This is a genomic window from Peijinzhouia sedimentorum, assembly GCF_049340005.1.
Lineage (GTDB): Bacteria > Bacteroidota > Bacteroidia > Cytophagales > Cyclobacteriaceae > CAXBDP01.
Window position 1 is genome coordinate 115,343 of the sequence record NZ_JBMPIY010000004.1, and the last position, 115,343, is coordinate 230,685.

Consider the following 115,343-nt stretch of genomic DNA (forward strand, 5'->3'; position numbering starts at 1 on the left):
AAGAAATTTTAGAGGAGAGATAGAGAACGTCAATATGCCGGCGACCTTTATCAGTATTCCATTAAATTAAAAAGCGTATGAAAAATTGGGCAATCTTATTTATTATGGTGGTATTGTTCCTTCCTGAGATGGTTCATGCACAGGAAAGGGTTGCCCCATACAATGAAAATTCTGTAAGGCCAATTCAGGAATCTGAAATCATGTATCGCCGCAGAGTATGGAGAAGAATGGATCTTCGTGAGAAGATGAATCAACCCTTCTTTGCATTCAATAGTGAAATAACAAAAATCATTATTGATGCTGTAAATGATGGTAGACTTTTCCCTTACACAAGTGATTCACTTACCCGTAGAATGACCAAGGAGGAGTTCTTAGATAACATGAAAATTCCTGCTTATGGCGCACCTACACTAACGGATGAAGAACGAGCAATGGGCTTCACAGAAGAAGCTGCCAATGATGACTGGGGCGGCGGAGGCTGGGGCGATGAAGACGAAGAAGAAGCTGATTCTTCTAGAGACTTTTATTTCCTCCCGCGTCAAATAACCATTCTAGAAATCATGGAGGACTTCATTTTTGATAAAAGACGTTCTAGAGCATACTGGGACATTCTTGCTGTGAAAATGATTATCCCTGCGAAAGAATTTGAAACAGGATTCCAGCGGGAGGTTGCTACATTTAGATATAAAGATTTAGACGATCTTTTCCGTAGTATGCCCGAAGAAGCCTTTTGGTTTAATAATTCAAATCAAAAAGCAAACTTAAATATGGCTGATGCATTCACACTTAGAATGTTCTCCGCTAATATCATTAAGTATTGGAATCCACAAAACAGAGCATTGGTTGATATCTACACAAAAAACCCAAGAGAAGCATTATTAGCTGCAAAATGGGTAGAGCAAGAACTATTAGAGTTTGAACACAATCTTTGGTCTAACTAAATAAAACCAAAAATTAGGGCATAATAAAAGGAGGCAAATTGCCTCCTTTTTTCATTTAATTGAGCGCCAAAATCAATTAATCAACAAACAATTCAATTATTATCTTTAGTTGTCACGAAGATCAAACCTCGTTTTTCGCCCATCTCGTACTTTAACATTTGATCTTCCTCTGCTGTAATTTTAATCTCCTTTACATTCTTAAAGCCAAATTCACTAAAAGGCTTATTAGATTTCACCCCATCTACTATCAACAAGAAATCATCCCAAGTAGAATTCTTTCTAGTATTGGCAGAAGCCTTCCATAATTCCTTTTCTCTCTCCAATGGGTCTACATTAAGCATCTTGGCCGGATCCGGACCATTGCCCTTAAAAGTGTAGATATGCACTGCACCGTATTTTCCTTCTTCACCGTATTTATCCCTTGCTGCTTCTGATTTCAATATCCCAACAGACTTGATATCATCCGGGAAAATCCCGAGTTGGCTTTCATCTACTCGCTTACCATCTACTTCATAGATGGGCTTAATCTCTCCCTCTAATGCCCTCAACAACTCATTGGCACCGCCGATCACAGTCATGGTGAAAGATCTTCCTTCATTGTTAGCAATAGGAGAGTTTTGCGCTTGTATCGTGCTTATCAGAATCATCATTGACAAGCATGTGATTAAAGATACTTTTAACATTTTCATAGCAAATCTTTTTATGTGTGTGTTAATGCGAAATTTAGTTGTCGTCTATTAGCAAAAATAAATCCATAGCATCTTCCCTTTTAGCATAACGGCTTGGATTAGCTCTCTGTGCCCAAGTGTACTTTTCACGATATAATGGATCGAGCTCAGAGGATTTTATATCCGCAGCTCCATTACCTGAATTGGTGAATATATGTACGGCGCCATTGAGACCCTTCTCACCATATTTAGCTTTGGCTTCTGCCACCTTCAAAATCTTAACTTCTTTGATATCTTCTGCTTTGATTCCTAGGTATGTCGGATCAGCCACGCGTTTTCCATCAATTTCATAGATTGGATGATCAATTTCTACAGCAGCTTTGATTTTTCTATTCTCTGCCTCAGTGGAGCTCACCATTTCGATTTTATCAGGAGCCTGTTCCAAAGTACCTAATTTTACTGGTGCATTCTTGCTTTGAGCAATGATTGAACTAGGCATAAAAATGATTATGAATGCGAAAAGCACAAAGGTCAAGAATTCAATAAAAGACTTATTCTTCCTCATTTTTAGATTATTCATAACAATATGATTTAATTATAAAATGTCTTCTCTATAGCCCGAAAGCCTATTCACTTGATTGCTAATAAGAAGAATTCTTTAAATATATAACTAATTAATTATTATTCAAATTAAATGAGCATTAATAAAAAAAGGAGCAATAAATTGCTCCTATACATATATTTATAAAATACTGTTTTCTTATTCTATTTTCCCTTTAGTATTGATTTTAATAACACCTTCACTTGCTTTTGAACCATATTTCAAAATTGCAGCTTCTCCTTTCAGTACTTCAATAGATTTAACTGATGACATATCCATCGACTTAAAATCAAAATCAGGCATAACTGTTTCATTCACCACAAAAAGAATATCCTCTTGAGAGAAGCTAGCCCTAAGCTTAGGTGCCTTTCCTGTGGAATTATTCAAAACTGTGCTAATCTCTACTCCGGATAGATTAGAATCAGGACCGTTACCATGTATCGTTGAAATCTGGATTACACCATTAGCACCCCTCTCTCCATAAGCTAGAATTCCTGATTCACCTTTTAATACATCAATGGATTTGATTTGGTCTTGAGTAATTCCTAGGTGTTTTCCACTTGAAATAATTACTCCGTCAATTACAAAAAGAGGTTGTTTCAAAACGGATTGAGCAATATTATCGCCTTCCTTATTTTCTCTTTTTCTTTCCTCATCCATTTTCTTTTTTAAGGCTTCCATCTCCTTTTGTAATTCGATTCTCGCTTGCTCAAATTCTTGTTGCATTTGAGCTTTGGCTTGCTCCATTTCTTGGCGCATTTTTTCACGATCTAATTCGCTTCCCATTTGAAGCTTTGCTCTTTGTAATTCTAATTTTGCAGATTCAAGCTCCCTTGCAATATCTATCTTTTGTTTTGCAAGTTCCTGTTCTATTTCAATCATCATTTCCTTTCTTTCTTCCTCTGAGATATCCATCTTCTTGATACTCTCAGTTGCAGCTTTTAATGCTTTCTCCACGTCCACCATACTAACTTTCATTGCTTTTTCAACGGATATTTGGATCGAATCAAAATTCATCATTTTAAGCGCATCCATACTTTTCATAGCCTGATCCATAGATTTTTGAATTTCTTGCATAGAAATGCTTTGAGACATTTCCATACTTTTCAAAGCTCTCTCAATTGCCTCAGCATTCTTTTCCCAATTTACCTTTGGTGGCGTTGGAGGTATAGTGTCATTCGCTTTAACAGGCGACGCTGGAGGAACAGTGTCAGTAATCTGTTGTCCTACTACTTCAGGAAGTTCCAAAATACTCTTAACATCACTCTCTGTTCCTATTTCGGAAACGGAAGTTAAGATCTCCGATGTATTAAGCTTTTCGCTTCTCTCTGGGCTATCCTGCCCTTCTGCTACTGGAAGTAAGAATAGCATAGCTAATATGATAGCCAACGCACTCAAATTGCCTGTATAATTGTTAGATTCAGTTTGATTTTTCATACCAAATATTCTTGAAATTCTGTTGATTAAATAATGTTGTTTGTTCTGGAATGCCATAGTTAATTCGTTGCTTTCCCAAGCTTTTACATTTGCTAGAGCTTTGGCTAATGCAGGTGGATTGGATGTGAGATTAATGGCAAACTCATCGCAGGCAAATTCTCTCTCCTCTGCCAAGCTTCGCTGCATCCACCACATAGCAGGGTGATAAAATAAAAGTGCCTTGGCAAGAGAACATAAGGTTTGAGTAAGCATATCGCTACGGAGTATATGCGCAATCTCATGTGCCAAAATTGCCTCCACTTGGCTCGGATGCAATTGGCTTATCATCCCGATGGGAAATAGTATCACAGGCTTGAAAATACCTGCTACCAAAGGCGCATTTACTTTTGCGGACTCAAATACTTTTACTTTGCGCAGCATCGGAAACTGCGCTGTCCATTTCTGTAAATACTTGTTTGCCATTGCAGGTGCCATTGATACATTATGAGTTTTGAGTCTATTGACATACCACAAACCTCCCGCAAATCGAACTAAGAATATACCCACACCTGCTAACCATGCGTATACCAAGTAATGCATATTAGCAAAAACCCATGCTTCAATTTTCACCAATAAACTTGCCTCCGCCTCCATCGATTCCGAAGCTGCTTTCATTAGCATTAACTCCTCGAAACTTAAGCCAGCAAACGAGATGGCTTCTGCTGGTGAGTATTGATACATATACCAAGCAAATGTGCCCAAAAAGGCAAATGCAGAAAATGAAATGCCCGTTAGCAAAAGGCCAAATCGCTGTTTGGGATCACGAAGCCAGTCCAGTTGCAAAATGGCGAAAATCACAATACCGATAATCCCAATTTGCCAAAGTGAATGAAATAAGGACCAAGCCGCAGATTGAATCACTTGTTCGATGCTAATCATTTTGCACCTCCTTCCATTTTCTTAATCAGCTCCTTTATCTTATCCAGCTCCTCCTTGCTCGTTTTGTTGCGACCCAAAGCTTGCATCACTAGCTCCGATGCTGAGCCATTAAATGCCGCATCCAAAAAACGATCTATCAAAGCGCCCTTAGCTTCTTTTTCGCCCACAGCAGAGGTATAAATATGACTTCGCTGCTCTTCTTCCCTGTTTAGCAAGCCCTTCTTATGCATAATCTGCATCAGCTTAAGCGTGGTGGTATAGCCGGCATCTTTTTCCTTGCTCAACTCCTCATGCACTACGCGCACAGTGCTCGGCCCTTTGGCCCAAAGGATATTGAGGATTTCTAATTCTGATTCTGTTGGTTTCATATACGATTTGTTTCGTAGTGACAATGATATACGATTGATTTCGTAAACCCAAATTATATACGACACTTTTCGTATAATGTTGTTGAAGCTTACAAAAATTTATTCAATTATTTCTTCTGAAGGGAAATAGCTGTTTCTTTTATCAACTCCCAAGCTTGCTGTACGTGGGCAAGACTAACATGAAAATTGCCTGGAACAAGTCTCAAAGTATAAATTCCATTGAGTTTGGTATGAGTAATGAAAATTTTCCCAGTGGCATTTAAGGTATTCAATAAACGCTCGTTGGATTGGTTGATCTCATCTGCATTGCTGCACATAGGCGGGAGGAAACGGAAACAAACCAAGTTTAATGGAACGGGTGCCATCAATTCAAACTGGGGATGATTTTCAATTTCTGTCTTCAACCATTGACCCATGGCTATATGTGAACGGAGTTTTTCTTGCAAACCTTCCACTCCATAGCTACGGATTACAAACCATAACTTCAGCGCTCTAAATCTGCGACCCAATTGTATATGCCAATCGCGATAATTGGTCACTTCATCGTCATTGCTCGTCCTAAGATATTCCGGATTTACAGAGAAAGTTCTTTTGAGTGTTTGAGCATCTTTGACAAAATATACTGAGCAGTCGAAGTTCACAAACATCCATTTATGAGGATTGAATACAAAGCTATCAGCCTTTTCCATTCCTATGGCCATATAACGGCACTCCGGTAATAAAAGCGCAGCACCGGCATAAGCGGCATCCACATGATGCCATATACCATAAGCCTCACAAATACTCCCAATTGCATCAATTGGATCCAATGCAGTGCTACTTGTGGTACCTAGTGCAGAAACGACACAAAGTGGCTGAAAACCCTCCCGCTTGTCTTTCTCAATTTGAGCTTTCAAGGCATTTGGTATCATAGCAAAATTCTCGTCAGTTGGGATTCTTCTTAAATTTTCAATCCCTATTCCGGCAATCTTCACTGCTTTATCTATAGACGAATGCACTTGATTTGAGCTATAGACGACAAATTTTTCTTGAGTCGAAAAACCTCTTTCGTTTATTGCCCAATTGGATGCTTTTTCTCTTGCAGAAAGTATTGCTGCCAAAGTGGCCGATGAAGCAGTATCCTGGATTACACCTTGCATGTATTCCGGCAATCCCATCATTTGTCTCAGCCATTGCATCATTTGCTCCTCTAGCTCGGTGGCAGCAGGCGAAGTGAGCCACAGCATCCCTTGCGTGCCTAGACTGGCCATCATCATTTCTGCTAATATGGACGCTTCGCTTTTGGAAGCTGGGAAGTAGGCAAAGAAATTGGAACTCCCCCAATGCGTAATTCCGGGCATGATTATCTTATCTACATCAGCCATTATTTGCTCGAATGACTCTGCTGTCGTGGGAGGTAAATTGGGCAATTGCGCCTTGATGTCGCCCGGCTTAACTTGTGACATTACTGGGTAATTGTCCACCTGCTCCAAATAATCAGACATCCAATCCACCATTTGATGTGCCCGCTTTCTAAAATCTCCCTTGTTCATGCTATTGATATCTATCTCAAAGGCAATTACGGTAGATCACTCGAATTCTGAAAGAGAAATTAAGGTATACAAATGAATTGTGAAGATTAGTTATAGGCAATTCATCTAACCTTGCTATGATAAACGCCATTTGTTGCATCAACAACACTTAAGGCGCTATGAAATAAACATTTTTTATTTTAAAACTAATTTCTAATATTTTTTCCATTAGTCTTTTTGACATAAAACCTTAGATTAATTTGTTATTCCAAGATTTTGAAGCAGAAAAATATTAACTAATTTTTCATTAATTAGAATAAAACTATTAAAATTGTAATACTAGATCAAATATCAGTTTCAACAATGAGAGTACCCGAGAAAAAAAATATTTCAGTATTGATTTTTGCAATACTAATTTCAGTAACTGCTGTAGGTCAAAATAGTCCATTAAAATTTGGTAAGATTGAACCTTCTGACTTTGAGATATCTGAATTTCAATTAGATTCATCAGCTGGCGCTATTGTTATACTTGAGTTTGGTGAAACAACTTTTGATCATGACTTTCGAATTGTCTTAGAAAATCATATAAGAATAAAAATACTAAATAGCTCTGAGTTTGATCGAGCAAATGTTACTATTCCAATGTCTGTAAAAGATGACATAAAAGGTTTAAAGGCATCCACCTTTAATTTAGTCAATGGAAAAGTAATAGAATCAGAAGTTAATAGGAAGGATGTCTTTACTGAATCAGTCACTGATGAGGTAAAACAAGTAAAATTCACCTTCCCCGAAGTAAAAGAAGGGTCAATCATTGATTACGTATATACAATTAACTATGGGACATGGTCTAGCTTGAACACTTGGTATTTTCAAAGATCAATCCCGATTTTACATAGTGAATACAAAGTTTCTTTACCGGAATACTTTAATTATATAAAAACTCAATCAGGATATGTAGTTCCTCTGGATTACTCAAGATCTATAGAAAGCGGGTATTACAAACAGGCTGAGTTCAGTCTTAATGTTGAAAAATTTATCGCTAAAAATGTCCCTGCATTTAAAGTTGAACCATACATTTCAAGTCAAGCTGATTATATTTCCAAAATCAAATTTGAACTAGCCGGCACAAGGTTTCCCAATACTTTTGTTGAAACTTATATTCATTCTACACATGCTCAATTAAGTAAAGAGTATGCTGAAGGTGAAATCTATGGAAAAAGATTATTACAGAATAATTTTTTAGACGAAGACATAGAGAAAGCAACGCAGGGAGCCACTACCAATGAAGAGAAGATTGCTAATATTTATAGATTCGTAAGAGACAACTATGAAGTAGACCTAACAGTGATGGCAGAAGGTCTTAGACGACTACATTCATTAAGGAAAGCATATCCCTATGAAATAAATTGTCTTTTAATTGCGATGTATAATCAAGCAGGGTTTGAAGCCAAGCCCGTAATGCTAAGCACCGTAGAAAATGGTAAAATAAATCCTACTCACCCTATTCCAAGAAATTTTAATCAAACAATTTGTCTAGTGAAGGACGGTGAAAAAGAGTATTTGTTAGATGCAAGCAAAAAACATCTTCCATTTAATGTCCTTGACAAATCATCATTAAATGGGAGTGGCATGGTCATAACCACCGATAATTTCAGATGGGTAGAATTAAAGCCAAACATAAAAAATATTCAAGCTATTTACTCAAATCTTGAATTAGATGAAAATGGCAAATTACAAGGCTCAGTTAAAAAGACATTAACAGGCTATGAAGCGATTACCTTCCGAAAAAATCATTCCTTAAAACTTAAAGAGTATCAAGAGGATTTTGCAAATAAGTTTTCAAATTGGGAAATCCAAGAGCATGAGATCACTGGGGTAGATGAAATTGAAAAGCCTATACTTGAGAATATAAGCTTTGAAACAGACAACATCGCAGAAAGTATGGGTGAAATTATATTTTTCAACCCAATCCCCATTGGACAAACTAAAGACAATCCTTTCAAATCTGATGAACGTCTTTTTCCCATTTACTTCGGCACACCAATTGAAGAAGTCATTGTCAATAGAATAAAAATACCTGAAGGCTACATCTTGGATAGTGCTCCTGAACAAATGGGCGTTGCATTACCTGATAATGGTGGATCGTTTATATATAGCGTCCAACATGTAGGAGATTACATTACTTTATCGTCAAAAATCTCTATAAATAATGTTGAATTTCAGCCTGAGCAATACTTCTATTTAAAGGAATTTTTCTCTCAGATAATTAGTAAGCAAGCGGAGCAAATTGTACTTAAAAAAGAGCTATAAAATGATACGACTAGCCCTAATCATTTTTTTGATATTATTTAGTTTTGAAAGCTCATCAAGCACAATTAATAAATATCCTGTAAGCGATATCCCTATCGAGCTTTTAACTAATTCCAACGCGGTTTACAGGTTAGATAAGACCGAATTTGTAATTGAAAAAATAGATGGGGCCCTTTTCAGGGTTCATCAAGTAGTTACAATTCTAAATCCAAAAGCGGCAAATGAAGGAGTGAAGGCGATCTCTTATGATAAATTACGAAAAGTTTTAAGCTTTAATGCCACAGTCTATGATAAAAATGGAGAAGTAATTTATAAGTCAAAATCCAAAGATGTTATCGATCAAAGTAATATTTCTGGCGCTTCCTTATATGAAGATAATAGGATAAAAGGCTTAGACTTACGTCAAAAGGAATACCCCTATACAATTGAAGTAATGTTTGAAGTTGAGTTTCTTTATTTATTCCATATTCCTGATTGGATTTCTGTTAAGGGAGAATCTATTGGCGTCCAAAAATCAGAATACACCATTTCCGCTCCCGAACATTTACTGCCAAACTTCTTGGAAGTTAATATGGCAAAGAATAGCTACCGTAAGACTAAATCACAAAATCTTACCAGTTATCATTGGGAATTAAAAAACATCAAGCCGATTAGTATTGAACCCTACAGCAATGGCTTTGAGTCAAAAATTCCAATTGTTTACTTCAGCCCATCCAAGTTTAATTATGAGGGTTATGAAGGTGATATGTCTACTTGGAGTGGAATTGCAAAATGGCAAACGCAGTTAAATGCCGGCAGAGATGCAATATCAACAAAAACTAAGGAAGAAGTTAACCATTTAGTCAATGGAACCAACTCTACGGAAGAAAAGATCAAACTAGTTTATGAATATATGCAATCAAGAACCCGGTATGTAAGTATACAACTTGGTATTGGTGGATATCAAACTTTCCCAGCTTCAACAGTAGATGAAATGGGTTACGGTGATTGTAAGGCTCTCACAAACTATATGAAATCTTTGCTTAACTCAATTGGAATAGACTCCCACCTTGCTTTGGTCAATGCTGGAGAAGAAGCGACAATATTGAATGAGGAATTCCCTAGCATGACCTTTAATCATGTAATCTTAGCAGTCCCAATGGAAAACGATACCACTTGGCTAGAATGCACAAGTCAATCGAACCCATTTGGATATTTAGGCAAATTCACTGGAAATAGAAAAGTATTATTGATAAATGATAATATTGGTAAAATTGTAGAAACCCCCAATTATGGGTCAGAAGAAAACAAAATCATCAGTAATTTTCAAATAGACCTGGACATACAGGGCAATGCCAACGCGATCATAAAAAAAGAATTTATAGGGTTAGCATCTGATTATAATGGACTATCTACTTTTTTGACTTTCAATGATAAAAACCAAAAAGAATGGCTAATTCGTAATATTGACATTTCTGATTTTCAAATTAATAATTATCAGTTTACTCAAAATAAAGATAAGATCCCCTCCATCAATTTAGAATCTGAAATTACCATAAGGAATATCGCTTCTAAGACAGGAAACAGAATGTTTATCCCATTGAATTTTGCCAAATTTGAGGTTGAGTCAATTTCAAATACACAAAACAGAGAAACACCCATTCAATTCAGATATTCCCATCACTATGTAGACTCAGTGGCATTTAAAATTCCTAAAGGATATTCAGTGGAATACATGCCTGATGCAGCTGAGATTATTCAGCCATTTGGAGAATTTAAAATGAATATCACGGTCAAGGATAATGTTATTTACTACAAAAGAGATTTCTTGATCAAAGAAGGAGTATATAGTCCTGAATCGCATGAGGCTATAAATAAGTTCTTTAACGAAGTTACTACCAATGACAATAAAAAAGTACTATTGATTGCGGACAAATAGAAGCAAATAATTGGTTTTTAGAAATTTCACAACGAGTTACCCAAAAGGAATAAGAAGTTTGGCCATATCAGCCTTATTGAGCAAATAACTTGACTTGAGCTAAGTGGATATCTACTGGATATGCTAAAAACACAAGTCTTACGGCTTAGGAATGAATGGACATGCTCAATTATTTGTTTGATGCCCTTTAGTTTATCTTGTAAAGTTTTGGCTCCAATACTCCTTTTTTAGCATAGTATTCCTTATTCATTTCAAAGTTCATTCTCGTCATGCTATTCAAATATTCTTCTATCGGCTCAAGACCAATTTCCTTTCGCCTTTTATTTACATTTGCACTATCAGCTAGATTTCTAGGAAAAGCTTGACATATTTCCATATTGTAGTCTACTTGAATTCCATAAATTTGAGCTTGCCCAGTATTCAACTTAACTCGATCAACTAAAAGGCCATAGCTTCGAGAGTCTGCATTTCGTCTCTCTACTTCAACCTTCATTTTCTCTAAAATCTCCTCTTGAAATTCAGGATGATTATCCGAATGCTGAACTATCAACCAAAAATTATTAGACCCTTCTTCTCTTCTCCAACCAAGTCATACCCTACAAATCCATATTCTTCAAAAATCTCTTTAACTCTTTTTTGATTTCCTGTAAAAACACTATCCTTAAATGTCTTCCATTCTTCCAGTGTTAAATGAGAATGACTTTCAGGAGGATATGCATTGCTAGCAGCCAATTGATCTATTATGAGCATTTCTGAAAGCTCGTCAGCCAGTATTTGATTGAATTCAACTTTTACTAAATCACTTTTACCGTCTAAACTGCTTTCATTGCATCCAATGATTAAAAGTCCCGATATTATTGCTATTAGTATTTTTTTTATGTCTTTTGTAATAGTTTACATAAACTAGTATTAGTATATTAAACCCTTTGAATCATTAACCAAAAGCCATAGGACCATATTCAATTAGTCTTTATAAGCTCAAAATAGGTATTGAAGATTAGGCTATCTTCCTCATTGAGAAATTCTGAGCTAGGACCAACAAAAAACCCATTACTTGTAGGAACATGGTAAAAAATATCAAAAAGAGTATTATCCAAAACAGTTTCTCCAACTTTGTTCAGCTGCTTATCAAAAATAAGTACTGACAACTTTCTAGCTCTTCCTGTTACCATTTTACCATCAACATATTCAAGATCGAATGGATGGGCTAAAATTCTTGTGAACAGTTCCTTATTACTGTGATAATATAGTGGACTATAATAAGGAGTTGAAGCTCGGAAATCCCAACTTAATTGGCGATCATTATTTTCCGCACGTGTTTGTGGTGCAGGTATATCAATTTTTTGATTAGAGCTGCCATCCTTTATGAATTTAATGTCAGACTCATTCAGATTATATCCGTAAATCATATCATCCATTGGATAACTAACCAACAAGGTGTCATCAGTTATTGTACAATATGCCATAGCTAAGTCATTTGTATAAGATCTAGATTCGGATTTAGTATAGGCATTATCAGGAATGTCATAATATCTTTCTACAGTCAAATCTCTCATATTTAACAATGCTACATGGGCTTGATTTTGACCACCGTCGTATTTAGGAAGAATCCAGAAATTTACTAGTAAGTGATTTTCATCAATCATATTTAAAGTAGCGCCTTTAAAACCAGCAGGAAATGATGCTTTTGTATTGTTGCTACCTTTATACATATTCACGTTTGAGAAATCATAGATATCAAATTTTGTAAAATCCTCATTTGACTTTTGGATAATAGATGTACCTAATCCACTAGTCATAAATGATCCATCAGATTGAATGTTAAACCCATGTGGATTTCCTTTCATTAAATTCTTATCAAGTTCGATCCTATTAGAAAATTTACCCTCATTCAGATTATATACATCAAAAGAGTATGGAGTAAACATGGTTCGTGTGTATAATAAAGAATCATTGAATAGCGCAAACTGATGAGGGATGTTAGATGAATTTTCACCAACATGAATATACTGAGTTTGTACTTCCTTAATCTCGAACTTTTCAACACTATTATCCAGAGGTACTTCTGTGGAAGTTTCAGTATTCTGTGGCGATTCACAACTAACAATATATATAACAAGTATCGCGAGGAGATAAATTTTTCTCATGGTGATATTCTCTATAAGAAATGACTATTATGCTATGTATTAAATTTCACATCCCAAAACGTTCTGGTAAAGGAGTAATCATACCCTCAAGTATAATTTAGAAAGTTCTGGCGTCTACTTATTAATTAGATTTTCTATATCACCTAAAAGTTCTTTATAGGTGATGATTGGTCGTTTTTAATGACAGAGAACATAAAAAATTAGTTTAAGTGGATTATAGCAACCTACCCAACTTTTTTAGCTACATAGTCGGCAATAAGTTGCACTTCAGGATCATTTGCTATTTTACCATATACTAATTGAGACCCATAAGTATGGATAAAAATAGGCTTGCCAATGGCTGTTCGATACTGGCGAATCTTTCTCATTTCACTTCTTTAAACTTAAATAGGTACTTAAATATAAATTCATCCTCATTTGAATGGAAACTGCTATATGGGCCTGCTAAAAAGCCATTATCCAAAGGTATAGATTTTAATACGGCCATTTGCTCATTATCTAATATTGTCTCTCCAACCTTGTTTAAGTTTTCGTCCAGTATTATCACCGAAAGCTTTCTATTTTTTCCATCGTGCCTGGTACCATCAATGTTTTCAGAAGGTTGTGGATGATGCAAAATTCTGGTAAACAATTTACTCCCTTCATGGTAATTAAGCGATTCAAAAAAAGGTGTAGTAATTCTAAACTCCCAACTAATTTCCCTATCCCGATAATCAGATTTTGAAAGGGGTGCAGGAAATGCAACAGACTCACTTGTAGTTGCAAGCTTTTTAAATATGATCTCAGGAGAATTTATGTTATATCCATATATACATTGATCCATCGGGTAAGTAACTAATAGTGTATCCCCCTTGATAAGTGTACGCGCAAACGCTAAGTCAGATGGATATGCTGAGTTACGCATATTAGAATAGATATTATCTGGCATTTCATAATAGACCTCAACCTTATGATTATCAATATTGATCTTCGCAACATGATGAATGGAAAAATCCTTTAACAAAAATGATTCTGGGATAATAAAACTAACGATGACATTTTCATTATCAGCAAAATTGAATTTGTAATCACTAAATAGTGAAGGGAAGACTGCATTCATGAAGGGCTTTTCCTTAGAATAAAGATTTACATCAGAAAAATCAAAAGATTCAATTTTTCCATTGGTTGGATTCATAAGATATAACGCTGCCGTTCCTGCAATACCGAAGGCAATTGATTGTTCAGAAGATACATTCAATGAACTAGGACTTCCCTTGATTAAATTTTTATCTAATTTTATCCTTCTAATATATTTTTGTTTTAAAATATTGTAAATGTCTATATCATAAGGTGATGCATATACCTTTGAATAAACAAGCTCATTGCCGAAAATAGCTACTTGGTTTGGGTTGTTATATGCGCTATCAGGCACTTCAATAGATATTGTATCGGTTAGGCTTAGGGTAAATTTATTCTGAAAAGCCCCCTTTTGGTGAACCAAATATTGACTTAAATTTTCGGTTCTAGTTGCGCATGAACTAAGAACTAACACTAAAATTAAGTACCTCATAATAAATTCAATTTCTCTTTTCTATTAAATAATACCCTACTCAACCCTTCTAAACTCATACTTATACTTAATGATAAACTCATCATCAGAGCTATGATGTACAGTTTCTGAACCAACATAGAAGCCATCAGCAATGGGTAAGTTTTTGAAAACACCAAATTGTGCTTTTTCAATTAAGGTTTCACCTATCTTCTCAAAATTTTCATTCAATATAATTATAGATGAACTGCGATTTTCGCCTTTATTTCTTTTGCCATCTGGCATTCTGGCTATCATATCATGGTGAATAACTCTTGAGTACAAGTTCACCCCTGCGTGGTAGTTTATTCCTTCATAAAAAGGGACACTAATTCGATAATCCCAACTGAGTTCTCTATCATTATACTCACTTCTACCTAAGGGAGCCGGTAGTTTACTTATATACTTTGATGATACTGGTTTTTTAAAGAGCAACTCACTGGAATTTACATTATATCCATATACATAATGATCCATCGGGTAGGTCACCAACAAAGTATCACCTTTTAACATTTTTCTAGCATAAGCCAAGTCAGTAGGGTAAGCAGAACTTTTTACACTTGAATAAATATTCTTTGGTGTTTCGTAATAGTGTTCCAATTTTTTGGTTTGCAAATTGAACAATGCAACATGTGCAGCCTTGGATGCATCAGGGTAGTATTTATAAAAAGCCTCAGGTATGGTGAATGATAAAACAACTTGACTTTCATCTACTATCAGAGGAAATGCTCCTGAAAAATAAGAGGGATTTACAGCGGAATAAATTTCAATAGTTTGACTTGGAAAAAGTCCTATCTTTCCAAAATCAAAGGTTTGCAATGGCGTACCATCCTTCTCTATTGCATAAAGATTTATATAAGGAATACTGCCTATTGCAAGTATTTTTCCATCCTCAAATAAGTTGAAATTATCTAAACTCTCTTTATAAAAATTTGGATCTAAGCTTATTCGCTTCACATATTTATGATTAGGTAAATCATATACATCTAAGGACCATCTATTTTTGATCGAAAGTGTGTAAAGTAATGAATCTTTATAAAGAAGCTTCACATGTGGATTGTAATCAGCAGAATCAGGTACTACAATAGAAAACGTATCTACCAAAACCAATTCATATTCTTCCTGATAAGGTTGCTCGGGAGCTTCCAAAAAACTCGAAAGATCAATTTCTTCGCCACAGCATGAAGAAAATAAGAATATGCCAGATGCAAAAATTAATAATAATTGAACTGCTAACTTTTTTTCAAGCCATAGCTTCATATCTCTGGAGATCGATCTATTTGTGAGTAAGGGCATAAGAATAAAATTAATTTGGTTAAAGTATATTCGCCACAAATACAATTAACGAAATATTCTAAATATTTACCCTTAAAATTGAATCAATGAGAAATTACACCTGCAAGTGGATTAAAATAAAGACAAATGGAATAATTGTACTATGCCATTAAATGACTTTATTTTAATAAGGATGTGAGCTATTAGTTTTCAGTTATTTTCTACCCCTATCAAAAAACCACCACCCACTTATCATCATCAAAAACCCTCCCGCAACTACCATATAGCCAAGGGTGAGGCTCCAATTTGATAATAGTACAGCCAAAAAAATCAACCCAACACCCAAAGCCCAGAAGCCATCTGCCTTTGCAGATCGTCTTTTGAGCGGTATTGCTTTCAGCTCCTCTACGTTTTGGCTTAGAATAAATTTCAACTTAGGAAAGTCTGCAATCAGTAAATGGAGATTTAAGAGTATAAGTACAAAGTTGACATAAGGTGTGCCTTGCCACTCCAAGCTCACGGTAACTACCCATATATTGAGAATTATGGGGAAAGTAAGGATGGCACCCAAAGTGGCAAATCGTTGAGATAAAAGGGTGAGCCCTGCTATCACTTGGCTCCAAGCAATAAAGCGAGCATACAAGCCAAGATTATGCTCGGCAAGTCGCTCTTCTAGCCAAACCGGCCCAATCAAGCCGGGGAACTTATGATCGGCAAATAGCTTAGCCATGCCGGCAGTGAAGAAAATTAAACCAAGGAAAACCCTTGTGGCAGGAATAGAAAAACGATAGAGTTTTTGAATCATGATGGAGGTATTTCCAGCCAGATTACAAAGGAATTTTTATTTCGTAAAGCTCCATACGATGAACGGTTAATTTGCCTCTACGAAGTCATGGATTATCCAGTTTATGTGTTTGCAATCAATGCCTTAAGATTTAAAAGAGATAAAAATAAATATCCTCCCATAGGCTAGATGCGTTGTGCCTCACCTGTGACTTCTTTGTTGATGTGCGAAGATTATTTCCTTTGCGTCTTGTGCAACTTGGCGAGAGAATTTTTCTCGCAGAGCCGCCAGGCCGCAAAGATTTTGGTTTCTGCTCTGCGAACTCAGCGTCTTCCCTTGGCGCATCTCCCTGCGTTTAAATTCTTCTTTTTTTAACCGCATTGTCGCAAAGATTCACGCAAAGCGCTAAGGTTTTGGGTTCCTCTTTGCGCACCCTGCGTATTCACTCTGTGTTTGCGTTAAAAATTCTTTTTATCCGCAATTGACGCAAAGGTTTGAGCTACTTTCTTCTGCACTCCTCCACGGTTTCCATTGCTGTTTATCTTTCTGCGTATATCAGCGTAATCTGCGGGAGAAAAAAAATTGCCCGCGGATAGCGCAGATTGGCGCGGATTATCTTTCTACACGTATCACCCAGACTACAAAGGAATTTTGATTTCGTATAGCTCCCCGCGGCGAACACTTAATTTGTCATTACGAAGCCAAGGATTGTACAGCTTTAGTGTTTTGTAATCAATACCTTGAGATCTGGCGAAAGAGATTAAATCATTGATATCATCATCAATAGTTACCACTTTGTAAGTATGTGGCTGATACAAATGCTCAGGTTGGATAATCAGCCCATACTTGCTTGGACTGCTGAGGATTTCTTTGCAAGCCAGAATTCTAAATAAATAGCGGGAGGTTTCATCATTCAATAGCAATCGGTAATAATCAGCTTCTTTTTGATCTTCGATAGCACGCTGCATCCCAGCCATTCCACGATTGTAAGAAGCCGCCACCATCGTCCAACTACCGAATTTCTCATACGCTTTGAGCAAATATCTACATGCCGCCTCAGTAGCTTTGATAGGGTCGTATCGCTCGTCCACATCACGAGTAACTTTTAGTCCATATTCCTTGGCAGTGCCTTCCAACAATTGCCAAAAACCAACCGCTTTTGCGGGAGAGACTTTATTCATCAAATCACTTTCGATAATGGCCAAATACTTAAAATCATCTGGAACACCATACTTTGCCAAAATAGGCTCGATAGCAGGCAACCAACGATTGGCTCGCTTGATCATAAATATAGTGTTGTTGTGCCAATAGGTATTGATATGCAGCTCACGATCAAAACGCTCTCGTATATCCCAAACCCCCATATCTACAACTTCACCTGCGAAATTTACATCGTTGGGCAAGGTCCAAGATTGTGCGTTGGTAAATGCTGCAGCAGTGGCAGGCTTAGTGGCAGAAAGCTCCTCTGTAGAATTCGATTCCTCTGCAGGTTCGTTCACATTGATTTGTGGCTGCAATTCATAAATCACAGGCGTATCAGGCGAACCAAATTCCTTGAAACCTATATAAGCAAGCAAAAATACCCAAGGTAAAATCTGCAACAATGCACGGAGATTATTCTTCATCTTCAGCCAAATTCAGTGGAAATAATAGTAAGATAAGCACGCAATGCTAATCTTACTATTAGAAGTTTGGCGAAAGGAGATATTTGGAATAAAAATCGTCAATAACCTTAACAGCATCAGTAGCATTACTTACAACACTAAAAAGATACAGATCTTCAGGTGAAATAAAGCTCTCCTTCTCAAGCATGGTGCCTTTGATCCATTCTATTAATCCAGACCAATATTCCTCACCAACCAAAACGATTGGGAATCGGCCAATTTTCCGTGTTTGAATCAGCGTAAGTGCTTCGAACAATTCGTCGAAAGTGCCGAAACCGCCAGGAAGTACGACAAATCCTTGCGAATATTTGGTAAACATCACCTTACGCACAAAGAAATAATCGAAAGTGATCAACTTATCTTGATCAATATAAATATTGTTGAACTGCTCGAAAGGCAAATGAATATTGAGGCCAACAGACTTCCCATTTTCGCTATGCGCTCCTTTGTTGCCTGCTTCCATAATACCGGGACCACCACCCGTAATTACTCCATAGCCATGACGCACCAATTTGGCAGAAATCTCCTCTGCCATTTTATAATATGGATGCGTATCTGGTGTACGTGCCGATCCGAAAATGGTAACACAAGGGCCAATTTTACCTAATTTCTCAAAGCCCTCTACAAATTCTGCCAATACCTTGAAAATCACCCATGAATCAGCACTTTTGATCTCATTCCAATCTCTCTCCTTAAAAGCTCTTCTAATTTTATCTTCTTCTTCCTTACTTACTTGAGGTATATCGTTATTAGTTGCCATATCAATTATCAAAAAAAATTATATCCAATTATACTCATTCAATTACAGAAATGAGCCTTAACAAAAACGTGCCTTTGATTATTTAGTTCTAAATAAATCGCTCAGTGACTCTTTTACACTGGGAAATTCAAATTGAAATCCAACTTCAAGCAATTTATCACAAGAGACCTTATTGCCACCCAGCACAATCTGACTCATTTCACCAAGGGCAATTTTAAGCAAAAATCCCGGAACTGCTATCGGTATATATACTTTATCTGCTGCTTTGGCTGCCAATTGGGTAAAATTACGATTGCTAATTGGCTCCGGCCCTACGGCATTGTACGTTCCACTCAGGCTTTCATTTTCTATGGCAAAGAGAAATATATTCACCAAATCATCAATATGAATGGTGCTCATATATTGCTCGCCTGAGCCAATAGTTGCTGCCACTGGAGGCTCAAGTATTTTGGGTAATGCACCACCTTCTCTACTCAATACTACACCAATTCGCAAGGTTACCAGCCGGATACCCATGTTTTCAATAGGTGCAGTTTTACTTTCCCATTGTTCGCAAACATTGGCGAGGAAATCGCTGCCTGCGGGTGAAGATTCGGTTAATAAAGTATCCCCGGTATAAGCTCCATAATAACCTACAGCTGATGCGGAAATGAAAAGCTTAGGCTTCTTGTTTTGCTTAGCAATATGGGTCAATAATAGCTCGCCTGAAAGTGTACGGCTATCCATGATTGCTTTTTTGCGGGAGGCTGTCCATCTGCCTTCACCTACATTTGCACCTGCAAGATGTACGATGGCTTCCATGCCATCTAATGCGCCTTCTTCCAAATAGCCATTATTCAAATCCCAGATAAAAGCTGGAAACTCATCATTCTCCCGCTTGCTCCTACTTAGGTGATAAACTTGGTGACCTTTATTGCGAAGGAGTCGGCTCAATTTAAGACCAATCATGCCTGTTCCGCCAGTTATTAATATTTTCATAATCTAATTTCAAATAATTTGATGTTGCCTTTTTTTAACTTGCCACCCATTCAAAATGTTAATTATTAGCAAAATGAGAAAATCCATTTTATCCCTATCAATTCTATCCATTTTCCTGATACAAGCTTGCGAGCAAAAGGACAATTTGAAGGAGAAAGATTCACTTATCTTCAATATACCTGAAATGGTGAATAAAACACCCGAACAGATGATTGAAATATTGGGTGAGCCCGATTCAGCCTATACGCAATATGTGGTGACGATTCCTGTATATACACAATGGTACGGCGAGAAAGGTTTGGAAATCCAATATTTAGAGCCTGAAAAATTATCCAAAGATATAGTAATCCATAATGCCGGGCCGCTTCCATTCGATCCTTCTACATTAGCTTTGTTTGGTTTGGAGCCTATGACACCAACTGTGTCAAATCCTCGATCGAATTTGCGTTGGTCTGATGTACAGAACTTTAAGACGATTCACTTTTATAATCGACTGGAAGATCCGAATGGTGATGTGAGATTTCAGATATATTTTAAGGCTGAATAAGCAAAAAATATTGAGCATAAAAAAACCGACTGAGCGTCGGTTTTTTTATGCTGTTATATTGGCTTTTACTATTCGATCAAGTAAGCAAATCCTAATGAGAAAGTGCTGCCAATTTGTGAGTTCTGATAGATATAAGCTTTGTCGTTGAATGATTGTGTAAACTTATATTCTGCATTGAGCAAGTTAGTTGCAGAGAATTTTGCAGACCAACGGCTTCCTAAGTTCTTCTTCACATTCATATCGAGCATGGCTCTAGGCTGCTCAAATACATTTGGCGTACCGCCTACAGAAACCACTGTCATACGCTCACCGGATACGTTAAAGCTTACATTGCTACTCCAACCGCTAAATGGATTTTCGTAATTGATGTAGGCATTGATGATATATGGAGCTTGTCCAAAAAGTGGGCGGTATGATTTTGCTTCCGGGTCGTTCAAGCGAATAAGACTTAATTCACCTTCTGAAATATCCACTCTTGAGTTGATCAACGTTACATTGGTTCCCAATTTGAAATCTTTCAAACTTGGAGAAAGTGCTTCTAAGCTCTTACGAATTTCGAATTCTACACCCATTACTCTTGCCGTAGGTACATTTCTGAAATTAAATTCCAATGCCAAATCATTTGTAAGCGGGTTTATCGCTCTTTCGATTGGGTTTTGGAAGTTTTTGTAGAATGCACTTATGGAGATAATCTCACCTGAGCTTGGGAATGTTTCCCAACGGAAATCGATATTATCGATGGTGGTTCTTTCCAAGTTTGGATTACCTAGCAATAGGAAGTCACCAAGGAAATCGAAGGTAGCAAAACGAGCTAATTCTCTGAAAGTAGGTCTAGCTAAGGTACGACCATAAGCAAACCTGAAATTTGAATTTTCACTTGAGTTATAAGTGATGTTGACAGCCGGCAACAAATCATTTCTTTGCAAAGAAGCTAATCTGATAGAGTCTGCCAAAGAAGCATCACCCATTTCAAGATTGATATCTGTTTGTTCGAAACGAGTACCAAAGCTTGCTCTCAATTTTTCAGTAATCATTAAGTCACCCATAATATAGGCAGCCGGAATTGCTTCGCTGGCGCTATATGTACCTGTAGAAGGTTGCTCTCTTAGGTATAATCCAAAATCAAAATTGGCATCACCTAGCTTACCGATATTACTATCACTAAAGTAATCGTCTATATTATTGTTGTAAAATGTAGTGCTTGGGCCATTGATGTATTCGAATACACGCTCATCGAAGTCTCTTTCTTTGTACGTGTAACTTGCTCCAAACTTAATTTTAGAACCTTTACGACCACCCATCACAATTGGAATTTCGAAGTTTAGCTTATTATCAAAATTCCTTTCTTCCATAGAGCGGAAAAAGCGGCTTGGACGTTTTACGTTATTAGATAATGCATCATAAGCTGTATCTCCTTCCATCAGTATTTCAGCAAGGTTGTTGAAGAAACGTAAATCCGGCTCTTCCTGAGAAGAAAGCGTGGCTGAAGATATCCAATCCATGTTAACAGCTCCAGTAGAGCCAAAAGAATGACTACCTTTCAGTTGAGCGCTATTGAGTACACGCTCTACATATTGCAATGATCTTGCTTGGATTATTCTACTGTCATCTTCACCTCCCGCATTAAAAGGGAACAAACCTTCTTGAAACCTAGTAGAGCCTTCGGCACTTTGATTTCTCATTACATTAAGACCAATTTTATTTCGATCGTTTATTTTCAAGGTTGTATTGAACAATGCTCCCCAAAGCACATTGTCTTTACCCATACGATCATTGAAAAGGTATAGTGGCGCTAGACTTTCTTCAGCGACAGTACCCGGTAATAGAAAACGGCCTGTACTTCCATTTTCATAATATTCATAAGAACGGCTGTAAGTAACTCCACCGATAAAGCCCAGATCTTTACCCAAAAACGTTACCTGATTACCTAATGAGAATGAAGCGGAATGATTCATAGGCATTTGGCTAGTCTCAGGACCCATAGGCGTACGAATAGATCTTGTATCTCTATCTAGTTCAGCTGCTAAAGCTGGATCGTTGAATACAGAGCCAAATGCGGGAACACCATCTTTCAAATCGTTAGGTAAGATTCTGCGTTCGTCTTTGAAACCACCAACGTGACCTTTTCCCAAATCATGAGTTAAGTATTTGTCATTGAAACTTGCATTGGTATTGTAGCCGCCACTAAATGAAGCTTGTAGGGTAAAGGTTTCTGGAAATTCTTTGGTATTCACATTTACCAAACCACCAGTAAAACTAGCTGGAAGTTCTGGTGAAAAGGTCTTGTAAACGACAATATTGTCGATCAAGTTGGTTGGAAATAAGTCCATTTGAACTGTATTCTTATTTGGATCCAAACCAGGAATTTCGGCTGTGTTAAGTGTTGTTTTGCTATATCTATCTCCTAAACCTCTTACAAAAACATATTTTCCACCTTGTACTGAAACCCCCGTTACTCTTTGCATCGCAGCAGCTGCATCTGCATCGCCTAAGCGAGAAAACTGATCAGAAGCAATGGCATCTAATACCAAAGAAGATTTCTTTTGCACCGTAAGTAGCGCATTTTCATTGTTACGAATTGCCTGCGCAGAAACCACGATTTCTTGTAAGCCTAACGTTTCTCCTTTTAATCGAACATTAATAATTGTTACTTCTCCATCCTTGATCTCCACTCCTTCGATTACTTGAGAAGTATATGAAACATAAGAAGCCTGAACAGTATAAGTACCAGGCGCAATATTGTTGATACTAAATTTACCATCTAGATCGGTACCACTACCTATGCCCAATTCGGCAATCCCTATTGAAGCACCAATCAATGGTTCACCAGTTTCATCGTCGATGATACTTCCTCTTAATATGCCCTTTTGCGCAAGTACATTCTGACTGATAACCATGGCAGTCAAAATGAGTAATAAAGTGGTTAATTTTTTCATTTTTTTGGGGTTCTTAAAATGTAAAAAGAAGCACCTTTTCACAAGGTGCTTCTATTCATCAAAATATATACGTTCAGATTATTTAAGTATACCGTAAGCTTCAGCAGCTGTCCAGCTTCCTAGCATCCAGTTTGTTGACCCTAATGCTCCAATATGATTCACGTTTTGGTATGTAAAACCATTAACAGAACCTGTAGGTATTGCAGAACGGCTATGAGTAAATACTAGACCACCCGCAGCTGGTAAAGGATTGAAATTACCCGCTGCAATACTGCTAATCTCAGGGTTACCAACAATGTTGTCATTCGCTTGTAAGTGAGACACTAGTGGCGCATAAGGAGTAACACCATCACCAGAAGCAACATAATCTAAAGTAGTGTTAGTACCGATATTGTAGAAGATGTTGTTTTTGAATACTAAGTCTCCATTTGCAAGACGATCACGAGAGTTTCCACCAGCAGAACCAACTGTAGTCAAGTTGATACCTCTAGAGAAGTTCATTACAATTGAATTATGGATGAAAGCACCCGTTCCTTCAGTCATAAACATTGCGTTTGCATTGTTGCCGCCAGTACCTTGACCGATCATCGTTAAGTTATAGATTTGAGGCTGAGAGAATACAGCTGCAGATAAGTTGCCACTATGAGCTCCATCACTTTCGAATCCACGATCAGATGCAGTAAAGCTTGGCTCTTGGTATGATATCCAGAATTGGTTTTGACCTCTCCAACCGAAATCCCAGTCGAAAGAATCATCTTGATTGTAAAGAGAAGCTAGGTAAGAAGTATTCACTGTTCCACCGAACCACTCGAATCCGTCATCATCAAATCCCCAAACTTCGATATGGCTGATTTGAGTACCATTACCTACACCACCCATAGTCAAACCGTTGATTTCATTACCAGCACCAATGTTTGTAGCACCGTGACGAAGTGAAATGTATTTCAATACACCAGAGTTGTCGTTCTCATTGCTACCACCGTAGATACCTCTAGATTCAGATGAAGGTAAACCTTCAATTAGAGTTTGAGAGTTTGCGTGGTTGATTGGGGCATCACCAAGTATAATCAAACCACCCCACAATGCACGAGCATTGATTGGAAGGTCATCAATTCTCGAAAGATCATCAGCTTCAGCTGTGAATATGATTGGCTCAGCTGCAGTACCTTCTGCATCGATGGCACCACCTTTAGCTACAATTAGAGCTGAAGCATTTTCTGCTTGACCTGGAGCACCTTTAATTACAGTACCTGGTTCGATAGTAAGTAAATCACCTGAATTTACATATACAAAACCTTCGATTACATAAATCTTGTCTTTCGTCCAAGTAGTAGTACCTGTACCATTACCATTGATATCACGAACTCTTACAACTTGCTGAGTTACGTTGGTAGTGATTGCTAAGTTTGAAGTCTGTCCGTCAGAATCTGTGATAGTGAAAGTATGCACTATAGCTTGACCCAAAACAGTGACAGCAGGAGTATAAACATAAGTTACTGAACCACCTAAATCACCAGCAGTGAAGTTTTTAGTAAGTGTACCTGGAGTACCTGCACTTACAGCTACAGTTACATCAGCAATACCATCAGCAGCAGAAGCTGAGATTGTAAGGCTTGCTTCAGAAGCAACAGCTACAGAAAGCACAGTATTTCCACCTGGAGCAGTCAATGTTGGAGCTGGATTAGCTTCTACAGTAACACCAAGTGTTGCAGTAGCAGTACGATTTTGGTTATCGGTTACTGTGAATGTAACATTACCACTTGTAGAAGGGATAGTTACATCTACGGCACCATTGAATGTGTTTCCATTGAATGAACTTGGCAAGCTTACGTCTGCACCAGAAGCTGTAATACTTAAGATACCAGCTGGAGCATTTACGCTAAGACCAACTTCAGATGTCTGACCTGCTCTTGCAGATACAGTACCCGGAACCACAGTAATCGTTGGCGGATCAGCTGGTTCATCGTCCTTATCACATGACGTGATTAATACGAACATTGGGATGAGCAATAGGAGTAAAGAGAATCTTACTTTCATAACTTTATTTTATGGTTATTTACTGACAGCAAAATTGACCATTTAGTGTTACCTCTTGAGTTCGCTTCTATTACAGATTTGTTAAATTAGACTTGGTTGTGTTAATGAAATGTTAAGGAATTTTTGAGTGAGACTTAGATGAAAGCCCTTAAATGATTTTTTAAATCAAAAAAGATTAAAACTCTGATAATGAATAATTTCAAATCCCTATTTATCGAATTATTCTTCTTGAAAATGGATGAAATTAAAGTAGTTGATTATGTATCAACCAAAATTTTTATTAACTGAATTCCATGAAAAAAATATTGCGTTTTTGGAAAAGCGGGAGGTTTGGATTTGACAATTTGGAAATATCCCAGTAAACGAAAAAATACAATGCTTATCTCTCACAAACCACTATCAATTTGTGGGGGAGCCAACCATTTTGCAAAATTAGACCTAATTTAGGCGAAGACCTTTCTAGTACAAAATCTTCAACTAATTGCTTTCTTATTATATCTGCTCCTATATTCCAAAGGAGACAATCCAGTGATCTTCTTAAATACTTCACGAAATGCCTTTGTATCTGAATAACCCACTTCATACATCACTTCATTAATCGTTTTTTGGTTTGTTTCAAACGCCTTTTTAGCCGCTTCAATTTTAACTCTCTGAATATACTCCACAGGTGTGTTATCTGTTGCCTTAATAAACCTCCTGTCAAAATTTCGTCTGCCTACTGCAAGTCTCGATGATAAATCCTGAATAGATATTTTTTCATGTATGTTACTTTCGATATAGGTTTGAGCCTGCATCACTATTTCGTCACCATGTGATTTCTGTCCAGAAAATATAATAAAGGATGATTGGCTTTGTCTGTCCATTTCAATCTGAAATACTTTCGAACAAAAAATTGCCGTTTGTCTATCATAATATTTCTCAACCAAATAGATAATAAGATTCAGAAATGAATAGGCTCCTCCATTTGTATAAATACCATTTTCATCAGTAATCAACCTGTCGGTTTGTACCTTCACTTCAGGAAACATATTCCTGAATGTGTCTGCAAATGCCCAATGTGTAGAACAGGTTTTTCCATTGAGCAAGCCTGATGAAGCAAGCAAAAAAGCTCCTGTGCAGATACTGGCTATTTCCACACCGTTCTTATAGCCCTTCTCAATCCATTCAATCAAAGGCTTATTGGTCTCCACCGTATTCCGAAAATTATGATTTAGTGAAGGAATGACAATGAGGTCTGTTTTAGTAATCGCAGATATATGGGTATGTGGTTGCACAGTAATTAAACCGCCATGGAAATCTACCTTTTCAGAAAGGCCGGCCAATTCAATTTTGAATAATTCACCCTTCCCTTTTTCTTTCCAGTATGCATTAGCTCTGGTGAAAATCTTATAGGCACCAACTATACTACTCAAATTATTTTCCCCATCTGGAACAAGTATGGTTAAATGTTTCATTGCATTGATCTTTTGTTACAAAAATAAAGAAATCACCCTGTCCAAATCAACCCGCTAAAATGTCTATTTAACACCCCAATTATCTTCAATCTTGACCTTAGATTTGCAACATATAAGTTAAGTAATCAAAAAGCTTTAAGAAAATGACATCATCTGATTTCACACTCACACTATTAACAGATCAATCGCCAAATACTGTATTTCAGGCTATTAATAATGTGCGTGCTTGGTGGTCGGGATATTACTCAGAAGAATTTATTGGAAATACTGAAGAACTCAGTGATGAATTCAGCTTCCACGCGGGTGAAGGCCTGCATTTCAGTAAGCAAAAGATCGTAGAGTTAACCCCTAACAAAAAAGTAGTTTGGCTTATTACGGAAAGTAAACTCAGTTTCCTTGAGAAAACTGACGAATGGACTGGAACAAAAGTAATTTTTGAAATCTCAAAAGAAGGGGACAAAACCCAATTAGTTTTTACCCATCTGGGCTTAACTCCCCAAAAAGAGTGCTATAACAACTGCGCTCCAGCATGGACACAGTATCTGCAGAATAAATTGCTTCAATTGATTAACGCAGAAAAAATGAATTAATAATGATTAGCATTTCACAGCAGGAAAATCTAATGGAAACAACCTAAATAATAATACGATGATAGAGAGTAAAAATTTCACAACAACTATTCTGGTAGACCAACATCCTCAAACGGTATTCAATGCGATTAAAAACTTCCGGGCATGGTGGTCTGAGGAAATTCAAGGCATTACAGATAAACTCAACGAAACATTCTTCTATCACTACAAGGACGTGCATTTGTGTAAAATAAAGCTTATTGAAACAGTGCCCTTCGAAAAACTCATTTATCAGGTTGTTGATAACCACTTCAGCTTTACCAAAGACAAAAGCGAATGGATAAATACCAAACTCATTTTTGCTATTTCCGAAGAAGGTGAAAAGACAAAAATGCAATTCACACATGAGGGATTGGTGCCTACATACGAATGCTACGATGTTTGCCATGATGCATGGACAAGCTATATCCAAGGGAGTTTGCAGAGTTTGATTGCCAGCGGAAAAGGAAAACCAAACCCTAAAGAAGGTGGTCTTAATGCCGAGTTAGTTGAAAAATGGGGCCTGCCTAGAAAGTAGTTGTTTGTGAATTTTTAATACAATAGCACTCTAAATTCTAAAGGTGGAATTGTTTAATGCCTCCGCCGTAGAGATATACAAGATTATTTCGCCGTCTGCTGGATTAAAGTTTAATTTCTATTATCGCATTCCACAGTAGAAATAGAGTTCATCAATACTTTTGCAATTTTTTTGAGGCTTGTTTTTATGATCAATAGGTGTGACAAAAATACGACAGGTACAATAAATGCAGATACCCCAACGGCAATATCTAAATTATATCCTCTAGGATTATCCCAAAAGAAGCTATTACTGTTTGGTAGAAGAAGGAAAATTAGCAAAAAGACACAAATTGAATAGAAGGCAAAAGAATTAAAAGTTATGAGCAAGTAAATTATGCTTCGTAAGATTAAGATAGAAAATGAGGTAACCTATGGAAATTGAAAGCAGTAATTCCCAACCAAATTCAACTATTTGATTCTGATTTACTTAAAGTGTTCCTAGTTGGCCGTTTCAGGTATTAAACTTTTCTAATCAATTTATACTGAACAGTTTTTATTTCAGGCTTATCGCCTTCTTTATCAAAGCTCTCAATCAATAGTATGTTGTTGTCCACAAAGGTTATTACTTGCTTAACATTAATGGTGCTTTTCGAAACTGGATTTGTCAGAGTACCAAGTAATATCGCTGAATTTGTATTCTCGTTCCAATCGCCATACAAACTCAATGTACCCGTACCCATATTTGTAATGGTGGTCAATGCCATTTTCTTGTCTGTATTATTAAATCCCAAAGTCATCATAGCCTGATACTCCATCCCCATCATTAACCCTTGTTGCTTCATTTCCAAAAACCTCCCGCCAAGTAGCATTTGATGTTCGGAATCTACCGTAATGACAGTAGGTTCATTGCCTTCACCCATCGACATGGTAATTTCCATCGTAAAGCTTCCTGTATATTGTGAAAGCAAGGAATGTATGGCCGATGGAGTCATATACTCAGCCCATGGATCTTGATCTTGTGCATTCATTATTGTGCTGGTAAATAATAAGAATAAAAAAACTAGTATTGCTTTCATCGTTAACTTGGGTTTGGTTGGAAGTTTATTTTACATCCAATGCGCCCTGTATTCAACCTAAATGACCCATTTTAATTAGCTAAAAGCAATTATCTTGGGCTTCCTGAGAAAATTAGGAAAATTTAGGTTTACAGGGATGACTAGCATGCCTATCTCATCCGTACGAATAAAGCAATATATTATCTGATTAACAATTATTTATCTCTATAAATAGGGACTTCCACAAAACTCGTATTGTACCATTTTACCATCATAGGCTCACCTGCATCATTTATTGATTCTTTGCTCACCTCTTTGCCTGAGCCATAATTTAGTTCAGAAAATGGGTTCTTATTAACATTAATGTACACAAGCAAGCGACTTCCTTTCCTTAATTTCTTACTTACCAAATGTGTATTTGAAAACGAGATATTGACAATTTCATTTGGAGGCAGTAGACTTCTTTCTGTTATATCCTTAGCGTAACTGGCACGTCCGATGATATATGATAAATGAAATAATTCGCCATTAGGCATCACTTCATAGAGGGTAACTCCAAAATCTAAATCCTGCTTATTCGTACTGAGATGTAGCTCTCCGATAAATGAGCCGTTGACCAAAATAGCTTCTTCGAATGGTTCGCTAATAAAATTAAACCCATTACTCAAATCCATTTCCTTTCGAATTATTGGGTCAGGATAATAATTGTTGTTACTTATTTCTCGATTAGCAAAATCCACTTCTTGAGACAGGAAAGCCGGCTTTATGGGTCGCTCGTTTTTTAATGAATAAATATCATCGCTTTTATCTGTGGTCAAGTATAATTTCAAATTCTCATTGCTCATTTGCTCTATAGAAGGGGCACTTCGCCATTCATTCGCTCCCATCACTTGATAATTGATTTTATCTTTTAATATTTCGGGCTTCTCTCCCTTGTAAAAGATATATTCAAACCATTCATACGTTAACTGATTCGTGTTAATTAAAGCATCTGCATCAACTTTATAGCCGTTTATTTCTTCTGCCCCATTGTTTTGAGCTCCGAAGTGACTGTATGGTCCAATAATTAAATAGTGCTCTGCATTTGCATTGTATTTATAATGCTCACGTAAATAATACAATCCGGAATTTTGTGAGTCATTGTAATATCCATCAATCGAAAGAACCGGGATATCAATTTGAGCAAAATCTTCTTTGTAAGGTGCCATTTGCTGCCAATATTCATCAAATGAGGGGTGGCTTATCCATCGTTGAAACCACTTATTTGGAGTTCCGTCAATACTGTCTAACTGATTGTATGCCGCTCCAATTTCCCACCATTTAAACATCATATTTCTAAACCGCTGTCTATCATTTCCAGCAATTGTGTCTAAATATTTATTGTTGCCTACATAAAATGCCCATTCATAATTTGGGTTAATGAAAACGTTATTCTCCATAGGCAAACCCATGCCCGGTCTATTAGCTACATAAGGAACGATCGTTTTAAGTGCTGGGTGAAGCTTTTTGGCCGAAGCCCATTGCGTAAAGCCATTGTAACTTCCGCCAAACATTCCTATGCGTCCGTCACACCATTCTTGTTTACTAATCCAGTCTATTACATCGTATGTATCGTTAGCATCATGTTCGTAAGGCCATATTTCTTCAGGGCTTAAGTATTTGCCTCTTGCATAAGTTATTACGCCTACATAGCCCTCATCTACAGATTGCTTTAATGACCTTAGATCCCTCCCGCTATTTCGCACATAAATGGTGCTCTGTAAGATCACAGGTTTTGGCGTACTCTCGTTATTTTTCCGCACAATAATCGCAGAAATGATTGCTCCATCCCTTGTTTCTATTAATGCATCTTGGATGAGATAATCTCCTTCTTGCGTCACTTCCTGCCCTTGAGTTGCCCTATTGCAACCAAACAGCACAAGTATAAATAAACCTACTATCCATTTCGTTTGGTTGCTTTTCATATAATATTCAGATTATCGAATGAGAACACCTTGCTACATTCCTTTGCTATTTGGTGGTAAGGACGGGCTTCAATCTTAATTAGTTTAAAACCCTACAGCATATTGTTGATCCGGATGAATAGATTTGTAGATGGAACTCAGATGCCCCTGCTTAATTCCCCAATAATTAAAAGCAATTGCATGGAGGACATGTAACATCTGTAACATCAAAAGCATAGAAAACTTTGATGCAGGAAAGTCATAGTAGACTTAAATAAGTTTATCAGACTTTGAGGGCACTTCTCAAAGCTTATGTATAATGCACTTTAAATTAGGTTTCACTCCAAAAATCAATTGTCTTGCTTTAGCCGGTAATTCAAAACGCTAATGCCACATTCAAACCCAATAGCTTTTATAAGCGTCAAGTTAGATTGTGCTTGAGCATTGAAAATTATTCTTCCCTTTCCAAGAATGACAGGATTAACAAAGAAATGAAATTCGTCTATCAACTGATGTTCTATTAGGCTTGCTACAAAATCAGCACCACCATAAACAATGATATCTTTACCTACTTGCTTTTTAAGCTTTGTAATTTCCTCTACTAAATCTCCAGTGGCTAAAGTGGTATTTTCCCAAATTGATTGTTTAAGGGTATTTGTAAATACTACTTTAGGTAATTTGTTGATGGTTTCAGCTCCCTCTTCTTGGGGGTTACTTGACCAATATGGAATAAACCCTTCGGCCAATTTTCTACCCAAAATTATGCAATCCACTGAGTCTGTTAATTGCCCTGCATAGTCTTTAAGTTGGGTATCCCAATTCCAGACCATCCAATCCATTTCTCCGTTAGGTCCGGCGATAAAACCATCAACGGACATTTGAACTTGCAATTTTATTTTGCGCATCTGTTTCATTATTTCAGCTATTTATACCTATCTGATAGAACGTCTTGCCTCAGTTTCACTGTGTATTCGACATTCTGTATTTATTTTCTACTCATTCACAGAAGTGGCACTTGTCTTCATTTTATTGATCATTTCAAACACTCCTTTTTGGGCTGATTCACTCCCACTATTTACCATGACAATATAGCCAATTAGACTCTTTCTGTCTATTTGTGCATAAGTAAAAAATGTTCCGTCGGACCCTGCATGTTCTGAAATTAGCTGATCATCTTTCGTATAATTTCCCCAGCCAATAGCATAGTCATCCTTTGCCGTAAACAAATGATTATACGTCTCAGGTCTCAAGAAATTCGTTTCGCCTGATAGCCCTTGCAAATGGAGTTGAATATATTTTGCATAACTATCGATATTCATACTTAAATCACCGGCCGGCTCTGCCATGCTCAAATCATAGGCAGTACTTGGCGGTACGGGGACTAACTTCCCATCTTCAAGCCAGTGCCCATAAGGTTCATTTTCAAAATTTCGATTGGGCCAACCGAAGACAACATCTATCTTCAATTTTCTTTCAAGCACTTCCGAAATCATTTCTTCCCAAGACTGCCCCGTAACCTTTTCAAGCATCAAAGCAGCAAGACTGTAACCGGCGTTAGAATAATTGAAGCTATTGCTGCTTTCTACTGGTGAAAGTGTCAATACATATTCCACAAATCCCTCCCGCTTTTCTTGTTTATCTCCTTTTAATGGCGGTAAATTCTGATACTCTACACCACTTGTAAAAGGCTGTATTTTAGCACGGTGAGTCAGTAAATCTTCCAAAGTAATCATTGAATATGCTGGATTTACTTTGTCTTTTACTTCCGGGAATAAATCGAAAAACTTTGTGTCCCATTTTACCAATTTGTCCTCGACTAATTTCGCTGCGACAAAACCAGTTATTGCTTTTGTATTTGAACCCAAATGAAAGTAGTCTTTAGGATTCACATTCGATTCGGTATCCAATTCTGTAATCTTATGATGACCCAATACACTTTTGATGATTATGCTGTCCTTTGTTACAATAGCAAAAGCCATTGCAGGAATGCTATCTTTCTCCATAATGCTTTTAGCAATTGCAGCAAAATCTTGCGCATATATTGGGCTTGAAAAAATAGTTAATGCTATGATTATTAGTGACTTAAAAACACCTCTATCAAATATTGAAAATACTGTTTTAGCCAATGAGCAATTAGAATTAACAATGAGACAATCCATTTATACTAAGTATGATCGATTAAAAATAGTAAATTTTTACGCTTAGCTTTGGTCCCTTGAAAAATGCGGGAGGTTTAGTCCTTTACAACTAGCTGTGGCCATAACTAATCATTTAGGATTACCAAGTAATCTCCCTTTATGGGTAGACAAATGGTTTTGGTTCCGCTTGATATTATAATATACTAATTACCCTATCTGTATTTCGTATATTAAGAACCCTGAAGCTGTGTTAAATCCTCATCATGTTTGTTGGCTTTGCTTTTCCGTCGCCTTTGTATTTGGGAAAATTACTTTCTCTGGATGTTTCTTTAGCTCAACCATCACGGCATCAAACAGGCGTTGCTTTACTTTGCCTGACTTTTTAGGTTCTACCAAGTATCGCACGATCACTTCCACCCAAGTATTGGTATGAGCTTTTAATATTACTGAAGGGTATTCATTTACCTCTAATTCATCTACAGGAGTATCTTTCAATATGACTTTAAAACGCTTTACTCGCTTCACCATTGCTTCCCCTATTTCGATTTCTACTATTCGCTTTATGGTTTCACTGGTAAACTTGAAATCGCTTTCGTAAGAGATAAAAAGGCTCAGTTCATTCCAGATGAAAGGGAATAATGGCCATGAATAATTATAAACATATTCGCTAAATACTTTTGAGTTAGCGAATCTTATAATACGTCCGCTAGGATGGTCGCCAGACAAGTAATCACCATTAAATTCCCATAAAGTAGTATCGATATAGCTTACATTTATGACATCGCCATACACATTGCCAATGCGTATGCGGTCACCTACCTCGAAGGGCTTTCGAATTAGTATATAGAGCCATCCAAAAAAACTGGTAATGGGATTTTGGAGCGCAAAACCGAGAATTAGGGACACGATACCAAATGAAACCATCGTTGCATACCAATTGGCAAATAGCAGCGAAAGGATAATACCTAGTATGAGGATGATTGCAAACAAGTCTGCAATTCGGTTGAAATTAAAGACAGTGGTTTTATCTTCTATTTTGCGACCAAATACCTTTTTCAGAAGCCTTGTAGCCGTCAACACGAGAGAAATCAACATGACCGCCAGCACCACTTTTTGCGCCAGTGGAATATAAATGCTGGAAATGGGTAATCGTTTCCAGCCCAATAGAAAATATATGACTCCACATACTAGAAATATGATGGTCGTTAGGCCAAGCAAAGGTGCCTCTTTTTCTAAAGCAACCGCATTTTCCTTCTGCGGAGCTATTGCGTTTTCGCTCAAAGCTCTCTGTACTTTCTCATCCTTTATTATGGCTTCTAATTCTTTATCTTCTACAGGCTCTGAATTTTCCATACATGATTTTTAGATAGGGATGTCATATTTATCTTTTTAAATATAGCCTTTGCTTCCTTACAAACCCATTGATAAATCAAGATGCTATGTAAAAGTGTGGTAGAATGATTCAGCATATTTTCATTCAATGGGATTGAAAATATATTGTTCATCGAATTCTACGTCATGTGTTTTCTACAATTTCAGGTATGCATTAAAGGTTTACAGATTACATTTCCTCCTTATCGGTAGTTCGACATTGTAAATGGCAAACAGTTGATTTTTGAGAAGCGAAACTAGCCTCATATATTCAATACCTAAAAAGGCAAAGTGTTTGATGCTGCTCCATCTGCAATTAAAACGTAAGCTGAGCCTGAAGTCGAACCAGACTTCCTGCTTGATGATTGACGGGAAGCTCAAAATCCTCATACCTACGGTCTGATATAGTATAGGCTACGACTAATTCAAAATAGTCAAATTGTTGCCATTCAACCCCAATTTCAGCATCCCTTACAGTATAGCTCCTTGCATCCAATTCATGTTTCTTTCCACCCTTATAATTCTGCAACCTTAAAAATGGAATAAGTCCATTCCCGGCATAATAGGAAAAAGTTACATAGCCTCCATTTAGTGGCTTTATCTCTATTGTGTCTGAATCTTTTTCAAACTCAGGCCCTCTTCCAAAATTATACTCAGTTTGAATGCCAAAAGGCTTGGGATACAATACAAAAGATAATGCAATTCGCTGATCAGGATAACCATCTTGATTTACATTTATTTTTGAGCTATGATTTCTTATCACATATTTACCCGAATAAGCTTGAATACCCGGTTCTATTATTTGCTTGCCCAAAACAATAGGATATGAAAAACGAGAAATAATATGGAACTGATTATTCAAATCAGGATGGTTGGAAGTCTGACCATTGTATATGCCTAATGCAAAGACACCAAAATCCCCTGAATGCTTATAAGGTTTGAGCTCCTTCATAAGGCTTCGGATCTCTTTGCTGGCCCAGTAAAAAAATATGCCCAAATCTCTCTCATCTTTTACCGCACTATTCAACGCATCATTGCGATCCAATGGGAGACGATCCCTACTGGATTGCATGTTTTCATATCCAAAAGGCACTTTACTTTGACCTATCCGAACTCTAAACGTATTGTATTTATCAATTCCTACATCAAAATAGGCATCCTTTACTTTAGCAATATGAATGGATTCACCAACGGATTTAGCAAAATCCGGCTGAAAGTACACATATATTCGGGGGCTAATTTGCCCATAAAACTTGATGCGTAACCTGCGAAGTGAAAAGCCACCACCCGCTGCTCCCCAATATTCATCACATTGTTCACAGCCAAGATTTGAATTACTTTCAAACAATTTGTTATAGCGTACTTGCATATAGCCACCAAGGTGAATTTTGTCAAACCAATTTTCACCTTGATCATCACCATGCTGGGCAAAGCTTGGGATATACACAATCAATAGGAGAAGGAATAATAAGCAATATCGCATCAGTCAGCAGTTTTACTTACAACATTGCCTGCTTTGTCAAAAACCATCTTCCAGTCTTGTCGAAAAAGGCTGTTGAGCTCCATTTTGTACAGGATGCTACCTTGTTCAGATATACGTTCTAAATCATCAATTGAATAGCCCTTAAAGTCATTGTTGATTTTGCTCTTGATTTCGGTCGGCAACTCCTCTTTTGTAATCTCCTCTTTGTGTTTTATGACTGACCCATTAATGTCAAACCACAGCTCATGATCCTTATTCCACCCTGTTTCAAATTCTACTTTGTACTGTTTGCGCTCCATTTCCCACGCTATATCTGTCGCATCCGGAAATTGTGCATTGAATTGATTCAAAATTATTGAAGGAACTTGGCTTTGTGGAATATCTTGAGCCTTACAAACGCTAAATACTCCAATAGCGATAATGAATAAAACCTGCTTTTTCATTGGTATAAAAATTTAAATTATACCGCAAAGCAAATTATTGAATTAGGAAAGAGTTGGGAATGATATCTTGTAAAGTTAGGACTTGACAAACCGTACTGTAAAGCAGTGAATGCCATTGCTGTATTGGTAAGAAATCGGGTACTCATATAAGTCTACAATAGCTTTGACAATAGCTAAACCGAGACCGGTTCCGCTAGTTTCTGATCCTGATTTTTGGAACCTGAGAAATGCTTTTTGACTATCTAAACCTTGATCTTTCCCAGTGTTGCAAATAGATAAGGAATCTATAGAAAAATTAATTTCGACTGTCCCATTTTCAATATTATGTACAATCGCATTTTTCAGAAGATTTGATACTACAATATGTGCAAGTGTGGGGTCTATTAATACATCTAAACTGCTGGCTTGAGAAACAGATATTTTAATGTTGTTATGCGTTGCAATGTCTTCTATTTCGTGGAGTACTTGATGTACAATCGAATCAATTGAAACCTGCTGCTGATTGAAATATTGCTTGTTGTCTATTTTAGAAAGCAAAAGCAATGATTTATTTAAGCGAATCAAACGTTGGACAATCAGGAAAATTTCGGCAATTTTTTCCGCATGTTTGGTGCTAAGATCATTGTTTTCTAACAACAATTCCAGCTTATTGGAAATCATGGCTAAGGGTGTTTGCAATTCATGCGAAGCATTTCCAATAAACTCCTTTTGCAGATTAAAAGTAGTAATACTGTGCTGTAATAAAGTGCTGACGGCTACCTGCAAATCTGTAAACTCTTTTGTCTTTGAACTCGCTTCCGGCAGTTTTTCACTGCTGCCAAGTCGATAACTTTTAAGCTGATTAAGATAATGATAAAAGGGTCGCCAGAGTTTTTTTAATACCAAATTGTTCGTTAAAACAATACCCAAAATAAGTATTAAATAAAGCCATATCACATCCCAAAATAGCTCATTGATCAAGTCATCTTCCTCTACCATAGAGTTAGCCACTTTTAGCATATAATAGTGACCATTAATCTCAAAAGCCGTTGTGAGCATTCTGACGGGCTCAGGCTCTGGCGCTTGATCATCCGCATCTTGCATATAAATAATGGTGTCTTGATAGCGGTCTTTGATAGCAAAGGCCATTTGTTTTTCTATGGAGGAAATGCTAAAGAAGCTTTCATCAAAGTAATTCTTGGTTAAAATGGATGAATCCATTTTTGCGTTTTGAATAATTAGCCGTTTGTAGTTTTCTAAACCTTCATCTATACTGCTTTTTATTTCGCCGAGCATATTCACATAAAAAACTGCGGCCCAAATGGTAACAATAGCTAAAATTGAAATAGACAAATACTTTAGCGACTGGTTATGGAGCTTCATTTCCTGTCAATTTATAACCAACCCCATAAATAGATTCAATTTCAATGTCGGCATTAGCTTCGTTCAATCTTTTACGAAGATTTTTGATTTGATAGTAAACAAAATTCAGGTTGTCTTCTTGGTCAGTATAATCTCCCCATACATGTTCTGCCAAAGCTGCTTTAGTCACCAATCTGTTTTTGTTAAGCAAAAAATAGTAAAGCATATCCAATTCTTTACGATTGAGCGGAATTTCCTCTCCATTAACAAATAGCTGTCGCTCACTTATGTCCAAAGCAAGGTTAGCAAATGTTATTAAGCTTTTGCCATTAAAGTCTTTCCTGCGTAGGACAGCTTTTACGCGGGCATTAAGTTCTGCCAGATGAAAGGGCTTCGTAAGGTAGTCATCTGCCCCCAAGGCTAAGCCCGCAAGCTTGTCATCTAGCGAGTCTTTAGCCGATATAATTATGACATTCTCGCTTTTTCCCTCTTTCTTTAATGCGCCCAAAATGTCCAGACCACTGCCATTTGGCAACATTATGTCTAGCAAAATACAATTGTATTCGTAGATAAATATCTTTTCAATTGCGCTATGATAATCTGTAGCAACCTCTACAATGAATTTTTCCTTTTCAAGTGATTCCCGAATGCTTTGTATCAATTGCTCTTCGTCTTCTATTACTAAAATTTTCATACAATAAACTTGTTTTAGAATCTTGGAAAGAATTGGGAACGGATATCAAACGACGCGTATTAATACATAACTACCTACATCAATTTATTCAATGTCAGACACAATTATACATTGTGTAATTCTACGGATTGAGCTTTAATGAAGCAAATTTATTAAAGTGGCTCATTAAAGGATAAAACAATACACAAGCTGTATCCAAAAGCTCATATTAGTTATCATACTTTTTGAATGTTGGATAACGCTTTTCGACTCCATTTGCCATTAACCTTTTCAACCAACAATATGCCTGAATCAGGTTCATTCATATTGGCAATCAATCGTCCATCTCTATCCCAAAACCCACTTTTCCCACCTGCTTCCACTTCCCATGATTTTCCTGTGTAATTGGACATTAATACATGCATTGAATGCTTCGCTGCATAGCTCGAAAGTATATTATAGGCACGCAGCATTTCATGAGGTTCGAAAAATATACTTGCCAAATAGATCGAAACATCATTCTTTTTTGCATTCTCAGGATGCGTTGGATTATTTATATCAGCACAGATAGCTAACGATAAGCGCTCATTTTCAATCGCTATTATTGGATTGTAATCAAAAGATGATTGATAAATTTTGTCTTCAGTAGTATGCAAAAACTGTTTTGTGTATATCGATAGGCTAGCGTCCGGCTTGATGATAAAAGCACCAATATATAAGTCATTATTAATTTGAATGGGTGCCCCGGCAATGACGATGATTTTATATTTAACAGATAGTTCTCTTAAGCCATTTAGTCTTAAATCGTTCTCGTTAAAAATTAACTCTTTAACCTTTTCTGTTTTGTATCCTGTGATAGATAATTCAGGGAATAAAATTAAGTCTGCCCCATTACTTGCGGCCAATTCAATCTTGGCGTAGTGTTCATCCAAATTCTTCTGAATATCAAAGCGGAAGGAATTTGTTTGTGCAGACGCTAAAATCACTTTTTATTTATTAATTGAGATCAAATGAGCTGTGGCATTCTTGCATTGGCGGCATGGTAAAGAGACTATTTAGTTCCTATCAGATTAGGAACATCCTCTCCGTAAGTAAAGGTAAGTAATTGACGATTCCCATTTAAATTTTTTAGAAAATGTCCTCTCAAGAATGGCAATTTGCTGAAATGGAAGATAATTATCCTCCTGTCTATTTCATTCAATAGAGTGTAAAACAAATCGTTCATCGAACTCTACATCATGTGTTTTAAGCAATTTCAGATATGCCTTGCCCGAAAGGTTTACAGATTACATTTCCAGTCGGATTACAAATCCTCCTTATCGGTTGTTCGACATTGCAAATGGCGAACAGTTGGCATTGTGGTAGTTTAATTTATTTCAGTCGTTTTTTTACATCCATTCTTTGATGTAATATTCTAACGATTTCTACAATTTCATTCTCAACTTTTCTATAAAAAATCAGATGCGATTTGATTTTCATTACTCTATAGTTTTTTCGAGTTTGCTCTACAGATTTTCCAGTCAAATAGTTATCTGCAATAAATTCAATCTCTCCGATTATTAAATCATAATATCTATCGGCTTGTTCTTTAGACCATTTATTAAAAGTATAAATCCAAATAGTATTTAAATCATCAATCGCTTGTTTACTTATTCGGTATTTGTTTTTACTCATACCTTTTGACGATGTAATTCAGCTAGATTTTCCTTTGGGTCAAAATTTTCAACAAATCCGCTTTGTTCGCCAACTTCAAGAGCTTTAATCAGCTCTCTTTCTTTTTTTTCTTCCCGTTCCAAAAGTCGCAAGGCTGAACGAATAACTTCGCTAACAGAACCATATCTTCCGGATTTTACTTCTTCTCTAATGAACTCCTCAAAATGATTTCCGAGTGATATTGATGTGTTTTTTCCCATTTTGCCTATGATTTTACTCAAATGTACCAAATCTTGGTAACGTAGCCAAATTGCACACAACGATCATGCTAAGGCATGTACTGCTTAGACCATAAAGCATTTTGTTATCGTCAAAGTTGAGGTTTACGATTGCGCGAAGTCAGCATTTGCTTTAGCTATTGTGGTGCGGTCGTGCTTTTTTACTTTTTCTTCTTCTTCTTTTCTCTTCAAACCATTATTGTCTGTTCTAGATGGGAATCAATATATCCTCTGATCATGTTTGATCTCTGTTCGGAATTTGTAATCCGGAGCCAATGAAGATACTCTACGAAAGTGCGGTAGAATGATTCAGCATATTTTCATTCAATGGGATGGAAGATATATTCTTCATCGAACTCTACATCATGTGTTTTAAGCAATTTCAGATATGCCTTGCCCGAAAGGTTTACAGATTACATTTCCAGTCGGATTACAAATCCTCCTTGTCGGTAGTTCGACATTGCAAATGGCAAACGGTTGGCTATTGTACAATGTCCCGTTTGGGACAATTATGGGTAGGAAATTGTGGAATTAGGTGAATCAGCGTGCCGTTAGGTACGCTCTATGATTTTTGAGGTGCGAAACCATTTTTATATGTTGTTCACCTAAACACAGTATTTAATGGCTATCTTTTATTCTACCTATAGATACTCGTTATGGGTCACTTATTCTCTTTAATTATAATTCTCAATGCGGTATTTTTGGTGATATACGCCCAAGTCCAGTTAATAAAAACAATAAGTTTGTTGCGTACACTAAGAATTAGCATTAAGTGTAAAAACATCCATATTAACCATGCAAAAAACCCTTTTAAATGTACAAAAGGTAAATCTACAACTGATTTATTCTTTCCAATTGTAGCCATGGTTCCTAAATCTTTGTACTCATACTCTTTTAAAGGTTTTGCTAATTCAATTCTTTTTAGATTCTGAGCCAAATTTTTCCCTTGATTAATGGCAACATTGGCTAGTTGAGGGTGACCTGTCGGGTAATTAGGCGTTTCCATATAAGCCATGTCGCCCAAAACAAATATGTTTTCACTGTTATCTAACTTATTAACTCGGTCTACCTTCAATCTATTCCCTCTCCTAATAGCTTCTTTTGGTATGCCTGCCATTGAATTGGCAATAATTCCCGCAGCCCATATAACGAATTTCGTCTTTAAAACTTTACCGGTATCGGTTGTCAATGTTTCGCCATCATAAGATTTTACGATTGTTTCCGTGAATACCTCTACACCTAGTTTTTTCAAGTATCTCCTTGAATCACTTTGGCTTTTTTCACTCATGCTGTTAAGCGTATTTTTACTTCCTTCAATCAAATATATTTTAAGCCTTGAAAAGTCGATTCTGTGGAAATCTCTTGGTAGAATATTTTCTTTAATTTCTGCGAAAGAACCAGCCAATTCGACGCCTGTTGGTCCAGCTCCAACAATTACAATGTTTAATAATTCCTCTTTTGCATTATCCGAGTCGTTAATGATATCTTCAAAATTCTGTAATACTTGGTTTCTAATTGTGATGGCATCATAGGTTGATTTCAATGTGTAGGCATGTTTACTAATCTCATCATTTCCGAAGAAATTTGTACTGCAGCCCATCGCAAGGATTAGATAGTCATAATTGAATTCGCCAATCGAAGTATGGAGTTTATTATTCTTAACATCAACATTATTGACATTGGCGAGCCTTATGCGTATCTCCTTATTTTTTCTAAAAATATATCGGAAGGGGAATGAAATACTAGAAGGCTCAAGCTGAGAAGTTGCAACTTGGTAAAACAATGGCTGAAACTGATGATGGTTTAGTTTGTCAATTAAAAAAACCTCAAATAACTCTGTGTCAATTTCTTTTAGAAACGATATTCCAGCAAACCCTCCACCAACGATCACAATTTTTTTCTTCATATTCGGTGTCATTTTGGCCTCCTATGTATAACGATGAAAAATATAAAAAGTAAAGTTTTTTCTAGCTTAACTTTCTTTATGTGTAAAGTTTTTATTGCAGTTTTATTGCTCCATTTTCATCGTTAATCACTGCTCATTTAATTAATAATTGAGACCTAAGTCGATTATGAAAGATGTAAAAATACACGTCTGCCGATGTAGGTGTGCTCTATGAATTTTGGGGATTACGAGTACAATTCTTAATAAGCGAATAGTCCTATAACAAACTCTCAAATAAATTTGTCTTGGGTTAAAAAAATGTGCTAGAGCAATTTCTTTAGCTTCTCTACACTCTTCTTCAGCCTATCATTTTTTGTCTCCTCGCGTTTAGCTGTGGTGATCCATTCAATCATTTCTTTCTGATTGGTGAAGGAAAGGGCTTGGAAATTGGCCATTGCTATGGGTTCCTTTTCTAGGAGGGTTTTGAACTCCTTGGGTAGGTGGACAACCCTATTTTTCTGGTCGATATATGGGTTCTCATCTACTTTACTACGAACTTCTGCTCTCCATTTTTTTAGCGTCATTCCCTTTTTCTTGCGAAAACCAAATGCCGACCAGTTATTATCAAAGGCTACTAAGGTCAGTGGCTTCATTTCAATATTTTCCACGGATTCCCAACCATTATCTCGTGTAAGGTCGCTTTGGATACCAGTAGATTTTTTAAGAAACAAAATCCAAATAAGCCCATCGTCCTTCACCGCTTGATAGGCCTGCTGGAAATAATTTTTGAGCTTAAGGGAATGGAGGGCAAAAAAAAGCAAAACATCTGCAGTATTTGCGGTAAAATCCCTCGATACCCCTAAACCCAAGGTGGCCCTAAAACTGGCAGGAGGCTCAAATTGAATCACCTTCATTCCTGCTTTTATTTTCAGTTTTTTGGCTAATGATTCATTCATAAGATGAAGTTAAGAAAAAATGCTATTATACCTTATTTCTTGAACATGAAATAAACGGCCAATATTAAAAACACAAAGCCAATCAGGTGATTGGTGCGGAATTGCTCTGTCTTGAAAAAGAAGAGCGAAAACACCACAAATACCAGCAGCGTGATGACCTCTTGCGCCACTTTCAATTGCAGTAAGGTGAAGGGACCGCCGTTTTCCTTAAAGCCGATTCTGTTGGCTGGCACCATTAAAGTATATTCGAAAAAGGCAATGCCCCATGAAATCAGAATGATCCCAAACAGGCCAAGGTTTGCCGACCATTTCATTTGGGAAAATTTGAGATGACCATACCAAGCGAAGGTCATAAAAGTATTGGAAAGCAATAACAATAAGATAGTAAATAAGCCCTTCATAAAAATTGATTAAAGGGCGCAAATCTAAGCTAATTTCTTTTGAGGCAATGACTTAAGGTAGATAATTATTCGGCAGAATTCGGCTCCACTTTGTTCTCCTCCAAATAATCTATAAGCGCTTGTGGAAGTGGATGGCTGAGCGCTATTGGCTCTACAATAAATCCTTGCTGCTTGAGCAATTCATTCACACCAAATTCGCCAATGAGGTGACCGGTACCTACTGCTACAAAACTGGGCTCGCGCAGCAATTCTACTAATTGCGGTGCCCAATAGGTGTTGCGCTCCACGGCCATTTTGCTTGCTCCTCCCACCGATTTTTTCATTGCCGCAATGTCGCCTTCGAGGTATTCACCAAAGAGCTTGGCACTGCTCAACATTTGTCTTTCGGCTAATATATCCAAATTGTAATGTTTACTAGAGCGGGCATATTTTCGGTAATATCTTAATATCCGCTTTTCGTCAGGCTCCAATCCGAGTACAGGAATCTCGTTTTCTCTGGCCAATGCTTCGAGTTGTGCTTCCATGCGCATAAGGCTATCGGAAAATCGCAAGGAAAACATTCTACCATACATGAAATAAGGCCTTGTTTTGAGTAATGCTTGTTTTGCGGCTTGGGAACCTCCAATATTCTCGTCCAGATACTTTTGGAAACTTTCCTTTGTGCTACGGTTTAGCTTATCCATGACCGTTTTCTTGCCTCTGTATCGAGTGACCTTATATGCTTTTCTGCTAAACCTAGTATTGCTTGGAATCCCGATCTCCGTAATAAGGCGGGTGGATTTTGCCATCGCTTCTTTTACCTCCCGCGGCACTTCGTACCAACCTTCGGGATAGGTGTGAAAAGTGCCCAGGAGATACGATTCTGCTTTGGTTTCGGGATGGATCACTTTATAATAAATAGACTCATCTTGCGCCTCCAATTGCAAAGGGAGCCACAAAATGAGTCCAATTAATGTAATTTTATAAAAGCTATTTTGCTCGAAAAATCTACTCATTCCAACTCATTGGGTAATTTTGGTCTAAATATTCTCTAGCCTCCTTGGTAATAAATAGAGGTCTGAAAGTATCTAACATCACCGCATATTCCTTTGTTTCTTTTGCACCGATGCTTTTCTCCACCGTGCCTGGATGTGGCCCATGTGGCAATCCACCTGGATGCAATGTGAATGAACCTCTGTCGATTCCCTTGCGACTCATAAATTCGCCCTCGGCATAGTACAGCACCTCATCCGAATCGATATTGCTATGATTGTAAGGCGCAGGAATGGCGAGCGGATGGTAATCGAACAAGCGAGGCACGAAGGAGCAAATCACATAGCCTGCACTTTGGAAAGTCTGATGTACCGGAGGCGGCTGATGGATGCGACCCGTTATCGGCTCAAAGTCGTAAATTGACAGCGCATACGGATACAAATAGCCATCCCAACCTACCAAGTCGAATGGGCTATTCTCATAAATATAATGATGCAAATAGCCACCTTTTTTGATCTTCATGTGGTATTCGCCTTTGGCCGTTTCAGGCTCTAGCGACATAGGCGGACGTATATCGCGCTCGCAATAGGGCGAATGTTCCAGCAATTGCCCAAGCTCATTTCTATAACGACTTACTGTTTCGATGGGTGAAGCCGACTCTACGATGAGCAAGCGAAGTGGACCTTCTTGCCATTCGAATTTGTAAATGGTCGTACGCGGAATGACTACATAGTCGCCTTTGCGGACATCGAGCGTGCCGAATTGCGAATGTAGTTTGCCGTTGCCATCGTGAATATAGATCAACTCATCGGCTTCGGCATTTTTGTAGTAATAATCGGTTTTGCGTTCCGATGGCATACAAATCCCCATTGCCACATCTTGATTTTTCATCAGGATTTTGCGGGCGCTTAGGTAATCTGTGCCGGTATTGGTGACGCCACTTGTATTGAGGTGCGTTTGCAGCAGCGGATACTCCTTGTCTATTTCACTATCCCACTTTTCTGGATAGAGCACTTTGGCTACTTTGGTGGGCGGTGTGATATGATAAAGGTTAGAATATATGCCTGAAAAGCCCCTTGAACTCACGAGCTCTTCTGCATACAAGCTGCCATCTTCTTGTCTGAATTGGGTATGCCTCTTGGGAGGTATTTGCCCAAGTTTGTGATAATAGGTCATGGTGTAATTATTTTATTTTTTGGCCAATACGCCTGCTTCTTCAAACAAGGTAAGACCAATCTTATAAACTTCATCCATGTTATTGATAATTGGGTAGAAACCCGCATCACCATAGATATTTTTGGCGATAAAGGCCTTTAAATAACCCGCTATCTTGTTTCTCGATTTATCGAAATCGCTTTGGCTAAACTCCACATTCTGCTTATTTGCCATTTGCAATAGCCTGTTCATCAGGTTCACATCTACTTTGAAATTTCGATCGAATTCACGGAATTCCATGTTTTTAAGTGCCGCACCTCTTTCGTCTACCACTTCAAGTGCTAGCTCGCGCATCACTTGTGAAGCGATAAGCCTATTGAGGTAAGCAGAATTTTGGCTGGTATCTAATGGCACAAAATGATCGGGCAATATGCCGCCACCGCCATATACCGGACGGCCACTCAGCGTTTCGAATTTTGGTTTGCCTTCGAACAGCGTGGTGTCGCTTTGGAAAAACTCTCCGTTGGACAAGCGATTGGCGATATCCTGGCTGTAAGCTGCGCGGCCATTTTCGTAGGAGCGCTGAATACTCCTCCCGCTCGGCGTGTAATATCGAGCGATGGTAAGTCGTAGCTCCGATTGATCGGCCAGTTTGATTGGGCGCTGTACGAGGCCTTTCCCAAACGATCTTCTACCTACAATCAATCCACGGTCATTATCTTGTATCGCTCCCGCCAATATTTCCGAAGCCGATGCCGAATATTCATCTACCAACAATACGAGCGGCCCTTCCTCGAACAAGCCATCTTTTATGGCATACGTATCTTTATCAAACATTTCCAGCTTTCCTTTTTGCGATACGATCAACATGGAGTTACCGAGCAATTCATCGGCGATGGCTTCGGCAGCACTTACATAGCCACCCGGATTTCCTTGCAAGTCCACCATCAGTTTGGTCATGCCGCGCGATTTCAAATCTGCCAGAGCAATTCTAAACTCCTCGCTGGTAGCTGCACCGAATGTGCTTATTTTGACATAGCCAATTTCGTCATTTACCATGTAGTGCACATCTACCGATTTCTGCGGGATTTTATCTCTTTGGATCGTTACGCTTAGCAATTCAGGTTCGTTTTTGCGCAGCAGACCCACATACACCGATGAGCCTCTTGGGCCACGTAGGGTTTCTACTATCTTTTGATTAGAATAATTTGCCCCGGCAATGGTATCGTCATCTACGGTAATAATTTTGTCGCCGAGCAAAACGCCGGCTTTTTCGGATGGACCATTGGGAACCACGCCCATGATGGTGAGCGTATCTCGAATCATATTAAACTCCACTCCTATTCCATCGAATGTGCCTTGGAGGTTTGCCGTGGCCAGTTCAGCATTTTTGGGCGGGAGGTAGGATGAGTGCGGATCCAGATTTTGCAATAATCCGCTAATGGCTTTTTCTACCAAATCATCGGTGTTTACCGAATCCACATATTCGCGGTCGAGATAGAAAAGGACTTCACGCAGTTTGAGCGTGTTTTTCATCACCGTTTCGGTAGAGTCGAGTTTGGGTTTGCTGAATTGGGCTCCTATTATAATCCCGGCTGCCAGTGCCAAGCCGACAAACAGCGGGAGGTTAATTGCGGTCTTCGTATTTTTAGTTTCGCTCACTTCGTTTTTCAAAAATTAGCTTCAAGATATAATATTGCCGTAAAAATGGAAAAGGTTGGGATGGTTGCTATAAACGCATTCCTCCCGCTTTTCGTTTGCTTGCGGCCAAGCTCTATGGCCTACAAATACTTAGGTATAGTACCACATTTCAAATTTATTGTTTAATTCTCGTAATAATTTCATTTTGATGCTGATTGGGCAATTTCACCCATCTGTGGTTTCAAGCAAAAATCGAACAGAATCTGAATAGCTTAGTTTTTCATCTACAATGATAAAAAATGCTCCATTGCACCGGGAAAATTAGAAAACTATGACCAATGGCAGACTTTTTTGTGGATGTAATCTCTATCTTTGTTGAATGGAAAATAATTCTTTCCCTTTAGGACAGCGCAAGATCAACGACTTAGTCAACGAAAACTATGTCTATGCCTCTGTGCTCTACTATTTTGGGGTGGGATTTTACGATTACGAAGACAAAACTCTGCGGGAGGTTTGCGATGCGCATGGCCTCAAGCTCGACCAAGTGGTGCAAAGCTTGGAAAATGTGACCAAAAAAGGGGAGGAATTCGATCTCTTTTTGCTGTCGTATCCTGTGCCATTGGTGATTGAGTATTTGAAACACACGCACCATGTTTTTGTCAAGAAAAAGCTTCCATTTATTGCGCAGCTGATCAACCATATTCAAGATAAGGATAAGCAAATGCAGGCCTTGATTGAAGACCTGAAGTTTGTATTTCCGCTTTTTGTGGAGGATTTTATCCATCATATTTACAAAGAAGAGGATACTTTCTTCACCTATATTATGGAGCTGGATACAGCGCTTAAGGGCAATTACAATCCCGGCAAACTCTTTTTCAATCTCAACAAGCACTCATTGCAGCGCTATGCCATCGAGCACGATGTGCATGACGATGAGATGGAAGGCATCCGCAATATTACCAACAATTACCAGCTGACGGACGATATGAGTTTGGAGCTGCGCGTATTGTATAGCGAGCTGCAGCACTTCGAGCAAATGCTGATAGTGCATGCCAAAGTGGAAAATGAAATCCTCTTTCCCAAGGCGTTGGAACTGGAACGACGTGCGCAACGCATGCTCGATGACCGCGTGAAACTCAACTAAGATGGGCAGATTGATGGCGATAGACTATGGTCTGAAAAGGGTAGGTATTGCCGTGACCGATCCATTGCAAATAATAGCCAGTCCGCTAGAAACCGTGCTCAGCAAGGATATTTTCACTTTTTTGAAAAAATACACTGCTACGGAGCAGGTGGATAAATTGGTGATTGGAAAAGCCATCGATTTGATGGGAAGAGATACGGATAGTACAGTGCCGGTGCAGAAATTTGTGGAGGAACTCGAAAAGCAGTTTCCGGGTTTGGCTTACGAATGGCACGACGAGCGCTATACCAGCAAAATGGCTATGCAAGCGATGATAGCGGGAGGAATGAGCAAGGCCAATAGACGAATTAAAGGAAATGTAGATAAAGTAAGCGCTGCGATTATATTGCAGTCTTACATGGAATCGAAAAGTAACTTATGATATTACCGATAGTAGCTTACGGCGACCCAGTTTTGAAGAAACTTGCGCAGGATATTCCGCAAGATAGCGCCGATTTGAAAAGCCTGATTGCAAATATGTTTGAAACGATGGAGCGTGCTCAAGGTGTTGGTTTGGCAGCTCCGCAAGTGGGCGAAGGAGTACGCCTGTTCGTAATCGATAGCACGCCTATGGTCGAGGACGAAGATGAATCGCCCATCCGCAAAGCCTTTATCAACCCCGTATTACTCGATGAGTTTGGCGATGAATGGGGCATGGAAGAAGGCTGCTTGAGCATCCCCGGCATCCGTGCGGATATTTACAGACCCGAGAAAGTGGGCATCAAATACTACGATGAAAACTGGCAAGAGGTAACTGAAGAACTGAGCGGCTATGCAGCCCGCATATTCCAGCACGAATACGATCACCTAGAAGGAATCCTCTTTACCGACTACCTAAGCGGCCTCAAAAAACGCCTACTCAAAACCAAGCTTATGGACATCACCAAAGGCAAAGTAGATGTGGACTATAGAATGCGCTTTATCAAATAAGCTTTCCACATTTCAGACAATATTCAAAAGAGCCGTTAGGGCTCTTTTTTTTTGGTTTGGGGTGGGGTGGATTGGGTAATTTGGAAGATTACCATAGCTTTATAAGCAAACGATGAAAAAAATTAATAATAGCCATGCTGGGATGATGGAATTAAACGGATTAGTTTCGTTAATACTTCTAAATTGGAGGGATTAACGCATTCATGCGTTAATGAAGATATTAGTGGTAATTTTGAAAAATGAGATCCATCCACAAAATAAATAGGAACGACACATTAAACTCTCTAAAATATTTAGTGAGACAATTATATGCTTTGCCGATTTTGTTAATTATTTCAATTCCTTTTGCTCATTACATAAAGGGTATGGACTGGGAAACTTCAAAGGAATTAGCTCCACTTTTTGCAATTATTGCAATTATTGTTTTCGAAGTGGTTCCTACTGCAATAATGCACTTAACGCACTATATTTCTAATAAAGACTTAATTGTTGAAATAGATAGAATTGAACAGACAATAACTTTTAAAAAGGATAAAGTCTATTCTTTTCATTTTAATGAATTGATGGTTGAATTACATACTCCAATTTACCACAAAAATAAAGTAGACAATATGAAGCGTTGGGTAACCCCTTGGTCTAACTATTCTTACCTTAAGGTGATTTCTAAGGATAATAAAGAATTTAATATTAGTTCTACATTAATAAGAACAGAAGAATTTCCTTTAGAAGTAGAAAAAACTTGGTTTTCAATATGGCCTTCAATCCATAAATGGTTCGTTGACCGACAGGCTATTATTAATGCTGAAATTGAGTCAAGAAGGGAAAAATTAAAAGTATGGAAAGAAAAATTCTCTGCTTTGAGCTTGAAGGAAATTGAAATTAAACTTGCTGATGCCAATAGGTTAAATGAATACCCAAGAATTGCTTTAATTGAACTGAAAAATGAAAAAAAAACCACTAAAATCACCAAAGAGCAAGAGGGCGGAAAGTACTAAATTGAAAGTGATTACTTTTAATTTACTTTGGTTGTGGCGGACAGTGAATCGGGTTTTAATGCCCGCCTGCTCTTAGCCCTGACCGTTGGCTACAAGACGAAATTAAGTTACTACATGAGAAATAAAGAATACTATAAAAAAATATACAACCTTAATTCTTGGAAAGGAATACATGTTGGACAACTTGCTTATACAAGGAATTTAGTAATTATACTAGCGACAGCTTCGCTAGGGTTTTCGCTGACTCTACTTTTTGACAAAAAATTAACTGACTGCGAACAACTTATAGCAACTAAAACAACTTGTGGACTTCTTTTAGCCTCAGTCTTTTGTGGACTCCTAATTGCCATCTTGGAATCTGAGAACTACAGATTAAAATATAAAATTGGGAGAAAGATTGAAAGTTGTCATGAGCAATTTGAAAACCTTCCCACGGAAATTGAAAGACTTCAAAACAAGTGTACATCATTAGAATCCAAAAATCGAATTCTCAACTATGTACAGTTGATCTTGTTTTTCACAGCAATGATAATATTGACAATAACTTTTATGTAATTTTTTTAAGTTGACAACTCCTTCTGACTTGAATTACTATGAAATCCCTTAATCCGTTTAATCCGTGATTCAGACGATTGTGTGGGAGGCCCACCTACGGTCGGTAAAATTGATTTGTGCTTCTCCATTATCCCACGGTTAAAACCATGGGCTATGGATATATCGCTCCTGTGGAGCTGAGGAATTTGTAAACCTACTTTAGGATTTCATCTCAAATTTGTCAACCTATTTCAGGACGTGACAACTTGATTAATCATCTAATCCTGTAATCCTAAAAATCCTAATTCTGACAATTGCAGCGAAAGTTTGCGGTGATTGAATTGATATGTTTCTTACATCAACCTGAGGAAAATCTCTTTCTCGGCCAGCAAAGAAATTAGGGTTTATTAAAAGGATTAGGGAGGAAATTGATAAATTGAGTTTGGCTAATCAAGACCTCGGGCTTTATTTAGCTCAAATTTGAGATTTTTTTTTGAATGTTAGCCAGAAGAAAAAAATGATAGAAATAAAAAGAAAAGACAAACCGCAATTAGATGTGACCCATGAGTTGCGAATAAACGGAGTGTTAATTGATGAATGCGATGTAAGAGAATTTAAAGGGAAACTTATAGCAGATGGAAATGGCTTGAAAACGAAGGATTTTTATGAAATCAATTCAGTAAATTTTCCTGAAAATCTAATTTTAGATTTTCAGGAAGAAGAAAAAATTAACGGAATAATTCCTTTCTCATCATTAGAAAGGTCAGATGACAAAATCATTTTTGAATACTTTTTTACAGCGGATGACTTAACTGAAAATAAAGATAACAAATGGGCACCGTTAGCTTTTTATATAGCGTTAGAGAAAGAGTGTGAACATCTTGATAATGTAGAAATTAAGAGATATGAAGTTCAAGAAGGATTAGCTTTTAACTCCAGTATGAAAATAAGAGTAATTTTTCAAATTGGGGATTTAATCGGGAAAAGCCTGAAGGAAAGTAAAATAATAGTTTTTAATACAATTAGGAGAGTCGAGATAAGCTTAGGCAATTTTAAGTGGCAAGATGCATTTCATAAAGATGAAAAATTGTTTTCTACAGAATTGATTTTACCCCTCTTGAGGAAGATGAATTTTTCATTTGTACATTACAATCATGGAAAGAAAGAATATGGAAAGGATTTCACTTTTAAAGAGATGGATAAATTCGGACAGATTAGAAATTATGGAATGCAAGTCAAAGCAGGAGATGTCTCAGGCAAAGTAAATTCTACAATTGATGAAATATTGGGTCAAATAACCGATGCTTTTTCTATGCCATTTTATGACGTAAATTCCAAAAGCCCTCAGTACATTTCTTCATTTGTTGTTGCAATTTCAGGAAAATTTACTGAAAACTCAAAGGAAAAAATAATGCATAAAATTAATAAAGGGTTAATCGGTTCAGTTTACTTTTTAGATAAAGAAATGATAATTGAACTAATTGAAAAAAATTGGAAATAAAATACTGCACCTAGTCGAAAATAGATATACCATAAGCGATAGGCATACGGCGACCCTTTTTCACCTAAGAAATTTTGACGTAGGTGGAATAAATTGCTCTGAAATCTCATGTTACGCATATACTTTTCCGTTATGGAACCTTTTAAAAGACAACAAACAAAATGACTGAACATTCAAAGGAATTCAAAGATAAAGAAGAGTTTAGAAAAGCAAGTCTTGCATTGAATGAATATCAAAGAAGACATAATATAATACGGAAGGACTACGAACTCCTATTAGAAATTACCGAGACTTTCAAAGGAGATAACCAAAAATTCAATACACAATTCAGAGCGGCTTTAAAAGGCTTTTTTTCATTAGTTGAATCTGACATCTTTGGTTTAAATCAAATTGACTCATATGAAGGATATTCTGATAAAGATTCATTTGAAGACAAGTTCAAGAAAACTCTTAAACAAATATGTAAAACTTGGAACAAAGAAGAAATCATTCAAAAATATCTTGACTCAAAATATAAATACATAAAAATTATCAAGATAAAGAGAGATAAATTAATCCACCCAAAATCTATCGCCGATATCATAATTGCAACAGATGAAGAATTTCAAGAACTTAAAATTGTATTTGATGACTATGTTAAAATGCTACATTCAATTATGAATAACTTTTTCATAAGGGTAAACATAAAAGATATCTATGAGTTAGAAGATATCTTTAAACAATAATTTTTTAATGAAAATCCGCATACTGTTCCCCATTTACAATGTCGAACTACCACTAAAGAGGATTTGAAATCCGACGATACCACCCGCCGCAGCAAAATAATTAGCAGTAACATTATAATAGCCAACATTATCAGGCCGCTCCTCTGGAGCTAAATGTATTTTCGTATGGATAATGCTACAAACAGTCCGCTCCTTTGGAGCTGAGGAATTTGTAAATCTACTTTAGGATTTCATCTCAAATCTGTAAGCCTATTTTAGGACGAGAAAATCCGTGAAATCCCTTAATCCGTTTAATCCGTGATTCAGACGATTGCAGCGAAGGTGCAAATTGGATTGAATTTTTGAGCGTTAAGGTGTTGAGAGAGTCATTAATTTAATTTCGAAGCATATACCGACTGATTGTGCGGGAGGATGATTTGTGATTCGTCATTATCCCACGGTTGAAACCATGGGCTATGGATATATCGCTCCGCTGGAGCTGAGGAATTTGTAAATCTACTTTAGGATTTCATCTCAAATCGGTAAACCTTTTTTAGGACTAGATAAGAATTAAAATCATACTAATCTTTTAATCAAATAAATCATAGTTCTGACAGTTGCGCTGGAAGTTTGGAATGATTGTATTGAAATGTTTCTTACATCAATTCTGAGGGAAATCTCTTTCTAGATCAGAAAAGCAAATTAGGATTAGTTAAAAGGATTTGGAAACAAATTAATTGATAAATTCGACTTGGCAAATTATGAGATAGGCGCTAGAATTTATTGAGGAATGAAGGATGCTCAGGCTGGTCAAAATGTAAAATTATGAAAATAGAGAGCTGTCTAACATTTATGTTCGTATTCCTTATTTGGAATACAATGGCTGCACAAGATCTTATACCTTTTGAGCGGTCAGGTTTGTGGGGTTATCGAGAAATAGACGGCAAGGAAATAATTAAACCACAATACCTTTATGCAGGAGAATTTTTTGAGTTGGCTGCAATAGTAGGCAATGGAAACCACTTTGGAGTAATCAATAAAGAAAATAAAGTTATTATTCCCTTTAAATATGATTATATCAAACGTTTAGATAGGGAAAGATTTCTTATTGGACATAGAGCTGAATATTTCGGAGAGTATGATTTTGGGGTTATTTCAAATGAAAATCAAATTATAATTAAGCCAGAATTTGCATACATAAGCACTGAAAAAGGATTCTATAAAGTAACTCAGAAGGAAGATAGCATACTTGGAAAAAATGAGATTGGAGATTTACGCTCCATCACAACCAAATATGGCCTTTTCGATCATAATGGCAATGAAGTAATACCCTGTATTTATGATTACTTGAGCTGGTCTGAGGATTCGTTATTGATATTGAGTAAGGGAGATAATCAAGCTTTATTTCACTTAAATGGAAAACAGCTAACTGATTTCAAGTACATGGTAATAGATAATTACCACGAAGGACTCTCAAAGGTGAGAGAAGGAGCTAAATTTGGCTACATAAACAAAGAGGGAGAAGTAATTATACCAATACAATTTGACATGTGCTATCCTTTTTCAGATGGATTTGCAATCATTCGTATTGGTGAGCATTGGGGTGCCATAGACAAGAAAGGCCTCCAAGTGATCCCCGCTAAATTCTCTTTACAAGAGGTAAAGGATAAATTAAAAAGGGAAGCTCCCTAGTGATTAGATAGACGCATCTCGCCCAAAACGGGTCTCTAGTTTGCAGATTATATTTTCCACGATTGCGGAGGTAGTTTGGAGTGATTCTATTACAATGTTTCTTACATCAATAATGAGGGAAATCTCTTTCTAGATCAGAAAAGCAAATTAGGGCTGATTGATGAATTGGATTAAAAATCCTGAAAAGAGGTTTATTAGTAAAGCCTAATCTGTCCAAAATGTGCTTAAATCTGGACGAAGGCTTATTTCATGCTCAATTTGTCGGCGTCTCGCATAGAATGTCCAATAAATTTCAAATTTTGAACACTAACTACCTTATTTCTCATTAATTGGACATATATTGATGTCGCAGCCAGAAAAATGAAAATATTGAACATCTATGGAAAAGATAAAGTTTGACAGACGAACACCGTATAATGATTTACCATTATTACCACCAAATAATGATATTGAAAACAACCAACTGTTCGCCATTTGCAATGTCGAACCCCAGATAAAGAGGATTTGCAATCCGACGATACCACCTGCAGCACTGCAATAGCCAACATTATCAGGTCGCTCCTATGGAGCTAAATGCATTTTTGTATGGATAATGCTATTAATATGTCGCTCCGCTGGAGCTGAGAAATTTGTAAACCTACTTTAGGATTTCATCTCATATCTGTCAACCCATTTTAGGATTAAGTATTAAAAAATCTGTGAAATCCCTTAATCCGTTTAATCCGTGATTCAGACGATTGCAGCGAAGGTGCAAATTGGATTGAATTTTTGAGCGTTAAGGTGTTGAGAGAGTCATTAATTTAATTTCGAAGCATATACCGACTGATTGTGCGGGAGGATGATTTGTGATTCGTCATTATCCCACGGTTGAAACCATGGGCTATGGATATATCGCTCCGCTGGAGCTAAATGTATTTTCGTATGGATAATGCTATTAATATGTCGCTCCTCTGGAGCTGAGGAATTTGTAAATCTACTTTAGGATTTCATCACAAATTTGTCAACCCATTTTAGGACTAGATAATTAAAAAATCCGTGGAATCCCTTAATCCGTTTAATCCCTACCTAAAAACGGCTGGCTGGCGTGATTCAGACGATTGCGCGGGAGGCCCACCTACGGTCGGTAAAATTGATTTGTGATTCTCCATTATCCCACGGTTAAAACCATGGGCTATGGATATGTCGCTCCTCTGGAGCTGAGGAATTTGTAAATCTACTTTAGGATTTCATCACAAATTTGTCAACCCATTTTAGGACTAGATAATTAAAAAATCCGTGGAATCCCTACCTAAAAACGGCAGGCTGGCGTGATTCAGACGATTATGCGGGAGGCCCACCTACGGTCGGTAAAATTGATTTGTGATTCTCCATTATCCCACGGTTAAAGCCATGGGCTATGGACATATTGCTCCTCTAGAGTTGAGAAATTTGTAAATCTGCTTTAGAGCTTCATCTCAAACCTGTAAACCTTTTTGGACAAGACACACGATAACAATGACGATTTTACAGGCAATTGACATATTCTTACTTTTTGCTACCTTTAACTAAGGAGGCTAGAAAAGTGGTTTTAATCTGCCAGCATTCATAGCTGAGAACTGCTTTCATCAGTATTAACCAAGTTTCAGACGAATTAGAAATAGACATCTTGACTAGTGAATAAAAAAAGTAAGGTCGAAAATATTATTTCAGGAGACATAGAAGCTTTTGAAAAGCTTTTTTACGACTTATATGATGGACTTGCCTACTGTGCTTTTCAATACCTCAAGGACAAAGATACCGCTGAAGATATAGTGCAAGAGTTATTCTCGAAATTATGGATCAATCGAGAGCAATTAACCCATGATACGAACATCCAAGCTTATTTATACAGTGCTGTAAAAAATGCTTGTTTGAATCAGATAAAACATCAAAAAGTAAAAGAAGCTTATCTTTTAACTTCAGTGTTTCCTTTACAATCTGTTGACCAGATTGAGAGCAAAATGGATGCTGCCGCTTTAGATAAACTGATTCAAAACTCAATTTTTGAATTACCTACCGAAAGACAGAAAATATTCTTACTAAGCAGAAGGCAGGGCTTAAAATACCAAGAAATAGCAGATAAATTAGGCATTTCAGTTAAAACTGTAGAAGCACAAATGGGCAAAGCCTTACGATTCTTAAGAGAGCGACTGAAAGACTATTTAGTATTAATAATTGTGTTTTTAATGGGTTCAATAAATTAATTCCAATGATGAGTAAGGGTAAACAGAGCTTGGGTTGTTTTTTAATATAGAGAGTATGAATAGTTTAAATAACAATATTGAAGATTCACTTTTAGCAAAGTACTTAGATGGCTCAGCAACTCATCAAGAAAGTGCGTATGTGGAAGCTTGGATCGAAATGAGTTCAGTAAACAGAGAATATTTTGAGCATTTTCAAACTATTTGGTTCCACAGTCAAGGAGTCGAGATTAATACAGATATAAACTTTGATAAAAGTGCAGCATTTAAAAAAGTGTTGAATCGAATAGAATCAGAAATCAACACAAAGGAGAAAACAATACCACCTAAGAGTAAAATTCCATTAAGCTTAGCTTTTATTTCAAGAGTAGCTGCTGTATTAGTAATAGGTATTTTTACTTATTTTATTTTTCAAAAGATCACTTCATCTGATGACAATAAGCGTTTAACTGACGTTACTAATGAAACTGAATTTTTTAGTGCTGATAGCACATTTACAGTGTTGCCCGATAATTCAATCATCAATTTAAATACTGGGACGGAAGTAAAGTACGCCAAAAATTTTTCTGAAAATAGAACCCTTCAATTAACTGGGGAAGCTTTTTTTGAAGTAAATAAACTGGCAGGAAAACCATTTAGAGTACTTACGAATGACTTGGAAATTAAGGTGCTTGGCACTTCTTTTTATGTAACTTCTATGGAAAATGACAGCCTTATTGAAGTGGGTGTAATATCCGGTACAGTTCAAGTATTACAAAAAGTGACTCAAGATACTGTGATTCTTAATGCCAATGAATCATTGACATACAATAAAAATACGCAATTATTCAGTCCATCAATTTCAGTTAATAACAATGCATTATTTTGGAAAACAGGCGTTTTGGAATTCAGCGAACAATCATTGGATAAGGTATTATCTGAACTAACTAATGCTTATGGAGCACAAATTAATTTTGAAAAGAATGAAATAGAGAATTGTACTTTTACGGGCAGATTTCAAAATGCTACTTTAGAAGAGATTCTTGAACAATTAGAGTTTAGTTTCAAGATAGTCGTAACCCATAGGGAAAATGGAGAAATTGACGTTAAAGGGCAAGATTGTAAAGAATGAGGAGGCTTCAAGAAATTTTCATTATTCTTTTCCTTTTGACGTCAACAATAGGATATTCTCAGAAAAGCACCCCACTATTAGACAGAAAGGTTTCGGTAAACTTCACTAATGTGCCGCTAAAAGAAGTCCTTTTCGAATTGTCAAAGAAAGGCTCCTTTAATCTTTCATACAATTCAAATATACTTTCATCAAACACCTTAATAAATTTCAGAGGCAGCCAAAAAAGAATTTCAGAAATATTGCCTGAAATATTGCCGTCTGAAATCGTCTTTAAAACGGCAAGTAATAGTCTGGTACTGTTTAGAAAGTCGGTAAATGAATTAAAGAAGAATGACATTATCATAAGAGGCACTGTCTATGACTCATTAAGTAAATCTCAAATTAGTGGAGCGACAGTCTTAGATGTTTTCGGTTCTCAATCTGTATTAACAGATTCTGTTGGAAATTTTGAAACACTTCTATCCTATAATCAAGAAGATTTGTTGGTGTCTGTGAGTAAAGTTAATTACAAGGATACCACATTATTACTGAAGCCAAGAAGCCAAAACTTAACTATACAATTATCCAAAATTGAGATCCTTGAGGAAGTTCAATTAGTCAAGATTGAAATGCCGAAAGTAAAGGCAATCGAATCATATCCAATAAGTAAGCTTATAATTCCTAAACCTGTTGTCATCAATTCTCAGAACATAACAGGATACTCAATAAGGAAATTTCAGTTTTCTATTATGCCCGGCATAAGTACCAATTTGAAGATTGCTGGAACTGTAAAAAATGATGTCTCTATTAATCTAATTGGTGGATATAGCTATGGAGTTAGATTATTAGAACTAGGAGGAGCCTTTAATATTAATCGAGAAAATGTCAATGGTTTGCAAATCGGAGGTTTCAGTAATTTGGTTGGAGGTGATGTAAAAGGCTTACAACTTAGTGGCGCAATGAACCGCACCAAAGGAAAACAAAGTGGTGTTCAAATTACGGGGATTGGAAATTTCAATACCAATAAATTTTCAGGCTTACAGTTATCAGCTGTGTTAAATTTATCTGAAAACGTTTCAGGAGCTCAGCTGTCCGGAGTAATGAATAAATCAGAGTACATGCAAGGATTGCAAATCACAACAGCATTTAATAAGAGCACCCTTATGAAAGGTATTCAATTAAATACCGGGGTGAATATGTCCGATACTATGAACGGAATCCAAATAGGAATTTTTAATAGCGCAAAGCAAAATAACGGCTTACAAATTGGAATCGTCAATTTCAGTAATTCCTCAGAAGGACTTTCCATTGGAGTATTAAATTTCAGAAAAGACAAGAAGTTACCTAGAATTCTTTTTGCATATCACTAAGGAATGAAAATTAATTTCGAAAAGCAGTAAGGGTAAATTGTTGGTGAGTTGTCATGAGATTATAAAAACAACTATAATCTTATGAAAATTAAAAATTCACATTCTTTACTGCTGTTGAGTATACTCATTTCATTCTCATCGAATTTGATAGCACAAGATTTAACGCAGACAATAAGAGGAAAAATCATAGATACGGATGCGAAATTCCCGATTTCGTTCGCAAATGTGGTAGTGCTTGGAACCGACCCTTTGATCGGTGCGGTTTCTGATAGTGAAGGCAATTTCACACTTAAAGAAGTGCCAATTGGTAGAGTTTCAATTAGAATTAATTACCTCGGCTATGAAGAAAAAATCATCCCAGACATTGTCGTAAAATCTGGAAAAGAAACGATTTTGGACATTGAGTTAAAAGAATCTTACAATACACTTAATGAAGTGATTGTAACATCCGGAAGACACAAATCTGAATCAATAAATGAAATGTCACAGATATCATCCCAAGGCTTATCAGTGGAAGAGTCTAAAAGATACGCAGGAGGAATTGGTGACCCTGCACGTTTGGTTTCTTCATTTGCAGGGGTTGCTTCTACAGGCGATGGGAATAATGATATTATCGTAAGAGGCAATAATCCACGATTTATTCAATGGAAATTAGAAGGAACAGAAATCCCCAGTCCAAACCACTTTTCTCAAGAAGGCCTAACCGGAGGGCCGATAAGTGTTCTAAATAGCCAAATGTTGGCAAATTCGGATTTCTTCACAGGAGCCTTTGCCCCAGAGTATGGAAATGCCCTTTCCGGAATATTTGATATGAGATTGAGAAATGGCAATAGTGAAAAAAGAGAATATAGCTTTTCAATTGGCGTTTTGGGCACGGATCTTACCGCAGAAGGCCCATTCAAAACAGGAGGGAAAAGCAGTTATCTAATCAATTACAGATATTCAACACTTGGACTACTAAGCAGCTTAGGCGTTCTTGATTTTGGCGGTGTTCCTATTTATCAAGATATGTCATTCAAAGTTTTCATCCCAACCGATAAAATGGGATCATTTTCATTTTTTGGATTAGGAGGGTTAAACAGTATAAATTCTACATACCACTCACCTGATAATGAAGATTTTATCAATGAAGAGTATCAGGAAAATGGTCAATTGGGAATCTTGGGGGTAAAACACTTAATATCAGTGAATGATAGATTTTATGTGAATACAACACTTTCACACTCTATCAATGGCAGCGAAAATAGCAGTTTGAGGACATTCGATACAAATACACTGCAAGAAGATCAAAATTCAAAAACAACAAATAATATCTCTCGAATAAATTCAAGTTTTAATTATAAATACAACAACAGAAATTTGTTTAAAGTGGGGATAGTCTATTCCTTCTTTAATTTCAATTTTGATGCGGAATATTATGATATAGCTAGTAGTCAGTTCAAGAACCTATTAGCGGTAAATGATAATGCCAGCTTGTTACAATCATTTGTTAATTGGAAATGGAGAGCCACGGAACGGCTGAGTATAGTCGCTGGAATACATAGTCAAAAAACATCACAAAATAGTGAAGTCACTATTGAACCGCGCAGTTCTATGCGTTACGATTTGCCGAAAGGCCAAGCATTAACAGCAGGTTTAGGCTTTCATAGTAATATGACTTCCTTGAGTAACTATAACACACTGGTTTATGATAACCAAGGAAACAATAGTTCTCCTAATACATCTTTGGAATTACTAAAAGCAAGACATTATGTGGTAGGCTATGAAAATAAATTAACAAACAATCTATTCTTCAAAGTAGAAGCATACTATCAAGACCTTTACAACATCCCCGTGGAAATAGGCAACAGCAGCTATTCGATTATTAATCAAAGGAGCGAGTTTTCTGATAGAATTCTTATTAACGAGGGAAAAGGTAAAAATATCGGTCTAGAGATGACACTTGAGAAATATTTTACCGATAACTACTACTTTTTGCTAACTGCGTCCTTATTCGACTCCAAATACAAAGCAACTGACAATATTTGGAGAAACACCCGCTTTAATGGAAATTATATAGCAAATGGACTTATAGGAAAAGAGTTTAATGTTGGGAAGAATGAAAACAATGTCCTTGGAATCAACTCAAAAGTTACTTGGATGGGAGGAAATAGATTGTTGAATATTAAGCTGGATGAATCGATACAAAATGGATCAGTGGTTTATGATGAAATTAATGCTTTTCAAGATAAAGGAGATGATGTATTTAATTTGAATTTGTCAATAACATATCGAATAAATAAAGCTAAAATAAGTCACGAACTAAAAATTGACGTCCAAAATATAACTAACAATCAGGTTGTTATTGAGAAATATTATAGTGATGTAAACAAAAGAATTGAAGATATAACCCAGCTATCCCTTCTCCCTATTTTAAGCTACTACCTAAATTTTTAGTGAAATTAATGAGAAGTATAGCACTATACGGAAATCGAAATTCTGAATACTATTTTCCAAAAATCTTTTTTCTGTGATTAGCACCCCAATTCTGCAATTCCAAAATGACCTTTTGCAATGTTTTGGAATATTCAGTTGGTGTGTATTCAATACGAACTGGGAAACCGTTCAAGACTGATCGTGTAATTAGTTGATTTTCTTCCATATCCTTCAATTCTTTAGACAACACTTTCGTGCTTAATTTGGGAATGCTTCGCTCTATTTCTCTAAAATGCTTATTGCCTTCCCAAATTGAAATGAGGATCAAAATCTTCCATTTGCCGCCGATTATGTCTAATGTATCCCTAACAGGCAATAAAGTAGACATGCACTCTTTATGTTCCATTTTTTTCATCTCTGTCGCTCAATTGATTACCTAAAGGTAACTGATAACAATTAGTAATCAAAACTATTTACTTTTGTGTTATTAATAACAAAACCAAAAGAGAAATGAAAAATAAGATTCTTACAGTTCTATGTGTTCTATTCGGGTTAATAATGGTTAACTCTGGTCTAAACAAATTCTTCAACTATATGCCAATGCCTGAGATGTCTGAAGAAATGATGCAAATTGTTGGTGGGTTTGTGACGATTAAATGGATATTTCCTTTAGTGGCAATTGTTGAAATTGTTGGAGGAGTATTAATATCGATACCTAAAACAAGAGCATTAGGTGCAATAGTAATTCTTCCAGTAATGGTAGGAATATTTGCTCATCACTTAGTGCACGATATATCAGGCATTGGAATAGCATTGGTATTATTTGGAATTAATGTTTGGGTAATCATTGCTAATTGGAATAGGTATTTACCGATTTTGAAGGATGAATAGAAAAGCATTCAACGGGAGCGCTTTTGTGAAGCGCTCCTAATTTATCTTAGTATTTGCAATTCCGTTCCTCATATAAAGATGGAGACTGATTTGAAAAGTTGTTAAGGCTTTGAATATATCGATTAACAGCGAATTATATGGGCAACCTTATTTAACCACCAACTATGTAGAGCAATCTTTACAGGTTCCTGTAAGGACGCAATTGACACTTTCCACATTATAACCTTGAGGAACAGAAAAGTGAACAGGTAGAGGCAGACATTCTATTGTTTCACAATTTTTGCAACGAAAATGAAAATGATTGTCGGTAAAACTATTCTTATCGCATTTCATACATATAGCAAAATACTGTTTTCCGTCTTCAGCTACAATTCGATGTACTAATCCGTCTTCACAAAATCGATTCAATACCCGATATATTGTAGCTCTGTCTACTTCTATTCGAATTTTTTCCTCAATAGCATCCTGACTCATTGCTTTACCTGCTTTTGTCAGAACATCTAATACAGCTTCTTTTGATGGTGTATTTCTTCGTTTCATTATCTGTTTTTCTACCACAAACTTAATGCAAATAATTCGCATTAATTTATTGCGACTTTATCGCAATAACAAAAATCTTTTCTACCTTGGCAGAAAAATTAGAATTATGGACAAGCCTATTCAATCATTAGACAAATTTTTTAAAGCAACAATCATTGTTTTGTTGTCTTTTGCTTTATTCAGTTGCCAACAGAAACCGCAAGGAGATGATGAAACAACAGTCATAGCTGTGAAATCAGAAGAACCCGAATATTTCCTTCTTCGACCTGAATTGGAAAAAATGTACGGCTATACGCAGGCAGTCAGAGTGGGTAATCTTGTAAAAATTGGAGGTGTAATCAGTATTGATGACAAAGGAAGTCCTATTGCGGAGGGTGATTATTTGCAACAAATGAAAAATTGCTATGCCAGCTTAGATAAAGTTTTGAAATATTACGGTTGCACTTTTGATGATGTGATACTCGAAAATATTTATACTACGAGCATGGCTGAACTTCAAAAAAATGCATCCTACAGACACGAGATTTATAAAAATCATTTTCCTACAGGCAGTTGGATTGGCATCAACGAACTTGGACTCCCAGAAATGATGATTGAAATCGAAATTGAGGCCTTGGTACCGCAAAATTAAATTCAGGCTGCCGTCCAAATACTAGCTGGTGGGAAAATCATCAGACTGGTATGAGTCTCTCCTTTTGGCATAGCCTTTTGCATAAATGGCATTTACAAAATTTAATATTATGACAGACAGTAAACAATTTGATGTAATCATCATAGGCGGTAGTTACGCTGGTCTTTCTGCTGCAATGGCATTAGGACGTTCATTGAGAAAGGTATTAATCATTGACGGCGGATTGCCTTGTAACCGACAAACGCCACATTCGCATAATTTCATTACACATGATGGAGAAAAACCAAGTGTAATTGCAGAAAAAGCTAAAGCCCAGGTCTTGAAGTATAATACCGTGAAATTTTACAGCGGACTTGCTATTAGCGGAAAGAAAACTGAAAATGATCTAATAATCGTAACGCAAACAGGTGAAGAATTTAAAGCTAAGAAACTCATATTTGCCACCGGCATAAAAGATGAAATACCTGATATAAAAGGATTCTCCGAATGTTGGGGGATATCTATAATTCATTGTCCGTATTGCCATGGTTACGAATTCCGCCACCAAAAGACAGGAATTTTGGCAAATGGAGAAAGAGCTTTTCACTTGGCTTCATTAATCAATAATTTGACAGATAACATTACAATCTTAACTACAGGAAAAGCAGATTTCAATTCCGAACAGATAGCAAAATTGAATAAGCACAATATAAAGATTGTAGAAACGGACATCACTGAAATAGAGCACGAAAGCGGACAAATCAAAAATGTAATTTTCAACGATGGTAACAAAATAGGCTTTAATGCTTTATATGCAGCAGTTCCGTTTACGCAACATTCTGATATTCCTGTTTCATTGGGTTGCGAAATAGCAGAACAAGGATATATCAAAGTGGATAATTTTCAAAAAACAACTGTTTCTGGTGTTTTTGCCTGTGGAGATAATGTAAATATGATGCGCTCAGTTGCTAATGCAGTAGCTACAGGAAATTTAGCTGGTGCTATGGCGAACAATGAACTGACAGTCGAACAGTTTTAAACGACTTTACCAATAGTCGCATAGTGGAGTAAAACGATTTCCTGAGATAATCTTTATAAATTGGACGTGTCTGATTGGTAAGGAAATTTTGGAGTAAAAGCATGCCTCTACACAATGGCAAATAGTTCGTAAGAATTTTTAGAAACAATACGTTCAGCAGAATGGATTATAAAAACATTGCAGAAATAATAATTGGACTAAAAAATGCTGACTTGAAGTTACGTGATAAACTTATTTTAAGTGGGCAACTTAGCGAAGGCTATAACGAAGAAATGGCAAACCTTCACAACCAAAATGCCAAGAAATTAAATGAAATTATTGACACAATTGGTTATCCAACTATTGATAAAGTAGGCAAAGAAGCCAGTGAAGCAACTTGGTTAATTATTCAACATTCAATCGGACAGCCTGATTTTATGAAAAAGTGTGTTAAGCTATTAGAAAACGAAGTAAATGAATATAAAGCAGATCCAAGAAATTTAGCTTACCTGAAAGACAGAATAGCTGTCTTTGAAGGTAAACCTCAGCTTTACGGAACTCAGTTTGATTGGGACGAAAACGGTGAATTAAGCCCAAACCTTATTGAAGACTTAATCAAAGTCAATCAAAGAAGAAAATCAATTGGACTTAACACAATTGAAGAACAGACAGAGTATATAAGGAAGCAAGCGAAAATTGAAAATCAATCACCACCTACCGATTTTGAAAAGAGGAAAAAGGAAATTGAGAAATGGAAAAAATCTGTGGGTTGGACAAGCTGAAAGCAGTTACTAGCCGCAGTAACTGTTTTGACAATATGCATAATCCTGTCAAAAGCACAGGCTAACATTTGCTGAATCCAAGAGTACCTATTAGTGAAGTGATCATCAAGCATCTGCTTAATTTGGATGATTGAGAAACCGTGGCACAGATTACCGTGAATATGCACTTACAATATTTTCAGGGCTACAGCTCCTATATAAAGGAGCCTCCCATTAATGTTTGCTTGTGGATATTAGAAAGCGTTTGGGCAGCAATTGATTGTAAAAATAAATGAACCGATTCATGGATTTTACATGGAGCAGTTAGCTCAACAACAAAAGCAGAGCAAAGACAAGGATAACAAGAGCTATCCTCCCGCAGGCCAAAGCTCAAAGACAATGATGAATCGTGGATCGCCTCCATCATCTTAGTGCTAAACCTAGTCAAATTGGCTGTGTAAGCACTTTTATACCAGAGTTTCTAAGAATGGAATACCCTAAGAGAAGTCATAACCCTAATTTTTTTTTAGAAAAATTCTATCTAAATTTATTACATTTGATCTTTTTATTACAAAATATCGTGATTTGACTAAATTTATAAAGTAGGAAAAAACAATACAATAATAAAGTCACATATTTTAGTATCTTAACTTAATCTGAAAGTGTTGTTGATTTTAAAGAAATTTTCAATGCAATGATTTAAAACAAAACCTTTATAAACCAATAAATTAAGCTTCTATAAGAGAGCTTGTCATTCTTTAACAAACATCTCCCAATCCAAATTGAGCTAAATCATCCATTAACTCTTCAAAATGAGATCATCTTTACTTTCCCTATTCTTTATTACTCTGGCAATATCATCGTGTAGTACTACCAATAATTCAGCTCAAAATTCCTCCCACAATCAAGGGGGCTAGGATATTCAATTTCAATAGATAAAAATAATGATGGCAATTATGAACGAGTAGAATTACCAAAAGAGCAATCACCTCAACCTGTCCAAGGTAATGTAGAATGGTCAAATGAGTTTCTTAAGGCTGTAAGCCAAATGGCACGAAATAGAGTTGAGGGAGAAATGCTTTTAGATATAGAAATAGATGAAAGCGGAAAAGTGACCTTAGTAACTGTTAAAAAAGTCTTTCTAGAGAAATCGATGACGCGATCAGAAAAGCCTATATCAATTCAACCTTAAAAGGATATACTCCACTGATTATAAATGGCACACCTACAAAATTTCGAATGGAATTACCAGTTTCATTTTATCTAAGTTCTAGAATATACTAATTGCATTTTTACACACTTTCTGGACAGTTCACTTTTCAGAATGATTTCTGTTATAGTTAAGTCTTGCGAGATGCATTGAATTTTGCCTCCACTACATTCAAATACTAGTAATTTTGCTTCGCCCGAAAACATCTTGCTAATCTTTTAATTGCAATTAGCTTTAAAAATCATAATTTGTTATAATTTCCAAATTGTACCTAAAATGAAAAGCATCAAGCGCACCGCATTTATTATCCTTATTCTATTTATTGGCTCTTCAACCTTACTGGCTCAAGTCAAGCCTGTATTTGAAAATGGAGAGGCTCAGGTCGTGCCAGAACTAAATGAGCCTGCTAACTGGATTCGCCATGACCTCTGGGTGGAGACGGAGTTTGATACGGATGGAGATGGAAAATTGGATCGCATGCATGTGGCTGTGACACGTCCGAAGCAAACTGAAACTGAAGGACTCAAATTGCCAGTAATTTATGCTACCAGTCCTTATTTTGCAGGCACCGCTGGTAGTGCTCCCGGACTATTTTGGGAAGTAAAACATGAATTAGGTGAAGCCGCTCCACCTCGTACGCACGTGGAAGTAAGGCGTAGAGGAGAGCGACCGATTATCTCAAATTCCGAAATCATGCAGTGGGTTCCAAGGGGATATATTGTTGTCCATTCTTCCTCTCCAGGCACGGGATTGTCACAGGGTGCTCCTACAGTAGGAGGGCCAAACGAATCACTTGCGCCTAAAGCCGTAATCGAATGGCTCACTGGCAAAGACAATGGTTATACCACACCAGATGGTAATGAAAAAGTAATGGCATTTTGGTCTACTGGAAAAGTAGGCATGACGGGTACTTCTTATAACGGCACTCTACCATTGGCAGCTGCGACCACAGGAGTCAAAGGCCTTGAAGCCATTATTCCGATAGCTCCAAACACATCATATTATCACTATTATCGCTCTAATGGATTGGTACGATCGCCGGGAGGATATCTGGGCGAAGACATAGATGTGCTTTATGATTTTATACATAGTGGCGATGAAGCCAAAAGACCTTACAACAATAAAACCATCCGCGATACTGAAATGGCACAAGGGATGGATAGGATTACAGGGGATTACAATGACTTTTGGGCTGGCCGGGATTACCTAAATCAGATGGAACCAATGACAGCCGCACTTTTGATGTCCCATGGATTTAATGATTGGAATGTAATGCCTGAACATAGCTACCGCATTTACAATGCGGCTCGTGCCAAAGGAATTCCTTCCAAGATTTATTATCACCAAAACGGACACGGTGGACCACCTCCATTCTCTATGATGAACCGCTGGTTTACCCGCTATTTGCACGGAGTTGAGAATGGCGTAGAGGATGAGCCCAAGGCTTGGATTGTGCGTGAGCAGGATGAGCAAAGCAATCCCACAGCTTATGCTGATTATCCAAATCCAGCCGCTTCAGATGTGAATTTATACCTCAAAGGCGGAGCTCCTGCTGCCGGATCGCTTAGTTTAGATCAAGTAAATGGTGGTGAAAAAGAAACGCTGGTTGATAACTACTCTTTTTCAGGTTCAGTCTTGGCACAAGCTGAATATACAGATCATCGACTTCTATACCTGAGTCCGGTGCTCAAAGAAGCTGTGCATATATCAGGTACTTCTAAGATTACGGTGAAAGTAGCTTCTAATAAGCCAGCAGCTAATCTTTCTGTTTGGCTGGTGTCATTGCCATGGACGGAAGGTCGAAATGCCAAAATCACGGATAATATTATCACACGCGGTTGGGCCGATCCGCAAAATCATGCTTCAATACGGGAATCAGAACCACTGGAACCAGGTAAATTCTATGAAGTAAGTTTTGACTTACAGCCTGACGATCAAATAATTTCGGCTGGTCAGCAGATTGGATTGATGATCTTTTCCTCGGATAGTGAATTTACCATTTTGCCAAAACCTGGAACCGAACTTACGATAGATTTAGATGCTACCGTTCTAACACTACCAATCGTAGGCGGGAGGAATGCACTTGAAAAAGCTGTGAAGTAATGAGTTGGGTCTTTAGTGATGTTTATTCCTAAACCCTTTACTCTCAATCGTATTTTTAATGATTGGGATCATCTTAATTACACATTTGTAGTATTGTGGAGTCCGAGCGCCAATGAGCTAAATTCTTTCGAAAATTCAATAATCCCTTTTGTTAGCTTGGATAAATTGGGTTCTGAAATTTCCGATTACCTATTGCTTTCAAAGCATCTATTATGCAAAAGGAACAAGAATTAGAAAAACTTAGATATAGACTAAATTTAATTCTAATTGCAGGATTGTGTTCAACAACCTTAGCCCCAAGTGTACTATTCTATTTTACAGGAAAAGGAGAATTCAAATGGGCAATTCTTTTTATTGGGATAAGCTATCTAGTAAGCCTATTACCAAAGGAATTTTATGACAAAATCCAGGTCTCCACAGATTTGAAGTTTTACAAAAAATTAGGAGTTGATCAATTCAAAAAATTCTCAACCAATGGTGACTTTATCAACAAGAGAATAAGACGAAGTTTTCCAACGCATCGTAATGTGGTAAATTTGGGAACAATTAAAGACAAGTTGAATGAAACTTATCAAATAGAGAAGTCCCATACAGTTTTATTCATTTTCTGCCTGTTGACGAATATTTATGCTTTTTATACAAAGTCGATTAATACAGCAATTATCCTATTCATTGGAAACCTTACTTTTAACTTTTACCCTAACTTATTGCAGCAATACAATAGGATCAGGTACAAAAGAATAGTTAATAATTATTCTTGATGAACAATCTAGAGAAATTTGAAAATTTACCAATCAAACTAAATTGCAAATCCGATTTTAAGAAAATCTCATCTCTAAGTGTCATATTTTCTCATTTTCGATTTTATCCAAGATTAAAATTTTCCACCATATTTTTTGATTTCTACACCAAATATTGCCTAGTTACTTTCAAAATCACTTGAAAATGCTGATTTTGAGAGGTCCAATTAATAGAGTAAAAAATGAGGAGAGCAATAACCCAAATCAAAAACTATTGGCTATCAGATGCCAGCTTTATTACTCTTTCATTCATGCTAGTTTTTATTGTTTTTGTGATGCCCGTTCTAATAGACCTTGGGTATGACAGTATTTTGTTTTTAAACGTGATGTTTATTGCTCTTTTTTTTACAGGAATTTTTTCTGCAAAAGATAATAGTTTGATTGTAATTACAATTGTGCTTTTTTTTACTCATGTGGTTTTGAAATTGATTCGATTCAGTGATTCACCTTATGAATTCTACTTTTTGGAAAGAATCGTTGGTTTACTTAATCTGCTTGTTTTTATTTTTATCAATATCAAGTTGCTTTTTAGAGATAATGAAATCAATTTATATAGAGTAATTGGAGCTATTAATGTTTATCTACTACTTGCATTGCTAGGAGCGTTTCTATTTGAAATGATTACCATCTTATTTGGCGATGCTATAGTTGGCGACATCCAATTAAAGAATGATGATGAAGATTATGCATATTATATATATTACAGCTTAGCTTCTCTTACAACTGTAGGCTATGGAGATATCTATCCCTCAAATATGGCCTCAAGAATGGCTTCAGTATTTCTTTCAGCTACTGGCATCTTATATCCAGCAGTAGTTATAGCTAAATTGGTTTCTAGTGCCTCAAATAAAAAAAATGAATTATAGAATTAGTTTAATCCTTATTCAGAAGTGAAGCCCAACTCAGGCTGGATAAAATCACTTTACAAAGGGTTGAAAATTACAACTGAGGCGTTGTAGGCTTAATATTCTATCAGTCAAGTAGGTTTTATTCAAACATCTTGTAATAAAGGATCCATCAATTATGGGATCTTTTAGAAAGCAAACAAGTCAAGATTCCTTCTTGAACTTTACGAATAAGCTTCTCCGCATTTAGAGAGGAAAAAATTATCTTAAGATTTGTAAGTCCTTCACTGCGTTATTTAATTCCTCCCGCAATATTTCTTTCAATTTTTGCTGTATATTGAATTGAAATGCTTCCAAAAGTAAAAATTCGAATGAGGAAAATTTATGGCAAAACAATGAGAATCTTCGCACTACTATTTATCACCTCCTTCCTGATCCTCGCTTGTAAATCTTCTTCACCAATAGAGGAAGAGCAATGGACTGTTGCCAGACAAATGGGTGAGTTTGAAGAAATGGATGCTCTCTGGCTGATTTGGCCTACTACCAACCATAAAGAGGAAGAATCGGTAGAAGCCGTCACGCTTGCAATTATTGATGCCCTTGTCAGTGATCTCACTTTGGTAATAAGCTGTGCGGATGAAGCAGTTCTCCAAAATGCAAAATCAACATTGGTTCAAAAGTATCCCGATTTGAAGAACCTTATTTTCCATGTCATTCCATCTGTAGAAATTTGGACGAGAGATATGGGGCCGGTCTTTGTGGAAACCAGCAATGGAAAGCATGCTATTGCAGACTTTAACTTCAATGCTTGGGGCTATGCTGATACATTAGATGCAGATGCAATTACTGAAGAGAAATTTGATGAGAATGTAGCGGAATTATTAAACCTCCCGCTGATTTCAAGTGCAATGATTAGCGAAGGAGGAAGTCGGGAGCTTAACGGTAAAGGTGCTTTAATGGTGACTGAGGCAGTGGAGCAAGGGCGCAACCCTAGCATGTCCAAAGCTGAAATGGAGGCGGAATATCAAAGATTGCTAGGTGTGAAAAAAGTAATTTGGCTTAAAGAAGGGCTCGTAGAAGATAGCCACACATTTCTTGGCCCAATATCCACATCCGATAATGACAAAGCTTATACAGTAGTAACCACCAATGGTCATATAGATGAATTTGCCCGCTTTATCAATGATTCTACCATACTATTAGCGAGTATAAACAGCACGCATCTGGATGACCCTTTGGCTCAAGAAAATCATCGACGCTTGGAGGAAAATTTTAAAATCCTTTCGACGAGTAGCGACCAAGATGGAAAGCCATTTAAGATCGTAAGATTACCGCTGCCGCAAACCATTCTTTCAAGCTTAAATCCGGGCGATTATGTTTATGAATATATTAAAATGCTCGATTATCAAGATGGAAGTAAATTTCCCGATGGAGAATCAATTAGTGTTATAGTGCCGGCAAGCTATCTGAATTTCATCATTACGAATAAAGTTATTGTCGGCCAGAAATATTGGCGGGAGGGAATGGACGATAAAATTAGAATGCAGGATGAGGAAGCAAAGAGGATACTAATGGAAGCATTTCCAAGTCGAAAAGTGATCATGCTAGATGCGTTGGCAGTTAATTTGGGTGGAGGCGGATTGCATTGCATCAGCATGCATCAGCCCAAATTAATATCAAATTAGTAAAAGTAAGCCATTCGCTAAATGGCTAATATCTGGTTCTCTAAGAAATCAATTTTCTCAGTAATGCTTAAAAATTAAAACGATATGCAAGAAATCAATTCAATCAACATTTTAGAAAAATTCTCACTATTTGAAAAGCAATGGACTCCACATATTATTGGCGAACTCAATGGACAATATGTGAAGCTTTGTAAACTTAAAGACGACTTTGTATGGCATAGTCATGAAAATGAGGATGAATTATTCATGGTGTTCAAGGGAACCTTACTGATGGATTTCCGAGATGGACGAACCGTGGAAGTAAAGGAAGGTGAAATTCTGATTGTCCCGAAAGGAGTAGAACACCGACCACATACAAATGGAGAAATTGTATTTAACCTTCTTTTCGAGCCAAAAGCTACCCAGCATACCGGCAATGTAGAAAGTGAAAGAACTGTTAAAGAATTGGGTTGGATTTGATCGATAGCCAATAATAAATTTTCCTGCTGAGGATTACCGAAGAACGATCTATTGAAATAATTTTTGATCATGGAGCAGAAGTTAAACCAACAGAAATCAAGAGAGTCAGGAGCATCTCCTTTTGCGCAGACCTATTTTCATGGAACAAAAGCCCAGCTTAAAATTGGGGACATAATCGAGGTAGGTTTCAATTCGAATTATGGGCAAAATAAAAATGCAAAATACATCTTCTTAACCGCCACATTGGATGCTGCTATCTGGGGTGCTGAACTTTCATTGGGTGATGGACCGGGAAGGATCTATTTAGTAGAGCCTACCGGCGAAATTGAAGATGATCCTGACTTGACAGATAAAAAATTTCCAGGTAATCCCACAAAATCATATCGTTCGACCGATCCTTTTAAGGTGGTCGGCGAAGTTACTGTTTGGCAAGGACACCCGGTAGCGCAAGTAGAAGCAATGAAAGCGCACCTTAAGCGACTTAAAGAAGAGGGGATTGACTCACTGAACGATTGAATGGTAAAGTGAGAACTTCTCACTCCACTACAGGAGCATTATCAGCATCTGAATAGAAGAAGAGAACAATAGCAGACATAACTAATAGAGCACGATGCTTATTCTTCCGTGATTTAAGGTCTTACGTTTTCATTAAATTTGCAAAGCGATTTAAATAAGGATAGGTTTTTTGCAAGCCATCAGGATTTAGGTCGCAATACGATTTAACAACAAATAGATAGGTTTATGTCAATAACAAAAGAGTCGGAGCTGGATGGAATGAAAAAGGTAAGCGAAGCAGTTGCTTACACGTTGAAAGAAATGAGAAATTTTGCCCAACCGGGTATGACTACCAAAGAGCTTGATGAATTTGGAGCAGGTATTTTGAGAGGATTTGGAGCAAACTCAGCTCCCTATATGACTTATAAATTCCCTGGTTGGACGTGCATTAGCATTGACAATGAATTTTGCCATGGAATACCCTCCTCAAAGAAAATCCTAAAGGAAGGCGATTTGATAAATATAGATGTTTCTGCTGAATTGGATGGTTTTTGGTCAGACAATGGAGCATCATTCGTACTTGGGGAAGATATAAATGGGCATCAAGAGCTTGTCGATGCATCGAAAGAAATCTTACAAAAAGCCATATTTCAAATCACAGGTGGCGTGAGGATTTCTGACATTGGACATCTAATTGAAACAGAAGCGAAAAAGCGAGGCTTCAAAGTGATTAAAAATCTTACCGGACATGGAGTAGGGAGAAGTTTGCATGAAGAACCTTTAGAAATTGCGAATTTTAAAGACAAATATAATCGTACTAGATTCAAGAAAAACGCGGTAGTAGCCATCGAAACATTTATTTCGACGACTTCCAATTATGCGGAAACTTTACAAGATGGCTGGACAATGGTTGGAAACAAAGGTGGCTATATGGCTCAACACGAACATACAATCCTGGTAACTGATAGTACGCCAATGATACTTACTGAGATGAATGAAATTTGGAGTTAAAGAAGCTTGTGAGTCAGTCTAATATTGAATGAAAAGTCATCAAGAGTCTATAAACAAAAATTGAATCAGCGATATTCAAAAAGGGTTTCCCTTTCAGGAACGAGAATTTTGATGATGGACTAGAAAATGAAGCCTAAATTATCGCATTTTGCAAATATTGTCAGAATGAGTAAATGAGGATATTGCAATTCATAAACCTTATAAGAAAGTCAGCATTAAGCCTTACAATGAGCGCATAAAAGTATCATAATGGCTTTATGAAAACCCAGATCACACGGATGAAAAAAACGAATATTTCAGTTTGGTTAATTTTCTTTTTACTTCTTTCGACTCAAATCTTAGGTCAGCAGACAAAAATTGATGTTACAATTCATTCAAGAGTAGATACTACCAAAGCAGAAGTTAAAGAAGTGGCCGAGCTTTGGATTAATTATTTGAATTCTAAGCCGGACGAATTATATGATAATCCATACTGGAACCAAGCTGAAAAACTAAAATACAAGAGTTTTGACTTTTCCCGAGCATACTTATATCAGTTTCCTTCAAATCAGTTGCTGGGATACTTTAAGCCAACAATTTTATCTATTGAAAAGGAAGGAGACAGTTATGGTATTAGGACAATCTTTTCTGCAGACGGACTTGAAAGAGAATATCGGAAGTCCAACCCTTGGAGCATTACGAAACTTTATGCAGTTAAGGAAAATGCTGAGTGGAAACTGAAAAATGCACTTCCCGTAATTACAGAAAATTGGAATAGAAAGACGATTGGTAAAATAACATTCATTTTTCCATCCGATCATAATTTCAATGAGGAACTAGCAATAAATGCAAGCCTGTTTTGTGATCGAATAACCGAAGAGTTCCAATTTCCTGAATGGGATCCTTTTGACTTTTATATAACAGGCAGTGGAGACGAATTAGGTAGATTGCTCAATTTCGATTTCTTTTTTGCTGGATACACTACAGGGATTGGAATGAATGATAATCGAATACTTTTAAGTGGTTTGGGTTCGGAGTATTTTCCTCATGAATTTATTCACCTGATTGTTCCAAAATATGAAAGACATTGGATTATTGAAGAGGGCTTTGCAACTTGGAAAGGTGGCACAATGGGAAAAACCTTTGAAGAAAGTGCAAGTACTTTAGCAAATGAGATTGCTGTAAATAATTCAATAACTTTTGATGATGTACTCAATAAAAAGTGGGGTTGGCAAGTTGCTGCATTCTACACTACAGGTGCGGTTTTTTGTAAACTAGCCTATGATAAAGGCGGAGTAGCTTTAGTGAAGAAGCTTTTGGAGACGCCCAACGACAATGAAGAATTAATTCAGTCGATTTGCTCATTATTTGAAATTGAACAAGACGAGATAAATACATTTTGGAGAGCTGAGGTTTTAAAATTTAAGTCCAAGTAATATGTTGGCGGAAAGACAGATAGCTAATTTGGGAGTTATAACTTATTGTGAATGAAATTTAGGCGCAAATATTTCTGTCTCTAGCTAGATATTTCGTGGAATAACAAGAGCGTATTTTCATTAATGAACATTGGTATGAAACATTTAAACTGCCTGATTCTATTTTTACTTGTAATTGGTTGTTCTTATTAAAAGGAAAAAGTTAATTATCGCTTAGATAGTTTACAAAAATGTTACTCAGAGCACGATGAACCATGGTTTATATTTCCAGCTAAGTGATACTCCAAACTACTTTTCCAAAATCAATTGAAACGCTTTTCACGTGTCTCAATTAGTTAGAGGAATCCAGTCTGTCCTCAAGTAATTTATCCCTCCCGCACCTTCAGTAATATTTTTTCAAATTTGTGGTATATTGATAATGGTTTGAAATAGCCATCTTAGAGTTCTGCAAATCGTTGTACGCCGTACTAATAAATGCTATTGTAAATGGCTGATTATAAGATTCATAAATTTCCAAAATCAAGAATTGCAACAAATGATGTTTGTGCCATTGGACTTCAAAAACATCATATTCCTGCATTAATAGAAATTGATGTATCTGAAAGTAGGGAAAGAATAAAACTGCATAATAAGAATGAAAATAGGATTTCCTTTACGGCTTGGCTGATAAAGGAGATAAGCGCTACTATTAAGGATTACGAGGCTGTTACAGCATACCTTCAAGGAAAACAAAAGATCATAGTATTTAATGATATTAATGTATCAATTACTGTTGAAAAGGAGCTGAACGGCCAAAAAATACCGATCCCACTAATAATTGAAAAAGCCAATGCACGTAGTATTGAGTCAATAACCAAGCAAATAAATGAAGCGAAGTCCCAAGTACTTAGCAAGGAAGATTTAGTCCTTCAAAAGAAATCAAATAGAGTTGAGCGGCTCTACTATTTGCTTCCCGGATTCATCAGGAGATATTTTTGGAAATACCTGATTAGTCATCCAAATTTTGCTTTTAGTAAAATGGGTAACGTAGCCATAACATCAGTCGGGATGATAGGAAATGCAAATGGCTGGTTTATTCCTATATCCGTTCATCCTATTTGCTTTGGCATTGGGAAAGTTTCCAAACAGCCAATTGTGATAAATGATAAGATAGAAATTAGAGAAGTACTGAAAATGACTGTTTTGCTAGACCATGATGTAATTGATGGTGCAGAAATGGCGAGATTTATAAGTAAGCTAACTGCCAATATTGAGAAGGGTTCGCAATTATGAAAATGCAGGAAAACAAAGCAAAAATCAACAGAAACTTAAAGCTAACCCTTGTTTTTAGTGCCTTAAATAAAATGTTGAATGTGGATTGATAGTCATATAGTCCAAAATTTATTAGATTTTACCTAAGCTTAACAGAGTTAAAATATTTTTATTGAAATATAATTAGTGAATATTCTATGATGAAAAATCATAATGACTAATGACCAAAATCATGAATAATTCAAATTAAATGACTGAAATTCATATCGTTAATCTAAATGAATTTTAAAGTCAACAATAATGAAATTAAACAATAATCTTTATGGGAAAGCTATGTCCGTAATGATTTTAGCTTTTTCTTTAGTATGTGTTTCACAAAACACTTTTGCACAGGATCGATGGAGTTTCGAATTACGGCCAGGAGTAAATTTTCCAATGGAAAAATTAGGAGAAGCTAATCTTAATACTGGTTTCGGAGCTGAAGGCAACTTTGCCTACAGATTTATGCCACATCTGGCAGTATACGCAGGGTGGAGCTGGAATAAATTTGGCTCTGATCAAAAAATAGACGGTACTAGTTTAGACTTTGAAGAAACAGGATATAGTTATGGCCTTCAATTTATTCATCCAATAGGAGATTCTAAAATTAGTTATTTAGCTCGACTAGGTGGATTGGCAAATCATATTGAGGTTGAAAAGGGCGATGATATTATTTCTGATTCTGGCCATGGCTTTGGATGGCAGGTAGAAGGAGGGTTGGCAATACCTCTAGGGGAAAGGTGGACATTGATGCCAAGCTTGCGCTATAGATCCTTAAGCAGGGATATTGAAATAGAAACGATTCCTACTTCGGCAGATCTTAACTACCTCTCTTTAGGATTGGGAATTACATTAAAATTTTGATTACTAAATAGGTTAGGTGGCCTTTCGAGTGTTTTAATCATATATCGGACGTGATAATTGACTGATTAATTTTATCTGTCTAGCAAGTACTCTTAACCTAAATCAGTATTGAGTAGATTTTGAGTGACAACCTTGTCTTCAATTTGATATCAAGGAATTTTTTAATACTAAGGAATAAACCCTTCAATGGCATTGCTATCTTGAAGGGTTTGTTTTTTTCATTTTCACCAATTGATTAGCTAATTTTTATAGTTTGTTTACCAAGGATTAGGCATTATTTAATATGACTTGAAATTCTATATGGTGTAAGAATCAAGCTGCAAAAAAAAAAATACATCTACAATATGCCTGCGCCTGCCGGAAGCATAATGCTTATAGCTACTCGATAAATTATTGATAAATACATAAAGGAAATTCCATTTGCCAGTCGAAGAGACTTCAAGACCTTGCGGAAAGATTTTAGCACTTCAATAGGATGAGGAATACACTTCCCCAGTAACTACCGGAATATTCTTAAGGATTATTGCAGAAGTAAACTATGAAAAATTGCGGGAGGGAAAATCTATGTACGAAATAACCCCCTTTTGACGAGCAATAAGTCCATCAAATCCGCTAACAAATAAACTTAATTTGGGCCAAGAGTTTCTACTGCAACAAATTGAAAATGAGATGAAATAATTTTCTAGCCAGCAATTAACGCTGATCCATAAAACCATTACGAAGCACGCATCTATTCATCATAAGAGATTGATTTTTTTATGTAAAACATAAAATATTATTTGCATAACATTCAATCATCGTGTTTATTTGTCAAAAAATAAAAACGATGATTAAACCGAATTACAAAAATGGAATTAAGGTGCTCCAGTTTTTGTCAAGCCTTGCTCTTTATGCATCAATAGCATTTGCTGTGTACGTAGTGGGTGCTTTTATTTTCACGCTCAACGACGAAGGAGAACTTATTTCTACTTGGGATGTGGAGGTTAGTGAAGTTTCCACGGACTTTCAATTGACACCGCTAGGCTCTTCCATTAATGACCCAAAACTCATTATTGACAAGGGTACGATACAGTTTTCTTCAGATGCGATTGGTTATTTCCTGTTAAAGTTTATTGATGCTGTCATTGTCATTGCTGCTATCATTTACATGATTATCCTTCTCAAAAGGACGCTTAATTCTATATATCACCAACACCCATTTAGTATTGAAAATGCTCAAAGGATAAAATACATTGCCATTTTACTAATGGTTTTTAGCCCATACTGCCTCATCAGGAGTTTGGTTTATCGTGGCTACATCATCAATAACATAAGCATTGGAGAGAAATCGTATGTTGATTTTTTCAATTTCTCTTCAGCTGCTGGATCCAATCAATTATGGTTAAACTTGGACTTGAATCTCCAATCATTAATTACAGGCATTGTCTTATTCGTGATTGCCGAGGTATTTAGGGTTGGTGTTTTAATTAAGGAAGATAACGATTCGATTTTATAGCTATGCCTATTATTATAAATCTAGATGTGGCTATGGCCAAAAAGAAAATGTCATTGACTGAGCTGTCCGAGAAAGTCGGAATTTCTATGACAAACTTATCATTGATTAAAAAAGGGAAGGTGAAAGGTATACGCTTTAACACTTTGGAATCCATTTGCAAAACACTGGAGTGTAAGCCTGGTGATATTTTAGATTTTGAAGAATAGCTATTCTAAAGAAGCTGCACCCATTTTTCATTCACCATAAACAATGTGTATCAAATTGAAACATTCATACACCATTTTAATAGTTCTCCTTATTACAGCTTTCCAGCATTTTAATGTTGAAGCTCAACAACATAGAATGGCTGACTTGGAATCTGAAATTTTGCAAATTTTAGACGATCATAATATTCCAGGAGCGAGCGTTGCATTGGTTACAAAAGATAACATTATTTGGAGTGCTTCATTAGGACTTGCTGATATTGAGAATAATATCCCAGTTACCGAGCAGACATTGTTCTCCCTTGGATCCATTTCTAAAACCTTTTTATCGGCTACAGCAATGATTGCGGAGGAACGAGAATTACTCAACATTAATGACCCCATCAATAAGCTTGCTCCATCCTTGCAATTCAGCAATCAATGGGAAAAATTGAGTCCAGTAAGACTTATCCATCTACTTGAACACACATCCGGTTTCGACGAAGCGCATTTTAATCTATTCCCTGTTGCGAATTCAAGCACTCCTTTTGAAGAGGTGATGAAAATCAGTGAACAATCACTTGAAACGCGCTGGGAACCAGGTAAATATTTTGAGTATAACACACTCGGCTATGTTGTAGCAGCATATATTCTCGAAGAAAACATTGGTGAATCATTCTCAAGTTTTGCAAGCAAACAAATATTACTGCCGCTTGGGATGGACAATGCCACTTATCATCCAAATGATTCTACTACCGCCCATTTTTCTAAGGGCTATGCAGGAGATGTCAATATAGTAGAAGTGCCCTTTCCAGATATTCCACAATGGCCAGCAGGCACTTTGACCACAAAGGTTGATGGCATGGCAAATTTTATTCGTATGCTATTAAATAATGGACAGTTTGAAGGTAAGCAAATATTGACTGAATCATCTGTTAAAAGAATGGAAACACCCGAAAGTTCGATTCGAGCAGAAGCAGGTATTGGATATGGTTATAGCAAAGGCATTCAAGGAACATTTGAAAAAGGAAACCTATTTTATGGGCATTCCGGAAGAGCGGGAGGGTTTTTGTCAGAGTTTGGATACTCTCGAAATCTTAACCTTGGGTACATCATTTTAATCAATAATGTAGATGGAGGGAAGGCTATTAAAGCCATTAAATCAGTACTTCTTTCTTCAATTTATAGACCTGAAATTGAACCGGAAAAAGAGATTTCTGAAATTGATATCACATTACAAAATGAAATACTAGGCTTTTACCAGCCCATCACTTCGGTTCCTCAATTGGGAGAAATTGCTTATTTCATTTATCGGCTGATAGATATGCCTATTATCGAAGAAAAAGATGGTCGCTTATATCAATCATCAATATTGGGTGACAAGTTAGAGTTGTTACAAGCTGGCAACCTATTGTTTAGGAATGCTGGCGAACCCATGGCATCTTCTGCCTTTGCACAAGATGTGGAAGGAAATTGGCTATGGCTAACAAATGATGCGTCGTACAAACAAATCCCCAGTTGGTTCGGATATACACAATTTTATATGGCATTAATATGCATTCTCATAATCGCTATGGGATTTATAAGTCTAATTGTATGGATTCCTCTGCGCTGGCTAAGAAGGAAAAGAGAAAATATTCAACTTCAATTATTTCCCCTCCTCTCCATCTCCTCTTTAGTTGGTATGATCGCATCAATATTGCTGTTTTATAATCCGGAAAAGATGTATAGCCTTGGTGCTGTTCTCTTTCTAATCTTTGGCTGGCTGTTCTTCATACTATCCTTTTTGGGTTTAGTAAAATTGTTGGTCAATGTATCTAAAAATATAAAAGTGAATACATGGCTAAAATACCATGCCTTTATAATCACGATTGCCTGCTGTATTAGCTCATTATACCTCCTCTATTGGGATATTATTGGGCTGAGGCTTTGGAGTTATTGATTAAGAATATTGTTTAATGAATTCCTAGTGGGAAACTATGGTAAAAGATGATAAATTCATGATCTATGACAGATGCCACTTACCACTCGCTATTGGGGATATTGATGATAATACTGGGGGTTTTGATACTACTTTTCAAAATTCTAAACCCAATGAATAAGGATGCAAATGAAATTGAAAAGTCCGCTCATTATCAAACAATTATATTAGGAATATTTTTAGTAATTATTGGTTTAATAACCATCTAATTATGAAAAAAGCCTAACCCATATCGAAGTGAATTTATATATTGCCTCAAAAGAATAGAAATGGGAAAACTAGTATTAAAAACAAACCCAAAATTTGAGGAGAAATTTTCCGCCTACCCAACTCACATTAGGGAGAAAATGGAATTTCTAAGGAAGCTGGTAATTGAAACTGCAGAAGAAACGGAAAGTATTGACCAGCTTGAAGAAACCTTGAAATGGGGCGAACCGAGTTTTGTAACTAAACACGGAAGCACGCTACGCATGGATTGGAAAACTAATTCACCTGACCAATACGCGATGTACTTTCAGTGTACAAGTCGCTTAGTTGACACATTTCGTATAGTATTTGAGCACAAATTTCAATTCGAAGGAAACCGAGCCATTGTGTTTCCACTCAAGCAAAATATTCCCGTGTTGGAATTAAAAGAATGTATCAAAGCCACATTGACTTACCACAAAGTGAAACACTTGATGACTTTGGGGATTTGATTAATGAGGGCTCACAAGAAAATCCCGCTTTTTAAAAATTTAAGCAAGTTGTAATGGCCGAGTAGCCACAGTTAGACTAATTATGATAGTTAAACATACTGAACAGAATTATGAGCCTAATTTTCTTTTAATAGTCATAAATTATATTTAAGTCATATTCCATATTCTAATTAAACCTTAAATATGAACCATCGCTTCTTATTCCTCCCGCTTTTTTTGTTTCTACATGTTTCTTGCTCCTCAAGTAATGACAATTTTGTTGAAGAAAACGCCATTTCTACCTACGAATTAGCAAAAGTCGATTCTATCATTGTGGACTTTATGGAAGAAATCCATTTGCTAGATTATGATACGGAAAGAGACATTTTTCTAGGATACAATCAAAGAAGTGGAGATTATATTGAGTTTGATAATGAAGGAGAAATTTTGAATCAAGTGAATCTCTTGAGTGATGGCCCGAATAATCATGGAGGAACTGGATCATATCAGGTAAACTATTTGGGAGATGGTAAAATTGGGGTGGCGGGAGTAGGGAGATATTATATCTATGATCAAGATTGGCAGCTTATCGACAAAATTGATTACCAACCCATGAAGGGTGCCTATATAATTATGGCGGGAGGTTCAATCGCCTACCTTACAAATTCCCGTCCGCAAGCCAAAAATGCAAGTACCACTACTATATTGGGTTCTGGCTTTTTTGTGCTTAAAAAAGAGGATCACAAAAATCCATTTCTATTCAGTCTAGACTTAAAAACAGCCGATGTAGAACCCTATCACTTCCTTCCAGACTCAAGTTTGTATTTGACTTCTAACACCTTTTATCCTGGCTTGGCTGATGTGATTATTTCCTATAACTATGACAGAAAGGTGCTGGAGCTTATCCATGAACTTGAACCAGTTATTTATACCTACGATTTGGTAACCAATCCACCCCAATTACTTAACAGCAACCAATTTGAATATGAAAATCCCAATGAGCTAAAGGGAGTTTCCTATGATGTGCCAATGGAAAATCTAATTGGCAATACTTTGTATGAAAGCTTGAATCAGATTTTTACGGGGTTTTATTCATTCGACGATCGGCAGCTTATCCAATACCGTGAGCGTAAAGCTGGCTCAGAGCTCATTGGTGCAAATGAAACTGACCAAGAAAAGCTCAGAGAATTCAGAAACTCAAAGGCGAATACGAGGGCTTACTTAATTAAAGATGGAAAGCGCATTTCGCATGATTTCCCAATGGCAGAACCTATGATTGGACTACAACTCGGAAATGGTCAATTCCTATCCACCAATTACGTAGATCCCAATATTGAGCGCGACAGCCAACTATTTTACATTTATGAACTTCAGAAGGTTGAAAATTAAGTTTTCTGCCTAAATGCAGTCCACAGAGGGTCGTGTTAATTAGCAGTTTTAATCTTTTGTTCGCGATATTTATCTCGTTAACTCGATACATATCTATTTAAAACTATGAAAACTAAAACAGACCTATTACTTGAACTTTGGCTGGAAGCCAGAACGCGATTTAGCAATCAATTGGAGAATCTGACTGAGCAAGATCTACAAAAGAAATTGGGAGAGTCACCCAATTCTGTTGGCTTTCTAATTCGCCATATTGGTGAGGTGGAACTGCTATTTGCCAAAAATGTATTTGGCGAAAGCACAATAAAAGTGACTGCCAAAACGGTGATAGATAAACATGATACAGGCGAATGGACAGACTTGGAAGCTTTGAAAAGCTATGTGTCTGAATCCTTGGAAAAGCTAAAGTCCATAGTAGAAAAACAAACCGATGAAGATTGGCAAAGCAGCATTAGCACTAAAGAGTTTGGCTCAAAAACCAAAGCAGAGGCTTTTGGAAGAATAATATCCCACACTGCCTATCATGCCGGGCAATTGGCTATTGTGAATAAATATGGTAGGGCGTAATTATGAAATCAACCGCTTTTGTAATTAGCTTGTGGTAAAGTAGGCCTAAAATAAAAATGTTCAAATCACAAAAGAAGAAAAAAGAGGAACTCTTAGCTAACTATTCCAAGATAAAAAATGGCACCTTTTACTTTAATAGAATAAGGCAGTACTTTTTGAATAATGATACGTCAACTGCATTTCAAGTAATCTCTGACAAAACTTACGAGGATCTGGATTTGGATGAGTTATTTATGTTCATTGACAGAACTTCATCTAAGATCGGGCAACAGTTCTTATACCATGCCTTGAGAGTTATCCCTAGCAATAAAGACAGATTCGACAGATTCGAAGACTTAATTAAGGTTCTTAATGCAAATAATGAACTCAAGGAATCTACTTTGGAGCAGCTATCAAGGCTAAATAGCAATGATGCTTATTATATTTCTTCCCTATTCCAGGAGAATCATCTCCCTAAACCTAAATGGTTTTGGGTCGTCCCAATTCTTTCCCTTACAAGTATATTAACCATTATTCTGTCTATATTTTTCCCTCAGCTCCTTATCATATTGATACCGATTCTTGGAGTCAATTATTTCATCCATTACTGGAATAGAGAAAAATTCACTCAATACAGTGGGTCAATACTTGAGTTATTAAAACTAAAGCAGGTAGCTAAAGAATTGGCGAAAACAGAAGTGCTTTCTAAAACGAATAATGAAATTAACAATGCAATCATGGCGATTGACAGCATTGGGTTTCAGATGTCCCTTTTTAGATTAGAAGCAAAGCTTCAGAGTGATATAGGCCAAGCATTAGAAGGCTTCCTTGATATTGTAAAAGCATTATTTCTTATTGAACCTCTTGTGTTCTTTAATGTGCTCAAAGAATTTGATTCTAAAAGGAATGAGATTCACCAGTTATTTAAGCTTGTGGCAGAAATTGATGTGGCAATTTCTATTGATTCATTAAGAAAAGACCTTCCGTACTATACTATTCCGAGATTTGAGAATAAGAAGGAGTTGCTCGCAAAGGACATTTTTCACCCACTCCTCCCAGACTTTGTGGCAAATTCTATTGAGAGCCATCAGAAGTCCGTTTTATTGACAGGCTCAAATATGTCTGGTAAAACCACATTTATTCGTACTGTTGGCATCAATGCTATTGTTTCCCAAACGCTGAATACCGCTTTTGCTCGGGAGTTCGCAATCCCACCTCTAAAAGTCCATTCAGCTATTAGAATCTCTGATGACATAATGAATGATAAGAGTTATTATTTTGAAGAGGTCCTTACCATAAAAATGATGGTTGAGGAAAGCAGGTCTGGTGTTCATAATCTTTTCTTATTAGATGAAATGTTCAAAGGGACAAATACGGTAGAGCGTATTTCAGCAGGAAAATCTGTGCTTTCTTACTTAGCAAAACAGGGTAATATAGTTTTCATCTCTACCCATGACCTTGAGTTGGCAGCGTACTTAGAAGATAGCTTTGACCTTTACCATTTTACGGAAGTAGTTGAAAATGATAGCATTTTATTTGATTACAAAATCAAACATGGGCAACTTAAAACTACTAATGCAATCAGGATATTAGCGCTAAATAAGTATCCGCTTGAAATAATTGATGAAGCAAAAAAAATATCGACACAGATTAGAGACGAAAAGCATTTACGGGATACAAATTTTCTTGGGGATAAAAAAAGAATATGAAAAATTAATGATTGATGAATTTAACTAGCATAAAAAGTTTGCCTACAAAGTTACTTACTAGAAGCCGGCTATTATGTATTTAACGGCAAGAACAAATACCTTTTTGCTCAAAACGAAACCCATTAATCTCTAAATATCCTCCCGCTAAACTAAATATGATTCGCTTATGAATTTAAGTTGTCCTTAAATATCATATTTAAATCACCTTGAAAATGAAAACTATTAAATACTAAGTGCGTTTAGGCTATTATAGATAATCCTCCCCTAAGGAAAGCTCTAATTTTTTCATCTTTTAAATTTTTTCTGTCTTAAACTTAATTTAAGCTAAAAACCATTCTGTCTAAAACTAAAAAAAGACTGCCTAAGGTTATGGTTTTAAGGAAGAATCCTGAGCTTTTAACGATGTTCTTATCAATGAATTTTAACAGTCATGTGTTATTTTCTAATGAAATATGCGGAAGTCTTCAATTGTGTATTCCAATGACTCTCCTCAAAAAGCTTAAAAAATAATACCCAGCTAAACGTATGCTTTAAACATTTAGCAAGTCAGACTATTATTACTGACAAGTGATATTGGAAATCTGATTGGTATAGTCAGCCGTTATTCATGCTCAATGTAAAGTGATTAGGCCTGAGTAAAGAAGATATATTCAATGGGCTCAGTCGATTTTGGAGCTTGAATTTCTGTTCCAACTTTTTTTAAACGATCACTAAGAAACTATTTTTTAAAATTTTTAAACCTATCAAAAAGCACCTAAGGCCATGTTCGGCCAATAACATCTGTGGTAAAAATTTAAGCTTTCAATGATTGAAACTACTTATTCAAATTAATTAAAAACACAATGAAAAAACATTTATCCTTTATAGTTCTATTTATCTTCACTTTGGGTTTGGCTTACGGCCAAGAAAGAGTTGTAAAGATAGATTTTGAATCCAGTTCATTTTTGAACACACCATCTATACCATTTGATAAGCCATTTGGAATCATTGGTGAGGCTGGTAAAGAAGTAGAGCTGGTTAAAGTAAATATTTCCTACGAAGGGAAAGATTATATTTTACACAAGTTCGTTTGGAATAGACTCGAAGGCAATACTTCTGAAACGTTCAATATCGTGGTACCTGCAATATTGAAATCCAATACGAAGTACGATTTTGAGATTGTTACCTACAAACTGCTAAGTAGCAATCAAAAAGAGACCTTGCTTAATAATGTGGAAGAGCGAGTGAGATTTTTACTCTCTAACAACATTTATTTTGATGGAAAGAATGTGGTCGTCAATAAGCCTAAAAATGTTTATGAACAATTAGGCCAATTAATAAGAGAATCGTTCCAGTATCATGAATCAAAAAATCTTCTAGAAATTGAGGCTCCTACGTCTTTGGTATTACAAGAACTGAAAAACCAAAGCAAGTTTAAGTTTGGCAGATTTCTACGAAGAGAATCAAATACAGAGAAAGATGAAATTAGTAGTCAACTCATATATGAAAAAATCGACCACCTAGTCGAATTAGTTAAATCTGAGTTAGCCCCATTCATTAATAGCCAGATAGTCCAACATCACAGAAAAGTAAATATTAAATCAATTGAGACGGATAAAGAACCATTTACGCTTCCCATTAATGTTGGAATGTATGCGTGGAGCAAATCGATTGACATTGATAATAGAGAAATTAAAAACGTCAATTTTACACCTGGTGCAGGCCTAACAATCCCTTTTAATAATAAGAGTAAGCTAGCATCAAACTCACGAATGTTTGATTCATTTGGATATTCAGCAGGAGTTTTATTTCAGCCAATCAAAGATGCGAATGGCACCGAATATACAACACCTGGAGTTGACTTACCGGTGTACACAGGTATTGGCTTTAGAATGTTTAAGGTGATTCGCTTAAATGTAGGCGGCATAATTCTAGGTGAGAAAGGATCTCAGAACTTCAAAAAATTATCAGTAATACCAACTGTTGGAATGTCCTTAGAACTAAACTTATGGCTTGGAATAAAAAAATAACCTCAATTGGTGCCATTTTCATCATTGCCATTTTCATAGGTGCCTGCCAAAGCCAAAAAGTCGGTTTTGTAGGTTTATATGTTGACGAATCGAATGATCAAAATGCTGCGTCTCTCTCTAAAGAGCCAATTCCTTTGCTGACCGACGCGGTTTATGCAAAAACTGTAACTCTTCCAGTAAGCAAACCTGATCGTTTGGAAAGGACAATGAGAATGCTACAAATCAGTTCCACAAACGCTGAACTTTTAGACCGAATTGATTCATCAAGTGCAGTTTTAAATTCATTATCTCAATTGCATATTCGGGTAGATTCCGTTGAAGGTCACTTGAAGGTGAATTCAAGTATTTTAAGATCAAACTCGCAAGACTTGCAAGATCTAAAGCTTACAAAGCTAAATACAGAAAAGCCGCTACCGCAAACTCAGTTTAGAACTCAGTAAAGGCCATTGATTGTAACTGATTCTGTTTTTCTTAATAACGAGACTCCCTTACAACTAAGAGCTGCGATAAAAAATGATAGCATACTAATTGTAACCTATGATTCTGTTTCAAATAATGAACTGATTCAGAGACTTTATTCAGAAATTCCAGCTAGACAAAATCAAATTGGCAAAGGAGATTTCATTTTTTCAGATCCTGTAGAGGGTAATGAAATGGAGGAAAAAATTGATACTACCCTTATTATTTTGTATTATGAAATGGGTAAAACAACTTCTAAAAGTTACTCTTTAGAATCGCTAAATGAACTCCTGAGAAATGAGAATATAACTAAGATAGAGCTCTCAGGATACACGGATGCATCTGGCAACAAGGCTATTAACGAAAGAATAACCAATTCTCGAATAAATTACATGTATTCGAAGATCAGTTCTTATATATCAGTCAAGAAAATATTTACGCAGAATTTTGGGAAAACTTTCGCTTCAGAAACCATTATTCCGGAAGAACGAAAGCTTGAAATCAGAATTTTCGCCAAGAGAAATTAAATAAACCGTAAAATTTAAAATCACAAATAATTAACTATGAAAGTAAAAATAACAAATGTAGAGACAGTAAATGAAGTTCCTTCATATTGGACAAATGAAGATTATTCAAACCTTTTAAAAGAATTTGATTTTCCTGAAACAGATACGATTAAGAAAGAAAACCTAAAGGAGATGTTGCATATGGCGATCACTGATTTTGATCCTAATGAGGCTGCCAGCATTATCTTAAATTACAAATTGGGTGACACATTAAATGAAGGCCAAATTCAATCAATAAGCCATGAAATGACGGTCGACAAAGTAGCGGAAGAATACCCTGAGCCTAATTTACACTATGATTTATTCAGCATAAACCAATTGCTATACAAGGCTTTCAATGGAAAATTCCCAAATACTGAGGCTACTTTATTAGCATTTGAGATTTTGGATGATGATGGTATCGAAATCAGTGACGATAGAGAATTGCTAGCAAAAGTAATTGCGGGAGGTTTAAGGGAAAATAGTTTGGTGAAAAGGTTATATGCAGACCAACTCGAAGGAGCTGTCAAATTTGAAGATGCACATAAATTCATCTGGAGTATCGATAATCCTGAAAAAAATAAATACCAAATTCTGACTTCCAAGTATTGGATTGATAAAGGAGACGTAACCACAGCCGAAGACTATACTGTTGAGATAGCTCACTTTGAAGAGGAATAAGCTTAATGGCTTTTAATTCTATCTTGTATAGGATTAAATGAGAATCACTTTTCCGGGTTTTATTAGGATTAGTGACTCCATTTGCTTGGATTTGTAAAAAACATTGATCTCTGAAGATTGGGTACTAGAAAACAGCTCTTTTGAAAGACAATTGCTAAATATTTTGCTACTTTATATATAGCTTTAATTGCTCACAAAACTAGCTGGGGAAATATCCAACAAATGAATGGGCAATTACCCAGCTTTCAAATTTCACTAAGCAAAAATTGACAAAACAAGCTCAATTAGAAACAGAACGGACGATTATGCGTAAGCTAAGCATTGATTACGCTGAGGATTTTTATGCTCTAAATTTAGATAAAGATGTGCTGAAATATACAGGAGATCTAGCATTCGACTCAATGGAAGCAGCCAAAATATTTCTTGCAAATTATGATCAATATGAAAAATATGGCGTTGGCCGAATGGCTGTAATTGATAAGCGCAATAATAAATTTATCGGTTGGTGTGGGCTAAAATATTCACCCGAGAAAGATGAATATGATATTGGCTTTAGATTCTACAAGGAATATTGGAATCAAGGTTTTGCAACAGAGACAGCCAAAAAATGCCTTGAATTTGGGTTTCATAATTTAGCCTTAAGCGTAATTGTAGGCCGGGCAATGAACGCGAATTCAGCCTCAATAAAAGTCCTCGAAAAATTAGGAATGTCCTATAAAACCACATTTGACTTTAATGGACGAGAGGGACTAATCTATGAAATTACGTATAGTGAGTATTTAGCTAATTTTTTTGGCTAGTTAACATATCAGACGATAGGTATTTATAATCATATGAGTTGAATCTTAAACTGGACAGGAAAGACTAGTTCAGAATCCTCCGATTTCATATGCAATTGTTTCAATATCCAGAAAAAGCAATAGAGATCCAGATTAGATAATGACTTAGCACTCAATAAAATTAGTAGATTTTTATTCTTTTTCTCTGGCGTAGGTCAGTGAACCCGTCACAAGAGTGTCATTCATTAAGCTGAAGTCCCTTGTGAGAACACCCAAATTACTATAATAACCATTCTCTTGGCTATTATAGATTTTACCTTTTAATATGCCCCACTGGAGAATGTAATGGGTATCACTCTTTTCAATAGAAATATTTGGCCAATTTTCCGTGCTTAGATACGTGCCAAGGATTGCATCATTAGCCGAACTAACACGTAGGATTTGCGAATCATCAGGGTATATGATTGCATTTTCAATATCAAAACTCTTATCGAATTTCGATTTTTCAAGCGTTAAGATACTGTCTGCGGGTAATTCATTAATCAAATTATAAGCATAATCTGCCATCAAATGAGGCAATAGATAAGCTCTGTTGTCATTCGAGAAAGCAATAATTCCAATTTTTCTTTCCGGCATAAAGGACATGTGGAAACTTATTCCGGCTAAACCGCCAAAGCGGGTCAAAATCTTTTCATTCTGATATGCAGCAACATCCCACCCCAAGCTATATCCTGAACGATGGTAAGTGAAATAAGTATTGTCTTGTGAAGTGGTTGATGTATGCAGTTCAGACCAAGAGTTCTTATTTAGTAGAAGGGTGTCTTCGGCAATGTTTGCCTTTAGCCATTTAGAGAGGTCATTTATAGTTGAAATTATTCCACCTGCCGCATGCATTGTGATATCACTTTTATAAAAGCCCTTTTCAATGACTCCATTTTCATTGGAAACTGTAAGTGATGGGCGAATGTCTTGTAGATCGAAATCGCTCACATATGCACTTGTGTTATTCATTTCCAAAGGAGTGAAAATATGTTCCTCCATTGCTTTTTTCCATGACTTTCCTGTTACACTTTCTACTACCATACCGGCAATGATTGACCCAATATTTGAATACCGGAATTTACCCGTTCGGTCAAGAAGAAAGTCATTGTTCAAATCATTGATTAATTCTGCATTTTTGCCACTGTATCCCAAAAAAGCTGTCTTCCATGACATAGGAGTGCTAAATGTTCCATGAGTGTGGTTCAAAAGACGTTTAATTGTGATGTTCTTTGTGTCTATACTGTCATTGTAATTTAGCTGCGGAAGGTAATCATTAAGTGATTTGTTTAAATCTAGTACTTCTTCCTGCTCTAGCATTTTGAGTAATGTTCCGGTAAACGACTTAGTGCTCGAGGCAATATAAATGGGGGAATTATTGTCAAGAGAAGATTTTTCGCCATTCATGACAGCTCGATTAAAAGCAAGGGAGTAGGCCAATCCATTCTCATCAACTACCGCAAAAATGAAATCGCCATGTATCTCATTTTCTTGGAAAATGCCTTTTAGTTGGTTTTCAAATTTTGATGAAAATTGAGGGTGGTCATCTTGAAATTTACGAATGTTTTGAGATCTAGAGTCTACATTTGTTTTGCAAGAAAATACAATGAGCAAAACCCCTATTAAAAGTAATAATATGGTCGCTTGATTCATACTGCCTATTCTATTAATCGTTTTATATAGATAGGATGATCAAAATTTTGATTGGTTACAGTTTTAGCCAATTGATCTAATCTCGACGATAAACAATGGTTCGCGCCAAGATTGATGTTGTAATACGACTTCTAACAAATCAGATAATGAATTTTCGATGGATGGAGATTTTAGTTTAGTAAGTTCCTTACTGAAATAGCATTTTGAATAGTTTAGGAATCCATTCATTTTTCAATATCAATTTGCTGTTCATAAGGTCGTCTAATGATACTGACTAATCGAAAAGAAACTCTCGAATTTGGTCAATTCCAATAATTAAGCACCTAGCTTCAGGCTGATTTCCTTTTACTTTTCCAGCATATTCAGTGATCTTTTTTAACCGCTTTGATGCACATAAATGCAGGAAATTCATTGAGTTCCTTAAAATATTTAGGATCCATTCGTTCAAATTCTATTGTGGGTTTTGGCTCAACTAGCTTATCAATGTAAAAACCATTATCTGTCAACGGTGTAATACATCCGCTAAGTGATCTTCTAAAACTATTGACTTCGATGGCTTGTCCAAACCCATTCCAAGTACATTTTACATTTTCAACTTCAAAATACTTTTCGGAATTGAAAAATTTATACTCATAAAATGGGTGTTCGATTGATATAACAAGAATTCCCTTGTCTTTCAAAACTCTATTAAATTCTTTGATAGTAAGTGACCAGTCTTCGATATAATGCATTGCTAATGTACAAAGTACAATGTCACAAGAGTTAGTTTCTATCATTGTAAAGTGGGTAGATAAATCGTGAACAAAGAATGTTCCTCTACTACCATTTCTAATGGTTGCTAATTCAATCATTTTAGGGCTTATATCAAACCCTTTAACGATCGCTCCTTTACCCATTAAAATTTCCGCGTATTTTCCGGGTCCACAAGCGGCATCAAGGATGGTTTTACCATTCACATCAGGCAACAATTGGAGCGTATTCGGTCTGTCGTAATATGCATTATGAGGTTTATGGTCAATAAGTTCATTATACTTCTCAGCCATTAGTTCATAGGCAGAAACTATTTTCTCTTTGATCATCTATTTGTAATTTTAACCTTTAGACTAACATAAATAAAACCCTCAAATTTGGCTAATTTCTAAAGCTAAATCTCTTGATTTGTTTTTAACCTTTACCCTGAAGCTAATTTTCATGATTAACGTGATGGGAGATATTCTTCAGGTTGGCCAAAAAACTCCCTTTACAAGCATACGCGCGCAGAGAAAAGGGATTGCGAAGTGCTCCAAAATAGATGAGAATAATTTGTAAAAGTGATTGCGGGAGGTTTAAGGGAAAATAGTTTGGTGAAAAGGTTATATGCAGACCAACTTGAAGGAGCTGTCAAATTTGAAGATGCACATAAATTCATCTGGAGTATCGATAATCCTGAAAAAAATAAATATAAAATCTTAACTTCAAACTATTGGATCGATAAAGGAGATGTAACAACAGCCGACTATACTGTAGAGATAGTCAGCTTTGAGGAAGAATAAATAATGGCTATTACATAGCTAAAATTATAAGGCACGATAAAATGAGAATCGCTTTTCTAGTCCTTATTCTTATTCATGGTCTAATCCATTTGCTTGGGTTTGCAAAAGGTTTTGGACTTAAGGAGGTGAAAGAATTGACACTTCCCATATCAAAACCTATAGGACTGATTTGGTTAATTGCTACTATCCTATTTTTGATCTTTTGTGTTTTGTATTTTATTAACCACAAATATGTCTGGCTTGTAGGCTTTGCTGCAGTTATCACCTCACAAATGCTAATCATTCTCTTTTGGCAGGACGCAAAATTTGGCACTTTACCCAATATTGCTGTTCTGCTAGTTTCGCTAGTTGCATTTGGAAATTATAATTTTCAGAAACTAGTCCAGCTTGAAACCTCTGATATTTTAAGCCAGAACATTATTTCTTCCGAAAGAATAGTTTCAGAAGATGACACAAAAGATTTACCAAAACCCGTTCAAAACTGGCTTCAGAAATCAGGCATAATTGGGAAGCCCTTTATCAATGTAGGGCAGGTTATGCAAGAAGCCCAAATCAAACTAAAACCCGAGCAGGAAAATTGGCTCAATGCCACGGCTGTCCAGTATTCTACTATCCCTAAGCCTGCATTTATTTGGACTGTAGATGTGAAAATGAATAGCCTGATGAGCTTTCATGGTCGAGACAAATTCGAAGATGGTACAGGAGAAATGTTGATTAAATTAAATGCGCTCTTCAACATAGTGAATGAAAAAGGGCCGAAGTTAGATGAAGGTAGCATACAGCGATATTTAGGCGAAATGGTTTGGTTTCCAACATTGGCCATGAGTCAATACATCACTTGGCAAGAAATAAATGATACAACAGCAATAGCCACGATAGACTACAATGGCACAAAAGGAAGTGGTACTTTCTATTTTGATTCTGCTGGAAATTTCATCAAGTTTTCTGCTTTACGCTATCAAGGCAATGACTCAGAAGCCAAAAGATATGAATGGGTTTTGTTGGTGGAAGAACACAATACCTTCGAAGGAATTACCATCCCCTCCAAAATGACTGCAACATGGAAACTTGAGCATGAGGACTGGACTTGGCTAAAATTAGAAATCAAGGATATTAAATATAATGAGAATATTAGCCACTAAATATTCGTATCTCTCCTAAAAATTAATCTGAATTTTCATTTGGGTAATTCATATTCATTTGGGTAATTCAAATAAAAATCACTTACATACAATGCAAACTATCCTTGGCGCAGGTGGAACTATAGGTATCGAACTTGCAAAAGCATTGATAAATTATACCCATGAAATCCGCTTAGTAAGCCGAAATCCCAAAAAGGTAAACGAAACAGATGAGCTTTATAAGGCAGACATTCTAAATGCCGATGAATTGAAACAAGCAATAAGCGGCTCTGAGGTAGTTTATGTGACTGTAGGCTTCGAATATAGCATCAAAATTTGGCGACAGAACTGGCCGAAATTCATCCAAAACCTGTTGACTATTTGTGAAAATGAGGGCTGCAAATTGGTCTTCTTCGACAATGTGTACATGTATGATAAAAGCTCCCTCAACCCGATGACAGAGGAGACACTGATAAATCCATCCAGCAAAAAAGGTGAAGTAAGAGCCGAGATTGCTCAAATTATTTTGGATAAAATAAAAAGCGGGAGGATAAAAGCACTGATAGCAAGATCAGCAGATTTTTACGGGCCAGCAATCGATAAAACTAGTCTATTGACGGAGACAGTTTTTAAGCCTTTGAGTCAAGGCAAAACTGCAAATTGGATGGCTGGTGATCACTTTAAGCATTCGTTTACTTTCACTCCAGATGCAGGTAAAGCCACTGCACTATTGGGAAATACTGAAAAAGCTTATGGTCAAGTTTGGCATTTGCCAACCGCCTCAAATCCACTTACTGGTAAAGAATGGGTTGAGGCTATCGCGAACCAAATGAAGGTGAAACCAAAGTATCGAGTAGTCTCAAAGTTTATGGTTCAGCTTATCGGGCTATTTGTGCCAGTGATGAAAGAATCCGTCGAAATGCTCTATCAATATGATCGCGATTATATTTTTGACAGCAGTAAATTTCAGAAGGAATTTGGCATGGAGCCAACCTCATACATGGATGGAATAAAAACTATTGTTGAAATGGATTATACGTGATTTGGGTAAGTATACTTTATGGCTTTATTCTTATTTAAAAAAACTTTAAGCATAATATAGACTAGATGACCTCCCTCTTGATTTTGACTAAAAAATTCATTAAAGGAATATCTTGGGAACATAGTTTATGGTTTTCCGAAAAAAACTTGATCCGAAATATAAAGCATTGTAATTGAGTCGAAAACACTCTCCTTAAAATAATTGAAGAACAATTTCAATATTATAAAAAATACTAGAAGATCGGTAACTGAATTTTGCTATAAAATGTTTTACTTATAGCTAAAATCCACCACCATGAACAAATCATACAGTAAAATTTATCGAATCGTCCATTGGGCAATTGCCATTCTATTCATTCTTTTGTTGATTACCATTTTTTTAAGATTAACTTGGATGAACAAGGACAACATGGCAGAAATAATCGGAACTTACCTTGCCGAGAATGGGCAGAGCTTGTCACAAGATCAACTTATTGTTTTGGCTAAGCAAATACGTGAACCAATGTGGCAGTGGCATATCTATATCGGATATACTTTGGCTGGTTTATTTGGCCTTCGCTTTTTACTGCCAATTTTTGGAGAAATGAAATTACAAAATCCATTAGATAAGAAAATAACTATCAAGGAAAAGTTTCAGAAATGGACGTACGCCATTTTTTACATCTGTGTTATAGCATCTTTAGTTACGGGATTAATTATAGAATTAGGTCCAGCAGAATTAAAGAAACCTGTTGAGGAAATACATGTACTCTCAATCTATTATCTTGTTCCATTTATCATTATTCATTTGACGGGTGTCTTAATTGCTGAATTCACCAACCAAAAAGGAATCATATCTAGAATTATAAGCGGAAAGAATAATTGAGAAATGGTCGATTAACATCCATTTAGATGATGAAAATCTGCGAAAAAAAGCCTCCATGATTAATAGGCTAAAACATAATCGAAAACCTTATGAACTTCAAATACATCCTAGGCTGCATATTTTCCCTCCCGCTTTTGCCTATTATGTATTTTCAAGGAAAGAAAATTCGTGCGCAAATTCCATCTCTGCCAGAAGCCACAGGAACTGAAGGAAAAAGTATTTTTAACAATACCACAAATCCTTCTATTAACTTATTGACTATTGGTGAAAGCACGATGGCTGGTGTTGGTGTGCAAAGTCACGAAGAAGGGTTTACAGGCTCATTAGCAAAGGAACTTTCCGCAATTTACCAGCACACTGTGAAATGGAAAGTTTATGCCAAAAGCGGATATACTGCCGCAAGTATTGCTAACAAAATCATCCCAAAAATTACCGAAACAGACATCGACTTAATTGTAATTGGTTTAGGTGCAAACGACGCTTTTACGCTAAATACTCCTTCGAAATGGAAGCATTATGTTGTCAAAATAATAGCTGAGCTGAAAAGTAAATTTCCCAAAGCATTCCTTGTCTTTTGTAATATGCCTCCTATCAAGGAGTTCCCAGCATTCACACCATTAATCAAGTTTACCATTGGCAATCTGGTGGAAATATTGGGCGAGGAACTACATAAAATCACTAAGGATGATCCACAGGTTTTCTATTATAGCAAAAAGATTACGCTGGCAGATTGGCTTGACCATCTGGAAGTAGAAGCAAAAGCATCAGATTTTTTTAGCGATGGTATACATCCATCCAAACTTACCTATCAGACTTGGGCAATAGATCTAGCGAGAACTATTCAAAGGAATGAGAAAACTGCCATTTCCTTTCCCTTCAAAGAAACTTAGAAAAAACAGCGGGAGGATAGCTATCTGTCAACTCACAGCAAAACAATAATCCTCCTTTGCAAGCATTTCAATCTCTTAACATCCTAAAAAATAATGGTATATTGAATTCAAAAGGAATAAATGCCTTTAGCTTAACCGAAAACAGACAATCCCTTAAAACATATTCAAAAATGCCTGCCAATAATTTCAATATCTCAGGGCTAAGCGAAGAGCAGGTAATTAGATCAAGAGAAAAATTTGGCCTAAATAAAATCATTCCCAAAAAGCAAAACGAATTCGTAGAAGCCGTAAAACAGATATTTAAGGATCCAATGGTTCTTTTACTTTTGGTTGCTTCTACTATCTATTTTGTAAGCGGACAAACAGGTGATGGGCTATTTCTTTTAGCAGCAATTGTACTCATTGCTTCTATTTCCTTATTCCAACACACTAGAAGTAAGAATGCCTTAGACAAATTAAAATATTTCTCTCAGCCCCAATGCAAAGTCATTCGAGATGGGAAAGTTCAAGAAATAAAAAGTGAAGATGTAGTAATTGGTGATGCTCTTATGGTAGAAGAAGGTACACTTATTACCGCTGACGGCACCATCGTTCACTCCAACGACTTTTCAGTTAGCGAGGCAATTCTCACGGGCGAGTCGCTTTCAGTTTTTAAGGACGCCTCCAAAGAAGATAAGTTCATTTACAGCGGAACAATGGTCGTAAGCGGCTTAGCCATTGCCACTGTTACTTCCATTGGCAACGAAACTAAGCTGGGCAAAATTGGAACAAGTTTAGAGAACATCAGCACCGAAAAAACGCCTCTGGAACTACAAATTGCCAATTTTGTGAAGAAAATGGCCATTGCTGGAGCAGTGGTATTTATCATTGTGTGGGTCATCAATTATATAAATTCCCAAGACCTATTGACAAGTCTATTGCAATCCCTCACACTTGCAATGAGTATTTTGCCTGAAGAGATTCCTGTGGCATTTGTCACTTTTATGGCATTAGGCGCTTGGCGACTTATGAAGATGGGTATTGTAGTAAAGCAAATGAAAACGGTTGAAACCCTAGGCAGCGCTACAGTAATTTGTACCGACAAAACAGGGACGATCACCGAGAATAAAATGAGCCTCGCAAAGCTGTATTTATTATCAACCAATCAAATTTTTGAGCCTGATAAAGAACTTACTGCAAATGAAAAAGAGCTAATTGAACTGGCAATGTGGGCAAGTGAACCCATCCCTTTTGATCCAATGGAGCTTTCTTTGCATCAGGCCTATAGCAATTCTGCGAAAACTGATGATCGCCCAAACTACCAGCTTGTACATGAATATCCGCTTGGCGGAAAACCCCCAATGATGACACATGTATTTGCAGATAAAAAAGGCAATAGAATTATAGCAGCCAAAGGCGCACCAGAAGCGCTTGTCCAAGTATCGGATTTATCTGAAACCGAAAAGGAGCAGATTCAATCTGCTATTGAACTATTAGCAACAGATGGATATCGCGTATTGGGTGTTGGAGTATCTACCTTTACTGGCCAAGACTATCCTGCAAAGCAGCAAGATTTGCCTTTTCAATTTAAAGGAATAGTCGCACTTTACGATCCCCCGAAAAAGAACATTCAGAAAGTGCTGCAAGATTTTTATACTGCAGGTATCTCCGTGAAAATAATCACGGGTGATAATGCTTTGACCACCGCAGCAATTGCCAAGGAAATCAATTTCAGAGATTATGACAAGAGCATTTCAGGCGATGAATTGATGCAAATGCAAGAAGATGAGCTCAAGACTTGTGTAGCCTCCACCGCAATATTTACTCGAATGTTTCCTGAAGCCAAATTGAAGATTATAAATGCTCTAAAATCTAATAATCAAATTGTAGCAATGACAGGAGATGGCGTGAACGATGGCCCTGCCCTCAAAGCAGCACATATCGGAATAGCAATGGGCAAAAAAGGAAGCGAAATTGCCAAACAAGCCGCCTCGCTAATTTTATTACAAGATGACCTTTCCAAAATGGTGGATGCAATAGCCATGGGAAGGAAGATTTACACAAATCTGAAAAAGGCCATTCAATATATCATCTCCATTCATATTCCGATTATTCTCACAGTATTTATTCCCTTAGCTTTAGGATGGATCTACCCAAATATTTTCTCACCCATTCATATCATCTTCCTCGAACTGATAATGGGGCCAACATGCTCTATCATTTACGAAAATGAGCCTATGGAAAAAAATACAATGAATCAGCAGCCCAAGGAATTAACAACGTCCTTCTTCAATACCAAAGAGCTTTCTATCAGTATTGTTCAAGGCTTGATGATAACAGCAGGAACCTTGTTTATTTATCAGTACGGAGTATTAAATGGATATAATGAATCACTCACACGCACTATGGTCTTCACGGTTCTAATCGCTGCCAACATATTCCTCACTTTAGTGAATCGCTCCTTCTATTACTCAATTTTCACCACTTTGAAATACAAGAACAACCTCGTCCTATTAATCATAGCCATCACCTTAGCTGTGGTTGGGCTTATTTTATTTGTTAAGCCTTTGACTAGCTTTTTTGAGTTTCAACAACTAGACATGATGCAAATTATGCTTTGTATGGGTATTGGAGCTATTTCTGTAGTTTGGTTTGAGGTGGTGAAGGTCTTTAAAAGAAACAGTCAAAAGCAACTAGGCAATTCATGATCAGTAAATTTTGGATAGAAAGCTTCCCTCCCGCTTTCTATTAAGAGTAGAATAAGCAGTTTAAAAAAATATTTAATGATAAAAAATACATTTTTATTGTTTATCAATAATTATTTATTTTTATTTGCAATATAATATTCAAAACTAAACTCATGAAGCAAAACACAGCAACCATTATGATCATCATGCATGTAATCGCTTGGGTCATATTTATTGGCTTCTGCATAAAGACAGGCGCCCTAATTTTTTCCGCACTTGTCAGTTTTTTCATCAACCCCGCTGGAGCAAGCGACCTATACTTAGGTCTAGACTTGTCCAATTTGTTTGACTATGACAAATGGCATTATGGCTTACTCATTTCATTGGTTGTTTTCATTTCAGGCTTGCAGGCTTACATTTTTTACTTGCTGATAAAGATATTTATGAAGCTAAATTTGGTGCAGCCATTTAGTCAAGAGATTGCAAAACTGATTACTAAAATTAGCTATGTAGCACTTGAAATAGCGATTCTTCATATCATAGTAAGTGGATATAGTGACTGGCTAGTAAAGCGGGAGGTTATAATTCCAAGCTTACACGATTATCTTGGTGGAGCATCTGAGTTTTTGCTATTAGGAGGAATTATCTTTGTGATTGCACAAATTTTCAAAAGAGGCCTTGAAATTCAAGCTGAAAACGAACTAACAATATAAACATGCCTATAGTAGTAAATTTAGATGTAATGATGGCAAAGAGAAAGATGTCGCTAAACGAGCTTTCTGAGAAGGTGGATCTTACATTATCTAACCTGTCGATTCTTAAAACTGGCAAGGCAAAAGCAATCCGATTCAGCACGCTAGAGGCAATATGCAAGGCATTGGATTGCCAGCCCGGCGACTTGCTTGAATTTAGTAAGGAAGAGTAATTTGATGAATTGAAAATTATTATACTACCTATTAATCAACAAGTTAAAAAGTAATCTGTAAAATAATTTCCGAATTATGTGAGATTGAGACTACTGCTGCGAATAATAGAACAAACGAAATAAAAGGACATGAATCTCATGGCAGTAGCCAAAATCATTCGCTTGAGGAAAGCCTCACTTCAACGTGTTAATTGGAGAATCGAGTTGGTAAAAATTGAATGGACATGAATCAACAAATCAATGATCCAACGTCGATTCAATTCGAAGAGTATCTTGAAGAAAGTAAAGGAATCATTTACAAAGTAGCTAGCTCCTATTGTAATGATGCTGACGACCGAAAGGACTTAATCCAAGAGATTATCATCCAATTGTGGAGAGCGTACCGCCGATACAATGGCTCAGTAAAGCTCTCAACTTGGACATACCGTGTGGCTTTGAATGTGGCAATTTCTTATTACCGAAAAGACGCCAAGCGGAAAACTATAATGACTGATTTGCCGGGCAGTTTGGTGGATATTGTTGCCGATAAACACCCGCCCGCCAGTGAAGAAAAGTTCGATCAACTGCAACAGTTCATTTCAGAGCTAAAAGAAGTTGATAGAATCCTGACCATTCTGTATTTGGAAGATAAAAGTCAGAAGGAAATCGCTGAAATAATGGGTTTAAGCGAAACGAATGTCTCGACCAAAATAGGTCGGATTAAAGAGAAACTGAGAGTTAAATTTCAACTTAGCAATCGATAAAATGAACGAAGCAGAATTAAAAAGTATTTGGCGATCCTACGATCAAAGAATTGATGAGATGCTTGCCATCAATAAGCAACAACTGCATCAGTTGCAAAAAGAAAAGGCTGATTCCAAAATACAATCCTTTATACGTAACCATGTACGCGTAATGCTGCTTGGTTTATTGTGGATATTCGCATTGTTTTTTTTGGCAGTGAATACATTAGATAATACCTACTTCGTGGTTTCATTGAGTGGCATTATCCTGTTCAATATATTCGCTGTTCTTATTTACCTGCGACATATTATTATACTTGGCTCTATAGATATTGCTGAGAGCATAAATCAAACTCAGCAAAAACTTGCCAAAGTGTATACTTCCTACACCAATTCTGGTCGAGTACTATTATTGCAAGCTCCATTTTTCTGCACCTGGTGGTACACGGAAGAGTTAGTCCAAAATGGCGGCATGGTATTCTGGATAATTCAACTGATAATAGTGACTGTCTTCATATTCCTTTCTATTTTCTTATTTATCAAACTATCACCCCGCAACCCTTCTAACAAATGGCGTAATTGGTCCAACAAGTACTTCGGTGCTGAAAAATTGCAAAAAGCCATGGACTTCTTGAAGGCTGTGGAAGATGAAAATTAATTAATTCACAAACCCCACTAACTTATGAAAACCTTATTTAAAAGCACTGTGCTCATAGCATGTGTATCAGCCCTCCTATTGGCAAATGCCTGCAATCGTCAAAATGAATCGTCTGCTCAACGCTCAGATGAAGTTAGTATTCCTGACATTGATATACACTCAGCCGTACTTGCTGATAATATTGAAGTGGTGAAGCAGCATATTGCGGGAGGTACAGATATCAACAGCAAGGATCCTTTTGGTGGATCAAGCCCACTAACTAGTGCCGCAGTATTTGGCAAAACCGAAATCGCAAAAATACTCTTAGAAGCGGGAGCAGATGTGAATTTGACAAATAATGAGGGTTCCACAGCATTGCATTCTGCTGCGTTCTTTTGCCATTCTGATATTGTCCAACTACTTCTGGATTATGATGCAGATAAAAGCATAAAGAACATCTATGGACAAACTCCTTATGAATCTGTAGCTGGGCAATTCAGTGAAGTAAAACCTGCCTACGAAAGCTTAGGAACTATGCTTGAACCAATGGGATTGAAAATCGATTTGGACTACCTCGAAAAAACAAGGCCTCAGATTGCAGCAATGCTCAGATAAGTAATAAAAATCTATCACTATGAATACAACCGATAGACGCCACGATATCGATTGGTTGAGGGTAATTGCTATTGGCTTGCTTCTCATATACCATGTTGCAATTTGTTTTCAGCCTTGGGGATTATTCATTGGGTTCATTACCAATAAAGAACCCTGGCTTGAACTATGGACACCTATGACATTGCTTAATATTTGGAGAATCCCACTACTCTTCTTTGTATCTGGTATGGGTGTATATTTCGCTACTCAAAGTAGAACTTGGCAACAATTAATCAAAGAAAGAGCTAAAAGGATTTTATTGCCATTTGTCTTTGGAGTTATTTGTATTGTCCCTATTCAAATGGGTCTATTGCAGTACCACTACAATTGGGAAATATCTTATACGCCCAACCCTGCACATCTTTGGTTTTTAGGAAACATATTTATTTATGTGCTTCTATTTACTCCTCTAATTATTTATCTCAAATCAAATGCGGGAGGGAAAATTATTGCTTTCATCAAAAATGGATTAAGTCATCCAATTGGTTTACTCCTTGTTTTTGCACTTTTTGGCTTGGAAGCAATCTGGGTAAAGCCGGTTCCTTTCGAATTGTATGCTATGACTTGGCACGGATTCTTTCTAGGTCTAATCGCATTTATAGCTGGCTATTGTTTCGTTTTGAGTGGTTCAGGATTTTGGACCATGATCGACAAATTTCGGTGGCTGATTTTAGCATTAGCCATATCCCTATATGTATATAGATTTAGTCAAATGCCTTTAAGCGTTTCTGCTTTACAGTTAGCCATCGAGTCAAACCTTTGGATATTGGCAATATTCGCATTTGGTTACCGACATTTGAATAAATCGAGCAAAACGCTCAGCTATTTAAGCCAAGCATGCTATCCTGTTTATATCATTCACATGATTGTATTGTATCTGGCAGGGATGCTTATTTTTCCTTTAGAATTGGCAGTAGAGTTGAAATTTATGGCAACAGTCGTTATTACAAGCTTTGGTAGCTTGTTGATTTATGAGTTGCTCATTAGACGTTTCAAAGTGACAAGGCTGTTATTTGGCTTGAAAATGAATTCTTAATAAAAAAGGTCAACCCTTCTCAAGTTGACCTCTTTTATTAAATATCTATCAGATTAAAATTAAGCTAAGCTTTCTTCACTTTCAGCATATTCATCGATTGGGATGCAGCTACAAACTAGGTTACGATCGCCGTAAGCAGAATCCACCCGTCCTACTGTAGGCCAGAATTTGTTACTACGCGTATAATCTAGTGGGAAAGCTGCCTTTTCACGACTATATGCATGATTCCATTCATTCGCTGTGATTACCGCAGCAGTATGCGGAGCATTTTTCAATACATTATCCAACTTATCTTCTGTGCCTTCAGCAATCTCTACAATTTCCTTGCGGATGCTCACCATTGCATCGCAGAAGCGATCTAGTTCAGATTTGGTTTCACTTTCGGTTGGCTCTATCATCATAGTTCCTCCAACTGGGAATGATACTGTTGGTGCATGAAAACCATAATCCATTAAGCGCTTAGCGATATCTTCCACCTCCACGCCTGAGCGCTTGAAGTTACGGCAATCTATGATCATTTCGTGAGCACTTCGGCCTTTACTACCTGTGTAAAGCACGTCATAGCTTCCTTCCAAACGCTTCTTGATATAGTTGGCATTGAGGATAGCTATTTTAGTAGCATTTGTCAATCCCTCCGCTCCCATTAATGCAATGTAAGTATAAGAGATAAGTAATATACTTGCGCTGCCATAAGGTGCAGCCGAAATAGCTGTGATTGCCGTATCCCCACCAGTTTCTACCAAAGCGTGACCAGGAAGGAATGGTGCTAAATGCTTCGCCACACATATTGGACCCATACCTGGGCCACCACCACCATGAGGAATACAGAATGTTTTATGTAAGTTCAAATGACAAACATCAGCACCAATCATAGCCGGACTTGTAAGTCCAACTTGCGCGTTCATATTAGCGCCATCCATATACACTTGGCCACCATGTTGATGAATGATGTCGCAAATTTCTTTGATACTTTCTTCGAATACTCCGTGAGTTGACGGATATGTCACCATCAAAGCTGCGAGCACATCTTTGTACTGTTCTGCTTTATCACGTAAGTCTTCCACATCGATATTGCCTCTTTCGTCGCATTTCACGATTACCACCTTCATGCCGGCCATTACTGCAGAAGCTGGATTGGTACCATGCGCAGAAGATGGAATAAGAGCAATGTTGCGATGATCGTCTCCATTCTCAAGGTGGAAGGCACGAATTACCATTAGGCCGGCATATTCGCCTTGAGCACCTGAATTTGGCTGTAAGGATACCGCATCAAATCCAGTGATTTCTGCTAACCAATTTTCAAGATTATTGAAAATATGCTGATAGCCTTCCGTTTGATCTAGTGGAGCAAATGGATGAAGATTTCCGAATTCAGGCCATGTAACTGGAGCCATTTCAGTAGTGGCATTCAGTTTCATTGTGCAAGATCCAAGTGAAATCATAGAGTGCACTAAAGACAAATCTTTGTTTTCTAATCGCTTGATGTATCTGAGCATTTCGTGCTCAGAGTGGTAAAGCTTGAAAACAGGATGCTGTAAATAGGCAGACTTACGAGTAAGTGGCTCTGGAAAAGTAATTTCTACTTCATCAGCAATAAGGTTCTTCTCAGTTTCGCCGATGTACTTTTCACCTTTCAGCTCAGCAAATACGGCTAATATGTTTTTTACATCAGCTAGCGTACTTGTTTCATCTAGAGAGATGCTCACTCCTCCCGCTTCATAATACCTGAAGTTCATTTCAGCCGCTTCAGCGATGCTCTTCAATTGCAAGCTTTGATCTACATCAAGGTTTATTCTCAATGTATCGAAATACACATCGTTCGATTGGCTATAACCTAATTTCCCAAGACCTTCTTCCAAAGTCCTAGTCAAGCCATTGATTTTCGCTGCAATATTTTTAAGCCCTTCAGCACCATGATATACGCCATACATTCCCGCCATTACGGCAAGTAGTACTTGGGCCGTACAAATATTTGAAGTCGCCTTCTCTCTACGAATGTGTTGCTCTCTAGTTTGTAGCGCCATTCTGTAGCCCTTGTTTCCATTGCTATCAATAGAAACACCTATAATACGACCTGGAATTGATCGCTTATGCGCATCGAGTGTAGCGAAGTAGGCTGCATGTGGACCGCCATAGCCCATGGGAATACCGAAACGCTGCGTAGTGCCTACTACCACATCAGCTCCCATTTCACCTGGAGGTGTTATAAGAGTTAATGAAAGCAAATCAGCAGCTACTGCTACAAATACATTTTGCTCTTTTGCGGCAGCTATAAAATCAGATGGATCGAAGATACGGCCATTTGCATCAGGGTACTGTAATAGAACACCAAAAAGGTTTTCGTCTGTAAGATCTAAGTCCTCAATTTTACCAATTTGCAAATCGATACCTACTGGGATTGCTCGTGTAGTTAATACATCGATCGTTTGGGGGAATACTCGCTCATCTACAAAAAAGCGAGTGGATGTTTTCTTATTTCCTTTGCGAAGTCCTGCAAGCATGGTCATGGCTTCTGAGGCAGCAGTGCCTTCATCCAAAAGTGAGGCATTGGCTATTTCCATTCCAGTAAGCTCCATCACCATCGTTTGGTAATTGATAAGAGCTTCTAAACGGCCTTGGGCTATTTCTGCTTGATAAGGAGTATAGGCAGTGTACCAACCTGGATTCTCGAGGATATTACGTTGAATAACACCCGGAGTAATCGTACCATAATAACCTAAACCAATGTGATTTTTGAAAAGCTTGTTTTTAGCAGCAACCTTTTTCAGTTGGTTTAGAAATTCATATTCAGACAAGGGTTCTGGCAAATTCATGGCTTTCTTAAGCCTAATACCTGCCGGGACAGTCTCGTCAATAAGCTGGTCGAGTGATGCAACGCCAATAGCGGCCAACATTTCCTCCCGCTGTTCTTGATCGGGACTGTTATGTCTTCTTTCAAATAAATCTGTAGTAGATAGCTTAATTTTCATTTTTCCTTATCTAAATAGCCTGAATCTAAACTCCTTTTTGGAGCTGCAAATGTAAGAATAATTGCCTGCAATAATTTGGGAAATTAAAGCATTATTTATCACCATAACGCATTCCTCAATTTATGATACAAGTCTTGTCAAAGCATAGTTTCAAAGACTAATGTTTAGCCTGAATGTTTGAGTATTTTTCATTATTCTCAAACAATTGTACTAGTAATCCTTTGTCTTAGGAATCTATATTTTAATGTTAGTAGAATTTCCTTAGTTTTGGAGGCTATTAATAAACCTAAAATTGGATATGATTAAAAAAATATGGATGGGCATCGCTTGCTTGGTTTTAGCAGCGAATGTAAACGCCCAAGACGCAGTTGCCTTGAAGCATGGCAATAGCATAACCGAATCGAGTTTGAGAAAGCATCTAGAAATACTGGCTGCAGATGACATGGAAGGCCGTGATACTGGCAAGGAAGGTCAGCGCAAAGCTGCGGCTTACATTGCTGGACAGTTTGCAGACTTGGGCTTGAAGCCTGTTGCTCCAAACGGAAACGAAATGGGTTACCTTCAGAATTTCGATTTGGAAAGTACTGGCTGGGGAAAAGTGGAATTCAAAGCTGGTCGCAACACATTCGTAAATGGAGATGTAATTTTCTTTGGAAGTGTAAAAGAAAGCAAATCTGGTAAATCGGAAATTGTATTTGTTGGTAATGGTGAAGCTTCCTCTCTTGAAGGTTTAAACTTGACAGATAAGACCGCATTACTTTATGCTCCGGGCCCAGGCTATGAAGCTAAAGTAGATGCTATCAAAGAAAAAGGTGCAAATGCCGTAATGGTCGTAAATGCAGAAACAGCTGAGCAATATCAAAATGTAACTAGAAGATTCAGAAACTTCGCAACTGCTCGCAGATTGGGTTTACCAAACCCTAACTTGACTGACAATTTGTTATGGTTAGTTTCTCCAGAACATGCAGCAAGCATTATTGGCAAAACACAAGAGGAAATGGTAGCCATGGCTGCTGATGGTTCTCATAAAAGCTTAAAGCCAATTAAATATTCTTATGAAATCGAAAGAGTTGTTGAAAAAGTGCCTACCGCTAATGTAATTGGCATGGTAGAAGGTACTGATCTGAAAGACGAATATGTAGTACTTTCTGCGCACTACGATCACGTAGGAGTTACAGCTGATGGCCAAGTAAATAATGGTGCAGATGATGATGGCTCAGGAACTTCAGCAGTAATTGACATTGCACGCGTTTTTAAAACTGCTGCTAATGAAGGAAATGGTCCTCGCAGATCAATGGTTTTTCTATTAGTAACTGGTGAAGAAAAAGGCCTCCTTGGTTCTAGGTATTACACTGATTTTGATCCGATTTTCCCACATGAGAAAACTATCACTAATATCAATATAGATATGATTGGTAGATTGGATACAGAACATGAGGAATCAGGAGTGAGAAATTATGTTTACCCGATTGGCTCGGAAGTTCTTTCTTCTGAATTGAAAGTGATTTTAGATTACAACAATGTAATGTACACAAATATGGATCTGGACTACCGTTATGACGATCCAGAAGATACAAATCGTTTCTACTTCCGTTCCGATCACTACAATTTTGCTAAGAACAATATTCCTGTGATATTCTTCTTCAACGGTGTGCATGCAGATTACCATAGACCTAGCGATACCATCGACAAAATTGAATGGGATGTATTTGAAACAAGAGCTAGACTAGTATTCTACACATCGTGGGATCTAGCAAACAGAAATAGAAAACCAATGCTTGATACACAAATGGATCAGCGCTTGTTAAATCGTTAATTCAAACAAAATCTAATTCAAAAGGCCGTTCAATCTATTGCTCGGCCTTTTTTATTATTTGGATTTTATCGAAATCGAATCCACAGTGGAAACAGTAATTCGCTCCAATTTTATGGCCTTCGTATCCACAACTCGGACAAACTTGGCCTAAATCTTCTTTTCCTTTTCTTGTTGACTTAGCCAATTCTACAGTTACAATCCCCGTCGGAACTGCGATAATTCCATAGCCTAAAAGCATCATCAAAGAGGCTATAGCTTTACCAAGCATTGTTACAGGCACGATGTCTCCATAGCCTACGGTTGTAAGAGTAATTACAGCCCAATAAATACTTGAAGGAATAGAATTAAAACCATTTTGACCGCCTTCTACCAAATACATAACCGAGCCCATTATAATCACCAGCAAGACAACAAATAGGATAAATACACTGATTTTGCGCAAAGAAAGGATTAAAGCTGAACCTAAGGTTTGAATCTCGCTTAGAAAGTGTACCATTTTGAAAATACGGAAGATCCGTAAAAAGCGAAGGGATCTAATAACCATAAGATACTGACTTCCGGCAAAAAGTAGGCTTATAAATGTTGGTAGAATCGAAAGTAAATCAATGACGCCCAAAAAACTGAAAATGTATTTTTTGGGCTTTTTTATTATTGTAATACGCAATAAATATTCGATGGTAAACAGCCCCGTGAATACCCATTCGAGGATATTCAAATAAATGCCATAAGCCTCCCGTATCATGGGAATACTATCAAGCATTACAACCATAATACTGAGCAAAATGACAATCAGTAATCCTACATCGAAAAATTTGCCCCAGTAAGTATCTGACTTATAAATTACGTTAAATGCCTTCTTCTTCCACGGAACATTACTCTGGGAAATTTCTCCATTCCAAAATTCATCTTCCTGTTTCGTCATACATCAAATTTGCATTAAGTTAATCGGAATTTTAAATGAATTCAAAAGTAAAATCAATCTAAAAGAGGCGGGAGGAAGAACAGCCAATGAATAACAAACCAAATTTCCGATTTTGAAGTTAACAGAGGTAATCATCAATCTAGTTTGAATTTTATGGAAAGAGCCATTTTTGCTTCGGGATGCTTTTGGGGAACGGAGTACTACTTTCAAAAAGCGCTAGGTGTCATCAGCACCACGGTTGGTTATATCGGTGGTCAGGTGGCCAATCCTACTTACCGAGAAGTTTGCTCTGGCACTACAGGTCATGCCGAAGCCACCGAAGTTTTTTATGATCCTAGCAAAACCGATTTCGAAACCTTAGCTCGCTTATTTTTTGAGACTCATGACCCAACGCAAATGAATCGACAAGGACCAGATATTGGCACTCAGTATCGCTCAGCGGTATTTTACCTTAACAATGAGCAAAAGGAAATCACTGAAAAGCTTATCAGTTTATTAGAAGAAAAAGGTTTAAAAATAGCTACGGAAGTTACTCCAGCTACTGAATTTTACACAGCAGAAAACTATCATCAAGACTATTATAAAAACAATGGAAGTTCGCCTTATTGCCACTTTTTCACCAAGAGGTTTTAGTGCTCAAAAGGATACGTACTTCCATTCAAAGAACAAACAATTCTTAAATTTTTGTAAGCAAATATTTAATCACATCAGTAGTTGTAACTATGCCAACAAGTTCTCCATCCTCTATTACAGGCAGTGCATGATACTCTTGATTTACAAAAACCTCAGCCAATGATTTTATGGTTGCATCCGGACTGATGGATTTTGGTTTTGAAGTCATTACTTGGGGCACACTCAGCATTTCCAAAATTGCCTCATCTGCATCTTCCTGATTTTCGATAAGCGCTCCAAAAGTAAGTCTATTAATATCTGTACGACTAATAATTCCCACTACCTTAACCCCAGAAACCACTGGCACATGTCGTACATTCAATTTTCTAAATAGCCTTACCACATCTTGTAAAGGCGTATTTTCCTGCACCACATATACATCAGGTGTCATTATGGTACTTACAAGGTCTTGATTCATCTTTTCCATGGCTCTACTTTTTATATGTCAAAACTAGAGATAATTGGATTGAGAAAGACTGAGCAATGTCATTAGAATGATTGATTTTTGAACCACAGAGTTTTTGCCAAATTACTCTTTGAAGCAAAAAAAATCATTGGAACTCAAAAACACCAAATGGAGTAATGCACATATCTAGCGGAACATCATGTGCTTCTGCTAATTGCAAATTATCAATTGGCGGGAGGATAGAAAGACCAATTTTCAATGCATTTACCTTACAATCATTGGCCAAAAAGCGATCGTAAAATCCTTGTCCATAGCCCAGCCGATGGCCATTTGTATCGAAACCTAGCATGGGAACTAGAACGATATCCAACAGCTTCGGGTCAATAATTTCACCTTCAATTGGCTCAGGAATGCCCAATTTGTTTGCCAGCAGTTGATGAGGCCCAATGTATTCATAATTCAGCATTCGCTTATGCTGAAAATCTGATTTGGAAACTACAATTTTTGCTTCTGGTTTATACTCAATTAGCCAATCAATTATTGGCTGTGTTTGAGGTTCATTTTTCTGTGGTATAGACAAAAAAATGTGAATGTATTCAAAGGTCTTTTGCTTTAATACTTCGATTAGCTTTTCGATCATAGCAGAATTTCTCTGTTCAAACTCAGTGGAGCTTAAACTCTCCCTTCTGTATGAAAGTAGCTTACGAAGTTCCGATTTATTCATTCTCTATGAATACATAAAATTGCGTATCGAACGCGTCCAAATGCTGTAATAGCGTATTGATAAACTGAGGTTGATTAAGCGCAATGCTAAGGTAATTATCCACCCGCTCTTGAGGCTTGCCATTTGGGAAAAGGCGATCTTTACTATTTTGCAACTGACGCAGGGAAACATCCATTCTAGATTCAGCAGCTTTCACCAGTCGCTTTCCAATATTCTCTAATGATTTCAATGCGCGACTCTCTTCTGCTTCGATAAATCCTTTGAGGGAACCATCAAACTCTACAGCAACCTTCACAATCTGCTCGTAAGCAGTGCGAACCATTTCTTCCTCAGCTTGAATATCTGGAGCTTCAAATCCTTGGTTGTCAAGAAATTTAGCTTTCAAATCATCATTGTTTAAGAAAATATCTTGAGTCTCAATTCCTAGTTGGTTCAACTTTTTGGCTATTCCCCTATTTACCCAAAGAGCAAAGTTTCTAGGCATCACCACTGGGAAAGCCACCTTGTATAAATCAAACACACTCTTTATTTGCAACCAATAGGCAACTTCGGCCGGGCCACCAAAATAGGCCACATTTGGCATTATGGTTTCTTGGAATAAAGGTCTGAGAATTACATTCGGACTAAATTTCTCTGGATTAGATTCCAGCAAGGCCAAAATATCCTCCCGCGAAAACTCCAACTCCGTGTTTAACACTTTATAGCTTCCACTTTCTTCAACAATCCTTTCCCGCAATCCCTTTTCCATATAGAAAAGATTGATTTCTCTAGAAAAAACTTGCCCTTTATATCCCAGCTCTTCAAGTTTCGCAGAGGATTTTTCCACCTCCACATTTGCTTGCTGTTGCGTCAATTCTTCCTTCATAATTGGAGTAAACAAGCGCTTAAGATTCGCATCGTTTCCATCCAATATTACCAAGCCTTGATCTTTGAAAAGCTCATTTACAAAAATGCGAGTAGCTTGTGCTAAATCCTTCCCGTCTTTATAGGCTTTTTCAAACAGCGGAGCAGCTTCTGGCAAACTCTGTGCTAGCTCAGCAAGTCCATCTGTAAGCATTTGCCCAACGGGACCCTTCTGATCCGTTTCCCAAGTGAATGTTTTTCCAAACAGCTGAAAATGATTGATTTCCTCTAAATCATGATCTTCCGTTGCCATCCAATACACAGGTACAAAATGAAGATCTGGATGTTTTTGATTCAGGCTTTTACAAGCATTGATTACAGATACTATCTTGTAAATAAAGTACAATGGTCCAGTAAAAATATTAAGCTGATGACCTGTGGTGATTGTGAATGTGTTTGTATTCGCAAGGCTTTGAATGTTGGAGCGGGAGGAATCGCTCAATTCTACATCTTTATATTGTTGCAATAATGCATCTCGTAAAATCGCCCTTTCCTTAGCTCCTAATTGATGCGATTGTGTAGCTTCAATTATTCCGTCCATAGTTGGAGCAAAGCTGTAAAACGACTTCAAATCCTTGCTTTGGCTAAGGTAATTGAGTAAAATATTAGAAAAACTATGGGTATCCTTTAGGGCAATTTTTTCTACTTGCATTATCCTTTTATATAAGTTTTAGACTTCAGCTATTTTTCCGTACAAATCGAAAGCTGTCGCTTCAGTAATGGTGATATTGCAAAAATCTCCAATTCTCAAATAGCCTTCGGTAACGGGAATTAATACTTCATTATCTACTTCTGGCGAATCCTGTTCAGTACGTCCTACAAAATATCCGCTTTCCTTTTTATCAATAAGAACCTTATAAGTTTTGCCTATTTTCTCTTCATTCAATTCTGCTGATATATGCTCTTGCAATTCCATTACTTCATTGGCGCGGGATTGTTTTACTTCAGCAGGAACATCATCTTCAAAATTATGCGAATGGGTATTTTCTTCATGTGAGTAGGTAAAGATTCCTAATCGTTCGAAGCGAGCCCACTGCACAAAATCGAGCATTTCTTGGAAGTCCTGCTCTGTTTCTCCTGGATGCCCAGCTATCAGCGTAGTTCGCAAAGCTATACCCGGCACTTTCTCTCTAATTGAGGTAATTAGCTCCTCCGTTTTTGGTCTGGTGATTCCTCTTCGCATTAATTTAAGCTGACTGCTACTTCCATGTTGTAGTGGCATGTCGAGGTAATTACAGATATTCTCTCGCTCCGCCATCACATCCAATACATCCATAGGAAAGCCGGCTGGAAATGCATAATGCAAGCGAATCCAATCTATGCCCGGCACATCGCTTAGTCGGCTCATCAATTCGGCCAAATTACGCTTGCGATAAAGATCTAAACCATAATAAGTGGAGTCTTGGGCAATTAGCAAAAGCTCTTTTACTCCCTTTGCAGCCAAGTTAGTGGCTTCCGCAACAAGTTCTTCTATAGGTCGAGATTTGTGTCCACCGCGCATCAATGGTATTGCACAAAATGAGCATGGGCGATCGCAGCCTTCTGCTATTTTTAAATAAGCGTAGTGCTTGGAGGTGGTGATAATTCGCTCACCTAAAAGCTCATGCTTATAATTTACTTTGAATTTTTTGAGAAGGGCTGGAAGCTCATTGGTTCCAAAAAAAGCATCTACTTGAGGAATTTCTCTTTCGAGATCATCTTTGTAGCGATGGCTTAAACAGCCCGTAACATATACCTTATCAATAGACCCTGCTTCTTTTGCATCAACATAACGAAGTATAGTATCTATACTCTCTTGTTTCGCGTTATCAATAAAACCGCAAGTATTGATAACTACAATATTTGCATCGTCCTTTTTAGACTCGTGGGTGGCTTTGATGCCATTACCTTTGAGCTGTGTGAAAAGCACTTCACTATCAACAAGATTCTTAGAGCAACCAAGCGTTACAATATTTACTTTATCTTTTTTTAATCCTTTTGTCTTCAATGTGTTCCTTCCCGATAATTTGGCACAAAATTAGAAAAATAAACTGGGATGCTTAAGCATGGAGGATAAACTCTCAGCCTAACAGAATAATTCCCTAAATTTGAAGTCTAATTCGCATGTCCTTGAAAAACCGATTGATTCCTGCTTTTCTAATTTTTTTATTTGCATTTGTTGCATGTGAGGACAATACCGATTGCAGTAGTAGCACACGCAGCGAAGTAAAAGTACGATTCAGAGCTTTAACTAATCCGGAGCCAGCATTACTTTATGATCGAATTTATGCAATTGGTGCAGAAGAAAATGCTTCAACGGGAGCTACATTTTATGATAATGTGTATGAATTACCCGTAAATCCACTTAGCAATTCTACTACATTTATATTTGAAGGAGAAGATAATTTGAGAGATACGATTGAAGTTTCTTATGATGTTCAGTATCGAATTATCTCTGAACTTTGTGGAGTAGAACTTATATACAAAGACCTGGAAATTAAATACTCTAGTTTCGACAGCATAACAGTAGTTACGCCAATAATGACACGCCAAACAGAAGTCAATTTTGAAATTATACTTTAGTCTAATATCAGCTTTTCTGTTGCTTGCCAATTCGTTGCAAGCACAAAGTGACTATCAGCCATTAGGATTGAGGGTGGGCTTCGATGCTATGAAATTAGCTACTAATATTATTGATCCTCAGAGATCTGCTTTTGAATTAAATGCCGATTTGGGAATTAATAAGTTCCTGATAG

Annotated in this window: 108 protein-coding genes (2 of these 108 running past the window's edge); 62 read left to right on the forward strand and 46 right to left on the reverse strand. The window is 36.9% G+C overall.

Annotation, left to right across the window (positions count from 1 at the left end):
- Both porM and porN read left to right on the forward strand, forming a co-directional pair.
- Positions 1–70 carry the final stretch of a type IX secretion system motor protein PorM/GldM gene (gene porM / locus ACOXY8_RS07825; RefSeq protein ID WP_458331011.1) on the forward strand. It extends 1,517 nt beyond the left edge of the window, so the window shows 70 of its 1,587 coding nt (coding positions 1,518–1,587); its start codon lies off the left edge, out of view; the stop codon is at positions 68–70.
- Between the two features lie 7 nt (positions 71–77).
- Positions 78–941: a type IX secretion system ring subunit PorN/GldN gene (gene porN / locus ACOXY8_RS07830; RefSeq protein WP_458331012.1), complete on the forward strand. Its 864-nt coding sequence runs from the start codon at positions 78–80 to the stop codon at positions 939–941.
- Between the two features lie 92 nt (positions 942–1,033).
- Here the strand turns inward: porN and ACOXY8_RS07835 are convergent, their stop codons facing one another.
- From ACOXY8_RS07835 to ACOXY8_RS07855, 5 genes are all read right to left on the reverse strand, one after another.
- Positions 1,034–1,591 (reverse strand): hypothetical protein, encoded by a 558-nt coding sequence (locus tag ACOXY8_RS07835; protein ID WP_458331013.1) that lies wholly within the window; start codon positions 1,589–1,591, stop codon positions 1,034–1,036.
- A gap of 73 nt (positions 1,592–1,664) precedes the next feature.
- Positions 1,665–2,189, reverse strand: a complete 525-nt coding sequence (locus ACOXY8_RS07840; protein WP_458331014.1) for a hypothetical protein — start codon at positions 2,187–2,189, stop codon at positions 1,665–1,667.
- Positions 2,190–2,369: 180 nt separating this feature from the next.
- Positions 2,370–4,565: a M56 family metallopeptidase gene (locus ACOXY8_RS07845; protein ID WP_458331015.1), complete on the reverse strand. Its 2,196-nt coding sequence runs from the start codon at positions 4,563–4,565 to the stop codon at positions 2,370–2,372.
- Positions 4,562–4,933: a BlaI/MecI/CopY family transcriptional regulator gene (locus ACOXY8_RS07850; RefSeq protein ID WP_458331016.1), complete on the reverse strand. Its 372-nt coding sequence runs from the start codon at positions 4,931–4,933 to the stop codon at positions 4,562–4,564. Before ACOXY8_RS07850 ends, ACOXY8_RS07845 begins: the two co-directional genes overlap by 4 nt.
- Positions 4,934–5,040: 107 nt before the next feature.
- Entirely contained in the window at positions 5,041–6,465 is a 1,425-nt protein-coding gene (locus tag ACOXY8_RS07855) for a pyridoxal phosphate-dependent decarboxylase family protein (protein WP_458331017.1), read from the reverse strand.
- 342 nt (positions 6,466–6,807) lie between these two features.
- Here ACOXY8_RS07855 and ACOXY8_RS07860 point away from each other — a divergent pair, with 342 nt between their 5' ends.
- Complete coding sequence (locus ACOXY8_RS07860) at positions 6,808–8,754, forward strand: DUF3857 domain-containing protein (RefSeq protein WP_458331018.1); 1,947 nt, start codon at positions 6,808–6,810, stop codon at positions 8,752–8,754.
- A 1-nt stretch (position 8,755) separates the two neighbouring features.
- Entirely contained in the window at positions 8,756–10,672 is a 1,917-nt protein-coding gene (locus ACOXY8_RS07865) for a DUF3857 domain-containing protein (RefSeq protein WP_458331019.1), read from the forward strand.
- A 187-nt stretch (positions 10,673–10,859) separates the two neighbouring features.
- On the opposite strand, the gene ACOXY8_RS07870 is transcribed toward ACOXY8_RS07865, so the two are convergent.
- The 10 genes from ACOXY8_RS07870 to ACOXY8_RS07915 form a co-directional block, all read right to left on the reverse strand.
- The gene (locus tag ACOXY8_RS07870; RefSeq protein WP_458331020.1) at positions 10,860–11,222 is read right to left on the reverse strand and encodes a DUF6624 domain-containing protein; all 363 of its coding nucleotides are present in this window, start codon (positions 11,220–11,222) and stop codon (positions 10,860–10,862) included.
- Positions 11,219–11,422 carry a hypothetical protein gene (locus tag ACOXY8_RS07875; RefSeq protein ID WP_458331021.1) on the reverse strand — a complete coding sequence of 68 codons (204 nt, stop codon included), beginning with the start codon at positions 11,420–11,422 and terminating at the stop codon, positions 11,219–11,221. The genes ACOXY8_RS07870 and ACOXY8_RS07875 overlap by 4 nt, the downstream gene beginning before the upstream one ends.
- Positions 11,423–11,631: 209 nt before the next feature.
- Positions 11,632–12,819, reverse strand: a complete 1,188-nt coding sequence (locus tag ACOXY8_RS07880; RefSeq protein WP_458331022.1) for a DUF4221 family protein — start codon at positions 12,817–12,819, stop codon at positions 11,632–11,634.
- A 224-nt stretch (positions 12,820–13,043) separates the two neighbouring features.
- A complete protein-coding gene (locus ACOXY8_RS07885) occupies positions 13,044–13,187 on the reverse strand; it encodes a hypothetical protein (protein WP_458331023.1) in 144 nt (47 codons plus the stop codon).
- On the reverse strand, positions 13,184–14,368 hold the full coding sequence (locus ACOXY8_RS07890; protein ID WP_458331024.1) for a hypothetical protein: 1,185 nt from the start codon (positions 14,366–14,368) through the stop codon (positions 13,184–13,186). The genes ACOXY8_RS07885 and ACOXY8_RS07890 overlap by 4 nt, the downstream gene beginning before the upstream one ends.
- 36 nt (positions 14,369–14,404) lie before the next feature.
- Positions 14,405–15,682: a DUF4221 family protein gene (locus tag ACOXY8_RS07895; RefSeq protein ID WP_458331025.1), complete on the reverse strand. Its 1,278-nt coding sequence runs from the start codon at positions 15,680–15,682 to the stop codon at positions 14,405–14,407.
- Between the two features lie 193 nt (positions 15,683–15,875).
- Positions 15,876–16,466 carry a DoxX family membrane protein gene (locus tag ACOXY8_RS07900; RefSeq protein ID WP_458331026.1) on the reverse strand — a complete coding sequence of 197 codons (591 nt, stop codon included), beginning with the start codon at positions 16,464–16,466 and terminating at the stop codon, positions 15,876–15,878.
- Between the two features lie 617 nt (positions 16,467–17,083).
- On the reverse strand, positions 17,084–18,070 hold the full coding sequence (locus ACOXY8_RS07905; protein ID WP_458331027.1) for a transglycosylase SLT domain-containing protein: 987 nt from the start codon (positions 18,068–18,070) through the stop codon (positions 17,084–17,086).
- 58 nt (positions 18,071–18,128) lie between these two features.
- Positions 18,129–18,869: an LOG family protein gene (locus ACOXY8_RS07910; RefSeq protein WP_458331028.1), complete on the reverse strand. Its 741-nt coding sequence runs from the start codon at positions 18,867–18,869 to the stop codon at positions 18,129–18,131.
- A gap of 78 nt (positions 18,870–18,947) precedes the next feature.
- The gene (locus ACOXY8_RS07915) at positions 18,948–19,847 is read right to left on the reverse strand and encodes a TIGR01777 family oxidoreductase (protein ID WP_458331029.1); all 900 of its coding nucleotides are present in this window, start codon (positions 19,845–19,847) and stop codon (positions 18,948–18,950) included.
- Positions 19,848–19,920: 73 nt separating this feature from the next.
- On the opposite strand from ACOXY8_RS07915, the gene ACOXY8_RS07920 reads away from it, so the two are divergent.
- Positions 19,921–20,394, forward strand: coding sequence for a hypothetical protein (locus ACOXY8_RS07920; RefSeq protein WP_458331030.1), 474 nt, complete (start codon positions 19,921–19,923; stop codon positions 20,392–20,394).
- 68 nt (positions 20,395–20,462) lie between these two features.
- Here the strand turns inward: ACOXY8_RS07920 and ACOXY8_RS07925 are convergent, their stop codons facing one another.
- From ACOXY8_RS07925 to ACOXY8_RS07935, 3 genes are all read right to left on the reverse strand, one after another.
- Positions 20,463–23,330 (reverse strand): TonB-dependent receptor domain-containing protein, encoded by a 2,868-nt coding sequence (locus tag ACOXY8_RS07925; protein WP_458331031.1) that lies wholly within the window; start codon positions 23,328–23,330, stop codon positions 20,463–20,465.
- A 78-nt stretch (positions 23,331–23,408) separates the two neighbouring features.
- The gene (locus ACOXY8_RS07930; RefSeq protein ID WP_458331032.1) at positions 23,409–25,367 is read right to left on the reverse strand and encodes a hypothetical protein; all 1,959 of its coding nucleotides are present in this window, start codon (positions 25,365–25,367) and stop codon (positions 23,409–23,411) included.
- 473 nt (positions 25,368–25,840) lie between these two features.
- Entirely contained in the window at positions 25,841–26,821 is a 981-nt protein-coding gene (locus ACOXY8_RS07935) for a GlxA family transcriptional regulator (RefSeq protein WP_458331033.1), read from the reverse strand.
- Positions 26,822–26,964: 143 nt separating this feature from the next.
- Here ACOXY8_RS07935 and ACOXY8_RS07940 point away from each other — a divergent pair, with 143 nt between their 5' ends.
- Positions 26,965–27,411: an SRPBCC family protein gene (locus ACOXY8_RS07940; RefSeq protein ID WP_458331034.1), complete on the forward strand. Its 447-nt coding sequence runs from the start codon at positions 26,965–26,967 to the stop codon at positions 27,409–27,411.
- 58 nt (positions 27,412–27,469) lie between these two features.
- Entirely contained in the window at positions 27,470–27,967 is a 498-nt protein-coding gene (locus ACOXY8_RS07945) for an SRPBCC family protein (protein WP_458331035.1), read from the forward strand.
- 499 nt (positions 27,968–28,466) lie between these two features.
- Here the strand turns inward: ACOXY8_RS07945 and ACOXY8_RS07950 are convergent, their stop codons facing one another.
- The 4 genes from ACOXY8_RS07950 to ACOXY8_RS07965 all read right to left on the reverse strand — a co-directional run bounded on the left by ACOXY8_RS07950 (position 28,467) and on the right by ACOXY8_RS07965 (position 32,949).
- Complete coding sequence (locus tag ACOXY8_RS07950; protein WP_458331036.1) at positions 28,467–29,024, reverse strand: DUF1579 family protein; 558 nt, start codon at positions 29,022–29,024, stop codon at positions 28,467–28,469.
- A 194-nt stretch (positions 29,025–29,218) separates the two neighbouring features.
- Positions 29,219–30,967, reverse strand: coding sequence for a CocE/NonD family hydrolase (locus ACOXY8_RS07955; RefSeq protein WP_458331037.1), 1,749 nt, complete (start codon positions 30,965–30,967; stop codon positions 29,219–29,221).
- A gap of 329 nt (positions 30,968–31,296) precedes the next feature.
- Complete coding sequence (locus tag ACOXY8_RS07960) at positions 31,297–31,851, reverse strand: dihydrofolate reductase family protein (RefSeq protein ID WP_458331038.1); 555 nt, start codon at positions 31,849–31,851, stop codon at positions 31,297–31,299.
- Positions 31,852–31,938: 87 nt separating this feature from the next.
- Complete coding sequence (locus tag ACOXY8_RS07965; RefSeq protein ID WP_458331039.1) at positions 31,939–32,949, reverse strand: serine hydrolase domain-containing protein; 1,011 nt, start codon at positions 32,947–32,949, stop codon at positions 31,939–31,941.
- Position 32,950: 1 nt separating this feature from the next.
- Between ACOXY8_RS07965 and ACOXY8_RS07970 the strand changes: the two genes are divergently transcribed.
- Positions 32,951–33,151 carry a hypothetical protein gene (locus tag ACOXY8_RS07970; RefSeq protein ID WP_458331041.1) on the forward strand — a complete coding sequence of 67 codons (201 nt, stop codon included), beginning with the start codon at positions 32,951–32,953 and terminating at the stop codon, positions 33,149–33,151.
- A gap of 194 nt (positions 33,152–33,345) precedes the next feature.
- On the opposite strand, the gene ACOXY8_RS07975 is transcribed toward ACOXY8_RS07970, so the two are convergent.
- The 14 genes from ACOXY8_RS07975 to ACOXY8_RS08040 all read right to left on the reverse strand — a co-directional run bounded on the left by ACOXY8_RS07975 (position 33,346) and on the right by ACOXY8_RS08040 (position 47,369).
- On the reverse strand, positions 33,346–34,437 hold the full coding sequence (locus ACOXY8_RS07975) for a mechanosensitive ion channel family protein (RefSeq protein WP_458331042.1): 1,092 nt from the start codon (positions 34,435–34,437) through the stop codon (positions 33,346–33,348).
- Positions 34,438–34,771: 334 nt separating this feature from the next.
- Positions 34,772–35,938 carry a porin gene (locus ACOXY8_RS07980; protein WP_458331043.1) on the reverse strand — a complete coding sequence of 389 codons (1,167 nt, stop codon included), beginning with the start codon at positions 35,936–35,938 and terminating at the stop codon, positions 34,772–34,774.
- Positions 35,938–36,381, reverse strand: coding sequence for a PepSY-like domain-containing protein (locus tag ACOXY8_RS07985; protein WP_458331044.1), 444 nt, complete (start codon positions 36,379–36,381; stop codon positions 35,938–35,940). The genes ACOXY8_RS07980 and ACOXY8_RS07985 overlap by 1 nt, the downstream gene beginning before the upstream one ends.
- Before the next feature lie 75 nt (positions 36,382–36,456).
- The gene (locus ACOXY8_RS07990; RefSeq protein ID WP_458331045.1) at positions 36,457–37,743 is read right to left on the reverse strand and encodes a sensor histidine kinase; all 1,287 of its coding nucleotides are present in this window, start codon (positions 37,741–37,743) and stop codon (positions 36,457–36,459) included.
- A complete protein-coding gene (locus ACOXY8_RS07995; RefSeq protein ID WP_458331046.1) occupies positions 37,730–38,416 on the reverse strand; it encodes a response regulator transcription factor in 687 nt (228 codons plus the stop codon). Before ACOXY8_RS07995 ends, ACOXY8_RS07990 begins: the two co-directional genes overlap by 14 nt.
- A 215-nt stretch (positions 38,417–38,631) precedes the next feature.
- Positions 38,632–39,381, reverse strand: coding sequence for a carbon-nitrogen hydrolase family protein (locus ACOXY8_RS08000; protein WP_458331047.1), 750 nt, complete (start codon positions 39,379–39,381; stop codon positions 38,632–38,634).
- A 385-nt stretch (positions 39,382–39,766) separates the two neighbouring features.
- A complete protein-coding gene (locus ACOXY8_RS08005; protein WP_458331048.1) occupies positions 39,767–40,069 on the reverse strand; it encodes a type II toxin-antitoxin system RelE/ParE family toxin in 303 nt (100 codons plus the stop codon).
- Positions 40,066–40,308 (reverse strand): type II toxin-antitoxin system ParD family antitoxin, encoded by a 243-nt coding sequence (locus ACOXY8_RS08010; RefSeq protein WP_458331049.1) that lies wholly within the window; start codon positions 40,306–40,308, stop codon positions 40,066–40,068. Before ACOXY8_RS08010 ends, ACOXY8_RS08005 begins: the two co-directional genes overlap by 4 nt.
- A 679-nt stretch (positions 40,309–40,987) precedes the next feature.
- Positions 40,988–42,232: an NAD(P)/FAD-dependent oxidoreductase gene (locus ACOXY8_RS08015; protein ID WP_458331050.1), complete on the reverse strand. Its 1,245-nt coding sequence runs from the start codon at positions 42,230–42,232 to the stop codon at positions 40,988–40,990.
- A gap of 302 nt (positions 42,233–42,534) precedes the next feature.
- On the reverse strand, positions 42,535–43,167 hold the full coding sequence (locus tag ACOXY8_RS08020) for a YdeI/OmpD-associated family protein (RefSeq protein ID WP_458331051.1): 633 nt from the start codon (positions 43,165–43,167) through the stop codon (positions 42,535–42,537).
- A gap of 32 nt (positions 43,168–43,199) precedes the next feature.
- Positions 43,200–43,568 carry a DMT family protein gene (locus tag ACOXY8_RS08025; RefSeq protein ID WP_458331052.1) on the reverse strand — a complete coding sequence of 123 codons (369 nt, stop codon included), beginning with the start codon at positions 43,566–43,568 and terminating at the stop codon, positions 43,200–43,202.
- A 65-nt stretch (positions 43,569–43,633) separates the two neighbouring features.
- Positions 43,634–44,563 (reverse strand): TraB/GumN family protein, encoded by a 930-nt coding sequence (locus ACOXY8_RS08030; protein WP_458331053.1) that lies wholly within the window; start codon positions 44,561–44,563, stop codon positions 43,634–43,636.
- A complete protein-coding gene (locus ACOXY8_RS08035; RefSeq protein ID WP_458331054.1) occupies positions 44,556–45,716 on the reverse strand; it encodes a homogentisate 1,2-dioxygenase in 1,161 nt (386 codons plus the stop codon). Before ACOXY8_RS08035 ends, ACOXY8_RS08030 begins: the two co-directional genes overlap by 8 nt.
- 12 nt (positions 45,717–45,728) lie before the next feature.
- On the reverse strand, positions 45,729–47,369 hold the full coding sequence (locus ACOXY8_RS08040; RefSeq protein ID WP_458331055.1) for a S41 family peptidase: 1,641 nt from the start codon (positions 47,367–47,369) through the stop codon (positions 45,729–45,731).
- A 346-nt stretch (positions 47,370–47,715) separates the two neighbouring features.
- Here ACOXY8_RS08040 and ACOXY8_RS08045 point away from each other — a divergent pair, with 346 nt between their 5' ends.
- The 12 genes from ACOXY8_RS08045 (at position 47,716) to ACOXY8_RS08100 (ending at position 61,990) form a co-directional block, all read left to right on the forward strand.
- A complete protein-coding gene (locus ACOXY8_RS08045) occupies positions 47,716–48,480 on the forward strand; it encodes an iron-sulfur cluster repair di-iron protein (RefSeq protein WP_458331056.1) in 765 nt (254 codons plus the stop codon).
- Between the two features lies 1 nt (position 48,481).
- Complete coding sequence (ruvX, locus tag ACOXY8_RS08050) at positions 48,482–48,901, forward strand: Holliday junction resolvase RuvX (protein WP_458331057.1); 420 nt, start codon at positions 48,482–48,484, stop codon at positions 48,899–48,901.
- Positions 48,898–49,449, forward strand: coding sequence for a peptide deformylase (gene def / locus ACOXY8_RS08055; RefSeq protein WP_458331058.1), 552 nt, complete (start codon positions 48,898–48,900; stop codon positions 49,447–49,449). The genes ruvX and def overlap by 4 nt, the downstream gene beginning before the upstream one ends.
- 296 nt (positions 49,450–49,745) lie before the next feature.
- The gene (locus tag ACOXY8_RS08060) at positions 49,746–50,444 is read left to right on the forward strand and encodes a hypothetical protein (RefSeq protein ID WP_458331059.1); all 699 of its coding nucleotides are present in this window, start codon (positions 49,746–49,748) and stop codon (positions 50,442–50,444) included.
- A gap of 114 nt (positions 50,445–50,558) precedes the next feature.
- On the forward strand, positions 50,559–50,999 hold the full coding sequence (locus ACOXY8_RS08065; protein WP_458331060.1) for a hypothetical protein: 441 nt from the start codon (positions 50,559–50,561) through the stop codon (positions 50,997–50,999).
- Between the two features lie 496 nt (positions 51,000–51,495).
- Positions 51,496–52,479: a hypothetical protein gene (locus ACOXY8_RS08070; RefSeq protein ID WP_458331061.1), complete on the forward strand. Its 984-nt coding sequence runs from the start codon at positions 51,496–51,498 to the stop codon at positions 52,477–52,479.
- Positions 52,480–52,640: 161 nt separating this feature from the next.
- On the forward strand, positions 52,641–53,204 hold the full coding sequence (locus ACOXY8_RS08075) for a hypothetical protein (protein ID WP_458331062.1): 564 nt from the start codon (positions 52,641–52,643) through the stop codon (positions 53,202–53,204).
- 804 nt (positions 53,205–54,008) lie between these two features.
- On the forward strand, positions 54,009–54,875 hold the full coding sequence (locus tag ACOXY8_RS08080) for a WG repeat-containing protein (RefSeq protein ID WP_458331063.1): 867 nt from the start codon (positions 54,009–54,011) through the stop codon (positions 54,873–54,875).
- A gap of 1,652 nt (positions 54,876–56,527) precedes the next feature.
- Positions 56,528–57,097: an RNA polymerase sigma-70 factor gene (locus ACOXY8_RS08085; protein ID WP_458331064.1), complete on the forward strand. Its 570-nt coding sequence runs from the start codon at positions 56,528–56,530 to the stop codon at positions 57,095–57,097.
- Positions 57,098–57,152: 55 nt separating this feature from the next.
- Complete coding sequence (locus tag ACOXY8_RS08090) at positions 57,153–58,205, forward strand: FecR family protein (protein ID WP_458331065.1); 1,053 nt, start codon at positions 57,153–57,155, stop codon at positions 58,203–58,205.
- Between the two features lie 35 nt (positions 58,206–58,240).
- Positions 58,241–59,554 carry a hypothetical protein gene (locus ACOXY8_RS08095; protein WP_458331066.1) on the forward strand — a complete coding sequence of 438 codons (1,314 nt, stop codon included), beginning with the start codon at positions 58,241–58,243 and terminating at the stop codon, positions 59,552–59,554.
- A gap of 81 nt (positions 59,555–59,635) precedes the next feature.
- The gene (locus ACOXY8_RS08100) at positions 59,636–61,990 is read left to right on the forward strand and encodes a TonB-dependent receptor (RefSeq protein WP_458331067.1); all 2,355 of its coding nucleotides are present in this window, start codon (positions 59,636–59,638) and stop codon (positions 61,988–61,990) included.
- A gap of 49 nt (positions 61,991–62,039) precedes the next feature.
- On the opposite strand, the gene ACOXY8_RS08105 is transcribed toward ACOXY8_RS08100, so the two are convergent.
- Entirely contained in the window at positions 62,040–62,375 is a 336-nt protein-coding gene (locus ACOXY8_RS08105) for a winged helix-turn-helix transcriptional regulator (protein WP_458331068.1), read from the reverse strand.
- Positions 62,376–62,479: 104 nt separating this feature from the next.
- Here ACOXY8_RS08105 and ACOXY8_RS08110 point away from each other — a divergent pair, with 104 nt between their 5' ends.
- Entirely contained in the window at positions 62,480–62,860 is a 381-nt protein-coding gene (locus tag ACOXY8_RS08110; protein WP_458331069.1) for a DoxX family protein, read from the forward strand.
- Positions 62,861–63,022: 162 nt separating this feature from the next.
- Here the strand turns inward: ACOXY8_RS08110 and ACOXY8_RS08115 are convergent, their stop codons facing one another.
- Entirely contained in the window at positions 63,023–63,400 is a 378-nt protein-coding gene (locus ACOXY8_RS08115) for a Fur family transcriptional regulator (protein ID WP_458331070.1), read from the reverse strand.
- A gap of 106 nt (positions 63,401–63,506) precedes the next feature.
- Between ACOXY8_RS08115 and ACOXY8_RS08120 the strand changes: the two genes are divergently transcribed.
- From ACOXY8_RS08120 to ACOXY8_RS08240, 25 genes are all read left to right on the forward strand, one after another.
- Positions 63,507–64,031, forward strand: coding sequence for a RidA family protein (locus ACOXY8_RS08120; RefSeq protein WP_458331071.1), 525 nt, complete (start codon positions 63,507–63,509; stop codon positions 64,029–64,031).
- A gap of 109 nt (positions 64,032–64,140) precedes the next feature.
- Entirely contained in the window at positions 64,141–65,049 is a 909-nt protein-coding gene (locus ACOXY8_RS08125) for an NAD(P)/FAD-dependent oxidoreductase (RefSeq protein WP_458331072.1), read from the forward strand.
- Between the two features lie 161 nt (positions 65,050–65,210).
- The gene (locus tag ACOXY8_RS08130) at positions 65,211–65,810 is read left to right on the forward strand and encodes a DUF6624 domain-containing protein (RefSeq protein WP_458331073.1); all 600 of its coding nucleotides are present in this window, start codon (positions 65,211–65,213) and stop codon (positions 65,808–65,810) included.
- A 1,465-nt stretch (positions 65,811–67,275) separates the two neighbouring features.
- A complete protein-coding gene (locus ACOXY8_RS08135) occupies positions 67,276–69,102 on the forward strand; it encodes a Xaa-Pro dipeptidyl-peptidase (RefSeq protein WP_458331074.1) in 1,827 nt (608 codons plus the stop codon).
- A 212-nt stretch (positions 69,103–69,314) separates the two neighbouring features.
- The gene (locus tag ACOXY8_RS08140; RefSeq protein WP_458331075.1) at positions 69,315–69,863 is read left to right on the forward strand and encodes a glycosyl-4,4'-diaponeurosporenoate acyltransferase CrtO family protein; all 549 of its coding nucleotides are present in this window, start codon (positions 69,315–69,317) and stop codon (positions 69,861–69,863) included.
- Between the two features lie 221 nt (positions 69,864–70,084).
- Positions 70,085–70,768 (forward strand): potassium channel family protein, encoded by a 684-nt coding sequence (locus tag ACOXY8_RS08145; RefSeq protein WP_458331076.1) that lies wholly within the window; start codon positions 70,085–70,087, stop codon positions 70,766–70,768.
- A gap of 350 nt (positions 70,769–71,118) precedes the next feature.
- Positions 71,119–72,432, forward strand: coding sequence for an agmatine deiminase family protein (locus ACOXY8_RS08150; RefSeq protein WP_458331077.1), 1,314 nt, complete (start codon positions 71,119–71,121; stop codon positions 72,430–72,432).
- 84 nt (positions 72,433–72,516) lie between these two features.
- Entirely contained in the window at positions 72,517–72,891 is a 375-nt protein-coding gene (locus tag ACOXY8_RS08155; protein WP_458331078.1) for a cupin domain-containing protein, read from the forward strand.
- Between the two features lie 69 nt (positions 72,892–72,960).
- Entirely contained in the window at positions 72,961–73,407 is a 447-nt protein-coding gene (gene arr / locus ACOXY8_RS08160) for an NAD(+)--rifampin ADP-ribosyltransferase (protein WP_458331079.1), read from the forward strand.
- Positions 73,408–73,632: 225 nt separating this feature from the next.
- Complete coding sequence (gene map, locus ACOXY8_RS08165; protein ID WP_458331080.1) at positions 73,633–74,397, forward strand: type I methionyl aminopeptidase; 765 nt, start codon at positions 73,633–73,635, stop codon at positions 74,395–74,397.
- A gap of 278 nt (positions 74,398–74,675) precedes the next feature.
- Positions 74,676–75,812 carry a hypothetical protein gene (locus ACOXY8_RS08170; protein ID WP_458331081.1) on the forward strand — a complete coding sequence of 379 codons (1,137 nt, stop codon included), beginning with the start codon at positions 74,676–74,678 and terminating at the stop codon, positions 75,810–75,812.
- 486 nt (positions 75,813–76,298) lie between these two features.
- Entirely contained in the window at positions 76,299–77,084 is a 786-nt protein-coding gene (locus tag ACOXY8_RS08175; protein WP_458331082.1) for a 2-oxo acid dehydrogenase subunit E2, read from the forward strand.
- 279 nt (positions 77,085–77,363) lie between these two features.
- On the forward strand, positions 77,364–77,966 hold the full coding sequence (locus tag ACOXY8_RS08180) for an outer membrane beta-barrel protein (RefSeq protein WP_458331083.1): 603 nt from the start codon (positions 77,364–77,366) through the stop codon (positions 77,964–77,966).
- An 826-nt stretch (positions 77,967–78,792) separates the two neighbouring features.
- The gene (locus ACOXY8_RS08185) at positions 78,793–79,461 is read left to right on the forward strand and encodes a DUF2975 domain-containing protein (RefSeq protein ID WP_458331084.1); all 669 of its coding nucleotides are present in this window, start codon (positions 78,793–78,795) and stop codon (positions 79,459–79,461) included.
- Positions 79,462–79,463: 2 nt separating this feature from the next.
- On the forward strand, positions 79,464–79,667 hold the full coding sequence (locus tag ACOXY8_RS08190) for a helix-turn-helix domain-containing protein (RefSeq protein ID WP_458331085.1): 204 nt from the start codon (positions 79,464–79,466) through the stop codon (positions 79,665–79,667).
- 136 nt (positions 79,668–79,803) lie between these two features.
- Complete coding sequence (locus ACOXY8_RS08195) at positions 79,804–81,585, forward strand: serine hydrolase domain-containing protein (protein WP_458331086.1); 1,782 nt, start codon at positions 79,804–79,806, stop codon at positions 81,583–81,585.
- A 308-nt stretch (positions 81,586–81,893) separates the two neighbouring features.
- Entirely contained in the window at positions 81,894–82,322 is a 429-nt protein-coding gene (locus ACOXY8_RS08200) for a DUF1801 domain-containing protein (protein WP_458331087.1), read from the forward strand.
- A gap of 183 nt (positions 82,323–82,505) precedes the next feature.
- A complete protein-coding gene (locus ACOXY8_RS08205) occupies positions 82,506–83,690 on the forward strand; it encodes a hypothetical protein (protein WP_458331088.1) in 1,185 nt (394 codons plus the stop codon).
- A 105-nt stretch (positions 83,691–83,795) separates the two neighbouring features.
- Entirely contained in the window at positions 83,796–84,254 is a 459-nt protein-coding gene (locus ACOXY8_RS08210) for a DinB family protein (protein WP_458331089.1), read from the forward strand.
- Positions 84,255–84,310: 56 nt separating this feature from the next.
- Positions 84,311–85,942 (forward strand): MutS-related protein, encoded by a 1,632-nt coding sequence (locus ACOXY8_RS08215; protein WP_458331090.1) that lies wholly within the window; start codon positions 84,311–84,313, stop codon positions 85,940–85,942.
- Between the two features lie 842 nt (positions 85,943–86,784).
- Positions 86,785–87,951, forward strand: a complete 1,167-nt coding sequence (locus tag ACOXY8_RS08220) for a hypothetical protein (RefSeq protein WP_458331091.1) — start codon at positions 86,785–86,787, stop codon at positions 87,949–87,951.
- Positions 87,930–88,391 (forward strand): hypothetical protein, encoded by a 462-nt coding sequence (locus ACOXY8_RS08225; protein WP_458331092.1) that lies wholly within the window; start codon positions 87,930–87,932, stop codon positions 88,389–88,391. The genes ACOXY8_RS08220 and ACOXY8_RS08225 overlap by 22 nt, the downstream gene beginning before the upstream one ends.
- A gap of 6 nt (positions 88,392–88,397) precedes the next feature.
- Complete coding sequence (locus tag ACOXY8_RS08230; protein WP_458331093.1) at positions 88,398–88,937, forward strand: hypothetical protein; 540 nt, start codon at positions 88,398–88,400, stop codon at positions 88,935–88,937.
- Positions 88,938–88,973: 36 nt separating this feature from the next.
- Complete coding sequence (locus ACOXY8_RS08235; RefSeq protein ID WP_458331094.1) at positions 88,974–89,636, forward strand: hypothetical protein; 663 nt, start codon at positions 88,974–88,976, stop codon at positions 89,634–89,636.
- Between the two features lie 266 nt (positions 89,637–89,902).
- Positions 89,903–90,436 carry a GNAT family N-acetyltransferase gene (locus ACOXY8_RS08240; protein ID WP_458331095.1) on the forward strand — a complete coding sequence of 178 codons (534 nt, stop codon included), beginning with the start codon at positions 89,903–89,905 and terminating at the stop codon, positions 90,434–90,436.
- 171 nt (positions 90,437–90,607) lie between these two features.
- On the opposite strand, the gene ACOXY8_RS08245 is transcribed toward ACOXY8_RS08240, so the two are convergent.
- On the reverse strand, positions 90,608–92,107 hold the full coding sequence (locus tag ACOXY8_RS08245; RefSeq protein ID WP_458331096.1) for a serine hydrolase domain-containing protein: 1,500 nt from the start codon (positions 92,105–92,107) through the stop codon (positions 90,608–90,610).
- Positions 92,108–92,469: 362 nt separating this feature from the next.
- Positions 92,470–93,186 (reverse strand): class I SAM-dependent methyltransferase, encoded by a 717-nt coding sequence (locus tag ACOXY8_RS08250; protein ID WP_458331097.1) that lies wholly within the window; start codon positions 93,184–93,186, stop codon positions 92,470–92,472.
- A 261-nt stretch (positions 93,187–93,447) separates the two neighbouring features.
- On the opposite strand from ACOXY8_RS08250, the gene ACOXY8_RS08255 reads away from it, so the two are divergent.
- From ACOXY8_RS08255 to ACOXY8_RS08310, 12 genes are all read left to right on the forward strand, one after another.
- A complete protein-coding gene (locus tag ACOXY8_RS08255) occupies positions 93,448–93,639 on the forward strand; it encodes a hypothetical protein (RefSeq protein WP_458331098.1) in 192 nt (63 codons plus the stop codon).
- Between the two features lie 41 nt (positions 93,640–93,680).
- A complete protein-coding gene (locus ACOXY8_RS08260) occupies positions 93,681–94,781 on the forward strand; it encodes a DUF6544 family protein (RefSeq protein WP_458331099.1) in 1,101 nt (366 codons plus the stop codon).
- A gap of 91 nt (positions 94,782–94,872) precedes the next feature.
- A complete protein-coding gene (locus ACOXY8_RS08265) occupies positions 94,873–95,802 on the forward strand; it encodes an NAD-dependent epimerase/dehydratase family protein (RefSeq protein WP_458331100.1) in 930 nt (309 codons plus the stop codon).
- Positions 95,803–96,096: 294 nt separating this feature from the next.
- Positions 96,097–96,666 carry a cytochrome b/b6 domain-containing protein gene (locus tag ACOXY8_RS08270; RefSeq protein ID WP_458331101.1) on the forward strand — a complete coding sequence of 190 codons (570 nt, stop codon included), beginning with the start codon at positions 96,097–96,099 and terminating at the stop codon, positions 96,664–96,666.
- Between the two features lie 89 nt (positions 96,667–96,755).
- On the forward strand, positions 96,756–97,556 hold the full coding sequence (locus tag ACOXY8_RS08275) for an SGNH/GDSL hydrolase family protein (protein ID WP_458331102.1): 801 nt from the start codon (positions 96,756–96,758) through the stop codon (positions 97,554–97,556).
- A gap of 170 nt (positions 97,557–97,726) precedes the next feature.
- Positions 97,727–100,243 carry a cation-translocating P-type ATPase gene (locus ACOXY8_RS08280; RefSeq protein WP_458331103.1) on the forward strand — a complete coding sequence of 839 codons (2,517 nt, stop codon included), beginning with the start codon at positions 97,727–97,729 and terminating at the stop codon, positions 100,241–100,243.
- A 152-nt stretch (positions 100,244–100,395) separates the two neighbouring features.
- On the forward strand, positions 100,396–100,935 hold the full coding sequence (locus ACOXY8_RS08285) for a DUF2975 domain-containing protein (RefSeq protein ID WP_458331104.1): 540 nt from the start codon (positions 100,396–100,398) through the stop codon (positions 100,933–100,935).
- 2 nt (positions 100,936–100,937) lie between these two features.
- Positions 100,938–101,147 carry a helix-turn-helix domain-containing protein gene (locus ACOXY8_RS08290; RefSeq protein ID WP_458331105.1) on the forward strand — a complete coding sequence of 70 codons (210 nt, stop codon included), beginning with the start codon at positions 100,938–100,940 and terminating at the stop codon, positions 101,145–101,147.
- A gap of 224 nt (positions 101,148–101,371) precedes the next feature.
- The gene (locus ACOXY8_RS08295) at positions 101,372–101,890 is read left to right on the forward strand and encodes an RNA polymerase sigma factor (protein ID WP_458331106.1); all 519 of its coding nucleotides are present in this window, start codon (positions 101,372–101,374) and stop codon (positions 101,888–101,890) included.
- Between the two features lies 1 nt (position 101,891).
- Positions 101,892–102,527: a hypothetical protein gene (locus tag ACOXY8_RS08300; protein ID WP_458331107.1), complete on the forward strand. Its 636-nt coding sequence runs from the start codon at positions 101,892–101,894 to the stop codon at positions 102,525–102,527.
- Between the two features lie 24 nt (positions 102,528–102,551).
- A complete protein-coding gene (locus ACOXY8_RS08305) occupies positions 102,552–103,121 on the forward strand; it encodes an ankyrin repeat domain-containing protein (protein ID WP_458331108.1) in 570 nt (189 codons plus the stop codon).
- 19 nt (positions 103,122–103,140) lie between these two features.
- Positions 103,141–104,196 (forward strand): acyltransferase family protein, encoded by a 1,056-nt coding sequence (locus tag ACOXY8_RS08310; protein ID WP_458331109.1) that lies wholly within the window; start codon positions 103,141–103,143, stop codon positions 104,194–104,196.
- 59 nt (positions 104,197–104,255) lie between these two features.
- Here ACOXY8_RS08310 and gcvP read toward each other — a convergent pair whose 3' ends face one another.
- Positions 104,256–107,165, reverse strand: a complete 2,910-nt coding sequence (gene gcvP / locus ACOXY8_RS08315; protein ID WP_458331110.1) for an aminomethyl-transferring glycine dehydrogenase — start codon at positions 107,163–107,165, stop codon at positions 104,256–104,258.
- A 298-nt stretch (positions 107,166–107,463) separates the two neighbouring features.
- On the opposite strand from gcvP, the gene ACOXY8_RS08320 reads away from it, so the two are divergent.
- Complete coding sequence (locus tag ACOXY8_RS08320; RefSeq protein ID WP_458331111.1) at positions 107,464–108,981, forward strand: M28 family peptidase; 1,518 nt, start codon at positions 107,464–107,466, stop codon at positions 108,979–108,981.
- Between the two features lie 34 nt (positions 108,982–109,015).
- On the opposite strand, the gene ACOXY8_RS08325 is transcribed toward ACOXY8_RS08320, so the two are convergent.
- Positions 109,016–109,903: an ion transporter gene (locus ACOXY8_RS08325; protein WP_458331112.1), complete on the reverse strand. Its 888-nt coding sequence runs from the start codon at positions 109,901–109,903 to the stop codon at positions 109,016–109,018.
- A gap of 153 nt (positions 109,904–110,056) precedes the next feature.
- Between ACOXY8_RS08325 and msrA the strand changes: the two genes are divergently transcribed.
- Positions 110,057–110,536, forward strand: coding sequence for a peptide-methionine (S)-S-oxide reductase MsrA (gene msrA, locus ACOXY8_RS08330; protein WP_458331113.1), 480 nt, complete (start codon positions 110,057–110,059; stop codon positions 110,534–110,536).
- 43 nt (positions 110,537–110,579) lie between these two features.
- Here the strand turns inward: msrA and ACOXY8_RS08335 are convergent, their stop codons facing one another.
- The 4 genes from ACOXY8_RS08335 to rimO all read right to left on the reverse strand — a co-directional run bounded on the left by ACOXY8_RS08335 (position 110,580) and on the right by rimO (position 114,595).
- Positions 110,580–111,002, reverse strand: coding sequence for a CBS domain-containing protein (locus ACOXY8_RS08335; RefSeq protein WP_458331114.1), 423 nt, complete (start codon positions 111,000–111,002; stop codon positions 110,580–110,582).
- 124 nt (positions 111,003–111,126) lie between these two features.
- Positions 111,127–111,705 carry a 5-formyltetrahydrofolate cyclo-ligase gene (locus tag ACOXY8_RS08340; RefSeq protein ID WP_458331115.1) on the reverse strand — a complete coding sequence of 193 codons (579 nt, stop codon included), beginning with the start codon at positions 111,703–111,705 and terminating at the stop codon, positions 111,127–111,129.
- Complete coding sequence (bshC, locus tag ACOXY8_RS08345; RefSeq protein WP_458331116.1) at positions 111,698–113,260, reverse strand: bacillithiol biosynthesis cysteine-adding enzyme BshC; 1,563 nt, start codon at positions 113,258–113,260, stop codon at positions 111,698–111,700. The genes ACOXY8_RS08340 and bshC overlap by 8 nt, the downstream gene beginning before the upstream one ends.
- Positions 113,261–113,278: 18 nt before the next feature.
- Complete coding sequence (gene rimO / locus ACOXY8_RS08350; protein ID WP_458331117.1) at positions 113,279–114,595, reverse strand: 30S ribosomal protein S12 methylthiotransferase RimO; 1,317 nt, start codon at positions 114,593–114,595, stop codon at positions 113,279–113,281.
- 116 nt (positions 114,596–114,711) lie between these two features.
- On the opposite strand from rimO, the gene ACOXY8_RS08355 reads away from it, so the two are divergent.
- Both ACOXY8_RS08355 and ACOXY8_RS08360 read left to right on the forward strand, forming a co-directional pair.
- Positions 114,712–115,170, forward strand: coding sequence for a DUF6452 family protein (locus tag ACOXY8_RS08355; RefSeq protein WP_458331118.1), 459 nt, complete (start codon positions 114,712–114,714; stop codon positions 115,168–115,170).
- On the forward strand, positions 115,154–115,343 hold the 5' end (the start) of the coding sequence (locus tag ACOXY8_RS08360) for a DUF6048 family protein (RefSeq protein ID WP_458331119.1). The gene runs 494 nt beyond the window's last position; 190 of the gene's 684 nt are visible here — the first part of the coding sequence; the start codon lies at positions 115,154–115,156; its stop codon lies off the right edge, out of view. Before ACOXY8_RS08355 ends, ACOXY8_RS08360 begins: the two co-directional genes overlap by 17 nt.

Bases quoted from the DNA above. Each gene is read 5' to 3' on its own strand.
- ACOXY8_RS08185 (WP_458331084.1), top strand. From the start codon at position 78,793: ATGATTAAACCGAATTACAAAAATGGAATTAAGGTGCTCCAGTTTTTG.
- ACOXY8_RS08195 (WP_458331086.1), top strand. From the start codon at position 79,804: ATGGCTGACTTGGAATCTGAAATTTTGCAAATTTTAGACGATCATAAT.
- ACOXY8_RS07860 (WP_458331018.1), top strand. From the start codon at position 6,808: ATGAGAGTACCCGAGAAAAAAAATATTTCAGTATTGATTTTTGCAATA.
- ACOXY8_RS08245 (WP_458331096.1), bottom strand. From the start codon at position 92,107: ATGAATCAAGCGACCATATTATTACTTTTAATAGGGGTTTTGCTCATT.
- ACOXY8_RS08210 (WP_458331089.1), top strand. From the start codon at position 83,796: ATGAAAACTAAAACAGACCTATTACTTGAACTTTGGCTGGAAGCCAGA.
- ACOXY8_RS08310 (WP_458331109.1), top strand. From the start codon at position 103,141: ATGAATACAACCGATAGACGCCACGATATCGATTGGTTGAGGGTAATT.
- ACOXY8_RS07980 (WP_458331043.1), bottom strand. From the start codon at position 35,938: ATGCGATATTGCTTATTATTCCTTCTCCTATTGATTGTGTATATCCCA.
- ACOXY8_RS08265 (WP_458331100.1), top strand. From the start codon at position 94,873: ATGCAAACTATCCTTGGCGCAGGTGGAACTATAGGTATCGAACTTGCA.
- ACOXY8_RS08270 (WP_458331101.1), top strand. From the start codon at position 96,097: ATGAACAAATCATACAGTAAAATTTATCGAATCGTCCATTGGGCAATT.
- ACOXY8_RS08130 (WP_458331073.1), top strand. From the start codon at position 65,211: ATGGATTATAAAAACATTGCAGAAATAATAATTGGACTAAAAAATGCT.
- ACOXY8_RS08045 (WP_458331056.1), top strand. From the start codon at position 47,716: ATGGAAAATAATTCTTTCCCTTTAGGACAGCGCAAGATCAACGACTTA.
- ACOXY8_RS07935 (WP_458331033.1), bottom strand. From the start codon at position 26,821: ATGAAACATTTAACCATACTTGTTCCAGATGGGGAAAATAATTTGAGT.
- ACOXY8_RS08070 (WP_458331061.1), top strand. From the start codon at position 51,496: ATGATAGAAATAAAAAGAAAAGACAAACCGCAATTAGATGTGACCCAT.
- ACOXY8_RS08100 (WP_458331067.1), top strand. From the start codon at position 59,636: ATGAAAATTAAAAATTCACATTCTTTACTGCTGTTGAGTATACTCATT.
- ACOXY8_RS08170 (WP_458331081.1), top strand. From the start codon at position 74,676: ATGAAAAAAACGAATATTTCAGTTTGGTTAATTTTCTTTTTACTTCTT.
- ACOXY8_RS07945 (WP_458331035.1), top strand. From the start codon at position 27,470: ATGATAGAGAGTAAAAATTTCACAACAACTATTCTGGTAGACCAACAT.
- ACOXY8_RS08355 (WP_458331118.1), top strand. From the start codon at position 114,712: ATGTCCTTGAAAAACCGATTGATTCCTGCTTTTCTAATTTTTTTATTT.
- ACOXY8_RS08180 (WP_458331083.1), top strand. From the start codon at position 77,364: ATGAAATTAAACAATAATCTTTATGGGAAAGCTATGTCCGTAATGATT.
- ACOXY8_RS08065 (WP_458331060.1), top strand. From the start codon at position 50,559: ATGAGAAATAAAGAATACTATAAAAAAATATACAACCTTAATTCTTGG.
- ACOXY8_RS07960 (WP_458331038.1), bottom strand. From the start codon at position 31,851: ATGCGCAAAATAAAATTGCAAGTTCAAATGTCCGTTGATGGTTTTATC.
- ACOXY8_RS08320 (WP_458331111.1), top strand. From the start codon at position 107,464: ATGATTAAAAAAATATGGATGGGCATCGCTTGCTTGGTTTTAGCAGCG.
- ACOXY8_RS08105 (WP_458331068.1), bottom strand. From the start codon at position 62,375: ATGGAACATAAAGAGTGCATGTCTACTTTATTGCCTGTTAGGGATACA.
- ACOXY8_RS07920 (WP_458331030.1), top strand. From the start codon at position 19,921: ATGAGAAAATCCATTTTATCCCTATCAATTCTATCCATTTTCCTGATA.
- ACOXY8_RS07930 (WP_458331032.1), bottom strand. From the start codon at position 25,367: ATGAAAGTAAGATTCTCTTTACTCCTATTGCTCATCCCAATGTTCGTA.
- ACOXY8_RS08215 (WP_458331090.1), top strand. From the start codon at position 84,311: ATGTTCAAATCACAAAAGAAGAAAAAAGAGGAACTCTTAGCTAACTAT.
- ACOXY8_RS08225 (WP_458331092.1), top strand. From the start codon at position 87,930: ATGGCTTGGAATAAAAAAATAACCTCAATTGGTGCCATTTTCATCATT.
- ACOXY8_RS07995 (WP_458331046.1), bottom strand. From the start codon at position 38,416: ATGAAAATTTTAGTAATAGAAGACGAAGAGCAATTGATACAAAGCATT.
- ACOXY8_RS07895 (WP_458331025.1), bottom strand. From the start codon at position 15,682: ATGCCCTTACTCACAAATAGATCGATCTCCAGAGATATGAAGCTATGG.
- ACOXY8_RS08200 (WP_458331087.1), top strand. From the start codon at position 81,894: ATGGGAAAACTAGTATTAAAAACAAACCCAAAATTTGAGGAGAAATTT.
- porN (WP_458331012.1), top strand. From the start codon at position 78: ATGAAAAATTGGGCAATCTTATTTATTATGGTGGTATTGTTCCTTCCT.
- ACOXY8_RS07845 (WP_458331015.1), bottom strand. From the start codon at position 4,565: ATGATTAGCATCGAACAAGTGATTCAATCTGCGGCTTGGTCCTTATTT.
- ACOXY8_RS08020 (WP_458331051.1), bottom strand. From the start codon at position 43,167: ATGAATGAATCATTAGCCAAAAAACTGAAAATAAAAGCAGGAATGAAG.
- ACOXY8_RS08295 (WP_458331106.1), top strand. From the start codon at position 101,372: ATGAATCAACAAATCAATGATCCAACGTCGATTCAATTCGAAGAGTAT.
- ACOXY8_RS07865 (WP_458331019.1), top strand. From the start codon at position 8,756: ATGATACGACTAGCCCTAATCATTTTTTTGATATTATTTAGTTTTGAA.
- ACOXY8_RS07840 (WP_458331014.1), bottom strand. From the start codon at position 2,189: ATGAATAATCTAAAAATGAGGAAGAATAAGTCTTTTATTGAATTCTTG.
- ACOXY8_RS08250 (WP_458331097.1), bottom strand. From the start codon at position 93,186: ATGATCAAAGAGAAAATAGTTTCTGCCTATGAACTAATGGCTGAGAAG.
- ACOXY8_RS08120 (WP_458331071.1), top strand. From the start codon at position 63,507: ATGGACAAGCCTATTCAATCATTAGACAAATTTTTTAAAGCAACAATC.
- ACOXY8_RS07950 (WP_458331036.1), bottom strand. From the start codon at position 29,024: ATGAAAGCAATACTAGTTTTTTTATTCTTATTATTTACCAGCACAATA.
- ACOXY8_RS07975 (WP_458331042.1), bottom strand. From the start codon at position 34,437: ATGGAAAATTCAGAGCCTGTAGAAGATAAAGAATTAGAAGCCATAATA.
- ACOXY8_RS08140 (WP_458331075.1), top strand. From the start codon at position 69,315: ATGCAAAAGGAACAAGAATTAGAAAAACTTAGATATAGACTAAATTTA.
- ACOXY8_RS08205 (WP_458331088.1), top strand. From the start codon at position 82,506: ATGAACCATCGCTTCTTATTCCTCCCGCTTTTTTTGTTTCTACATGTT.
- ACOXY8_RS08110 (WP_458331069.1), top strand. From the start codon at position 62,480: ATGAAAAATAAGATTCTTACAGTTCTATGTGTTCTATTCGGGTTAATA.
- ACOXY8_RS08340 (WP_458331115.1), bottom strand. From the start codon at position 111,705: ATGAATAAATCGGAACTTCGTAAGCTACTTTCATACAGAAGGGAGAGT.
- ACOXY8_RS08155 (WP_458331078.1), top strand. From the start codon at position 72,517: ATGCAAGAAATCAATTCAATCAACATTTTAGAAAAATTCTCACTATTT.
- ACOXY8_RS08150 (WP_458331077.1), top strand. From the start codon at position 71,119: ATGAGGAAAATTTATGGCAAAACAATGAGAATCTTCGCACTACTATTT.
- ACOXY8_RS07925 (WP_458331031.1), bottom strand. From the start codon at position 23,330: ATGAAAAAATTAACCACTTTATTACTCATTTTGACTGCCATGGTTATC.
- ACOXY8_RS08135 (WP_458331074.1), top strand. From the start codon at position 67,276: ATGAAAAGCATCAAGCGCACCGCATTTATTATCCTTATTCTATTTATT.
- ACOXY8_RS08125 (WP_458331072.1), top strand. From the start codon at position 64,141: ATGACAGACAGTAAACAATTTGATGTAATCATCATAGGCGGTAGTTAC.
- ACOXY8_RS08090 (WP_458331065.1), top strand. From the start codon at position 57,153: ATGAATAGTTTAAATAACAATATTGAAGATTCACTTTTAGCAAAGTAC.
- ACOXY8_RS07965 (WP_458331039.1), bottom strand. From the start codon at position 32,949: ATGGAGAAAGATAGCATTCCTGCAATGGCTTTTGCTATTGTAACAAAG.
- ruvX (WP_458331057.1), top strand. From the start codon at position 48,482: ATGGGCAGATTGATGGCGATAGACTATGGTCTGAAAAGGGTAGGTATT.
- ACOXY8_RS08280 (WP_458331103.1), top strand. From the start codon at position 97,727: ATGCCTGCCAATAATTTCAATATCTCAGGGCTAAGCGAAGAGCAGGTA.
- ACOXY8_RS07875 (WP_458331021.1), bottom strand. From the start codon at position 11,422: ATGCTCATAATAGATCAATTGGCTGCTAGCAATGCATATCCTCCTGAA.
- ACOXY8_RS08285 (WP_458331104.1), top strand. From the start codon at position 100,396: ATGAAGCAAAACACAGCAACCATTATGATCATCATGCATGTAATCGCT.
- ACOXY8_RS07885 (WP_458331023.1), bottom strand. From the start codon at position 13,187: ATGAGAAAGATTCGCCAGTATCGAACAGCCATTGGCAAGCCTATTTTT.
- ACOXY8_RS08080 (WP_458331063.1), top strand. From the start codon at position 54,009: ATGAAAATAGAGAGCTGTCTAACATTTATGTTCGTATTCCTTATTTGG.
- ACOXY8_RS07905 (WP_458331027.1), bottom strand. From the start codon at position 18,070: ATGAAGAATAATCTCCGTGCATTGTTGCAGATTTTACCTTGGGTATTT.
- msrA (WP_458331113.1), top strand. From the start codon at position 110,057: ATGGAAAGAGCCATTTTTGCTTCGGGATGCTTTTGGGGAACGGAGTAC.
- ACOXY8_RS08030 (WP_458331053.1), bottom strand. From the start codon at position 44,563: ATGAGTAGATTTTTCGAGCAAAATAGCTTTTATAAAATTACATTAATT.
- gcvP (WP_458331110.1), bottom strand. From the start codon at position 107,165: ATGAAAATTAAGCTATCTACTACAGATTTATTTGAAAGAAGACATAAC.
- ACOXY8_RS08305 (WP_458331108.1), top strand. From the start codon at position 102,552: ATGAAAACCTTATTTAAAAGCACTGTGCTCATAGCATGTGTATCAGCC.
- ACOXY8_RS08005 (WP_458331048.1), bottom strand. From the start codon at position 40,069: ATGAGTAAAAACAAATACCGAATAAGTAAACAAGCGATTGATGATTTA.
- ACOXY8_RS08035 (WP_458331054.1), bottom strand. From the start codon at position 45,716: ATGACCTATTATCACAAACTTGGGCAAATACCTCCCAAGAGGCATACC.
- ACOXY8_RS08145 (WP_458331076.1), top strand. From the start codon at position 70,085: ATGAGGAGAGCAATAACCCAAATCAAAAACTATTGGCTATCAGATGCC.
- ACOXY8_RS08275 (WP_458331102.1), top strand. From the start codon at position 96,756: ATGAACTTCAAATACATCCTAGGCTGCATATTTTCCCTCCCGCTTTTG.
- ACOXY8_RS07990 (WP_458331045.1), bottom strand. From the start codon at position 37,743: ATGAAGCTCCATAACCAGTCGCTAAAGTATTTGTCTATTTCAATTTTA.
- ACOXY8_RS08260 (WP_458331099.1), top strand. From the start codon at position 93,681: ATGAGAATCGCTTTTCTAGTCCTTATTCTTATTCATGGTCTAATCCAT.
- ACOXY8_RS07855 (WP_458331017.1), bottom strand. From the start codon at position 6,465: ATGAACAAGGGAGATTTTAGAAAGCGGGCACATCAAATGGTGGATTGG.
- ACOXY8_RS08335 (WP_458331114.1), bottom strand. From the start codon at position 111,002: ATGGAAAAGATGAATCAAGACCTTGTAAGTACCATAATGACACCTGAT.
- ACOXY8_RS07880 (WP_458331022.1), bottom strand. From the start codon at position 12,819: ATGAGAAAAATTTATCTCCTCGCGATACTTGTTATATATATTGTTAGT.
- ACOXY8_RS07955 (WP_458331037.1), bottom strand. From the start codon at position 30,967: ATGAAAAGCAACCAAACGAAATGGATAGTAGGTTTATTTATACTTGTG.
- ACOXY8_RS07850 (WP_458331016.1), bottom strand. From the start codon at position 4,933: ATGAAACCAACAGAATCAGAATTAGAAATCCTCAATATCCTTTGGGCC.
- ACOXY8_RS08190 (WP_458331085.1), top strand. From the start codon at position 79,464: ATGCCTATTATTATAAATCTAGATGTGGCTATGGCCAAAAAGAAAATG.
- ACOXY8_RS07910 (WP_458331028.1), bottom strand. From the start codon at position 18,869: ATGGCAACTAATAACGATATACCTCAAGTAAGTAAGGAAGAAGAAGAT.
- map (WP_458331080.1), top strand. From the start codon at position 73,633: ATGTCAATAACAAAAGAGTCGGAGCTGGATGGAATGAAAAAGGTAAGC.
- arr (WP_458331079.1), top strand. From the start codon at position 72,961: ATGGAGCAGAAGTTAAACCAACAGAAATCAAGAGAGTCAGGAGCATCT.
- ACOXY8_RS08325 (WP_458331112.1), bottom strand. From the start codon at position 109,903: ATGACGAAACAGGAAGATGAATTTTGGAATGGAGAAATTTCCCAGAGT.
- ACOXY8_RS07940 (WP_458331034.1), top strand. From the start codon at position 26,965: ATGACATCATCTGATTTCACACTCACACTATTAACAGATCAATCGCCA.
- ACOXY8_RS07970 (WP_458331041.1), top strand. From the start codon at position 32,951: ATGCTTTTAGCAATTGCAGCAAAATCTTGCGCATATATTGGGCTTGAA.
- ACOXY8_RS08010 (WP_458331049.1), bottom strand. From the start codon at position 40,308: ATGGGAAAAAACACATCAATATCACTCGGAAATCATTTTGAGGAGTTC.
- def (WP_458331058.1), top strand. From the start codon at position 48,898: ATGATATTACCGATAGTAGCTTACGGCGACCCAGTTTTGAAGAAACTT.
- ACOXY8_RS08115 (WP_458331070.1), bottom strand. From the start codon at position 63,400: ATGAAACGAAGAAATACACCATCAAAAGAAGCTGTATTAGATGTTCTG.
- ACOXY8_RS08235 (WP_458331094.1), top strand. From the start codon at position 88,974: ATGAAAGTAAAAATAACAAATGTAGAGACAGTAAATGAAGTTCCTTCA.
- ACOXY8_RS08175 (WP_458331082.1), top strand. From the start codon at position 76,299: ATGGCTGATTATAAGATTCATAAATTTCCAAAATCAAGAATTGCAACA.
- ACOXY8_RS07900 (WP_458331026.1), bottom strand. From the start codon at position 16,466: ATGATTCAAAAACTCTATCGTTTTTCTATTCCTGCCACAAGGGTTTTC.
- ACOXY8_RS08290 (WP_458331105.1), top strand. From the start codon at position 100,938: ATGCCTATAGTAGTAAATTTAGATGTAATGATGGCAAAGAGAAAGATG.
- ACOXY8_RS08025 (WP_458331052.1), bottom strand. From the start codon at position 43,568: ATGAAGGGCTTATTTACTATCTTATTGTTATTGCTTTCCAATACTTTT.
- ACOXY8_RS07890 (WP_458331024.1), bottom strand. From the start codon at position 14,368: ATGAGGTACTTAATTTTAGTGTTAGTTCTTAGTTCATGCGCAACTAGA.
- ACOXY8_RS08220 (WP_458331091.1), top strand. From the start codon at position 86,785: ATGAAAAAACATTTATCCTTTATAGTTCTATTTATCTTCACTTTGGGT.
- ACOXY8_RS08075 (WP_458331062.1), top strand. From the start codon at position 52,641: ATGACTGAACATTCAAAGGAATTCAAAGATAAAGAAGAGTTTAGAAAA.
- ACOXY8_RS07835 (WP_458331013.1), bottom strand. From the start codon at position 1,591: ATGATGATTCTGATAAGCACGATACAAGCGCAAAACTCTCCTATTGCT.
- bshC (WP_458331116.1), bottom strand. From the start codon at position 113,260: ATGCAAGTAGAAAAAATTGCCCTAAAGGATACCCATAGTTTTTCTAAT.
- ACOXY8_RS07985 (WP_458331044.1), bottom strand. From the start codon at position 36,381: ATGAAAAAGCAGGTTTTATTCATTATCGCTATTGGAGTATTTAGCGTT.
- ACOXY8_RS08015 (WP_458331050.1), bottom strand. From the start codon at position 42,232: ATGAAGAAAAAAATTGTGATCGTTGGTGGAGGGTTTGCTGGAATATCG.
- ACOXY8_RS07915 (WP_458331029.1), bottom strand. From the start codon at position 19,847: ATGAAAATATTAATAACTGGCGGAACAGGCATGATTGGTCTTAAATTG.
- ACOXY8_RS08300 (WP_458331107.1), top strand. From the start codon at position 101,892: ATGAACGAAGCAGAATTAAAAAGTATTTGGCGATCCTACGATCAAAGA.